We start from the raw sequence: 115,343 nt of genomic DNA on the forward strand, positions 1-115,343 counted from the left end.
CGGGTGTAGTTTAGTGGTAAAACCTCAGCCTTCCAAGCTGATGTCGTGAGTTCGATTCTCATCACCCGCTCCATTATATTTGGGCCTATAGCTCAGCTGGTTAGAGCGCACGCCTGATAAGCGTGAGGTCGGTGGTTCGAGTCCACTTAGGCCCACCATCTATTTGTTCCACAGTAGCTCAGTGGTAGAGCTATCGGCTGTTAACCGATCGGTCGTAGGTTCGAGTCCTACCTGTGGAGCCATTTTTACGGGGAAGTACTCAAGTGGCTGAAGAGGCGCCCCTGCTAAGGGTGTAGGTCGTGTAAGCGGCGCGAGGGTTCAAATCCCTCCTTCTCCGCCAGTTTTAGGCCCGTTGGTCAAGTGGTTAAGACACCGCCCTTTCACGGCGGTAACACGGGTTCGAATCCCGTACGGGTCATCTCAAAAAAGCAGTATTCAAATCAAATAGATTTGAATACTGCTTTTTTCATGTCTAAAAAAACCTTCCACAATAATTGTGGAAGGTGAGTGAATCACTTCTTATTCATCGTCAGGCAAGATCTTGCGGTGCTTACCGTCCATTTCATTTGCTACATCTTCATCCTCATAATCTTCTTCATAAAGATCATCATAACTTTCTTCTCCATTTGCCATATCAGAAGGCGTCTCGGATGTGCCGTATCTTGCAGCTTCATCAAAACTGTTTTCATAATCTCTGACCTCTTCATCTTCACCACGGTATGGGTGATCTGATGACGGGCTAATCACAGACTCTTCACTTGGACGCTGATTCATACTGCTGTATTCCTCGGCATGCTCAACGCATGTAAGAGCTGTTGGCATCGCCTCTAGGCGTTCAAACGGGATATCTTCCCCACCGACAGCACATACGCCATATGTTCCTTCTTCCATTGCATTTAATGCTTCATTGATATCATCAAGCTCTTTTTGAGTATGTTCTTCAAGTGCGAGGTCTTTTTCACGTTCAAATAAATCACTCGCATTATCAGCAGGGTGGTTATCGTAATTTGAGAGCTCAGTGTTCTCATAGTCTTCGGATTTTTCATGTTGTTCGATGATTTGCTTTTTTCGTGTATATAATTCATCTTTTAATGTATTTTGCTGCTCTTTTGTAACCATATTTATTCATCCTTCCTTCTAATCTGTTGCATATTACAGTTTATCCTTCTGACAGGAATTAAAACCTTTTAGCTTTTGGATATAGAAATTAAAAAAGAGGTTAAGACAATAAAATGTCTCAACCTCTACAATCGTTCCGCTGCGCTTCACTTATATTTTTATTAATAAGAAAAAACTAAATTGCTTTTACTAATCTTGCTTCGATCCTTCAGCTTATAAAAAGTATCCAATTAATAATCCAATTGATAACAAGAAGCCGAAAATTGTGTTTGTCTGTGCGGTTGCTTTCATTGCAGGCATCATTTGCATCGGTTTTGTTTTACCGATAAATCCTTTTGTTGCTTTTACTGCCTTAGGAACGCTTAGGAAACTGATCAGCATCCATGGTGTAACTGCGCCTGTAATGACGAGAATTACGACAAAACCATAAGCAGTAACAAACATTGAAGCAAGGAAATAGATCGCATATTTACGACCAAGCAGAATTGCAATGGTTTTTCTTCCGTTTTCCTTGTCTCCATCCAGGTCACGTATGTTATTTGCGAGCAGGATTGCGCCAACCAGGATGGATACTGGTATTGAGACAAACATCGCAATTGTATTGATCATTCCGGTCTGAATGTAAAATGAGATAAGGATAATGACAAATCCCATAAAGAACCCGGCAGCGAGTTCTCCAAATGGTGTATAGGCAATCGGTACAGGGCCACCTGTATAAAAGTAGGCAGCAGCCATACAGATTAATCCGATTACGGCAATCCACCATGAGCTGTTGAGACAGATGTAAATACCCAGCAGCAGCGCTACCCCGAATAAAGCATAGGCGAGGTTAATGACTGTTTTAGGTTTTACACCATTACGTACAATTGCACCGCCGATTCCGACAGAGTTCTCATTATCAAGGCCGCGCACATAATCAAAGTACTCATTAATCATGTTTGCAGCTGCCTGAATGAGAATACTGGCTGTTAACATCGCTATAAATAGCAGCCAATCCATTTCGGCATAATTCAAAGCGAGTACGGTGCCAAGAAGGACAGGTACAAACGCTGCTGTCAGCGTATGCGGGCGCGTCAGCTGCCACCAGATTCGCCACCCCTGATCGCGTTCAGGTCTTTCACTCATATTATTCTCTCCTAACATGTCTATTAAAGTTCGCATAAGCGAATTGTGACAAATTATCCTATTCTATTATATCGTTTTTAGGGGCTATAAAAAAGAAACAGATTGTTTAGAAAAGACTGTTAAATATGGGGGTGAAAACAGTTGCAAAAAAAGCATTCAGAAATGACGATTCGTTGACAGTGCTGTCAAAAGAAGTGTATCTTTAAGAGAGCAAACTATGGACAAATGTGCGTTTTTTTGGAGGGAAGCACAGTGAGAATCCTACATCAATCACAAGGATTTACAACTTTTGAACAGGCATTTGAAGTGGCGAAAAAGTCGAATATGCCTGTCTTATATAGCAAAACAATGGAAATCGAATCAATAGACCCTCTTCAGTTTTATGAAGCGGGTTATTCTATCTTTAATGGCAGCCGTTCTTTCTGGCAGGACCCTAAGTCGGAGCTTGTTTTTGCAGGAGCCGGATCCGCTAAAACATTTTATATGAAAGATTCTGAGCGCTTTGATTCATTAAGCAATCAGTGGAAATCGTACCTGAAAAATGCAGTTATTGAAAAAGGTGATGCATGGACCGGACCGGTTATTTTAGGCGGATTTTCTTTTGATCCTGAGAAAAAGAAAAGTTCAGAGTGGTCTTCATTTGAACAGGGATACTTTCAGCTGCCGGCGTTCATGCTGACTGTTGACCAGTTTGGCAAAACCTTTTTAACGGTGAATGTTGAATGTAAAAAAGGGGAGAATGCAGTACAGGTATGGAATCAGATGCAGAAGCAGAAGACTGCTCTATTAACTAAATCTGTGAGCAGTATTAAAGATGTGAATGTTTGTTCCATAAAAGAATTTGAGCCTGCTGGATGGAAATCTTCACTGACATCGGTTGTTGAACAGATTAACCGGGGCGAGATTGAAAAGGTTGTGCTTGCAAGAAAAGTGAAGGTTGCATTTGATGATAAGAAACGTTCTGATTCAGTTCTTGAGAAATTAAGAGATGATCAGAGTGAGAGCTTCATATTCTCATTTGAGTCAGGTGATAGCTGTTTTATCGGCGCAACGCCGGAAAGGTTAATTAAAAAGCAGCAGAATAAAGTACTCTCAACCTGTCTGGCAGGGTCAATTGCCCGTGGGAAGACAGTTGAAGAAGATCAGCAGTTCGGGAATGATTTGCTGCATGATGAGAAAAACTTAGGAGAGCATGAGATTGTCGTGCGTATGATCTCTAAGAGCCTTGAGGATTTATGCAGCGAGCTGTCTGTACCTGAACAGCCGGTGCTGATGAAGATGAGAGATATCCAGCATTTATATACGCCGGTTGAAGGGATTACAGATCGTGCATCCATTTTGGAGTTCGTCAAGGAACTTCATCCTACGCCGGCACTTGGCGGAACACCAACTACGGAAGCGATGCAGATTATACGTGAAGAAGAAGAGATGGATCGGGGCTTTTATGCAGCACCGGTTGGCTGGCTGAACGCAGAGGGTGACGGAGAGTTTGCTGTTGCGATTCGTTCAGGGCTCCTTTCAGGTGAATACGCTTATCTGTATGCGGGCTGCGGTGTGGTGAAAGATTCTGATGCTGAAAGTGAGTATCAGGAAACGCTGATTAAGCTGCGTCCAATGGTTAGAGCAGTAGGAGGAACGATTTCATGAGTCATAAGGAAAATCTAACGGAATACGTGTCATTATTTATAGAACAGCTTTTTCAAAGCGGCGTCAAAAGAGCAGTGATCAGTCCTGGATCGCGCTCTACGCCGCTTGCTTATTTATTGGAGAATCATCCGCAGATTGCTACATATGTAAATGTGGATGAACGCTCTGCCGCTTTTTATGCGCTGGGTATGGCTAAAGCTTCCCAGGAGCCTGTCGTGATTGTCTGTACATCGGGAACGGCTGCTGCGAATTACTATCCGGCTGTTGTAGAAGCACGTTATGCGAGAGTGCCCCTGATTGTGCTGACAGCAGATCGTCCTCATGAGCTGAGGGAAAATGGCGCGCCCCAGGCAATTGATCAGATCAATCTGTTTGGTAAACACGCCAAATGGTTTTTTGATATGCCGCTTCCTGAGTCTGAACCAAACATATTGCAATATACCGGAAGAATTGCAGCTAAGGCTGCTGCAAAATCAGCTGCCGCACCAAAAGGGCCGGTACATCTGAATTTTCCTTTCAGAGAGCCATTATCTCCTGATTTAACATATAAACCAGATAATCAGCCAATGTCTGCTGTGTACCTGGCTGACAAACGGTTAAATAGGCGTTACTTATCAGATCTTACAGTGCAGTTAAATGACTCTGAAAAGGGCCTTATTATTGCAGGTCCTTCAGAGGATCAGGCTGCTGCTGAAGCGATCATCAACTTAGCTGAAGCTACCGGCTTTCCAGTATTAGCTGATCCATTAAGCGGACTGCGCACCATGATGGCGGACCATCCATCTGTTATTGAGTGCTATGATGCTTTTCTGAAAGCCGATGAAGTTAAAAAGGAGCTTCAGGCTGACCTGATGATCCGTTTTGGCGGGATGCCGGTATCAAAGGCACTGACGCAATATGTGAAAGGAAGTGCGTGCAGTCAGTGGCTGGTTGACGAAGGAGCTGACTGGCGTGACCCGACTTCTTCAGCAACACATTATATAGAAGTGAACGATCAGTTATTTGCGGAACAGCTGGCTGAAGGTGCGGGACAGCAAGCAGATCGCACGTGGCTTCATAAATGGATGTCACTGAATGAAAAAGCGGGAGATGAGATCCGTCAGTACGTAAAAAATGAAACAGATGAAGGCGCAGCAGTAGGTACATTATTACAGTCTCTACCTGAAGGCGCGCATCTACTTGTTGGGAACAGTATGCCAATTCGCGATGTAGATACATTTTGGATTCGTGGGATGAAGCCATTTCATGTATGGGCAAATCGCGGCGCAAATGGTATTGATGGAGTCGTATCTACTGCGCTTGGAATTGCGGCAGTGAAGCATGAGCCTGTTTATCTATTAATTGGTGACCTGTCCATGTTCCATGATTTAAATGGACTTCTCGTGACCAAGCAGTATCCGAGTCAATTACAGATTGTTGTGATGAATAATAATGGTGGAGGAATCTTTTCATTTCTTCCGCAGGCAGCAGAACCTGAGCATTTTGAGACACTCTTTGGTACACCGCCATCACTTGATTTTAAACATGCAGCTGCGCTTTACGGTCTTGATTATCAGCTTTGCGAAACAAAAGAGGCGCTTAGTCAGTCTCTTGCATCCAGCAGTAAACAGCTCAAGATGATGGAAGTCATCACTGACCGTAAGGAGAATACAGCAACGCATCGTCAGCTATGGAAAACCATTGCTGAAGCAGTCCGGGGTGAGTAAACGATGATAAACACAGAATCGTATCACGTTGAGCGTAAAGGCAGCGGCACACCAGTTGTGCTGCTGCACGGATTTACCGGCAGCACGAAAAGCTGGTCAAGGTTTATGCTGACTTTTCAAGACGATTTTCAAACAATAGCGATCGATCTGCCTGGACATGGTCTGACAAAAGTTTCAAGTGATGAAAAATTCACGATGGAACAGGTCTGTGATTCAATCAAAGGGATACTTGATCAACTTGAAGTTCAACAGGCAGCTTTTATCGGCTATTCAATGGGCGGCAGGACAGCACTCGCATTTACCTGTATGTATCCTGAACGGGTCAGCTCTCTTATTCTGGAAAGTGCATCTCCCGGACTTAAAACAGAAGAAGAGCGTTTAGCAAGGCAGAACAGTGACAGTGAACTTGCTGCTTTTGTTGAAAATGAAGGCATTGAACGCTTTACTGACAGATGGGAGCAGGTGCCCCTTTTTGCATCGCAAAAGAATCTGAGTGCTGAAAAGCGTCATGAAATCCGCACCGGCAGACTGAAAAATTCAGTAGAGGGACTTGCACTGAGCCTTCGATCGATGGGAACAGGAATTCAGCCTTCCTATTGGGACAGCCTGACAACGCTTCATCTGCCCGTTCTGCTATTAACAGGGGAGTGGGATCAGAAGTTTATCAATATCGCAAATGAAATGGAAAAATTACTTCCAAATGCCGTTCATCAGAACATTTTGCAGGCTGGGCATGCAATACAGGTGGAACAGCCGGAAAAATTTGATACAATGGTAAGGGAGTTTTTAAATAAAAACTCAACTACATAATAAGGAGGTTTCTTTCATGACTCGTGAATGGGTACAGGAACGAAACTATGAAGATATTTTGTATGAAACGTATAATGGGATTGCAAAAATCTCGATTAACCGTCCGGAAGTACGCAATGCCTTCCGTCCGAAAACAGTGATGGAACTGATCGATGCTTTTGCATATGCACGCGACGATTCTAAAGTCGGCGTCATTGTGCTTGCCGGTGTCGGCGATAAAGCATTTTGTTCTGGTGGAGACCAGAGCGTCCGCGGACACGGTGGTTACGTAGGTGAGGATGAGATTCCGCGTCTGAACGTACTTGACCTTCAGCGTCTGATTCGTGTGATTCCAAAGCCGGTTATTGCGATGGTATCAGGTTATGCAATTGGGGGCGGACACGTCCTGCACGTTGTATGTGACCTGACAATTGCTGCTGATAACGCAATCTTTGGTCAGACTGGACCTAAAGTCGGTTCATTCGACGCAGGTTACGGTTCAGGCTACCTGGCACGTATTATCGGACACAAGAAAGCACGTGAGATCTGGTTTCTTTGCCGTCAGTATGATGCAAAAGAAGCGCTTGATATGGGCTTAGTCAACACAGTTGTACCACTTGATCAGCTTGAAGATGAGACGGTGAAATGGTGTGAGGAAATGCTTGAGAAGAGCCCGACTGCATTGCGCTTTGTAAAAGCGGCAATGAATGCAGATACAGACGGTCTTGCAGGTCTTCAGCAGTTTGCAGGAGACGCAACACTTCTTTATTACACAACTGATGAAGCAAAAGAAGGCCGCGATGCCTTTAAAGAGAAGCGTAAGCCTGACTTCGGCCAGTTCCCTCGTTTCCCTTAAATCGAATTGTCTGCCCTGTGAGCTCCGGCCTGCAGGGCGTTTTTTCTATTTAAAGAAAGGAGGAAGCGTAATGGACAACTGGCTTAAAAAAAGAGCAGCATTATCACCTGATCAGATCGGTCTTTATGCCGGTGAAGATAACGTATGGACTTTTCGTGAGATGGAAAGTGAAGCAGCTGAACTGGCTGAAAAGATTGCCCCTCTTATTAAAAACCAGGACCCTGTAGCACTTTTGATCTCCAATCAGCCTCACGCTGTATTTCTTATTCATGCATTACAAAAAATACGTGTACCCGTTTTAATGCTGAATCACCGGCTTTCGCAAAAAGAATGGGCGTATCAGCTTAGTGACAGCAAAGCGCAGCTCGTCATTTATGAAGATCAGTTTGCCGTTAAAGCAGATAGAGCTGTGTCAGTAAATGAGTTAAAGAGCGGAGAGCGTCAGCAGGTACAGTCATTTGAACATGAAGATGTGTGCTCCATTATGTATACATCCGGGACGACCGGGAATCCAAAAGGCGTCATGCAGACGTATGATAACCATTTTGCAAGCGCAGCAGGGGCGGCATTTAATATCGGTCATCAGCCGGATGATATCTGGATGTGCGCTGTTCCATTGTTTCATATCAGCGGTTATTCCATTCTGATGAGAAGTGTCATTTACGGGATTGGGGTCAGATTGTATGAGAAGTTTGATGAACATATGATTCATGAAGACCTGGTGAGTGGAAAAGGCTCTATTATTTCTGTTGTGACGACAATGCTTCAGCGACTGTTGGATGTTAAAAATGAGACGTACCATCCATTTTTCAGATGTATGATTTTAGGTGGGGGGCCAGCACCTTTACACATAGTTGAGCGTTGTCATAATGAACGGATTCCGGTATATCAGTCCTATGGTATGACAGAGACATCTTCACAGTTTACAACGCTTGCTCCTGCCGATGCTGACCGAAAAAAAGGTGCCTCTGGAAAACCCCTTTTCCCGGGAGAGCTTAAAATTGTGGATGAGCAGGGTGACAGATGTGAGACGGGTGAAATTGGTGAAATCCTTGTAAAAGGACCCTCTGTTACAAAAGGCTACCTGAACAATGAATCAGCTACTGAAAAGGCTTTTTCAGAAGGATGGCTGAAAACCGGAGACGTGGGTTATCTGGATGATGAAGGGTTTCTGTTTGTCGCGGACCGGCGCTCAGATCTGATTATTTCAGGTGGTGAAAATGTGTATCCTGCTGAGATTGAGTCTGTGCTGGCGGGGCACCCCGCTGTAAAAGAAGCCGGCGTTGTGGGACAAAAAGATAACCGGTGGGGGGAAGTCCCTGTTGCATTTATTGTGCTTATTGATCAGGTAAAAGAAGAAAGCTTACATGATTTTCTGAAAGAGCGGCTTGCTGGCTATAAGGTACCGAAGACTTTTCGCTTCAAAGATGAATTGCCGAGAAATGCAGCAGGAAAGCTGCTCAGAAGAAAGCTGAAAGAGGAGGTAATTGATGAATCTTTCTAATGCAGTCATCAGCAGAGTCAGTATGACGTTAAAAACACCCTTTCATACAAGTCTTGGAACCGTAACAGACCGCGAAGGAATTGTGATAGAGTTATATGACAACGAAGGTCAATGCGGCCTTGGAGAAGGTGTTGCTTTTTCAACACCCTGGTATACAGAAGAGACGGTGGAATCCAGTCTGACAGTGATCCGGCATCAATTGTTGCCACTGCTGTTTCAGGAGCCTATCAGCCATCCTGAAGATCTTGAGGGAAGATTATCCTCTGTCAGGGGAAACCCCATGGCAAAAGCGTCAGTGGATATGGCAGTATGGGATCTATTTGCGAAGCAGCAGGGAGTCCCTTTGTCATCCTGTATCGGGGGAACCAGAACGCATGCGCTGGCTGGGGTTGCAATCGGTTCAAAAGATCTCCCTGATTTGATTGAGCAGGCTGAACAGGCGCAGAAACAGGGGTATCAGCGTGTCAAAGTAAAAATTCGTCCGGGCTATGATATAGAACCACTGACAGTGCTTCGCAGCAGGCTTCCGGATATTCACATTCTTGCCGATGCAAATTCAGCCTATAGTGGATATACAGAAGATCTTTTAGCACTTGATGACCTCGGACTGCAAATGATTGAACAGCCTTTTGCACCGGATGACCTAGCTGAACATGCAGCGATTCAGCGGAGAATGAAGACGCCGATTTGTCTGGATGAGAGCATTAATTCATATAGTGCAGCTGTCAATGCGGTTTCATTTAAAAGCTGCCGGGTCATTAATCTTAAAATCGGCCGGGTAGGCGGAATCACCGCTGCCAGAAAAATTCACGACCTGTGCATGGTACATGACATTCAGGTCTGGTGCGGTGGAATGCTTGAGTTTGGTATTTCAAGAGCACACAATGTATCACTTTCCTTGCTTCCCGGCTTCACAATACCAGGTGACCTGTCAGCTTCCAGCCGTTATTGGGCAGAGGATATTACAACGCCTGAGCTGGTAGTAAATGAAGGCGTGGTGAAGCCTTTTAGCGGAAATGGAATTGGTGTTGAACTGAATAGAAGGCGGCTTGATGAAGTGACAATTGAGCGGTTTGAATATAAAAAATAGACACCCGGCAAACACCAGGTGTCTATTTTTATGCATTATTCTGCTTTCATCGCCGTTCTGAGCGATTCAATATTTTTCTCCATCAGAGTGAAGTAGGTTTCTTCATTTTGAATATCATCATCTGTTAATACTGAGAGATTGTGCAGTGGAAGCGTTTTTGCTCCGATTTCTTCCTGAATTACATCTGTCAGATTTGATGATACATTTTGTTCAATCAGCAGATACTCCACATTTTGTGAAGTGGCTGACTCAATCAGTTCAGTTAATTCACGCTGTGATGGCTCATCTGTTGTAGAAATACCTGCAATGGCCTGCTGTTCAAGACCATAGCGGTTTTCCCAGTAGCTGTATGCTGCATGTGAAACGAAAAACTGGTTGATTTCAGCATCATTTGAGAGCTCTTCAAATTGATGATCAAGTTCATCAAGGCGTTCAATCAGGCTTTCGTAGTTTTCAGTGAAATAAGCTTCCTGGTCAGGCATTTCTTCAATTAATGTATCTTTAACAGATTCAGCTAAAGATTTTGACAGCACTGGATCGAGCCATACGTGAGGGTCAGTGTCTCCGTGATTATGCCCTTCATGCCCTTCTTCAGCTGCATGTTCGTCTTCTTCATGCGCATGTTCGTCTTCTTCATGAGCATGTTCGTCCTCTTCATGAGCATGTTCGTCCTCTTCATGCGCGTGTTCGTCCTCTTCATGCGCGTGTTCGTCTTCTTTATGTGCGTGTTCATCTTCTTCATGCGCATGTTCGTCTTCTTCATGTGCGTGTTCATCTTCTTCATGCGCATGTTCGTCTTCTTCATGCGCATGTTCGTCTTCTTCATGCGCATGTTCGTCTTCTTCATGCGTATGTTCGTCTTCTTCATGTGCATGGTCATGATCGCCGGCTTCCAGCTCAGCATCTGAAATTGCATCAGCAGCTGCAACCATAAATAAATCTTCGCTTTGCAGCACGTCTTTTGCGTTTTCCACAAAGCCTTCAAGTCCAAGACCTATATAAAAGAATACATCTCCCTCGGCAAGGTCAATCATGTCTCTCTGTGAAGGTTCAAATGTATGTTCATCTGATCCTGGTGGATAGATCGTCTCAACTGAAACATGTTCTCCACCAATTTCCTCCGCAAAATATTGGAGTGGATAGACGGTTGTGTATACTTCCAATGCATCTTCATTATTTTCAGCCTCATCTGATCCAGTATTACATCCTGCTAAAATCCATGGGGCAACAGCAGCTAACAGTAATAATGATTTCTTCTTCATCGTGCACCTCGTTCTAAATAGTAATTGTTCCGATTTATAATTCAACAATCGTTACTTTACTATGAAATGAAAAAGAATGCAAGAGAAAACCGTCAGGAATTTTTTCTTCCTGACGGCCATTTGTCCGGCACATGGTCAACACCGCCCGGATGTAGTGGCTGACATTTTAAAATTCTGATCAGCGTCATCAATCCACCCTTGAATGCACCGTGTTTCTGTATGGCTTCCAGCCCATATTGAGAACAGGTAGGGTAAAAGCGGCAGCTCGGAGGCGTTAATGGTGAGATACCCTTTTGATAAAAGCGGATCATAGTAAGCATGATTTTTTTCATCTCTTCACCTCTATTTTCACATTACTTCTAGTGTAGCATGAGTTCATTCTCACTCATTGAAACTTGCTCATACGTTTAAAATCACTAGTGAGTGGTACAGAATAAGAGAGACAATATTGATTTGAAAGGATGATCAACATGAGTGCAAATCCTGAATTAGTCAAAGGTGTTAACAAACAAATCGCCAGCTGGACGGTGCTTTACACAAAGCTACATAATTACCACTGGTATGTAAAAGGGCATCAATTCTTTACGCTTCACGAAAAGTTTGAAGAACTCTATAATGAAGCTGCTATTCACATTGATGAACTGGCAGAGCGACTTTTGGCACTGAAAGGTAAGCCAGTTGCCACATTGAAAGAGTCACTGGACATTTCACTTGTACAGGAAGCAGACGGTGGCGAGTCAGCTGATCAGATGGTGGAAACGCTGAACAGTGATTTTGAAACACTGATGGATGATTTAAAATCTGGAATGGATCTGGCGCAGAAAGATGACGATGAAATGACAAGTGACATGCTGCTGTCAATTCACCAGAGTCTTGAAAAACACGCTTGGATGCTGCGTTCTTTCCTTGGAAAATAAATGTCAGGGCACCGCTTTTAAACGGTGCTTTTTCCTATGCTCCATGGTAAAATCGATTTAAGGAGTGATGATATGGAAATTTCATCAATCATGACAAAGCAAACCGCACAGATGCAGCAGACGGCAAGTCTGAGCATTCTGAACACCGCAATGACAACCCAGGCAGCAGGCGCTGTGGCAATGCTTGAAACAATGAATAACCAGGGCGGCACACCTGCTCCGCACCCTCATAAAGGTCACACCATTGATCTGAAAGGGTAACAAAAAAGGACAATTTCCGATTTGGAAATTGTCCTTTTTTAACTATGTTTTAGTGATAAAAAGTTTTTGTATCTTCAAGTTGTTCAAGCCGTCCTTTGAGTGATTCAACTATGTACAGGCGTATAAAATAAGCGAGCTCATCCTCTGAAAGCTCTTTTATCATTTCAAGAAGTTCAGTATGATCCAGCTGCTCAAGTATAGTAAAAGCAATCATATCAAGGTCTTCCTGACTGCCCCGGATTTTACCTTTATACATTTCAAAAATCTCGTCCACAAGTTTCATGTTTCCGTCCTCCTTTCAAAATGTCCAGGATATCCGTAGTCCGTATGTCTTACTCTCACTATACCCAGCAAGCCTTTTTTTAATCATGAAGATAACGGCTAGTGGACATACTGAATGGAAAGGAGTGATCAAATGGAGCAGAAAAATACTTATTATGTCTCAGTCGCACGCCGGGAAATCTTAAGAAGCGGTACAGAGTCACCGTATGAATTTGTAGTGAATGCCACAGATGATGAAATCACAAAGCTGAGAATGCTGTTTGACCGTAACGAGGAGAGTGAAATGGAAGGATTTCTAACCGGACAGATGCCTTCTGTTCCATATCATCTGGATCGTACCAATCAGGAATCAGACAACCTGCTAATTAAAATTTACAGACTGATCGGGGAAATTGGAGACGAAGAAACACGTAATCATATCGTGACAATGGGACTGAAACCGCCAACAGATGAGCATCCATTTATTGATAAAGAAAATTAGAGTGCGTTTATAATGTAGTATCAGATGATAAAAATGAATATTTTACTACTTTATATATAATGTAATTTTAGTGCAGCGGAGCGGAAGGGGGCGACTCCCGAACGATTAGTGGGAAGCTGAGACCCCGCAACCGGAGGTGAGGAGGCTCAGCAACCACCGTCGGGAAAGCGTCCCCCTGAAGCGCAGCGAAACGGTTAAAAAAGATGCTCAGACAAATGTCTCAGCATCTTTTATCAATTTTACATCTCAATCTCCACAGCAGATTCGATAATCTCCTGAGGCACAGTCAAGTCATCAACCGCGTTATAATCAGTATAGACAGACTTAAGCTTCTGTTCCATCACCATCGACTGTTCAGCAAAATTCATATTCATTGTCATATCCAGATCCAGTGATTCGATCAGGAACGTTTCTTTATCCAGCGTGATGACATATAAGACATCTTCAAATGTTGTATCTTGAAATAAAGTTTCTGCTGGAACGCCAAGTCCCAGGTCAGGCATTAATTCACCTGTCTGCTCAATCAGCATATCACTAAACTTTTCACCCGAAGCGTTCAGCGTTAAAATAAAACTGTCATCATTTTGTTCGAATCTAAAGTCTTCGATATAGGCTTCTAGTGTTTCGAGTTCAGTGGCAGGGTTAGATTGGGATTCATTCAGCTGCAGCAGCTGTTCTGACATTTCAGCAGGCAGCTTCACCCATTCATTTGTCGTCGGGTCCTGCATGAAGAAACCTTCATCAGTTATATAAGATTCGGCAGTGAAGCTTTCACCATCTGTACCTTCACCTGTCATTTTAGTCGTATTCACCTGGTGAATTGTCAAAGGATCATTCATAATCGACATATCAATCTCAGATACGGTATTGATCGTTCCTTCTTCACCCATCGTGACGCTCTGGTTCAATACAGCTGATGATTTTACACTATTAATTTCATTATTTTTTTCAATCGCCTGACTGTAAACTTCCTCAAGTGTCATAGATGATGTGTCTTTGCTGCCTTCAGCAGGTTCTGCGGTTTCAGTACACGCTGTTAAGGCTAAAGTTAAAGCAGCCGTCGTAAATAGAATTGATTTCTTCATTCAATCATCTCCTAATTAGTATGTCCTTACCAAAGGTACGGTTGGGTTGTCAAAAAGTTTCAATTAATTTGAAAGAAGGTGTTCGGTTATGTATCAATTTAAAGATCATCACGGGTTTTTAGTTACATATTCTTACGACCTGAACCCTTTTTCACAAACGCCTGCCCATGTCTTTATTTTAACACGCTATAACGGGCAATGGGTTCTGACGAAGCATAAAAAAAGAGGGTATGAATTCCCGGGTGGAAAAGTTGAAGCAGGCGAGTCTGTCAGGCAGGCTGCCGGAAGAGAGGTCATGGAAGAGCTTGGCGGCGAGGCTGGTGAGCTGATTTATATCGGACAGTATAAGGTTGATGTGGATCCTGAAATTATTAAGTCAGTATTCTACACAGAACTTACCTCTCTTACGCCAAAGCATGATTATTACGAAACAGACGGTCCTGTCATGGTAACAGGGGATATTTTATCAGACCGGTACGGGGAAAAGTTCAGTTTTATTATGAAGGATGACACGGTCAGGTTATCAATTGAATCGATTCAGAAGAAAGTGGATGGAGGGAAAAAGCTTGGGTAAAAATGGTGAGATCATTCGGAAGCATCCCTATCCATCACCGAACCCCAAAATTTTGATGCATGAAGTGCTCTATTGGTCAGAAGGGTTAAAAGTGAAGGGGTTACTTGCAGAGCCTTTAAAAGAAGGGACTTATGATGGCTTTTTATATTTGAGAGGTGGTATAAAGGGTATCGGGATGGTCAGGCCGTCAAGGATTGCCCAGTTTGCTTCGCAGGGTTTTATTGTCTTTGCCCCTTATTACCGTGGAAACAGAGGGGGAGAAGGTAATGAGGATTTTGCCGGTGAAGACAGGATGGATGCAGTACACGGCAATGTGATTTTAAGAAACCACTCTGCATTTTCCGGTCACCTGCATGTCTTCGGGTTTTCAAGAGGCGGCGTCATGGCCCTGATTGCGGCAATTGAAGATGAAGGGATTTCTTCCGTTGTAACCTGGAATGGCGTCTCAGACATGGTACTGACCTATCAGGAACGTAAAGATATGAGAAGAATGATGAAGCGTGTCATTGGCGGTTCGCCAACAAAGGTACCAGAAGCGTATGAATGGCGTACACCGCTGAATGAAATCGAACGCATCAATTGTCCGGTGCTGATTATTCACGGTGAACTCGATAACAATGTGTCACCGGAGCACGCCTATCAACTTGAACATAAGCTGAAGGAAAATAATAAAAAAGTCGAGAGCTGGTATTATGCTGACTTTCATCATGCATTTCCACCGCTTGAAAACATTGCAACAGTTAAAAAACTGACAGACTGGATGAAAAAACAGAGGAGCTGAGTATAATGGGTATGCCGCTTGAGTTAAATACAATGATTGTGACAAAAGGAAGAGAAGAAAGAATTGAAAATAACTTTTTCAAGCTTGTAAAAGATGAATACAGATTGTATCCAATGCATATACCGCTTGAGGTGAAGAACTCAATTGCCGGTGAGGTCAGAGGAGTCGCTGAGATCTATAAGCTTGAGTGGAGCGGGCAGAAGACAATCATATATTTTGAAATAAAATCATTGGAATCTACAAACTAAAAAGCGTATCGGCATTGTGCCGATACGCTCTAAATGATTATACGATTGGACCGCCAAGCTTGGCGATGCTTTCATCAACGCTAGTGAACTTTTTGAAGTTCTCTTTAAACTTTATTGCAAGCTCCATCGCTTTTTCCTCATAAGCACTTTCATTCTTCCATGCAAATCTCGGCTGCAGTACATCATCAGGTACGCCAGGTACGTGAAGTGGTGTTTCAAGACCAAACAGCCCATTTTTCGCTGTTTCTGCATTTGCTAGTTCACCGTGAAGTGCTGCTCTGACCATTGCTCTTGTGTAGGCAAGCTTCATGCGAGATCCAGTGCCATAAGCGCCGCCAGTCCAGCCTGTATTCACAAGGTAGACTTCAGCATCATGCTCTTCTAGCTTTTTACCGAGCATTTCAGCATATACAGTCGGCTCAAGCGGAAGGAAAGGTGAGCCGAAGCATGTTGAGAATGTTGCTTCAGGTTCAGTAATGCCTCTTTCAGTACCGGCAAGCTTTGATGTATAGCCGCTCAGGAAGTGATACATTGCCTGCTCCTTCGTCAGCTTTGAGATCGGAGGCAGTACGCCGAATGCGTCAGCTGTCAGGAAGACAATTGTATTCGGATGACCGGCTCTGCTCGGATCAACAATATTTTTCATCGCCTGCAGCGGGTACGCAGCACGTGTGTTTTCAGTTAATGAAGAATCATCATAATCCGCTTCATGCGTCTCAGGGTCAAGTACGACATTTTCAAGGACTGAACCAAAGCGGATTGCATCAAAAATTTGCGGCTCTTTTTCCTCTGAAAGGTTGATGCATTTTGCATAACATCCACCTTCAATATTGAAGACGCCGTTATCAGACCAGCCGTGCTCATCATCCCCGATCAGCTTACGGTCAGCATCTGCTGAAAGCGTCGTTTTACCAGTTCCGGAAAGTCCGAAGAACAGTGCAACGTCACCTTCTGCTCCAACATTTGCAGAACAGTGCATCGGCAGAATATCATTTTGCGGCAGCAGGTAATTCATGACTGAGAAAATGGATTTTTTCATCTCACCTGCATATTCAGTACCACCGATTAAAATGGTACGCTGCTCAAATGATACAACGATAAATGTTTCTGAATTTGTGCCGTCTGTTTTTGGATCTGCCTTTAGCGAAGGCGCAGATAAAATGGTAAACGGTGCTTCATTCTGGCTGGTCCATGCTTCACCTTTTTCAGGGCGGATAAACAGCTGGTGAGCAAAGAGGTTATGCCATGCGCGCTCGTTAACAACGCGGATTGGAAGGCGGGAAGCAGCGTCAGCACCTGCGAAGCCTTCAAAGACGAATACTTCTTCTTTTTCACCAAGATGATTCAGTACTTTCGTATATAAACGGTCAAATGAGTCTTCAGAGATCGGCTGATTGACTTTACCCCAGTCAATCTTGTCACGCACAGAAGCTTCATCTACAATAAATTTATCTTTAGGAGAGCGGCCTGTATAAGTCCCCGTTTCAGCTCTGACAGCGCCTGTTGAAGTGATTGTACCTTCTTCTCTCATTAATACTTTTTCAACTAGCTGGGGTACAGAAAGGTTCTTATTCACGCGTTCACTCATTAATAGTTCTTTTAATTCTGAAGTGTTTCGGATTGTTGTCATGTTATCTCCCACCTTTTCAGTAAGTCATTCACCTTTGTTCGAAATTAGTATAACACATTCAAACGAATAGTCTATACTAATTGCGGATTTCATTAAAAAATCTTATTTTGTTATCTTCCTCGAAGTTGGCTGTTAATTTTCGCTCCAGGGGGGACGCTTTCCGTGGCCGGGCGGTGAGCCCGCAGGCTTCGCCGTTGCCTCACATGTCCCTTCCTGCGAGCCGCCCCCTTACGCTCTAATTAACAGCTGTGCAAGTACAACAATGGATTAAAATAAACGCAAGATCAAGAAAACTTCTCATCATCATACATATTATGATTGACATTAGACATGCATTTCCGTATGATAGTTTTTTGAACGGATACTCTTATCCCGAGCTGGTGGAGGGACAGGCCCTATGAAACCCAGCAACCTGCTCTGCAAAAAAGCGTGATGCTTTTGCGGTCCAAACAATTGGAGCGAAGGTGCTAACCTGGAGCAAGACAACTGTCTTGAACGATAAGAGTGAAAGGCGAACTGATTATGAACCTTTCCTCAAACATGCGATTGGGGAGAGGTTTCTTTTATTTTTAGCCGAAACTTGGATGATCTGGTAGGTTAACGTTCGATCTCTAAGGGTAATGAGTACCGTCGACTATTTGCTTCACAAGGAGGAGACTTATATGTCTGTAAAACGTCGTTTATTTACATCCGAGTCCGTAACTGAGGGACATCCGGATAAAATCTGTGATCAGATTTCTGATTCAATTCTTGATGCAATCTTAAAGGATGATCCGAATGCCCGTGTGGCGTGCGAAACTTCTGTTACAACCGGACTTGTTCTGGTAGCGGGAGAAATCTCAACTTCTACTTATGTAGATATCCCTAAGATCGTACGTGAAACGATCAAAGAAATCGGTTATACACGTGCTAAATACGGTTTTGATGCGGATACGTGTGCAGTATTAACTTCGATTGATGAGCAGTCACCTGACATCGCTGCAGGAGTTGACCGCTCACTTGAAGACCGTGAAAGCCAGATGACTGACGCTGAAATCGAATCAATCGGTGCCGGTGACCAGGGACTGATGTTTGGTTATGCAAATAACGAAACAACTGAACTGATGCCACTGCCAATCTCACTTGCTCACAAACTGTCACGCCGTCTGACTGAAGTGCGTAAAGAAGATATTCTTCCTTACCTGCGTCCTGATGGTAAAACACAGGTTACGGTTGAGTATGATGAAAACGACAAACCGGTACGTGTTGATACAATTGTTATCTCAACGCAGCACCACCCGGAAGTCAGCCTGGAGCAGATCCAGCGCAATCTGAAAGAACATGTCATCAACCAGGTTGTTCCTGCTGAACTGATTGATGAAGAAACAAAATACTTCATTAACCCGACTGGCCGTTTCGTTATCGGCGGACCTCAGGGGGATGCAGGTCTGACTGGCCGTAAGATCATCGTTGATACGTACGGTGGATATGCGCGTCACGGCGGCGGTGCATTCTCAGGTAAGGATGCAACAAAAGTTGACCGCTCAGGTGCTTATGCTGCACGTTATGTTGCAAAAAACATTGTGGCTGCTGGTCTTGCTGATAAATGTGAAGTACAGCTTGCATACGCAATCGGCGTGGCGCAGCCTGTTTCGATTTCAGTTAATACTTTCGGAACTGGTAAAGTAGACGAAGAGACGCTTGTAGAGCTGATCCGCAATCACTTTGACCTTCGTCCGGCAGGTATTATTAAAATGCTTGATCTTCGCCGTCCGATCTATAAGCAGACTGCTGCTTACGGACACTTTGGCCGTAATGATCTTGATCTTCCATGGGAAAGAACAGATAAAGCGGATGCGCTGAAGCAAGAAGCTAACGCATAATATGATTCAGATCCGGAATGTATCCTTTGAGATATATTCCGGATTTTTTTGTTGATGCGGGTTAGGTCAAATGTCACTTTTCTCCGAACACGATCTAGTATTCTTTGAACAACCACGTTTATTCTCCGAACATCGACAACCATTCCACGAACCACGCCACGCAAACACAGAATAAGTGTTCGCTAACTCACTACTCACATGATATGATAAAGTCACAAATCCCCGATTGATGCTTCGGACCAATACTAGGAGGAATTCCTTTGTTTACTGTCATTCTCGCAGAAAAACCTTCACAGGCAAAAAGCTATGCTGATGCATTTCATACATCACGAAAAACTGATGGTTATTTTCATATTGAAGATCCGCTGTTCCCGGGAGGAGCGGCAATTACATGGGGATTCGGTCATTTAGTATCTTTAGAGGAACCCCAGAAATATAAGCCGGAGTGGAAGCGCTGGAAGCTCGATACGCTGCCGATGATTCCGGAAGAATTCAAGTTCACTGTTCCTTATGCCAAGCGTGCGCAATTCAATATCGTCAAAGGTCTTCTCAGAAAAGCTGATCAGATTGTCGTAGCAACAGACAGTGACAGAGAAGGGGAGAATATTGCGCGGTCCATTATTGAGCAGGCAGGGATGATGCATAAGCCGACAAAACGCTTATGGATTAATTCGCTTGAAAAAGATGTGATCAGAAAAGGATTCCAGGAGCTGCGTAATGGAGACGATTACCTTTCGCTATATGATGAAGCGCAGACGAGACAGGTGAGTGACTGGCTTGTCGGAATGAATATTTCAAGGCTTTATACGCTGCTTTTACAGGAAAGAGGTGTCGATGGTCCGTTCAGTCTTGGACGCGTGCAGACGCCGACATTGTATATGATCTGGCAGCGGCAGCATGAAATTGAAAACTTTAAACCCGAACCGTTCTTTCAGCTGATTGCTGATCATAAGGAAAGCGGACAGGCTTTTCAGACAAAGCATAAAACGACGTTTAAAAAGATGGAAGAGGCTGCGGATATACTGAAACAGCACGGTATTGAGAATGGTGCTGACACAAAGGGAACAGTTGCTAAAGCGGAAAAGAAACTGAAGAAAATGCAGGCGCCAAGCCTTCACAGTCTGTCTTCACTTCAGGCGAAAATGAACAGACGATATAAATACAGCCCGTCCAATGTATTGAAAACAGTCCAGGATCTATATGAGAAAAAGCTGGTATCCTACCCGCGTACAGATTGCCAGTTCATCACAATGAGTGAATTCCGCTATTTGTTCGGTCAGCTTGATTCAATGAAAGCTGCAGCAGGAACCTCTTTTGATATAGCTCATCCGAAGCCACGGCCTAAATATGTGCAAGACAGCAAGGTGCAGGAGCACTATGCCATTATTCCGACGAAAAAAGTGCTATCGAGAGACCGGATTGAAAAACTGAAGCCGATGGAAAAAAACATTTATAACGAAATTCTTGGGAGCACGCTTGCGATGTTTCATGAGGATTATCATTATGAAGAAACGCAGGTGGATGTGGATATTCAGGGGCTCATTTTCAGTGTAAAAGGAGCAATTGAGAAAAAGCGTGGATGGAAAGAGCTGTTCAGTGAAAACGCCAAAAAAGATACAATTCTTCCACCGCTTAAAACAGGTGACGTTATTGCATCTGTTGTGAATATCAAAGATGATATGACGAAGCCGCCTAAGCCTTATACTGAAGGACAGCTCATCACCATGATGAAAACAGCCGGGAAAATGCTTGAAGATGAACAGGACCAGGCAATGTTGAAGGAAGTTGAAGGGATCGGGACTGAGGCAACGCGTGCTTCCATCATTGATACGTTAAAAAAGCAGCAGTACATTAAAGTTACGAAAAATACAGTGTCAGTAACAGATAAAGGCGTTACGCTCTGTCAGGTCATCGGCGGGACGTTATTGAGCAGTCCTGAAATGACGGCCAGGTGGGAAACCTATTTAAAGAAAATCGGCAGAAAAGAAGGCAGTCAGGAAGCGTTTCTGAACAATATCGCCAAGTTTATTCAGCATATGATCACTGAAGCGCCAAAGCAGATGGGAAGTGTAAAAGCCACGGCAGGAAGCGCTCAGAAAAAATCTTCCGTAATGCCGGTATGCCCAAGATGTAAAAAGGGTGTCATGGTGGATAAAGGTGGATTCTTCGGCTGCAGCGATTATAAGCAGGGCTGCAAACAGACGCTCCCTAAACTACTTCTGAAAAAGAAAATTTCAGATGCACAGATAAAAGCGCTTTGTGAAAAAGGTCAGACAGGCATGATCAAAGGATTTAAAAGTAAAGCAGGTAAAACATTCAGTGCCCGCCTTGTGTTGAGGGATGGGAAAATTGAAATGGAATTCAAATGAAAAAGCGGATGTGCTCATCCGCTTTTAGCTATTTACCCGCAGTTTCCTGCGGCTTTTTCTTTTTCTCTTCAAGCAGCTTTTTCACTTCATCCTTGTGTTTAGTATTCACAAGAATATACAGAAAATCTCCGGCTTTAATCTGCGTTTCACCATACGGGCTGATCAGTTGATCGTTCCGCACAATCGCACTGATTGTTGCCTGGTGCGGGAATTTCAGGTCCTTCAGTTTCTGACCTACAATTGCAATATCCCTATTCGTATGAAACTGGATCATTTCAGCATTCGCTTTTCCGATTGAAATCAGTTCCAACGAATGGTGAGGTGTATCTTTTTTAGGACCCACAAGATTCAGCTTCTTTGCCACATATGAAATCGTGGAACCCTGGAGAAGCGTTGAGGTAAGTACGATAAAGAAAACAACATTAAAAAACAGCTGCCCATTTTCAAGCCCTGCTACTACGGGGAATGTCGCGAGAACAATTGGTACGGCTCCTCTTAAACCTGCCCATGAAATGAAAATTCTTTCTTTCATTTTATACTTCATACCTGCAACCGATAAGAAAACTGCAATCGGACGAGCAACAAAAATTAAGATAATTGAAAGGATCAATCCATTAATCACGATATTTAAAGAGAATAACTCTCCGGGAAATACCAATAGACCTAATATGATAAACATCAGGATCTGAGACATCCAGGCGAAACCTTCATTGAATTGAAAAATAGAATAGCGGTAGGTTAATTCATTGTTACCAATAATAAGTGCAGCTACATAAACCGCAAGAAATCCACTACCACCAACAATTGCTGTAATACTGTATGTTAATAATGCAAAAGAAACAGAAAAAATTGGATAAAGTCCACTAGAATCAAGCTTGATCCGGTTCAGTGCAAATGAAGCAATTCGCCCGAGAATCAGACCAATTGCAAGACCGGCACCCATTTGAAGAATAAATGAAGGAATCAATCCCCAGATAGAGGAATTTTCATTTGAGATCAGTTCAATAAAAGACAGGGTTAAAAAAACAGCCATTGGGTCATTTGTTCCAGATTCGGCTTCGAGTGTGGCACCCATTTTTGCTTTGATGTTCCGTTCTTTTAAAACTGAAAAAACGGCAGCTGCATCTGTGGAGCCGACGATCGCACCAAATAATAGTCCTTCAAGCAGTGTTACGTCAAAGATCAGGTATGCTGCATAGCCTACAATTCCTGATGTTAGCACAACGCCCAGAGTTGCAAGAGAAAGGGAGGGGAGTGCTACTGCACGTACAGTCTGCCATTTCGTCTGCATTCCGCCTTCAAATAAGATGATCACAAGTGAAAAGATCCCGATCAGCTGTGCTGCTCTTGCATCATCAAAGTAAACAATTCCAAGACCATCACTGCCAACAATCATTCCTATGACAATAAAAAGAACGAGCGCCGGAAGTCCCCACTTGTTAGAAAACTTTGCAACAAGTACACCTGTTATTAGTAATAACCCCGTTAGAAGAATAAATGAATCATTACCGAATGATTCAAACAGCATATCGGTCACTCATTAAACATCGTCTCCATCTAAGCGATTGCGTTCAGCTTCTTTGTACACCTGTGCTTTTTCAGCATATTCTCTTACAATTCGCTTCATATCCGCGCGGTCTTCTTCGTTTACTTCGCGCACCACTTTTGCCGGGCGGCCGAATGCCATCATCCCCGCAGGAATCTTTTTACCCGGTGGCACAAGACTGCCTGCACCAATAAAAGCACCTTCACCGACTTCAGCGCCGTCAAGAATAATAGACCCCATTCCGATCAATGCATTTTTCCGGATTGTACAGCTGTGAAGCGTTACCTGGTGACCAATTGTCACTTCATCTTCAATAACAAGCGGCAGGTTAGGACTCTGGTGAAGCATGGAGAGATCCTGAATATTTACTTTATCACCAATGATGGTAGGTGATACGTCTCCCCGGATGACAGCACCCGGCCAGACACTTGATTCAGCCCCGATTTTCACGTCACCTGATATGGTAGCCATTTTTGATATGTATACACTTTCATCAATTTTAGGGTTGTGTCCTTTATAAGAAAGAATCATCAAATCACTCCTGTGTCCAATCTGAAATATGATATAGTTTATTTTAACACAGGCTTACCTGATACTTCACAACACAGACTTCTAAGAATTTGAAAGGCAGGTGTTCTTGTCATGTGGAAATGGGAAACTGATGGAATTGCACACGGCGTGATCGTGATGATTCATGGTGAACTTGAACATCATGCCAGGTACGGCTGGTTAATTGAAATGTGGCGTCAGAGAGGGTATCACGTTGTTATGGGTGATCTCCCCGGTCAGGGAATGGTGAAGAGAACAGAAAGAGGACATATTGACTCTTTTAAAGAATATGAAACGGCAGTAGAACAATGGATTGAAGCGGCGATGCTTTTTAACCTGCCGATCTTTTTACTTGGCCAGGGACTTGGCGGCTTAATTGCAGTCAGAATGATGTATAAAAAGAAATACGAAATTGCAGGGTTAATTTTGTCAAATCCAAGCTTTGCCTATAAGCATACCCCGTCAAAATTCAGTCATCTGCTATCAGGCAGTCTGAACAGACTATCTCCTGAGCACCGGTTTACTTTTGGCTTTACCGTTCAGGATGCAACACGTAACGATGAAATTATTGAGCTTGATCTGGAGGATCCGATCTATGTCTCCAGGGTATCGGTCAGGTGGTATCGGGAAATGCTGTTTGCAATGAAGCAAACCTTAGCAGAGGACAGTGACTTTCCTGATGTACCGGTTTTAATGATGCAAAGCGGTGAGAACAAGCTTGTAGATACAGGTCCGGGGAAGAAGTGGCTGCTGTCACATAACCTGGATGAATTTCAGTATAAAGAATGGCAGCAGTGTTACCATGAATTATTCAATGAACCAGAACGTGATGAAGTTTTTCACTATGCAGAATCATTTGTCAAAAATTGCTTAAGATCAATCGGCTATGATTTATAGAAGAGGTGGAATCACATGTCAGTTCCAAATGAACCGTTATTTCTGATGAATCAGGTATACCGTAAAGTGTTCCCAATCGTTCACAGGGAGCTTTATTACTGGAAGCAAAAAGCACTGCAGATCGAAAATGAAGAGTGTAGAAAACAGGCTATTGATAGTCTGACAAATAAGGCTTTTCACTGTGAAGGCGGCGGTATTATGTCTCTTTTAGCTTTAAAAGGGAAACGTGACGCCATCGAATTCATCGTGGCTTATCAGACGATCAGTGATTATCTTGATAACCTGTGTGACCGGAGCACATCACTTGATCCGGAGGATTTTGCAGCACTTCACCAGGCGATGGAAGATGCACTGACTGTTGGAGCCGTTCCGGGAGATTATTATCATTTGAGAGAAGACAGTGAAGATCATTACTTATCAGGACTTGTGCTGCGTTGTCAGGAAGTGCTCTCAAGAATTCCGAATTATCCTCTAATTAAGGAAGAACTGCTTTATCTGTCGCGTATTTACTGTGAACTGCAGATTCACAAACACGTGGCTGAAGATGAGCGTGAGGCGCGACTCCAGAAATGGTTTGAAGTCCACCGAGGTGAATTTCCCGAAATGGAATGGTACGAGTTTTCAGCATGTACAGGCTCAACGCTTGGTATTTTCTGTCTCGTATCCTATGCGCTCAGATCGGATTTTAAGCCTGAGCATGCAGCCATTATCCGGGAAGGTTACTTTCCTTACATACAGGGACTTCATATATTACTCGATTATTTTATTGACCAGCAAGAGGATCAGGAAGAGGGAGATCTCAACTTCTGCTTCTATTATAAAAATCCGGAAAACCTTTTTAAAAGGCTTCAACACTTTGTCAGGGAGGCAGACAAACATACGAGAAAACTCCCGCACAGCAGATTCCATATGCTGATCAACAGAGGGCTCCTTGGTGTTTATTTATCTGATGATAAAGTCAACAGCCAGAAGAAAGTAAGAAACCTTGCGCGGAAGATGATCCGGTCAAGCGGAGCGGTAAGCTTCTTCTTTTATATGAACGGAAGAGCGTATAGAAATGTCATGAAAGTTCTATCAGGAAACATTTATATTAAAAGTCAGGTATAAAAAGAGTCGGATATTTCGCTGAGCGGAATATTCGACTTTTTAAATGGACTTTACAATAATGTAGAATGAGAGGAGTGAAATCATGTCATTGACATTAAGTATATTAGATCAATCATCTATTTCAGAAGGGGGAACGGCTGAACAGGGTCTCAAGCAGACGGTGGAACTTGCACAGCTTGCAGACCGCCTGGGGTTTGAGCGCTTCTGGGTATCTGAGCATCATGATACACCAACGCTTGCCGGATCTTCCCCTGAAGTACTGATTGCCCATTTAGCAGCGAAAACAGAACGGATCAAAGTAGGTTCAGGCGGTGTGATGTTGCCACATTACAGCGCTTATAAAGTGGCTGAAAACTTTAAAGTGCTTGAAGGACTGACACCAGGGAGAATTGATGTCGGAATCGGCCGTGCGCCGGGCGGAATGCCAAGAGCATCATATGCCCTGTCAGACGGGAAACCGCGTGATGTGAACCGTTATCCTGAACAGGCTGCTGAGCTTCTGCAGTATCTGCATGATGATGTGCCTGAGGATCACCCTTATGGCAACATTAAAGCAACCCCTGTTACGCAGACTGTACCGGATCTCTGGATGCTTGGATCAAGTCCTTCATCAGCAGCACTTGCAGCTGATATGGGTGTGCCGTATACATTTGCGCTATTCATCAACGGACAGGGAGGACCTTCATATACACAGCAGTATTTGAGACGTTTCAAGCCTTCAAAATACTATGATAAGCCGAAACATTCTGTTGCGGTATTTACGATCTGCGGTGACACGATGGAGGATGCTGAGCGGATTGCATCTAGCCTGGATCTTTCAATGGTGATGCTTGAGCAGGGCATGCCGTCTAAAGGTACGCCGAGTCCTGAAAAAGCGATGGCTTATGAATATAGTCATTTTGAGAGACTGCGTGTGCTTGAAAACAGGAAGCGCATGGTGATTGGTGATATTGATCATGTTGAAAAAGAGCTGAATAGGCTTGCTGAAGAGTATGAGACGGATGAGATTATGCTGACGACGATTGCCTATGATTTTGAGGATAAGCTGAATTCATTTAAGCGGATTGCGGAGAGAATGCTGTAAAGGTTAGTTGGACTGGGGTTAACATGCTGTAACCGGCTTACTGCGCTTCAGGCGGACGCTTTCCGCAGGGCCGGCGGTGAGCCTCCTCAGGCTTCGCCTTGCGGGGTCTCACCTGTCCGACTTCTCCTGATGGAGTCGCCGCCTTCCGCTTCGTTCGCCTCAGATTACAATTAAAATGCAAACAGCCATGTGATTTTCTTCAAATCACATGGCTGCTTTTTATTTCTTTTCTATCGCCAGAATAAACGGCGATGGTGTTTGTGTATTGATAAATTGATAGCGCAGCACCTGGGCTTCGAGGCCATCTATTTTTTCGCAGTAGCGTAACAGGTAGTCTCGTTCAACGGCGCCTTCAGGGTGACCGTGGTAGATGACGAGAATCATCATACCGCCTGAGCGCATGACGCTTAGACACTGTTCAACCGCTGCAATGGTTGTGCGCGGTCTTGTGACGATCGTTTCATCACCGCCCGGCAGGTAACCGAGGTTAAAGATTGCGCCGGCAACTGCACCATGGTGAACAGGTGGGAGGGTCTCTTCAATTGTTTCATGTCCCTGGTTAAATAACAGAACGCGGTTTTTCAGTTCATATTCTTCAAGCTTTGATGTTGTTTCTGCAATTGCATCCTGCTGAACATCAAATCCGTAAACCCTGCCATGCTCGCCGACGAGGCGTGCGAGAAACAATGTGTCATTGCCGTTACCAACAGTAGCATCAATGACCACTTCCCCCGGTTTAACCGCTCTTTCTAAAAGTGTTCTTGTATATGGAAGGATTCTGTCCAGATTCATGACCGCACCTCACTTACATACTTGCTGCCCTGACACGAGCCTCTGTCAATCAGAGCCCGATCAATACCAGTCAGTACTTCCCATTTATTCACACTCCACATTGGTCCCACCATTAATTCAATTGGGCCGTCTCCCGTGATTCTGTGGATGATCATTTCAGGTGGAAGAATTTCAAGTTGATCACATACAAGCTCTACATATTCTTCCTGTGTCATAAATTCGAGCTGGCCTTTTTCATACTGCTTAACCATCGGTGTTCCTTTCAACAGATGAAGCAGGTGAATTTTAATGCCCTGCACGTCAAGGTCTGCAACTGCCTTCGCAGTTTCCATCATCATGTCACGGTCTTCACCGGGAAGTCCGTTAATAATATGTGAGCAGACTCTGATTCCGCGGTCACGGAGCTTTTTGACGCCTTCTTTATAGCATTCAAAATCATGTGCGCGGTTAATCATATCAGCTGTTGATTCATGAACTGTCTGGAGTCCAAGCTCCACCCAGAGATATGTTCTTTCATTTAATTCAGCCAGATAGTCAACAACGTCATCCGGCAGACAGTCAGGACGTGTTGCGATTGAGAGTCCGACAACATCTTCAAAGCCGAGTACTTTTTCATACTTCTCACGCAGCACTTCAACCGGCGCGTGGGTATTCGTAAATGCCTGGAAGTAAGCCATGTACTTACCTTCCTTCCACTTTCGGTGCATACGCGTTTTAATTTCGTTAAACTGCACTTCAAGCGGATCAACCCGGTTTCCTGCAAAGTCTCCGGATCCTGCAGCACTGCAGAATGTACAGCCGCCGTGGGCCACAGTGCCGTCACGGTTTGGGCAGTCAAAGCCGCCGTCAAGCGCGACTTTAAATACTTTATGTCCGAAATGATTTCTTAAATGATAGTTCCATGTATGATAGCGCTTGTTGTCAGCCGCATATTGAAAAGGGTTTTCTGTTGCCAAAGGTGTGAACCTCCTTCATTGCTTTTAGCGTACTCTTGGCATTCTACCATGATTTGCAGAGGGGGACTACTGAATGGAGGTGGATTGATTAAAAAGCGCTATATATAACGCCGGTGATTTCGGGGGAGGACTGCGCTTTCCTGCCCCCGGACGGTGAGCTTCCTCAGGCTCCGCCTTGCGGGATCTCACCTGCCCTTTTCCGGGGCGGGAGTCTCCGTCCTCCCCGGAAATCATCGGCTGAGTATGTACATTAACCATTAAAATACACAGTAATTTTGAAATATAAAACATTGCAACACCCGCATAATATTAAACCAAATATTAAGAATCCTCCATCTTCTTACCAGTATATTGTATTTATACATATTACCCGGTAAAATAATTTGGTATACGAAATATAAATGAAAAGAGGGACAGCAGTGCCGCGTGCTTTGTGGTTTTTAGTGATTGGGATGGCAATCAACGTAACGGGGGCTTCTTTTTTGTGGCCGTTAAATACAATTTATATCAGTGGAGAGCTTGGGAAGTCACTGACCACTGCCGGACTGGTGCTGATGGCAAATGCCGGTGCGAGTGTGCTTGGCAATCTGCTTGGCGGGGTGCTGTTTGATAAAATCGGCGGCTACAGATCGATTATGTCCGGTATTATTATAACGCTCACTGCAGTTGGCGGTCTGATGATCTGGCATGGGTGGCCTCATTATGTTTTCTTTATGATTTTTATCGGTTTCGGTTCAGGAATTGTTTTTCCTTCTATGTATGCCATGGCCGGTTCTGTCTGGCCGGAGGGTGGCAGGAAAGCGTTTAATGCGATTTATCTTGCAACAAATATTGGTGTAGCAGCAGGTGCTGCCATGGGAGGATTTGTAGCATCATTTTCGTTTAACTATATATTCATTGCCAATTTTGTGATGTATGTCATTTTCTTTTTAATTGCACTACTAACTTATAAAAATATTGAGCTTCAACCGAACATTCAGACGAGTGTACTGCAGGAGCGCGGCCGGGTTAAAAGTAAGGCTGCTTTTACATCATTACTCATTTTATGTGGAGCATACCTCCTGTGCTGGGTAGGGTACGTTCAGTGGCAGTCGACGATCGCGGATTACACGCAGCGGATCAACATTCCGCTTGAACTTTACAGCGTGCTCTGGACTGTCAATGGACTGCTGATTGTAGCAGGTCAGCCTTTAATCAAACCCATTGTAAAGCGGTTTGAGCATAATTTAAAAATTCAGATGGCAATTGGCACAGTGATTTTTATGGTTTCTTTTGCTGTCACTGCGTATGCAGGGAGCTTTCAGGGCTTTCTTGCAGCCATGATTATTTTAACGATCGGTGAAATGCTGATCTGGCCTGCGGTACCGACAATTGCAAGCAGACTGGCGCCAAAAGGACGTGAAGGTTTTTATCAAGGCGTCGTGAACAGTACAGCAACCGGCGGACGGATGATTGGACCGCTTCTTGGCGGGATCATGGTTGACCTTTACGGGATGACACCTTTATTTTTCCTGCTGATCGGATTGCTGGTCATTTCGATTGGGATTACGTTTATTTATGACCTTCCGCTAAAGAAAAAAGAAGTGGAAGCGGCTGCTTAAAAATACTTGCAAGCCCGGAGTCAATTGAATACAATAGAAAATAGTCATCATAAACTAAGACGTTGAAAAGGATTAGTAACAGAAAGCTGCTGGAAAAAGAGAGTCTGCATTTGGTGAAAGCAGACCAGCCGCACTGTGAACTCACCTTTGAGTCGATTATGCGAAACAGAGTAGCATGATCCGTTTTCCGCGATAAGGACTTGAGCGCGTGTACACGAATTTGGGTGGTACCGCGGGAGTGTATAAGCACCTCCCGTCCCATGATTGGGGCGGGAGTTTTTTGTTTATTAAAGGTAATTTTTTACATTAGGAGGAACTGGTATGAGCTTTGATCATAAGGTGATCGAAAAGAAATGGCAAAAGCACTGGCTTGAAGAAAAAACGTTCAAGACAGACGAGGATTTTTCAAAAAAGAAATTTTACGCACTGGATATGTTTCCGTATCCATCCGGTGCGGGTCTTCATGTAGGACACCCGGAAGGCTATACAGCAACTGATATTCTTTCACGCTACAAGCGTATGCAGGGATATAATGTCCTTCACCCAATGGGATGGGACGCATTCGGATTGCCTGCAGAGCAGTATGCGCTTGATACAGGTAACAGCCCGGCTGAATTTACAAAGAAAAATATCGATACATTCCGTCGTCAGATTCAGGAGCTTGGCTTCTCATATGACTGGGATCGTGAAATCAGCACGACGGATCCTGAATATTATAAGTGGACACAGTGGATCTTCCTGAAGCTTTATGAACAGGGACTTGCTTATGTGGACGAGGTAGCGGTGAACTGGTGCCCTGCACTTGGAACTGTTCTTGCAAATGAAGAAGTCATTGATGGTTTAAGTGAGCGCGGCGGACACCCAGTAGAGCGCCGTCCGATGAAGCAGTGGGTACTGAAAATCACTGCATACGCTGACCGTCTGATTGATGACCTTGAGGAGCTTGACTGGCCTGAAAGCATTAAAGATATGCAGCGTAACTGGGTTGGCCGTTCTGAAGGTGCTGAAATCACATTTAATATTGAAAACACGGAAGAAAATTTCGACGTATTTACTACGCGTCCTGACACACTTTTCGGTGCAACTTATGCAGTGCTTGCGCCTGAGCATCCGCTTGTTGATCAAATCACAACAGCAGATCAAAAAGGTGCAGTTGATGCTTATATTAATGAGATCAAGTCAAAGAGTGACCTTGAGCGTACAGATCTTGCAAAAGAGAAGACAGGCGTATTCACAGGTGCTTATGCGATCAATCCTGTTAATGATGAAAAAATGCCGATCTGGATTGCAGATTATGTACTGATGAGCTACGGAAGCGGCGCAATCATGGCTGTACCGGCTCATGATGAAAGAGACTATGAGTTCGCACAGGAATTCAACCTGCCAATCCGTGAAGTCGTTGAAGGCGGAGAAATCTCTAAAGAAGCTTACACTGGTGAAGGTAAGCATGTGAATTCAGGCTTCCTTGACGGTCTTGGCAAAGAAGAAGCGATCGCAAAATCGATTGAATGGCTTGAAGAAAAGAATCTTGGAACAAAGAAAATCACTTACCGTCTGCGCGACTGGCTGTTCAGCCGTCAGCGTTACTGGGGTGAGCCAATTCCGATCATTCACTGGGAAGACGGAACAATGTCAGGTGTACCTGAATCTGAGCTGCCGCTTGAACTGCCAAAAACAGAAAACATTAAGCCTTCAGGGACTGGTGAATCACCACTTGCGAATATTGAAGAGTGGGTAAACGTGACTCATCCTGAGACAGGTATGAAAGGCCGTCGTGAGACAAACACAATGCCTCAATGGGCGGGAAGCTGCTGGTACTACCTGCGCTATATCGATCCGACAAATAGTGAAGCATTGGCTGATCCGGAGAAAATTAAGCACTGGCTGCCTGTAGACATTTATGTAGGCGGAGCAGAGCACGCAGTTCTTCACCTTCTGTATGCGCGTTTCTGGCATAAAGTCCTTTACGATATCGGTGTGGTGCCAACGAAAGAGCCGTTCCAAAAGCTGTTCAATCAGGGAATGATTCTTGGTGAAAATAACGAAAAGATGAGTAAATCAAAAGGGAACGTTGTAAACCCTGATGAGATCATCCGCACACACGGTGCAGATACACTGCGCGTATACGAGATGTTCATGGGACCACTTGAAGCATCAGTTGCATGGTCTGAAAACGGACTTGACGGTGCAAGAAGATTCCTTGAGCGTATCTGGCGTCTGCTTGTTACAGACGAAGGCGCACTGACTGACAAAGTAAAAGATCAGCCGAATGAAGCACTTGAAAAAGTGTATCATCAGACTGTGAAAAAAGTGACAGAAGACATTGAAGGCATCCGCTTTAACACAGCGATTTCTCAACTGATGGTCTTTGTTAACGAAGCTTATAAAGTTGATGTGATCCCTTCAGAATACATCAAAGGCTTTGTTAAAATGCTGTCACCATTTGCGCCGCACCTTGCTGAAGAGCTATGGGAAAAAGTTGGAGAAGGCGAGCTGAGCTATTCAGCATGGCCAACATTTGATGAGTCCAAACTTGTCAGCAATGAAGTTGAGATCGTTGTCCAGATCAACGGAAAGCTGAAGAAAAAGCTGATGGTTCCGCGTGAAGCAAAACGTGAAGAAATGGAATCACTTGCAATGGAGCAGGAAGAAGTGACATCTGCCATTGAAGGGAAAACAGTCCGAAAAGTGATCGCTGTTCCTGGAAAACTGGTTAATATCGTAGCGAATTAACTGGTGTGATTGTTATAATCTAATTATGCTCAAAATGGAAAGGGTGGAGAACATGTCTGAATTAAACACAATTACTGCAAGTGAAGTACAAACGAAGCTTGAAGCAGGTGAAGATCTGAACCTGATTGATGTACGTGAAAATGATGAAGTCGCTGAAGGGATGATTCCTCAGGCAACTCATATTCCGATGGGAGACATTTCAATGCATCTTGATGAATTGGATCAGGATAAAGAATACATCGTGATTTGCCGTTCCGGCCGCCGTAGTGAAAATGTAGGCTGGTTCCTGCATGACCACGGTTATAAGGTAACAAATATGACAGGCGGAATGCTTGAGTATGAAGGCGAGACGAAGCCTAAAGCGTAAGATACAGTAAAAGCCTGGAATCTTTTTGAAGATTCCAGGCTTTTTTGCGTTTTATGGCCGGCGCGGCGGGTTTAGATGGTGACTTGTTTTTGGAAGTGAACCAGGTTCAATAAAGTTGGGTACAATCTTAGGTCAGATCCTGCACAAGGCTCCAATCCAATATTGACTCCGCCAGAAATTTAAACCGGCTCACCAGCTGCATTACTCCCAGCCAGTCTTCCTGTCACAAGCGCCGAAGTAATATTATATCCACCTGTATATCCATGAATATCAAGCAGTTCGCCGCACAGGAATAATCCTTCACACTTCTTAGACTTCATCGTTTTCGGCTCGATTTCCTTAATCGAAACGCCACCGCCAGTTACAAATGCCTTTTCAATGGACTGTGTACCGTTTACTTTCATTTCAAAAGCAGTCAGCAACCCGGCCATTCCTCGTATTTTCTCTGAAGAAATGGTTCCAGCCTGCTGATCCGGGTCAATGTCATTTAACTCCATGAGAAAATGAATATAGCGTTCAGGGGCAAGACCTTTCCAGACATTTTTCACTGCTTTTTTTGCGTCATCCTTTGCTATTTTGTTCAGCTCCTGAAAGACGCTTTCTGCATTTTGATTAGGCATGACATTAATACGGACTGATACCGGTGCACCTTTATGTTTTTTCATTTCTTTTACTGCATACTGACTGCAGCGCAAAATGGCAGGCCCTGATAGACCGAAATGTGTAAACAGCATATCCATCTGGTGCGTTACGATCGGTTTGCCATTTTTCTTCAGTACACTGACAGCCGCGTCGCGCAGGGCAAGGCCTTGTAATGATTTGTTTTTAATAAAAGGTTCACTTGAAAGGAGCGGTACTTCTGTCGGGAAAAGGTCGGTGACTGTATGCCCGGCTTTTTCAACCCAGGGATAGCCGTCGCCTTCTGAGCCTGTCTGAGGAACTGATTTTCCGCCAACAGCGAGCACAACTGAATCTGCAAAAATTTCCTCATCGTTTCTCGTCTTAATCCCGATCACTTTTTCATGTTCAATTAAAAGATCCCCGACCGGCGCATTTGTTCTGATCTCTACATTTAACTCACCAAGTCTTCTGAGCAGTGCATCCACAACAGATTGTGCTTTATTTGACACAGGGAACATTCTGCCGTGATCTTCTTCTTTTAACGCAACGCCGAGCCCTTCAAAGAATGCAATAATATCTTCATTATTAAAGACGGAAAATGCACTGTATAAAAACCGGCCGTTACCCGGAATATGCTTAATAATTTCATCGATTGGCAGACGGTTTGTCACGTTGCAGCGTCCACCGCCTGAGATCGCAAGCTTACGTCCAAGCTTTGTACCTTTATCTATTAAAAGAACGCGTTCTTTTTTCTCGCCGGCTGCGATTGCTGCCATCAGACCCGATGGACCGCCGCCGACAATGATTACATCATATTTCATTTATTTTCAACTCTTTTCTGCAATATGCATTTATTCTAACGCGGGAAACCCGACAATTCAATGTACTTATCATTGTCATTCATCCATTGGGGTAGTACACTCTAATATAGTGTCAAAATTCTTGTCAGATGATTAGGAAGTGAAGATAAATAGATGTCTACATCCACACTTGTCAGAGGTACGTTTATTCTGACGTTAGGTACTTTTATTTCCAAGTTTCTCGGACTTTTTTATGTGATTCCATTTAACGAACTGGTACGTGATGAGCCTGGTGCGCTCGCACTTTACGGATATGGATACATCCCTTATACGATTTTTCTTTCCATTGCGACTGCTGGCGTTCCGCTCGCCGTCTCGAAATTTATATCAAAGTATAATGCACTCGGTGAATATGAGGTGGGGAGGAAGTTATTCCGCTCCGGTCTGATTTTAATGTCTCTAACCGGGATTTTATCATTTTTAATTATGTTCCTGTTCGCCCCAGTTTTTGCTGAGATGGTCATTGCGTCAAATGATCAGGAGGTTAGTGTTGATCAGGTCATTTCAGTTATCAGGGCAGTGAGCTTTGCTTTAATTATTATTCCGGTCATGAGTTTGATCAGAGGGTTCTTTCAGGGCTATGAATCCATGGGACCTACGGCTGTATCGAATGTCATTGAACAGATTGTACGTATTGTCTTCCTTTTAGCAGGGGTGTACATTGTTCTGTTTGTGATGGATGGATCAATGACAGAAGCAATCGCCGTCGCCACATTTGCAGCTTTCGTTGGTGGTGTCGCGAGTCTTGCGTTGCTGGTTGTGTACTATCTGAAACGCAAGCCGCACTTGGATAAAATGAGTGCGACCGGTAAAAACGAAATGGACGTTTCAATTAAGGAAATGTATAAAGAAATTATTTTATATTCCATCCCATTCGTACTTGTCGGCGTAGCGAACCCGTTATTTCAGTTAGTTGATACACTTACATTTAACAGAGCAATGGTCTCGATCGGACTTGCAGCAGTATCAGATCTTCAGCTTGAAATACTGAATTTTACAACACATAAACTGGTAATCATTCCAGTGTCACTTGCAACAGCATTTGCGATGACGCTGATCCCGGTTATTACTTCCAGCTTTTCAAAAGGTAACTGGAGCAACCTGAACAGACAGATAGACCAGACGTTTCAGATCCTGCTGTTTCTGACAATGCCTGCAGCAATCGGACTGGCTCTGCTTGCAGAGCCTGCTTATACCGTGTTCTATGGTGCCGATCAGCTGGGTACCGAGGTGCTCAGAACCTATGCGCCGATCGCGATTTTATTTGCGATTTATACTGTAACGGCTGCCATGATGCAGGGAATTAATGAGCAGCGCTGGAGTGTGCTGAGCCTGCTTGTCGGTCTGCTTGTTAAATTGTCACTGAACATTCCGCTTGTTCAGATGATGGAAGTGCAGGGGGCTGTTCTTGCAACGAGTATCGGTTATGTTGCAGCAATTGTGATCAATTTACTCGTCATTAAATATTTTGCAGCTTATAAATACAGAATGGTTGTGAAACGAACGTTACTGATGCTGATCTTTAATGCAGTGATGGCTGTCCCGGTCCTGATCGTCTACTTCGGACTGGACCTGGTGATGAATCCTGAGAACAGATTACATGCAGTCATTATTTTAGCGGTCTGCGGACTGGTAGGCGCATTCGTCTATGCCGTATTAAGTATGAAATCACGTCTGGCTGACCGTCTGTTCGGTGACCGCGTGACACGTTTGCGTAATAAATTTTCTTAAAAAGGATGTTTCAAATGAGACTCGACAAACTGCTTTCCAATATGGGCTATGGCAGCAGAAAAGAAATGAAGAAATGGCTTAAATCAGGGGCTGTGACAGTTGACGGCAAGCCTGTTAAAGATGGCAAGCATCAGGTGAATCCTGAAAAAGACACTGTGCATGTGAATGGTGAAGAGGTACACTACCGTGAATTTATCTATCTCATGATGAATAAGCCGCAGGGCGTGATTTCAGCAACTGAAGATGGCATGCATGAAACGGTCATCGATCTGATTGATCCTGACTATCATTTATTTGAACCATTTCCAGTTGGTCGTCTGGATAAAGATACAGAAGGCTTTCTGCTCCTGACAAACGATGGCGGACTGGCACACGACCTGCTGTCACCGAAAAAACACGTTGCAAAAACGTATTTTGCACGCATCGCAGGAGAAGTCACAGAAGATGACATCAAAGCCTTCAAAGAAGGTGTAACCCTAGACGACGGCTATGAAACAAAGCCCGGAGAACTTGTCATTCTATCAAGGGGTGACACCTCAGAAATTGAGCTCACCATCACAGAAGGCAAATTCCATCAGGTCAAAAGAATGTTCCAGTCCGTCGGCAAAGAAGTCACCTTTCTCAAAAGACTTTCCATGGGCCCGCTGGAACTGGATCATGCCCTTGAACCAGGGGAGTACCGTGAATTAACAGAGGAAGAATTGATCAGCCTTAAACAGAGGTAATAGACTTTACCGGGTCGTTTTAGTGTATGATCCACTGAGCTGATCCTTGGAGCGGAGGGGGGAAGACTCCTGCGGCATTGAAGCGACAGGTGAGACCCCACAGGCGAAGCCGAAGAGGCTCACCGCGCGGCCGCGGAAAGGATTAGCGGTTCCGGAGTCTATATAGACACAAAACAAGAGCAGCGGAAATCCGCTGCTCTTTTATACGTTCAAATTATGAAATTTTAACTTTCTTTTCTGTCGTTGTCCATTTGCCCCGACTAGGACTCGTCACTAAATCGTTATAGGCTAACACATTCAAATCCCTTTGAATGGTGCGAGGTGTAATGCCGAATTCATCTACCAAATCATTTGTAGTCACTGTTCCGTTTTCTTTAATGAACATATAGACAGATTTGATACGCGTCAGCATTCTGTTCGTAGTTGGTTTCAAAAAACCACTCCCTCATCTTTTTTCCATGGCATTGACGACGGTTAACAGTGTGATCATTCTCAGAAGTAAAATTGGTGCCTGACGACAGCCCCTTTTCATTCTTTTTCGACAATCATTATTGTCTGACAATTTTATTGTACACCTCATTTAATTAAATTTCTACCCTTTTATACCCATTTACAAACTATTAACATATTAATTCAGAAATTGTTCGTCATTAAAATAGGCGGAAACTTTTCAGGCTGTCATCCGTAATAAAGGAAAAGGATGTGAGATCATGCTGAATGTACATATTCAATCAGGCAGTTACCAGCCGAATCAGCAGATTATTAATGAGATACATTTTGATTTGCAGCCGGGAGAACTTTTTATAATGATCGGGTCTAACGGTGCAGGGAAAAGTACGACGTTAAAAGCAATCATGGGTCAGCTCCCATTTTTAAAAGGGGAAGTAGTATTTCAAAAAAATATCCGTTACTCATTTATACCGGAGCGGCCTGTCTTTTATGACGAATTAACACTTCAGGAACATCTTCAGTTTATTGCTGACATTGAAGAAATACCTGAGTCAGAATGGAAGCCGCGGGCTGAAGAGTGGCTTGGGAAATTTAAGCTGACAAGAGTGCTTCACGAACTGCCGGGCACTTTTTCTAAAGGAATGCAGCAAAAAGCGATGCTGCTACTTGCACTTTTAACGAAGCCTTCACTGTGGATCATTGATGAACCTTTTATGGGACTTGATCCATCTGCTGTGAAGCTTTTTATGAAATTGATAGAAGAAGAGCGTGAGAGAGGTGCGGGGATTTTAATGTGCACCCACATTCTCGATACCGCTGAGAAAATTGGTGACAGGTTCGTTATTATCTCTGAAGGGACGTGTTCAGCATACGGTACACTGCAGAAAGTGCTCACTGATTACGGTGCGGAAGATTTATACGGCTGTATTGCGGAGGCTGAATAAAGATGAGCGGACTTCTGCGATCGAGAATACATAAAGATTTCAACTACCAGTACGGGATCATTAAAACAGCAATTGACTGGACGGTCATTGTCTATCTGATTTTGCCTGTAATCTTTTTCAGCGGTCTTTTTTACAGGTCACTCTGGATAGAGCCGCCTGGCTGGTTCAGCTGGTTTGACTGGAGGCTCGCCGCCCTTATGATGGCAGTGACGATGATTTCATCAAAATGGCGCACTTTTTTGTATGAGGCGGACAGCGTCTTTTTAATCAAAAGAAGAGCGCAGATTGAATCCCTTTTAAAAAAGAGCTTTATCTATAATCTGTTATTTGCATTTTTAGAGACCGGTGTGATAGTAGTTCTGCTGTTACCGTTTCTGGTCAACTTTCTTTTTGCAGACTGGATCCAGGTTGCTGCATTCTGGGTATCAGTCACAGTGGTAAAAGTCAGTGGAAAAGCAATGTTTTATTTTGCCTGGCTGCGATTTAAAGGGTGGCGAATAAGGGGTGTTGTCATTTCGATTGGCATTTTCATAATTGTGTTCACTATTTTTGTGACATGGCTCAGTTTGTCCATTCCTTTTGCAGCGGCATTACCACTCATTGGATTCATAATGATGCTCCCTGCATTACTGAAAAACAGCCTGCTGTCTCCTAACAGAATTCTCGATCACGGGATAAAAGAGCGCGGTTATAAAACAAGGTTTATTAAAAAAATATTTTCAATGTCATATGAAGTTGAAACGCCGCCAAAATCCAAAAATCGTTCCAAGCCATGGTTTTTCAGAAAGTCAGGGAGGATCTTTAAACAGCCAGGTCCGCAAAAAGCAATGGCAGAGCTCTTTATCAAGCACTATGCGAGAAACAGGGAGTATACTTATATCATTCTCAGACTCGCAGGTGCTGCAGGGGCTTCAGCAATTTTTGTGCCTTCTGGCTGGGCTTACCTGATCATTGTGGCCTTCCTTGCTTTCGGTACAATTTCTGTCAGTCAGCAGATGTGGGCTCAGCTGATTGATCAGCATGCGATCGGTGTGAAGTATAAAACGAAAGATGCCTACTTTAAAATTAAGCGTAAAACCAACATGATTTCAGTTGTCCCTTATATCGTTTTCTTACTGCTCTATTTCATCTGAATCAAATTTCATGGTGATTCCGTTGATGAAATGTTCTATAATAGGACCATTATCAAAGAACGGGGTGATTGCCGTGACGATCAGCTGGATGGATGAAGTGGATAAAAGGAAAGACGACATATTAAAAGAGCTTCAGCAGCTTATCGCCATTCCGAGCGTACTGGACGAAACAGACGCTACTGAAGAGGCGCCTCTTGGGAAAGAGGTTAAGCGCGCGCTGGAATACTTATTGAACGCCGGCAGAGCATCGGGTTTTAAAAGTAAAAATGTCGGTCATATCGCCGGACATCTTGAGATGGGAGACGGAGACGATCTTCTTGGGATCCTGTGTCATGTAGATGTTGTACCGGCAGGGAATGGATGGACTTTTCCTCCATTTGAAGGTGACATAAAAGACGGCAGACTTTATGGACGTGGCGCGATTGATGATAAAGGACCAACCATTGCTGCTTATTATGCCATGAAGATCATTGATGAACTTGGTCTTAAACTGGATAAAAGAGTACGGATGATTATTGGAACCGATGAAGAAAGTGACTGGCGCTGTGTGGATCATTACTTCAAAGAAGAGGAAATGCCGACAATCGGCTTCGCACCGGATGCAGACTTTCCTGTGATTCATGCTGAAAAAGGAATCATGGATGCGGACTTTCATCTGACACAATTTGATCCGGATGAGCATGCACCTAAAATTGAAATGCATACGTTCCACTCAGGCGAAAGATACAATATGGTGCCTGACTATGCAAAAGCAGAACTCACTGTCCATGCTGAGCAGACCTTTTTGCTGCAGGAGTACGAAGAGTTTTTAAAAGAGCAGGAGTTAGATGGTGATTTTTATGTGAAAAGCGGCTTGCTAACGATGGAGTTGCACGGGAAATCGGCACATGCAATGGAGCCGGATAACGGTGTAAATGCAGGTGTACTGCTGCTCAGGTTTTTAAAACGATTTGAGCTTGACGCCCGCTCAAAAACATTCGCCACTTTTGCTGACAAATACTTATATAACGGTTCAAGAGGGATCGCCCTTGGGATCTCAGGCAGTGATGAGATCAGCGGGGATCTGACCCTGAATACCGGCTTAATACGTTATTCTGAGAACGATGCTTATTTCGGCATCAATATCCGCTATCCGGTCACTTATGATATGGATCAGAAGCGGGAGTGGCTGACGGGTGAAATGGAAAACCATCATATTCGCATCGATGTGAAGGATGATTCAAAACCTCACCACGTCGATGGAAATGATTCATTTGTTCAGACGTTACTGTCAGTATACGAAAACCAGACCGGTGAAAAAGGGAAGCTGCTTGCAATTGGCGGAGGCACCTACGCCAGGTCTCTGGAAAAAGGTGTAGCGTTCGGCGCACTATTTCCAGGAAGAGAAGATGTTGCGCATCAGAAAGATGAATATATTGAAATAGAAGACTTACTGAAAGCCACGGCAATCTACGCAGAGGCAATCTATCAGCTTGCATGTGAAAAGTAATCATTGAGGGGGAGATCAGTTTGGGTACAATTCTTGTAAATGATCAGTTTTTAGACCGTGTGAATGGAACAGTGGATATTGAAGACCGCGGATACCAGTTCGGTGACGGCGTATATGAAGTAGTAAGAGTGTACGGCGGTAAAATGTTTACAGCTGAAGAACATCTGACAAGATTGTTCGAATCAGCAGAAAAAATCTTTTTGTCACTTCCTTTTACACTTGAGGAATTAACAGCAAGATTAGAAAAGCTGATGACAGATAACCAGCTTAATACAGGCATCATCTATCTTCAGGTGACAAGAGGTGCTTCATCAAGACAGCACCACTTCCCTGAAGAGCAGAATGCCGTTCTGACTGCTTATACAAAAGAAGTAGCACGCCCTGTCGGTGATATGAGCGCTGGCGTAAAAGCAATCACGACTCCGGATGTGAGATGGCTCAGATGCGATATCAAGAGTCTGAACTTACTCGGCAACCTTCTTGCTAAACAGGAAGCAGTATCAAAAGGCGGTTTCGAAGCCATTCTTCACAGAGATGAAACTGTCACAGAAGGGTCTTCATCAAATGTATTTATGATTTCTAACGATACAATGTATACACACCCGGCGACAAACCTGATTCTAAACGGAATCACACGCCGTGAAATCATTAAGCTTTGTGCTGATATCGGCCTGAAGGTGGAAGAGAAATCATTTACACTTGATGAATTATACAATGCTGAAGAAGTATTTATGGCAAGCACAACAGCAGAAGTCATGCCGCTGACATTAGTGAATGATCAGCAAATCGCTAACGGCGCACCAGGCAGCTGGACACGTAAACTGCAGGAAGCTTTCGAAGGTGCAGTTGAACAACAGTGCGGTGCATTGACAGAGACGATTACACTCTAGTATTGCTCTATATAAGGGGGCTGTGATTTCCACTCCAGGGGGACTTCGCGGCCGGGTGCTGAGCCAGCAGGCTTCGCCATTGCCTCACCTGTCCCTTCCTGCCGCAGGAGTCGCCCCTTCCACTGCAATCACAGCTGTGCAAATATGCAGGAGTATTTATATAAACGATAATCGTCTGTATTACTCTCATTAAGAAAAATCAAAAGCCCCCAGTTCCAATAAAGGAACTGAGGGCTTTTTGCAAGACAAAATTGTAAGTAATACTGAGCGGACCCTTGGAGTACAGGGCGAAGACCCCCGCCCCGGGAAAGGACAGATGAGACCCCGCAGGCGTAGCCGAGGAGGCTCATCGTCCGGGGGCAGGAAAGCGAAGTCCTGTACGTAAAGGGTCCGCGGTTCTAATGCGACACTTTATTCATACCTGAAAACATCACTGGACAGGTATCTTTCACCTGTATCACACGCAATAAACACCACAAATGAATCTTCAGGGAGCGTTTTTGCTACTTCTAAAGCTGCGTAGCAGGCAGCACCTGATGAAGGTCCAACAAGAATCCCTTCCTCACGCGCAAGGCGTCTTGTAATGTCATATGCCTGCTCATCTTCAATCTTGTGGATCTTATCATACACATCCTGATTCAAAATATCCGGAATAAAGCCCGGGCTTGTCCCAACAAGCTTGTGCTTACCGGGCTTTCCGCCTGAGAGTACAGGAGAGCCTGCAGGTTCAACGACATGCACCTGGAGATCTTTATACTTTTCTTTTAATACTTCACCGGTACCTGTAATTGTACCGCCTGTGCCTGCTGTCGCGACAAATGCGCTGAGCGGCTTTCCAAGCTGGTCAGCTGCCTCGATAATTTCAAGCGCAGTTGATTTTCTGTGTGCATCAGGGTTCGCGAAGTTTTCAAACTGCATCGGTACAAATGCGCCGTCGATTTCCTTCGCGAGTTCATTGGCTTTTTTAATCGCACCAGGCATTTTTTCATCGCCTGGTGTAAGTACCACTTCAGCGCCATATGCTTTTAATAGATTAATTCTCTCAGCCGTCATTGTATCCGGCATCACCAGGATGGAGCGATAGCCTCTTGCTGATGCATTCATCGCAATACCAATTCCTGTATTGCCGCTCGTCGGTTCAATAATTGTTGAACCTTCTTTTAAATAACCGGCCTTTTCAGCTTCTACAATCATATTAAAAGCTGCACGGTCTTTTACACTTTTACTCGGATTATAATATTCAAGTTTTGCATAAACCGTGGCACCTTTTTCAGGCTGCAGACGGTTCAGTTTGACAAAGGGAGTATCCCCAATCAGTTCTGCAATATTGTTAACGACTTTCATCATCATCATCCTTTCAAGACAGTTACGTGTTTTCATTCTACCTTTTCATACGTCAGGATTCAATTTAGACTGTCCAGACTGCAAAAAAACGATATAATGAAGCCAATACCAAATGATGGAGGTCTGTCATGGATAACCACTATTTTGTTGCATGTACATTATCTGATGAAGTAAAAGAAACACTACATAACATTCGTCAGTCCTTTTTAACAGAAGAGGCTTTTAAGAAAGTCACAGACCAGGCTGACCTTCATATCACACTGTCATTTCTCGGTGCTGTATCTGAGCAGCAGCTTAATATTGTCTGTGAAGCGCTCGATAAAAAGATAAAGGAGCGTCAGACATTCCAGGTAGTGTTCGATCACATACATACTTTTGGACCGAAAGATTCACCACGCGTATGGTGGGCAGGGCCGCGGGAATCAACCGAACTATCTTCTTTATATGACTGTGTACAGTCAGCAGTCAGTGTAATTGAAAAAGGTGAAAGCAGACCTTTCAGGCCGCATGTGACGCTTGCGAAAAAATGGAAAGGTGAAGCAGCAACTGTATACAGAGGTTCCCTAGACCCTGTATCGGCGCAAATCACCGAAGTGAGGGTATATAAAATTCATCCCGGACATTCTCCAATGTATTCAACCTATCAATCATTTCAGCTAAAAGAAAGCGGTGAAAATAATGGCACAGCTGATTAAGCTGCAGGACTATGTGTCACGTTACGAAAAAGATATGATCCGCTATCCTTCTCAATATGTCAGACTGAAAAAACAGCAGTGGACAAAGATTAAGAAGCAGTGGGAAGATGGTGACTTTTATTTAAATAAAGATGAAGTTCAGCGCTTCAGAGAAGAAGTTGAAGGGAAAGATGGAATTCTGAAACGCTTCAAAAAGATTCTCGTCAGGCATGAGGAAGAACCTGATGATCCGGTGGAACCTGCTGAAAGCGATGATTTGTCTTTTGAGCCTTCCGTTTACTATAAGCCGGAAACACTTGACGATCTGAAGCACCTGTATCTCGATCAGCTGTTGCAGTTTCAGCTTACATGGGCAAGCTCAACTCTGACAGAAAAATCTTATGTTGATTCGAAATATCACCGTGATGATCAATTGAAGTTTTTTCTGCAGCGGTTTCCGGATACTTTTTTATTGATGTATGAGCCGATTCTCCTGCTGAAAAAAGCACCGGTTGAACTTGAAATCCTGCTTTTTACACCAACCGGCCTTTGGTGTATTTCAATGCTTGAAGAGGGAGAAAACACAGTGTTTGTAGGCTCCACGGAGCGGTTCTGGAAGGTGAAAAAAGGAGAAAGCGAGCACACGCTTTTAAATCCTTTAATTTCGCTGGATCGTACTACTTCTATTCTCCAGCAGATTTTTGATAAAAATGAAGTGGATTTTACGATTCATAAAGCAGTATTATCTAGAACAGGCTATCTGGATTTTCCTGATATACCGTATGGCTATAAAGTAATTGATAAAAGAAATATTGAAAAATGGCATGATCAGCAGCGGACAATGTCTTCACCGTTTAAGCATATGCAGATGAAAGCAGCGCGTGCTGTCATTGAATATACGCAAACGACTTCAGTGAAGCGGATGGAATGGAATGAAGCGGCTGATGACCTACTATCGGAGGATGGCGAATGAAACTAATCGCCATTTTTAATCCGAATGCAGGAAAAGGAATCAATCAGCATCAGCTGACCATGCTTTCAGGCTTGCAGAAAGCCGGGGTTGAAATATGGATGACAAGAGCAAAGCATGATGCTGAAAGACGGATACGGGAATGGTGCGCGTCAAATCCATCTGAGGAAGTCTGTTTTATTGTATCAGGCGGTGATGGAACAATGCATGAGACAGTGAATGGTGCAGCCGGGCATCAGCATGCTGTGTTTGTATCAATCCCTGCAGGATCAGGAAATGATTTTGCCAGACATTTCGGTGGCTTTAAGCTGGATAAGCAGCTGCCTGAATACTTAAAGCTAATATCAATTGAGAATCACGATGTTATCCGCTATGAAATGAATGGAACCAGATCAGCAGTAAGTAATATGGGAGCGGGATTTGATGCGGAAGTCGCATATGCTGCCAATCAATCCAGAATTAAAAAGGTACTAAATAAATTATCTATTGGAAAGATCGTATATGTTGTCTTTTTAGTGCGGTTGCTTTTCACATTTAAACCATATACGCTGAACATGACAGCAAACAATCAGAACTATCAATTTAACAGGGTTTGGTTTATGACGATCTCCAACCAGCCGTATTTTGGCGGCGGGATGAAAATCGCCCCGTCTGCAGACAGTCAGGATGGAGAGCTTGATATCACGATTGTTCACGGTCTGTCCAGAATGAAGTTCTTACTCGTGTTTGTCAGCGTATTTAAAGGCACACACACGAAATGTAAAGAAGTAAGCCTGATCCGTTCAAAACAAGTAATTTGTCGAACTGAAACAGATGTCAGGGTGCATGCAGATGGGGAAGACAACGGTCTGCTGAAAAAGGGTGAACCCCTAAAAGCAGCGGCTGCACCGCTTGAAATCCGGACCGCAGCTAAGTTAACTCTTGACGAATCATAGGGAAAAACGATAATATTTTAAAAGGATAGCGCTTTGTCTAGCTGCTATCTTTTTCTATTCTATGAATGATGAAGATCTTAAACCACTCCGCTATAGAAGGTGAATGAATTGGAACATTTATTTGATGATCAGGACTGGGAGATCATGTCTGCAGGAGGCGCTTCTGGTGAAGCCTTTTTCGCAAGATATCATGAACAGAAGCTTTTTCTTAAGCGCAACTCATCACCTTTTTTAGCTGTACTATCAGCGGAAGGAATTGTGCCAAGGTTAAAGTGGACAAAGCGGCTTGAAAACGGTGATGTGATTACAGCACAGCACTGGCTGAACGGTCGTGAGCTTCATGCAGATGAGATGAACGGTCCCCGAATCGCGAAAATGCTGAAAAAAATTCATAGCTCCAGGCCATTAACTTCTATGCTGCAAAGACTGGGAAAGGAACCATATGACCCTTCTCTTATGTATGAGGAAGTAGCCGATACGCTTGATACTGATTTGAAGTATCTGCCGCCTGTAAGAGAAGCACTCTCTTTTTTACGTTATCATCTTGATGGCATTTCTGCGGAAAGCTATGTCGTTTGCCATGGAGATGTGAATCATAATAACTGGCTTTTATCTGATGTGAATGAATTATTTTTGATAGATTGGGATGGCGCCATGCTTGCTGATCCTGCTGTTGATGTTGGTATGCTTTTATACTGGTATGTACCTGAGCAGGAATGGAGCAGCTGGATGTCTCATTACGGCGAAGAGCTGACGGATGATTTCAGACTTCGTATGAAATGGTATGTCGTATGCCAGGCGCTTGTCATGCTGCAGTGGCAGAAGGACAAAGGCAGGCTGCACGATGTAACAAAGTGGATGAACTTTCTCCAGCGCACCCAAAAGAAAGAAAACCCGAAGTAGCCTGATTCTTTTCTGGCAACAACAGAAGAGTACAGGCTATTTTTGATTTCAGATTATACAAACCGCTGCCCCTTTCCATGCAGGAATTCGCTTTCCGCGGCCGGGCGGTGAGCCAGCAGGCTTCGCCATTGTCTCATCTGTCCTTTCCTGCCGCAGGAGTCTTCGTCCTGCATTCCAGGGGTCAGCTGGATTTACAATTGAAACTATTTTTAGTAAAAATATTAAAACAGAATAAAGGAGCTTATTATTATGAGAGCAAGGAATAAGCCGTGGGCAGAAGATCACTTAAAATCGCATCCGCAATATGTGCCTGCTGAGCCTGTATCACATAAAGGAAATTGGAAGACAGAAGTGTTTGGCAACGAAAACGAACTGCATATTGAAGTAGGTTCAGGTAAGGGCAGGTTCATTACTGAAATGGCCAAAATGCACCCTGACGTGAATTATATCGCTATTGAGCTGTCTGAAAGTATTGCCATCAGCGCACTTGATAGAATGATTGAAGCAGATATCCCGAATGTGAAGCTGCTGACAATCAATGCAGAGATCCTCGGTGACGTTTTTGAAAGAGGCGAGGTTGACCGCGTCTATCTGAACTTTTCTGATCCATGGCCAAAGACAAGACACGAAAAGCGCCGTCTGACATTTAAAAAGTTCCTGGACCTTTATAAAACAGTTCTTCCTGAAAATGGAGAGATCCATTTTAAGACAGATAACAGGGGACTGTTTGAGTATTCACTGCAGAGCTTTTCAGCCTATGGTCTGCTGCTGACGTATGTCAGCCTGGACCTTCATAACAGTGATTTTGAAGGTAATGTCATGACAGAGTATGAAGAAAAGTTTTCTTCAATGGGGCAGCCGATCTACCGCTGTGAAGTGCGTTACCAATAATGTTGAATCCGTTCTTTCTTTTTAAAAAGGGGGGCGGATTTTTTGTTATGTATGGGCGGACTACTACAAGTTCTGACTGGACTGCTACAAGTTCTGCGCTAATTGCTACAACCTCCCGGGTGTATCGCTACAACCTGCATGTAGTAACATGCAACTTCACACGATTTTGCTACAACCCCAGACCGTGAACCAATCCTTTTTTAGCAAAGACTTCCCTTCTGTGATAATATGTAAGCGTATACATAAGGAGGCGATCAAAATGGATTCTTTTAAGTTTGGTGATTGGGAACTTTACTGGCTTGATGGAGGAATAACGAATATGGATGGCGGCGCGATGTTTGGGGTTGTACCTAAACCGCTCTGGTCAAAAAAATATCCGGTGAATGAAAAGAATCAGATTGAGCTTGTCACTGAGCCGCTGCTTGTTCGAACGGGAGATAGAAATATCCTGATCGATGCAGGTGTCGGGACCGGTAAATACGATGAGAAAAAGAAGCGGAATTACGGTATTACACGCGAAGCGTCGATTGAACGCTCGCTCAGCGAACTGAATCTGACAGTTGAAGATATTGATACAGTTGTGATGACGCACATGCATTTCGATCATATTGGCGGTTTAACAACGCCAGAAGGTGAGGGAATGAAATCTGTATTTCCGAATGCGTTGATCCTCGCAAGTGAAACAGAGTGGAATGAAATCAGGAATCCGAATATCAGATCCAGAAATACATATTGGACAGAAAACTGGGAAGCGATTCAGGAGCAGGTGACAACATTTACAGAAGAACTGGAAGTACTTCCTGGCATGACGATGATTCATACAGGTGGTCACAGTGACGGTCACTGTATCGTAAAGATGGAACAAAACGATGAAGTGATCCTCCACATGGCGGATTTAATGCCAACTCATGCCCATCAGAATCCATTATGGGTGCTTGCATACGATGATTATCCGATGACATCAGTTTTTGCGAAAGAAAAGTGGGTAAAAGATGGACTGAACAACGGCTGGTGGTTCAGTTTCTACCACGACGCCCACGTCCGTATGATCAAATGGAATGAAACAGGTAAAGAAGTAGCAGGTGAGCTGAAGAGAACACCATTTACGGATTGATTAAAAGTTTAATTTTATATCAATTAAATGAATGAGAGAATCCTGAGGTGAACAGAGCAGAAGGCGGCGACTCCCTCCAGCAAGAGAAGAAGGACAGGTGAGACCCCGCAGGGCAACGTTCGAGGAGGTCCGATTGAATCGGAGCCAGAACTGGCTCACGGGGAAAGCGTCCGCCTGAAGCGCAGCGGAATGATTAAAGGAGGCCCGGATTGAATCCAGGCCTCCTTTTACATTATATTTTATATACATCCATCACTGTGCCTGTTCTCGCATCAGCAATAAACTCAAATTGTTCCAGTTCACTGCCGTGGTGACGGGAAATGCCTCCACGATACACTTTGCTTTTTACTGCAAGTACCTGATGATCTTCTGGGTTCATCTGAATCCAGGAGCCGTCAATCGGACCTTCCTGCTTAAATTGATCTTTCACATTTTGAAGAACTTTCTCGGCAGAAACCTGATTCGATTGTACTGCATTTGTGCCTTGACTGATCACAACACCGGCTGTTAAGCCTACTGCTGCTCCAAGCGCTGCATCTTTCCAATTCATATGATTCACCTCCGGATATTCAACTACATTTTAGTATAGCGGATTCGCATCAACTATGCACATGAAAAAAGAGCAACATCTTCCAATTTTAATCCTTCAAGTGGAAAGGTGAAAGAAAGTTCTGTAAAATGAAATGGAATGCATATATGAAAGGAAGTATACATAATGAATCAGGATACACTTACGTTATTTAAACAATTAACAGAACTGCCGGGTGCGCCGGGTAATGAGTATGCGATTAGAAAACTGATGAAACAGGAGCTGTCCAAGTACTCAGATGAGATTGTACAGGATGGTCTTGGCAGTATTTTCGGTTTGAAAAAGGGGCCTGAAGATAGTCCTGTCGTGATGGCAGCCGGGCATATGGATGAGGTTGGATTTATGGTGACGGGCATTACGGAAAATGGGATGATCCGTTTTCAGACGCTCGGTGGCTGGTGGAGTCAGGTGCTGCTTGCACAACGTGTTGAAATCGTCGCAAATGATAAAAAAATTACGGGTGTGATCGGGTCTATTCCTCCTCATCTGTTAAGTGAAGATAAGCGTGCAAAGCCGATGGATATTAAAAATATGCTGATTGATGTTGGAGCTGATGATAAAGCAGATGCTGAATCAATGGGGATCCTGCCTGGTCAGCAAATTGTTCCTGTATGTCCTTTCACGCCGATGGAAAATAAGAAAAAGATTCTTGCAAAAGCATGGGATAACCGCTATGGCTGCGGAATTTCGATTGAACTTTTAAAAGAGCTTCAGAATGAACAACTGCCAAACACTTTATACAGCGGTGCAACTGTTCAGGAAGAAGTGGGCTTAAGAGGTGCACAGACTGCTGCGAATCTGATTAAGCCTGATATTTTCTTTGCAATGGATGCAAGTCCTGCAAATGATATGACAGGTGATAAAAATGAATTTGGTCAGCTTGGAAAAGGGACGCTTCTCCGTATTCTTGACCGCAGTATGGTCACTCATCGCGGCATGAGAGAATTCGTTCTTGATACAGCGGAAACAAATAACATTCCTTATCAGTACTTTGTATCTGCAGGTGGAACGGATGCAGGACGCGTACATATTTCAAATGAAGGTGTACCAAGTGCTGTTGTCGGAATCTGCTCAAGATATATTCATACATCTGCTTCAATGATTCATATCGATGATTATGCAGCGGCGAAAGAACTGCTTGTGAAGCTTGTAAAATCATGTGATAAGTCAACAGTTGAGACGATCAGACAGGGGTCATAATCATGAATCTGGCTGTCGGTACACAGAATAAGGCGAAAGTTCAGGCAGTTGAAAACTGCTGGACTTTCGGCGAAGTAAAAGGCTTTAAAACAGAATCGGGTGTGAAAGATCAGCCTTTTGGGCATGACGAAACGAGGCAGGGTGCCATCAATCGTGCGATAAATGCAGCAGCTCTCTATCAGGGGGCTGCCGGCATTGGACTTGAGGGTGGAGTAGCCGAAACAGCAGATGGTCTCTATATATGTAACTGGGGTGCTTTAGTAGTGCCTGATTTTAAAGAACCATTTACTGCTTCAGGTGCAAGCATCAGGCTGCCTGAGGAACTTGCAGATCCGCTTCGTAAAGGACAGGAACTGGGACCGTTGATGGAGCAGTTCAGCAAACAGCGCAACATCAGGCAAAAAGAAGGCGCAGTCGGCTTTTTTACAAACGGAAGAGTGACAAGAGCACAGATGTTTGAACATATTGTTGAACTGCTGATCGGTCAGTGGGAATATGAAAAAGGCAAATAAAAAGGGATCGTCCAGGCGATCCCTTTTTATCATTATTCAGTTTCAAAAATATAAGAAACGGCTTTAAGTGCCTGTTCAGGTGTTTCTACTGTTACCGTTGCTTTGCGTGACAATTCTTTTAGTGCATGGTGCAGTTTTTCAGGACGGATCAGGATCAGCGGTTTATTCATCGTCAATGCTGCTGAAGCATCCATTGCAGTATTCCACTGTTTGTACTGTTCGCCAAATAGTGCAATCACCAAGTCTGATTTTTGTAGCAGGACCTGCGTGCGGAGATTATTAAAAGCAGATGCAGCATCGTCTTTAAAAATTGCATTCGGCTGCTCACCGAGAATTTCTTCTCCAATATCATCTGAGCGGCTGTGATTTTCCATCGGACCTGTGAAATGCAGCTTGTATGGAAGTGATTCAGCCTGTTCTTTTAACTTAGCACGCCAGTCACTGTGGATTTCTCCTGCCAGATAAATTGTCAGTTCCATCTAATCGCTCCTTTTCAATATGTAATGGATCAAGTATAACATGACAGAAATCGGGCTGGAAATTATTTGCCGGACGAAAGGGTTGTCAAAAGTTTGGTGGATTAGTATGATGGTTAGCGAACGTGTTCAAAAGGAGGAAAATCATTGAAGAAACATCTGTTTATCTTATTTATCATTTTCACATCCGCTGTACTTGCAGCTTGTAATACAACTATAGAGCAGGAAAGAGACAAATCGCTTGAGGAAGTAGAAGAGATTTTTTATGAAGAAGCAGAAAGACCGAATACAGAATTAGACGATTTGGAAGTGCACCTTCCTTATAACACTGAAGTAGCTGAAACGTCTGATCATAATGCTGTCATTGAACAAAGTAATGAGACATTTGTTCTTTTCCATCATTTAAATGAAGAAGCAGGTAATGATGTCATTTATACCATGACAGAAGCTGCTGAGGAAGAATGGCTGGTTAATGAAACGTTCGAAGAAAAAGACCGCTTCGGTTATGTACTGCTCAGACAGGTTGATGAAGAAAACTACGAACTGACAACAGGCATAGATTATGCAAAAATGACAACCATCACAAAACTTGAAGACATCAGCAGTAACGCAAAATGGATGATGGAAACTGTCAGATCAACAAAATGGAACCAGGAAAATCCGGAAGAATAGTCTTCCGGATTTTTTTATAAGCAAAATCATTTTTAACTTTACAACCTTTACACTTGTCATTACACTATTATAGGAAGGAGAGGACGGCATGGGATTTTTGAAGAAAAAAGGCATACATATTTCTTTTAAAACTTACTTAATTGATGGCTTAAGCTTTATGGCGCTTGGTCTATTCAGTTCATTAATCATCGGACTGATTATGCAGACGGCCGGTAATGAACTTGGGATTAACTTTCTGACTGAGATGGGTGTACTTGCAATGGGGCTTGCAGGACCGGCAATAGGTGCAGCTGTAGCGTACGGCTTAAAAGCACCTCCGCTTGTACTATTTGCAGGGGTCATTACAGGAGCAGCAGGCTACGCGCTTGGTGGTCCGGCCGGCGCGTATGTGGCTGCTGTTATTTCAACTGAAGCCGGGAAGCTGGTCAGCGGATCCACTAAAATTGATATTATTATTACGCCATTTGTCACAATTGCGGCAGGTTATGGAATCTCTGCACTGGTGGGTCCTGAGATTCAGTCGTTTATGCATGCAACCGGTGAAACAATTGGCTGGGCAACTGAACAGCGGCCGCTCGTCATGGGAATGCTTGTAGCAGGCTTAATGGGTCTTGCGCTTACTGCACCGATTTCAAGTGCAGCGATCGCATTGATGCTTGAATTAGATGGTCTTGCAGCAGGTGCGGCAGCAATCGGCTGCAGTGCTCAGATGATCGGATTTGCAGTGGCAAGTTACCGTGATAATAAATGGGGAGGTTCTATTGCACAGGCAATTGGAACATCTATGCTCCAGGTGCCTAATATTGTCAGGAACCCCCTCATACTGATCCCGCCAACTGTAGCAGGTGTTTTATTAGCCCCAATTGGTACGATCTGGTTCCAAATGGAGAACAATGCCTCCGGTGCTGGCATGGGTACAAGCGGATTTGTGGGGCAGATCATGACGTTTGATACGATGGGCTTTACAATGGACGTGTTATTAAAAGTAGGATTATTGCATATTATTGGACCGGCAGTGATTAGCCTGTTACTATCTCATTACATGCTAAAGGCAGGGATGATCAAGCCCGGCCAGATGAGAATTGCTACAGGAGGAATTAAACATGAAAAAGCTTGAGTCGATTGAACAATTTAACGAAATGAAAAACAGTGGAAAGCACATCTTTATGTTCTCAGCAGACTGGTGCCCGGATTGCAGAGTCATTGAACCGATTTTACCCGAGGTAGAAAGTAAGTATCCGGATTATCAGTTCATCTATGTTGATCGCGATGAGTTTATTGATATCTGTGCAGACCTGAGCGTATTTGGGATTCCGAGCTTTGTTGCATTTGAAGATGGAACAGAGACGGGAAGATTTGTCAGCAAAGACCGTAAGACACAGGAAGAAATTGAACAGTTTGTAGAAGGTCTGAAAGCTTCATAACTTAGTGACTTAAAAAGTTGTTTCAGAGTCTTAACCGTTTCGCTGCGCTTCAGGCGGATGCTTTCCGGACGGTGGTTGCTGAGCCTCCTCGGCAAGCCTGCGGGGTCTCAGCTTCCTACTAATCGTCCCGGAGTCACCGCCTTACGCTTCGCTGCACTGGAATTGCAATCGATATATTGTTTCAATAAAAATATAACTAATTTGTTCCTGTCTCTTTACTATAGTAATGCAGGGTATTAATTAATGTTTTATGTTAGCACCCCGCTCCTAAATTGAAATACTTTAGGAGTGGGGCTTTTTCGTGTACAATGAAATGCGGAGAAAAAATAAGGGAATTCAACATTTGAATGAATTATATTACCTCGTTTTAATGTTTGTATAATGGATGACTTTTGCATACATCATCTGCCATATTTATTAACTGATTTAATTCATAAGCTTTGTTAAAGAGTATTATAGTTTTCACACAGCTGTGATTGGAGCGTAAGGGGGCGACTCCTGCGGCAGGAAGGGACGTGTGAGACCGAGCATGGCGAAGCCTGCGGGCTCACCGCCCGGCCGCGGAAAGCGTCCCCCAGGAGCGGAAATCACAGCCATTTTAACAGAGTCAATTAATATTTAGGAGGGGTACCATGGCTGAGAAAATGGACTCGATAAAAATGAAAAAGATTTTGACAGAGCAGCTGGAACAACCCGGTCGTAATATCCGCTATAACCGCGAAAAAGATCAGCTGCGCGTTGAAAATGCCGATACAAAAAAAGGAATTGAAGTCTCCCTTCCGAGTGTTGTCGGAAAGTGGAATGAAAAGAAGGATGAAGCAATCGCAGAAACTGTGTATTATATAAATGAGGCATTAGCTGTGATGGGAAAAGAAACAGTCGTTGAAGAGGCAGGAAAGCAGATCTTTCCTGTCATCCGATCAACATCATTTCCTGTAGAATCATCGGAAGGGGTTCCGTTTGTATTTGACGAGCATACAGCTGAAACACGTATTTACTATGCGGTCGACCTTGGTAAAACGTACCGGATGATTGATGAGCAATTTCTTGAAAAACAGTCCTGGACAAGAGAACAGGTAAAGGAAATTGCGATGTTTAATGTACGCTCACTTGATACAGAGATGAAAAGAGATGAAGTAGCCGGAAATGTATTTTACTTCCTCAACTCGAATGATGGGTATGATGCAAGCCGGATCCTGAATGAGTCTTTCTTAAAAGAGATGTCTTCAAAAGTGGAGGGTGAGATGACAATTGCTGTCCCTCACCAAGATGTGCTGATTATTGGTGATATGCGAAATGAAACAGGTTATGACGTGCTTGCACAGATGGCGATGTCATTCTTCGCAGCTGGACATGTGCCGATTACAGCGCTATCCTTCCTCTACGAAGAAGGCGAGCTTGAGCCGGTCTTTATTTTAGGCAAAAATAAAAGTAAAAATGAAGGAGATTCAAAAGAATGAACGTATTTTATAATAAAAACGGTGTTGGAGAAGTACTAATGATTAAACTAAAGGATACGCCGCGACACTCAAAGATTTCTGAAGAAAAGGGAAATGTCGTTCAGATTAAGAACAGTGAAAATGGAGAAGTAACCGGCTATAATATTTTCGGTCAGCCAGAGCAGTCATTTCGTTCAGAAGGACCGGTAGAAATGGATGAAACAAAACTGCAGAAAGTGAATCAAATGATTCAGGAAAGCGGGTTTGATCATCAGATTGAAGCAGACTTTTCACCAAAGTTTGTGGTTGGATATGTTGAAGAAATGGAAAAGCATCCGAATGCAGACAAGCTGAACATCTGTCAGGTTAATGTAGGTGAAGAGCGTCTTCAGATTGTGTGTGGCGCACCTAATGTTGATGCAGGACAGAAAGTGGTTGTTGCAAAGGTTGGCGCAGTAATGCCTAGCGGAATGGTGATTAAAGATGCTGAGCTCAGAGGTGTACCTTCAAGTGGTATGATCTGTTCAGCGAAAGAACTCGGACTGCCGAATGCACCAGAGAAAAAAGGAATTTTAGTATTAGAAGATGGACATGCAGGAGAAGCGTTCAGCCTGTAATAGAAATCCGCTCTGTTTATATGACAGGGCGGATTTTTTCCACATCGTATACCAAAATGACCAATTTTGTTTAAACTGAGTGAAAAGAGGATAAAACCTGCTAGAATGAATGAGAACATAATAGAAAGAGTGATGTAAATGAACTGGATTCAGAAACTCTTGTCTTTCGTTCAAAGGCAGGAGGAAGATTATATAGAAGAAGAGGCGCCCAGAAGACAGGAAAGCCGTAAAGATCTTCAGACAAAGGTTTCCTATCAGTATCCAAAGGGTGAATTCAGATTTCCATTGATCCCGGATGAAGCGTCTCAGAGAAAAGAGCGTGAAACTGAAAAAAAACCCGAGCCGGAAAAATCCCGGATGATTGAAAAAAGTCCTCATGCAGGACCTTTCAAGCCAACTGACATACCATCGCAAAGACTTAAAGCTAAAAAACCTGCGCCAGTACATAATCATGAGCCAGTCGAATACGAAATCTCGTCTTTTACTGACCTGAAAAGAAAAATTGCTGAAGAGAAGAAACAGGAACGTCAGACTGCTAACGTGTATCCATTAGAGAGCGTCAGGAAGGCTGAAGAGATTCCAGAGCAAAAAGATGAAGAGCAGGCGGTTATTGAAACTGAAGAGCAGAGCAATCATGATCATCAGCTTGAAATCAAGTCAGATCATCAAGAAGACATTCAGGAAGAGATTGCTTCTAACCCTGTATCAGAAATTCAGGAAAAGATGAAAGATACCACTAGACTTCACACTGAAGAAAAGTCGGACACTTCTGAGACGCCGGAGGAAGATCATATTGAACCGACAATGGTAGGAGAACCGGCACACGAAAAGCCTGAAGAAGAAACACAAGATCAGGCTGTCCAAGCAGAAGAAAAGGATGTTCCGGCAGCAGAAGCAGAAGAAAAGGACCAAGCGACAGCACAGGTTGCACAGGCTGATAAAAAGCCGTGTAGCAGCAGAGTACCGTTTAATGTCATGATGCTCAAGAAGGATAGGCGCAAACGTGTGCCAGAGGCATATAATGAACGAAAAGAAGAAAAGACGGATGAGGTAAATGAAACAGCTGTTAATGCGCAGCCTGACCAGCCGCTGAATCAGGAAGAGGAACTGCCGCACTTTATGAAACCGTCGTTAGACTTACTGGCACCGCCAGTTCATGCAGAACCGGACCAGGAATGGCTTGATTATCAGGCAGAGCTGTTAAATGAAACACTGTTCCACTTTAATGTGAATGCAACTGTTAAAAACGTCACGCAGGGTCCGTCTGTTACAAGATTTGAACTATTCCCTGACAAAGGGGTGAAAGTAAGTAAAATTACGAGCTTAACAGATGATATTAAGCTTGGACTTGCGGCGAGAGATATCAGAATGGAAGCCCCGATTCCTGGTAAAATGGCAGTGGGAATCGAGATTCCAAACCCGCACTCAAGACCGGTTGCGATTAAAGAAATTCTTGCAGATGAAGCCTTCCAGGACAGCGAAGCCACGCTGCCTGTTGCACTGGGACTGGATATTGAAGGAAAGCCCGTGGTAACAGATATCAGTAAAATGCCACACGGATTAATTGCCGGTGCAACGGGTTCAGGTAAGAGTGTATGTATTAATTCAATTTTAATCAGTCTGATGTATCACTCTTCACCTGATGATGTAAAAATGCTCCTGATCGATCCTAAAGTGGTTGAACTTGCACCATACAACCATATTCCACACCTGGTCAGTCCGGTGATTACAGATGTTAAAGCGGCAACTGCTGCGCTTAAGTGGGCTGTGGAGGAGATGGAAAGACGCTATCAGCTCTTTGCACATGCCGGTGTAAGAGATATCAAGCGCTATAATCAAAAAGTGAAGAATGAAGGTAATTATTCTCAAAAACTGCCGTATCTTGTTGTTGTCATTGATGAGCTTGCTGATTTGATGATGATGGCTCCTGCTGATGTAGAGGAAGCGATCTGCCGAATTGCCCAGAAGGCAAGAGCCTGCGGCATTCATCTGCTCATTGCAACGCAGCGTCCATCTGTGGACGTCATTACAGGGCTGATCAAAGCGAATGTACCAACGAGAATTGCTTTTTCAGTCAGTTCACAGGTAGATTCAAGAACAATCATTGATAGTTCCGGTGCAGAAAGACTGCTGGGGCGTGGAGACATGCTGTTTCTTGAAAATGGCGCTTCAAAACCCATCAGACTGCAGGGGACGTTCGTCTCGGATGATGAAATCGATGAAGTTGCTGATCACGTCAGAAATGAGCGGAAAGCATCTTACTTATTTGAACAGGAAGAGTTACTTGCAAAAGTGGATTTTCAGGATGAAGAAGATGAGTTGCTGACTGAGGCGTGTGAATTTGTCATTGCACAGGGAGGTGCTTCTACCTCACTACTGCAAAGACAGTTCAGAATCGGTTATAACCGTGCTGCAAGACTGATCGATATGATGGAGAAGAACGGCTGGATTTCCGAGTCTAAAGGAAGCAAACCCCGTGATGTGCTGATGGCACAGGAAGATCTGTCTGAGCTCCAGGAAACCGCCAGATCCGTAAAATAAACTGTTTATTTGTGCACATTTTAAAACATGTTATAATAACAAAATATGTGCCAGACTATAAGATAATTATATACCGTCAGATTGCTTTGGCATCTGACTGTTGGAGGTTCAACCATGACAAGTTTTCACTTTGTAGGAATTAAAGGATCGGGAATGAGTCCCCTTGCTCAAATTCTTCACGATATGAATCATGAGGTACAGGGATCAGATATTGAAAAACGCTTCTTTACACAGAAGCCACTTGAAGAGAGAGGCATTGAGATACTGCCATTTAATAAAGAAAATATTAAACCCGGTATGACCGTTATTGCCGGTAATGCCTTCCCTGATGATCATGAAGAAATTCAGGCGGCTCAGGATCAGGGGATTGAACTGATCAGGTACCACAAATTCCTCGGGGATTTTATGAATAAATATATTTCTGTAGGTGTATCAGGTGCACATGGTAAAACGTCAACAACCGGCCTGTTAGCCCACGTCATGCAGGGAGCTGACAAGACTTCCTATCTGATCGGAGATGGTTCAGGTCAGGGATATGAAGATAGTAAATACTTTGTATTTGAAGCATGTGAATATCGCAGACACTTTCTTTCATACTCACCGGATTATATGATCATGACAAACATTGATTTCGATCATCCAGATTATTTCGCAGATATTGAAGATGTCTTCTCGGCATTTCAGGATATGGCGAAGCAGGTGAACAAAGGAATTATTGCCTGCGGTGACGATGAACACCTTCAAAGCCTTGTAGCAAATGTACCTGTATTATTTTACGGGTTTAATGAGGAAAATGACTTTCAGGCGCGAAACGTAGAGACTTCACCGTCAGGTACTTCATTTGACGTGTTTGTCAGAAATGAATATTTCGCATCATTTGAAATCCCGATGTATGGAGATCATACGATTTTAAATGCGCTATCAGTCATAGCGATTTGTCACTATGAAGGAATTAACACGGAAGTAGTTCAGCAACAGCTGAAAACGTTCGGCGGTGTGAAAAGACGTTTCACTGAAAAGCATATTGATGGCAGAACGCTGATTGATGACTATGCCCATCACCCGACTGAAATTAGAGCAACGCTTGACTCAGCTTCTAAGAAATATCCTGATCGTGAAATTATTGCGATCTTCCAACCGCATACATTTACAAGAACACAAACGTTTCTTGAAGAATTTGCGGATTGCTTAAAAGCTGCGGATCATGTATATCTGTGTGAAATTTTCGGTTCAGCCCGTGAAAATCACGGGAAGCTGTCTATCTCAGACTTACAGAACAAAATTGAAGGCGCAGAAATTCTGACCGCTGAAGATCCGTCTCCATTAGGAAAACATGAAAACGGCGTATTCCTCTTCATGGGTGCAGGAGACGTACAAAAGTTCCAGGAATCATTTGAAGACTGGATTAAAGAACAATCTTAATTTCCCGTTAGTAAAACTAAGAGCTGTATATTTTATTAAATAGGTTCTGAGTGGAACGAAGCGTAAGGTGGCGACTCCAGCGGGATACGACGGACAGGTGAGGCCCCGAAGGCGAAGCCGAGGAGGCTCACCGCCGTCCCCGCGGAAAGCGTCCGCCTGAAGTGCAATGCAACGGCTAATAATAGAAGCCTCGGACATAATCCGGGCTTCTTTTTATTTTATTTATATTTTAATGAAGGAAATTCCCATATCTTTAGAGAATAAAGGTATTGAGCGTTTAGGTACCAGGGGGCAAGGGTATTACCAAATTATAAATAGAAGGGAGCTGAAAGTGATTATGGAAATTTTACTTTATATTAGTGCACTGCTTGCAGCAGGAGGCTTTTTAATTTTATGTATCAGCCTTGCAGTTACACTGACAGCTGTGAAGAAAACACTGAACAGCCTGGCTGACACAGTAGCAGCGCTTCAAAAGCAGCTTGACGGTATTACAACAGAAACGACTGAACTTTTACATAAGACAAATGGACTGGCGGAAGATATCCAGGGTAAGTCAGCTAAGTTGAATTCGGTTGTAGATGCAGTTAAAGGTGTAGGAACAAATGTACAGCAGCTGAATAACTCGATTGGGAAGATTACTCATTCTGTCGCTCAATCTGCTGAACAAAACGAAGAAAAAATTGCTCAGGTTGTGCAATGGAGCAACGTGGCAATGGAAATCCGTAATAAGTGGAAAACGCGTAAAAAAGAATATACGTCTAATGAAAGATACCCTGAACCTCAGCGCGCATTGCCACCAGTTGATGAAAATCAAAAATAAAACAATGCAGGAGGATCAGCTATGGAAAAAAATAATAACTCAAGAGATTTCGTACTAGGCGCATTAATCGGTAGTGTTGCAGGAGCAGTGACTGCACTTATTCTGGCACCAAAATCCGGCGGGGAATTCCGTCAGGATCTGAATACACAGGCGGGCAGGCTGAAGGATCGTTCTTATGAATGGAAAGACCAGGCTGTCACGAAAAGTTCTGAGATGGCTGCAATGGCTAAAGAAAAGTCAGCTGTCATTTCAAAAAATGTTCAGGATCAGTCAAGCGGTGTAGTGGAGAAAGTGAAATCATTCCGCTCTAAAGGTAAGCCGGAGGAACAGGCTCCTCAGCTGGTAACAGCAAAGGATCCTTCACTGCCAACCGTTCACCCGGTAGATCCTCTAACTCCGCCAACATCTACTGAACCATTAAACACGAATCGTTAAATTGAAAGGAAGTGAACTGCATGGAAAAGATCTCTAGTGTAGATCAATTCAATGAAGTTCTGCAAAATGAAAAAAACTTTTTCATTTTAAAGCATAGCTTGACTTGTCCTATCTCTACTGCTGCATATAAGGCATGCCAGGCATTTTCAGATCAAGGCGGTGTATTGGTGGTTTATGTACCGATACAGGAAGCACGCGAAACTTCTACGCACATTGCAGAGGCTTTTAATACCAGACATGAATCACCACAGGTTTTTTATGTGAAAAACGGGGAGCCGGTCTGGAACACCTCTCATTCGCGCATTACTGAAAAAGCATTAAAAGAAGCAAGTACAAAATAAAAAGCTGGCCGCGGCCAGCTTTTTTTAATTGTGAATAATGACTTCCAGTGCATCTCCAGGCATCACAGGTGAGGACAATGCACAATCTTCGCCGTTTTTCTTAATTTCAATTTTTGAGGCAGAAGCAGGAGGAGTCCAGTCAACAAAATTAAATATATCCTGAAAAATCATTTCCTTTGCACCTTTTCTAATCTCTATTGTATCCCCGCTGTAGAGCCTGTCTTGTTCAGCTAATGGCATTCCGTTTTTAATCACACTGCAAGAAGAAAGAGGGAGTAGAATTTCCTGCTGGTTGAAAAAAACGGTTGCTGCATGTTCTGCAAGGTTCAGCTCTTTCTTCAAATCCCCCACTGTACGTCCGGCGGCAGCCGGCAGAATAAGCCGATCTCCGTGACGCACCACGCGATCAAGCTTTTTTAATGGGTAAGTCTGTCCGTTATGAATAAATACCTGATCCCACTGCGGAAAATAAGTTTTTTTACCATCTACTGACAGGTAAAAAGTATTTTCAGGCTCAGGGAGAATGATCCCTGCCTTCCTAAAGGCTTCACCTGCAGTAATTTTATGCTCAATCTTAATGTCATCTCTGTCGTTTACAAATGTTTCAACACTTTTTTCAACGTTGTTAACATAGACTTTTCTATGTAATTGATAGAGCCGCTCATTGATGACGACATCAATTAACAGGGATTCCTCCAGTAAGTCTTTTACCTGTACATCAGATTCCACCCCGTCTTTACCAGCTTCAATGAAGATGTCATCATTTGCCTGTATAGGTGCATCAAAATTACTTTCAGTTCCGTTGATTAATATGACAGGAGGGAGTCCATGCGTACCCGGGAGTGTGACGGTACTGCCGTTAATTTTCACTATTTTCGCTAGTCCCGGTTTTCCATAAAGCTTAGGAACACTTAAGCCGGCTGAAAGAATGGCATCTCCTGCAGTTAATTCTCTGATTTCAAACAGTCTGACATCGTGACCGTTGACTTTGACCGGCATATAGTTAATTGGCATCTGATTCGCTGCAATCGCAATGCCTGCAGGCGTGACAAGCTCAGGACCTGCGGCTGTTTTATGGTTCAACCTTAACCCTTGAATGGCTTCAATCCCCCTGACAGCAACGCGATTGGCAGGAAGGTTCAGGTGATCAGCCAGCTTTTCGGCTAACAGCGGTGTCAGGCTGCCGCCACCGACAAGCATGACTGCTTTTGGTGATTGTTCAACGTTCAGTGAGATCATTTCCCCGGAAATAGAGGCAGCCAGTTTTTCTACTGCAGGACTGATCGATTCGATCACTTCGTTTTTTTGTACCCGTTGAGTAAATCCTAAGATGTCAGTGAATTCCACTTCATCTTCCTGCTCATTTAACTTTCTTTTCAGATGCTCTGCATCGTTAAAGTCGAGCAGGAACTGATCACTTAGTGCCTCTGAAATTTCATCCCCGGCAACTGGTACCATGCCATAGGCTGTAACGGTTCCTTCATTTGTGATGGCAATATCGGAAGTCCCTGCACCGATATCGACAAGAGCGACATTGAGTCTGCGCATAGAAGGGGGGATTAAGACATTAATCGCAGCAATTGGCTCGAGTGTTAAAGCGTTCATCTTGAGGTCTGCTCTGCTGAGAGAAGCGAGTAATGATTCAACAACGACCCGGGGAAGAAATGTTGCAATAATCTCAACGCTCACATTGTCGCCGAGCTGATCTTCAAGGCTGCCAATATCCTGATGGTCCAGCTGATACCGGACCACTGAATATCCGACACAGTGGTAGTGCTGGCTGTCTTCACTTGCAGCGGCAGCCTCCTGTGCAGACTGAACAGCACTCAGCTCCATATGTAGAATATCCTGTCTGGTCAGTACTTTATCAGCAGCCATCTCTTTCGAAAAGATGGCACGGTGAGTCTTTAATGCCCGACCGGCTGCTGCGACAGAAACTTCTTTTAACGGTCCGTGGACTGCTTCAAGTTCCTGCTTAATTTCTGATATAAGTGAAGCAACAGCAGGGACATGGTGAATCTGTCCATCGAGCATGGCACGTTCCTTATGTTCTTTTTGTATATAGTCAATCAGTTCATATCCTGATTGATCCACCGTCATAATCAGACCAACGATTGACCGGGTCCCGATATCCAATGCAAAAAGTTTTTCCACAAATGCACACCTGTCCTTTTACGCTTTACCGCTTAAAAGCGTTTAATTAATAAAATATTTTTCGTGACTTTTTAAAAAACATCATATATAATGATCTACAATTGATAAGCCAAACTCTTCTATCAAAATGTAACACAATTCAGAAAGATGGAAAAGGCGGCTAAGCAATCAATGGTATTTTCAAGGGAAAGGAATGTTTTGTTATGACGAATGTTGAATTAGACCAGCTTAGAAAGAAAGTAGATGAGATGAACCTTCAGCTGCTTGAACTGATTAACCAGCGTGCAGAAACAGTTCAGGAAATTGGCCGGGTAAAAGAAAAGCAGGGAATGAACCGTTTTGAACCTGTACGTGAACGAGCAATGCTTGATCTTCTGAAGGAGCATAACAAAGGTCCATTTTTGAATTCTACCATTGAGCATATTTTTAAAGAGATCTTTAAGGCAGGACTTGAATTACAAAAAGATGATCACCGTAAAGCACTGCTTGTATCCCGTAAGAAAAAGCATGAGGATACAGTTGTCACGCTGAAAGGTGAAAGCATCGGTAATGGTACGCCTCAATTTATCTTCGGACCATGTGCGGTAGAATCATTTGAGCAGGTTGACGCTGTTGCGGAACAGATGAAAGCGAAAGGACTGAAGCTGCTTCGTGGCGGAGCTTACAAGCCGAGAACGTCCCCGTATGATTTCCAGGGACTTGGACTTGAAGGTCTTCAGATTCTTAAGCAGGTAGCAGATAAGCATGACCTTGCTGTAATCAGCGAAATTGTAAACCCTGCACATATTGAAGAGGCAGCAGATTACATTGATGTAATTCAGATTGGTGCACGTAACATGCAGAACTTTGAACTGTTAAAAGCTGCAGGCGCATCTAAAAAACCTGTTCTGTTAAAACGCGGTCTATCCGCAACTATTGATGAATTCGTCAATGCTGCTGAGTATATTATGGCTCAGGGTAACGATAAAATTATTCTGTGTGAGCGTGGAATCCGCACATATGAAAAAGCGACAAGAAATACACTTGATATTTCAGCTGTACCTATTCTCAAGCAGGAAACACATTTACCTGTGTTTGTAGATGTGACGCACTCAACCGGCCGTCGTGACCTGCTATTGCCAACTGCTAAAGCAGCACTTGCTGTAGGCGCTGATGGTGTAATGGCAGAGGTACATCCTGATCCGGCAGTTGCCTTATCAGACTCTGCACAGCAGATGAACTTCGAACAGTTTGACAGCTTCTGGAATGCAATCCAGGAATATTTGGGTGTACATGCTAAATAATTGAACAAAATCTGAAGCTTTGTCACAAAGCTTCAGATTTTTTTTGATTTTGTTGAAAGCGCCTTATTAGTCAAGTATGATAGTGTAATTGAGCAAGGATGTGTTATTAGTACGTTTAAACCGATTTTTCGTGTAAAATGAAAATAAATGAAAATGGATCAAAGGAGTGCTGTCAATGAACATTACAATTTATGATGTAGCGCGTGAAGCCAACGTCTCAATGGCGACCGTTTCCCGCGTAGTAAATGGAAACCCGAATGTAAAACCTGCAACAAGAAAAAAGGTGCTTGAAGTGATCGAGCGATTAGGCTATCGTCCTAACGCTGTCGCAAGAGGACTGGCAAGCAAAAAAACGACGACAGTCGGCGTCATCATCCCGGATATCTCAAACATCTTCTTTGCAGAGCTTGCACGTGGAATTGAAGATATCGCAACGATGTATAAATACAATATTATCTTAAGTAATTCCGATCAGAACGAAGAAAAGGAATTACACCTTTTAAATACAATGCTCGGAAAACAGGTGGACGGTATTGTATTTATGGGCGGACGTATTACTGAAGAACATGTAGCTGAGTTCCAGCGTTCACCGGTTCCGATTGTAATCGCCGGTTCTGTTGAAGAAACAAATCAGACACCTTCAGTTAATATTGATTACTATCAGGCTTCAGTGGATGCTGTGAGTTCACTGATTGAAAAAGGCCATAAGGATGTAGCCTTTGTCAGCGGACCGTTCCACGATACAATTAACCGTTCCATGAAGCTTGAAGGATATAAAGCTGCGCTTGAAAGTAATGGTCTGATCTACAGCGAGGACCTTGTATTTGAAGGTGACTACACATATGATAGCGGGCTTGATGCATGGGCTAAGCTGCGTGAACTGGACAAAAAGCCAACAGCCATTTTTGTAGGTAACGATGAAATGGCATTGGGTGTTGTACATGGTGCGCAGGATGAAGGCTTAAATATTCCAGAAGACGTTGAAGTCATGAGCTTTGATAACACGAAGCTTGCATTAATGGTTCGCCCTCAGCTGACGTCAGTTGTGCAGCCGCTTTATGATATCGGAGCCGTTGCAATGCGACTGCTAACGAAGCTGATGAATAAAGAAACGATTGAAGACCAGACTGTTGTACTTCCTCACAGAATCGAAGAGAGACAGTCAACGAAATAATCCTTTTTTATCTTTAAGTATGCAGATAAATTGCCGATAATAGATATAGCATACATTTGAGCCGGTCGGGGTTTCCTGGCTGGCTTTTATTAAACAGACGGGGAGTTAGGTCAATGAGACGTTTTGATGCATTAACGCCGGTTGGTGTAATGGCAGGTATATTGATTATTGCCAGTGCAATCGCCTGGAATAGCGGATCTGACGGTTTTTCTTTCTTTTTTCATCTGCCTTCTTTACTGATTGTACTTGGAGGCGTGCTGGCAGCATTAACAGTCACTTTTCCGGTGAATGAGTTGAAGAGAATTGGTATCGTCTTATTTCAGGCGTCTAAGCAGCAGCCCTATGATGTGAAAGAAGTGGTCAGTCTTTTTATCAGGCTCGCTGAAATTGCGAGACGGGAAGGTCTGTTGTCACTTGAAAGAGAACTTGAAGATATTCAGGATCCTTTTATGAGAAAAGGTGTATATCTTGCAATTGATGGTGTGGAAAGTAACACGATTACAGATATTCTTCAGGCTGAAATTCAGTCGCTTGAGGAAAGACATAAACGCAATAGAAGAATGATTGAAAAAGCAGGGGATTACGCACCGGCTTGGGGAATGCTTGGTACGCTGATCGGTCTTGTGCTGATGCTCCAGGAATTAAATGATCCTGCGGCAATCGGGCCGAATATGGCTATTGCATTATTAACAACTTTTTATGGTGTGTTACTCGCGAACCTTGTTTTTCATCCGATTGCAAGTAAGCTTGCACAAAAAACGGAAAAGGAAATATTCATGAAGCAGGCGATGATTGATGGTGTAATCGGTGTCCATCATGGTCAGAACCCAAGAGTGCTTGAAGAACAATTATCTGTCTATCTGTCTGAAACTGACAGGGTGATTCCGCAGTTGAAAGAGGCGAAGACAGATGACAAAGCGTAAACGCTTCGTTTCAGTCAATCAATCGGAAAACAATACGCCGAAATGGATGGTTACTTTTGCCGATTTTATGATGCTCATTCTGGTATTCTTTATTCTATTATTTTCAATTTCCCAGGTTGATAGTTCGAAGTTTGAATCAATCTCCCAGGCTTTTAAAAATCAGGGGGTTTTTGATCAGTCTGACTCCGTAATTCCTTTTGATGAAGAGTGGCTTGAAGAAGAGATCAGGGAAGATATGGAACTTCAAAACCTGTATCGTGATATCAATTCATTTCTCGAAGATAGCAGCCTGACAGATCAGGTGAGTGCATCCCAGACGGATAGAGGGGTTGTCATCACACTGCAGGAGCAGGTGCTTTTCGATTCGGGACGTGCAGACCTGCTGCCTGGCGCTGAACCGGTACTACAGGAAGTCGGAAGTCTTCTTGAAGATATTCCAAACTTTGTCCGGATAGAGGGGCATACTGATAACAGACCGATCCGCACTGAGATTTATCCTTCTAACTGGGAGCTTTCAGGTGCGAGAGCGAGCAGTGTGGTCAGATATATGCAGGAAAGGTTTGAGATCGATTCAGAACGCTTTGCAGCGGTTGGCTACGGCGATACGAGACCTGTTGCTGCCAATGATGGTCCTGAAGGCTGGGCAATGAACAGGCGGGTCGAAATTGTTATTTTGAACCAGTATCTTGATGAAGGTGAAGCGCAGTAAAGAACCAGGGAGCTATCCCTGGTTCTTTGATTTTTGAAGAGGATATAAAGCTTTCTCAAGTGTCTGGGCGTTTTTTTCAGAGATTTCTTTCTTTCTAGGAATCTTCTGATAGATTCCATCCGGATCCTGCCATGTTTTAATGAGTGGAACCGGGGAAGCAGGCTGCCATTTTGTCAGCCATTCTTCAGGGAGATCACCTGATTCAGGGTATCTTCCGTTCATTTCCATCCATACACGTGACCAGGCTCTGGGAACAACACGCCAGATATCATAACCCCCACCGCCAACAGCGATCCATTTTCCACCGCAATATTCATGCGCCAGCTCATGGGCAAGCTTTGGGATTTCCTCATATATTCTCATCGTAGAAGATAAATGGGTCAGCGGGTCAAGGCAATGTGCGTCAGCGCCATTTTGAGTCAGGATGACATCAGGCTTAAAGAACTCAATCACTTCTCTGAAAGCCCGCTCATACGCTTCAAGGAAAGACTCATCTTCAGTAAAAGCATCAAGCGGAATGTTAAATGCACACCCATAACCTTTCCCATGCCCGCGTTCATTTACAGCACCGGTTCCAGGGAACAGGTAACGGCCGGTTTCATGTAAAGACAATGTGCAGGAAGTCGGGTCATCATAAAAAGACCACTGCACGCCGTCACCGTGATGTGCATCGGTATCTACATATAATACTCTGGCATTATATTTCTCCTGCATATAACGTATCGCTACTGAGCTGTCGTTATAAATGCAAAAGCCGGAAGCCTTTCCTCTGAACCCGTGATGTAGTCCTCCGCCAAGGTTCAGTGCATGGAGCGCTTTACCTTCCATCACAAGGTCCACAGCTGTGAGCGTACCTCCTACAAGCCTGGCGCTTGCTTCATGCATATCTTTAAAAATGGGTGTATCCTCAGTGCCTAGCCCGAAATTCTCTGCTTTTTCTTTTGATAATTCTCCCTTCCCAGCCATCTTTACTGCTTCAATATATGAAGAGTCATGTATCAGATTCAGTTCTTCATCAGTCGCAAGACGGGGTGGGACAATGTCCGATTCAGTAATTGCGCCAGAAAACTTTAATAAGTCCAGTGTCAGCTGCAGTCTTTTCTGATTAAAAGGGTGATCTTCTGAGAACCGATAGTTTAAGAGATCATCCGAATAAATAAAGACTGCATCTTTTTCTACAGCGGATTGCTTGGAAGGCTTGGCCATAATACTTCATGCCCTTCTTCGCGTAAATCTTCAATGACGGACATTGGGTTCATTGTTTGTACGCGGAATACTAGTACTTTATATTGCTCATCATGCCTGTCAGGGTAGACAAGCACTGAATGAATATTAGAATGGTTTTTACGGATAATGCCGGCAACTTCATACAGCATACCCTGTTTATTTGGTACTTTCACTTCAATTTGTGAGCCGGGCTGAGTTGCACCTGTTAATTGAACAAGTGTATGAAAGATATCTGTTTCAGTTATCATTCCGACAAGTTTGTCTTCACTTACGATCGGCAGACAGCCAATTTTCTCTTCCATAAAAGTGACCGCGACCTCTTCAACGAAGTCAAGCGGGTGCCCGGTAATGACAGGCGTAGTCATGATATCCAGCAGCTTGGTATTGTACAATTCGTTATTGTCGGTTTTCTGAAAAGGAGAAGGTGAGAATTCTTTAATGTCACGGTCGGTAATAATACCGACCACTTTTCCTGTGACGTCTGTTACAGGGAGATGACGGACCTTTTTGTTGCTCATTAATTCTATTGCTTCATTCAGCGTAGCATCCGGAGCGAGTGTATGTACATCACGCACCATCATATCTTCAATGATCACTGGTCATTCCTCCTAATACATAAATCGATTCATAAATCTGAGCTGATCAAATTTCTGAATCGATTCGGGATCAATCCGTTTACCGATTCTGGCCATTAGACAGTTAGCAGGGTGTGAGCTGATTTCAGGATCATCAGTTGCGTAGTACTCGAGTCCGCCTGCGTTCATCATTTTTTCCATTACTTTTCTATAGTCCCACACGTTCAGCCCGGTTCCCTTTAAGTCCCAGTGCCAGTAATACTCAGTTGTAATCACAATATAATCTTCCATCGCATCATCCATCATAGATACTCTGAGAAGATTTTTTCCGACAGAAGCACCGCGGTATTTTGGAATGACTTCAATTGCCCCGAGCTCAATGAGGTTATCCATTTTACCCTGAGACCATCGCTCAAGCGGGTCAGGATACAGGTACGTTACGTAACCGACAATTGTATTGTGCTCTCTTGCAATAATAATTCTTCCTTCAGGAAGACCGGCGATTTCGATCAGGGCTTTGTGCTGCTGCTCTGGTACACGGAAAGCCACCAGATCCTCATGAAATTCCATTGATGCAAGCTGATCTTTTGATACAGGACCTTCAATCATAATTGTGCCTTTAGCTGTTTTCAGTTCTTTCGCATTATAGAGTTTTGGATGGTCCATTTACAGTCACCTACATTTCATCGTAGTCCTATACAGCATACCCTAATTATAAAAGCGCTTTCAAGAAAAAGCAGAAGAGAATTAGCTGAAATGAAATAACAAAAGAAGTGATTTTATGAGGGAATATTAAAAAAATTGAGATAATATTGGAAGTATACTATACTGTAAAAGAACTTGTACATAGGGGGAAGATAATATGAAATTGGAAGCGCTACCAGCAGTTAAAGGAGACTACAATCTTCAAAACTATGAATCTGCAGTTGAATCATTTGACTGGAGTGAGGTAGAAAAGGAATTTTCATGGCATCATACTGGCAAGATCAATATGGCGTATGAAGCAATCGACCGTCATGCTGAAGGGGATAAAAAGAACAAAATCGCATTATACTACCGCGATGCAAACCGTAATGAGAAATATACATTCAGAGAAATGAAAGAAATGACGAATAAAGCAGCCAATGTCCTGAAGAGTCAGGCTGACATTGAAAAAGGAGACAGGGTCTTTATTTTTATGCCAAGATCTCCTGAATTATATTTTGCTCTTTTAGGTGCTTTAAAAGTTGGTGCAATTGTCGGACCGCTTTTTGAGGCATTTATGGAAGGTGCAGTAAGAGACCGTCTTGAAGACAGTGATGCTAAATCGATTATCACGACACCTGAGCTTCTTGAAAGAATCCCAGTAGATGAATTGCCGAACCTGAAACACGTGTTAGTGGTCGGAGAAGATGTTCAGGAAGATAAGCATCATATCGACTTTATGAAACATTTCAAAGATGCAGATCGTTCATTTGATATTGAATGGTTAGCGCAGGATGACGGATTGATTCTTCACTACACGTCAGGGTCAACAGGTAAACCAAAAGGTGTCCTGCATGTTCAGCGTGCCATGCTGCAGCATTATCAGACTGCTAAATGGGTACTTGACCTAAAGGACAATGATATCTACTGGTGTACAGCTGATCCGGGCTGGGTAACAGGTACATCATACGGCATTTTCGGACCATGGCTGACAGGAACAACTTCTGTCATTGTCGGAGGCCGTTTCAGTCCTGAAGCATGGTATCAGACACTCGAAGATTATGAAGTAACAGTATGGTACAGTGCGCCAACTGCTTTCCGTATGCTGATGGGGGCTGGAGATGACCTTGTGAAGAAATATAATCTCTCAAACCTACGTCACGTACTCAGTGTTGGTGAGCCTCTTAACCCCGAAGTCATCAGATGGGGCATGAAGGTATTTAACCACCGCATCCATGATACATGGTGGATGACTGAAACAGGCGGACAGATGATCTGTAACTATCCTGCAATGGAAATCCGCCCAGGTTCAATGGGGAAACCCGTTCCTGGTGTTGAAGCAGCGATTGTAGATGATCAGGGGAATGAACTTCCTCCAAACAGAATGGGGAACCTGGCGCTTAAAAAAGGCTGGCCTTCCATGATGCATACGATCTGGAATAATAAAGAGAAATATGAATCTTATTTTATGCCGGGTGGCTGGTATGTATCAGGCGATTCCGCTTATCAGGATGAAGACGGATACTTCTGGTTCCAGGGAAGAATTGATGATGTCATTATGACATCAGGAGAACGTGTCGGCCCATTTGAAGTGGAAAGCAAGCTGGTTGAACATCCAGCCATCGCTGAAGCCGGTGTGATCGGTAAGCCGGATCCTGTCCGCGGCGAGATTATTAAAGCGTTTATTGCACTCCGTGAAGGATACGAATCAAGTGATGAGCTGAAAGAAGAAATCAGGCAGCACGTAAAGAAAGGCCTTTCAGCGCATGCTGCGCCGAGAGAAATTGAATTTAAAGACAAACTGCCGAAAACACGAAGCGGTAAGATTATGCGACGCGTACTAAAAGCATGGGAGCTTGATCTGCCGACAGGTGACCTGTCAACAATGGAAGATTAATAGCGTTACGATCCGTCCTGCCTTGCAGGGCGGATTTTTTTGCATAGAAAAACCGGGATTGCATTCGCAATCCCGGTTAACTATTTATCCTTCATCACCTTCGCCTGGTTCTTCCTCAGCCGGAGGTTCTTCTTCAGCCGGAGGCTCTTCCTCGGCAGGTGGTTCCTCTTCAGCCGGAGGTTCTTCCTCAGCAGGAGGCTCTTCTTCAGCCGGAGGTTCTTCTTCAGGTGGCGGAGTGCTTCCACCGCCATTTCCTGCGTTTCCGGTATTTCCATTACCATTTTCAGCAGGTTCTTCCGGTTCAGATGGTTCCGGAGGAGGTGCAGCACCAATTCGAACTTCATTGGATCTTGCAGACTCTTTTCCGGCCACATCAACTGCGACTACCTGATAGGTGCCTGCAGGAAGTGTAGCAGAATTATTATCATCAAATTGACTGATGGCAGCAACACCTGCACCGGAGTATATGCGATAGCCAATCACATCTCCACTGCCTGAATTTGTCCAGCTGACTGTGTTGCCTGAAGCACTGGCTGTTACAGGTCCAGGATTTGAGCCATCGTCATTCAGTGTATTATCGGCTACCAGCATGTTATCAAAGAAGCTGTTATTCTCAGGGAATAGCTTTGAAGCATCTCCTCCATAAGGGAATAACATGTCTTCAGCAAAGTCCGGACTTAAAATCGCACCGGTCGATGAGAATTCAGCTGGTGTTGAGTCGAGTGCGATATAGCGCTGACCGTTTCTCGTTACATATCTTGACGTTTCAAGTCCGGCTTCTTCACCAGAAGGGCTCCATGCCGTAGTAAATAGATCAGATGTAACCAGTCCTGCAGCTGCACAAGCCTGCCCGGCTGGAAGTCCAGTAAATGTACAGAATGATCGGCTTACCACACCTTCAGGCTGCTGGAAGCTGTATTCCGGATCAATCATTTCCGTTCTGATTTCATTTACCCGGTTCATCATATTCGCCCAGAGGTTGATTGCTCTGACAGAACTCTGATTTCTCAAAGTTTTTGGCGTATCATATCCTAACCACAAGCCAAAAGTAATTTCAGGGTTTGAAGCGATAAACCAGTTATCCCTTGTATCTTGAGATGTACCGGATTTACCTGCCCAGTCAGTTGAGAAATTCAAAAATCCTGGTGCTGTCCGTCCTGAACCAATAGACGTCAGTGTATCTCTCATCATATCAATCGTGACATAAGAAGCAGCCGGAGTGAACATTTCCTTTGGTGCTAATTCATGTTCAAAGACGATATTGCCATCACGATCAACGATTTTTTCAATCATATAAGGTTCATTGTATTGTCCGTAATTCGCGATTGCAGCATAAGCAGATACGTTCTCCTCAACGCTGATTCCTTTTTGCATCCCGCCAAGTGAAAAGGCAGGGTAGCTGTATTCCACATCTTCTATTTCCTGTGGATCAATGACTTCAATAAATTCTCCAGGCGTATAGCCTGACTGAAGCATTTTGCCATACAATCTTGCAGCTGAGAGGTTATGAGAAGCTGCAAGTGCAGTTCTGGCTGGAATCAAACCATATTCACGATTTTGAACATAGTTCAATGGCTGCCAGCCGTTATAATTGAACTTTACGTCAGCAAGCGGTGTCCCTGCGCCAATCAGTCCATATTGAACAGCCGGTGCATATACTGCGAGCGGTTTTATCGTAGAACCACTTGATCTGAATGATTGTGTCGCATGATTCAGACTCATTCTCTCGTGATCACGTCCACCTGTAAAACTGATAATTCTACCGGTAGCGTTATCCATCAGTACCGTTCCTACCTGTTCCTGCTCCATCACAGGGACAAACTGACCTTGTTCTGCGTCCCATTCTTCTCCTTCTCGTTCCACATCGAAGCGGCTGTAATTGGCTTTGACTTCTTCCATTGCATCATAGACTTCTTTATCAATCGTTGAGTGTATCTGATAACCGCTCTGACGCATATCTCTTGCAGCTAAAAGTGAATATTTTTCTGACAGTGTCTTGCTTGCATCCACCTGTTCACGTGAATAGCCATCTTTTTCAGCTAATACATATGTCAGGATTTCTTCTGCACGGCGCTCTAGTTCCTCCGTTACGTAAGGATAGCGCTCAAGCGCACCAGATGATGGTGCTACAAAGTCCTGAGTTAAGTCATATGCAACAGCTTCATCATGCTGCTCCTGCGTAATGGCACCGTCCCGCAGCATTCTTGAAAGGACTTCATTCTTACGCTCACGTCCAGGCTGAAGACCTGCATCCTCTTTCAGCTCACCATTATATGTGAATGGTGTATAGCCAAATGGCGCCTGTGGAAGCCCGGCAATAAACGCAGCCTGTGGGAGAGTTAATTCACTTGCATTTACGCCAAATAACCCCATTGCCGCTGTCTGAACACCGGCAATATTTCTGCCTGAAGCATTACGTCCCATGTCAGCAACGTTCAGGTAAGCTTCTAGAATTTCATCTTTCTCAAAAAATCTTTCAACTCTCAGTGCTAAAAGAATTTCTTTTGCTTTACGATCGAATGATACTTCGTTTGTTAATACCTGATTTTTAATCAGCTGCTGGGTCAGCGTACTTCCCCCGGTCTGATTCGCAGCGTTCGTTACTTCCTGGAAAATCGCACGCATAATTGCTTTTGGTACTACGCCATCATGCTCCATAAAGTACTCATCTTCTGTAGCAATGACTGCGTCAATCAACATAGGTGAAACATCTTCAAGTGCAACTTCATCCCGCTCCAGATCTGTTCTGATCTTTCCGAGATAAACGTCATTTGCAAAATACAAATCAGACGTCTCAGTATAGTTATAAATGTTTTGTGCCAGTGACTCCTGTGACTGTACTTCTTCATCTTTTACGAGAGAAGCAAAATACCCTGCACCGACACCCCCTGCAAAAGCAGCACCTATTACAATAAAAATAATAAGCAGTAATAATAAATTCCAAAATACCTGGTACGACGTGTGCAGTTTCCGCGGCAATCCGATCCGGTTTGTAGCCTGGCTCCAACCGGCGATCCGCTCACGAAATGATTTATTTTGGTCTGACAATATAGATCATCCTCCTTGCAGCATCCTAAAAATTATAACATATTTTATACGATTGAAATGTAAAATTAATGAGATTACGAGACGTGCTTGACAGATGAAATTTAATTGTGCTAAAACTATCTTTATTAAATTAAATATTTAAATGCTTTGAAAAGAACGAAGTAGAGACCCTGAACGTAACACGAAGAGAAGCGGTGGTTGCTGCAAACCGCTACGGCAGGCGATCGAATTACATTCTTGGAGCAGTCATCCCTTAGATGGGAAACCGGAGTGATCCGTTACATCAATGAAGTGAGGAAGAGGTCAATCTCTTCTTAAGCTGGGTGGTACCACGTATAAAAGCGTCCCTGCATGAGTTGCAAGGGATTTTTTTATGCGTGTTTTTTATTTGTACGTATTGACTGGAGGAGGAAAAGCAATGGATTTATTACAGGATTTACAGTGGCGCGGCATCATTTATCAGCAGACAGATGAAGAAGGAATGAAGGAGCTGCTTGAAAAAGAATCAGTTTCACTTTACTGCGGGGCTGACCCGACAGCTGACAGTCTGCATATCGGACACCTTCTGCCATTCTTAACAATGAAGAGATTTCAGGAGCATGGACATCGCCCGGTTGTACTTGTCGGGGGAGCGACTGGCCAGATTGGAGATCCAAGCGGTAAGAAGGAAGAACGTCAGCTTCAGACGCGTGAACAGGTAGAGTACAATGTTGAAGCCATTAAAAAGCAGCTTGAGAAACTGTATAGAGCTGAAGGTGACAATAAAGCCATTATGGTAAACAATATGGATTGGATCGGTCAAATTGACATGATTACATTCCTCCGTGATTACGGGAAACATATCGGTGTTAACTACATGCTTGCAAAAGATACGATTTCATCTCGCCTGGAAACGGGAATCTCATACACTGAATTCACTTACACAATCCTGCAGGCAATGGATTTTAATCATTTATACAAAGCGTTCAACTGTAAGCTGCAGATTGGCGGCAGTGACCAGTGGGGGAACATTACAACGGGACTGGAATTAATCCGTAAAATGAATGATGAAGATGCAAAAGCGTTCGGTATGACCATTCCACTCGTTACAAAAGCAGATGGCACCAAGTTTGGTAAAACAGAAGGTGGTGCTGTATGGCTTGATGCTGAAAAAACATCACCTTATGAGTTCTATCAGTTCTGGATCAATACAACAGATGCTGATGTAGTTAAATACCTCAAGTTCTTTACATTCCTTGATAAAGAAATAATTGAGGGACTTGAAAAAGCAGTGGAAGAAGAGCCTCACCTGCGCGCCGCTCAAAAAGCACTTGCTGAGGAAATGACAAAAATGATTCACGGTGAAGAAGCGCTTGATCAGGCTAAAAGAATTACTGCAGCACTATTCAGCGGTGACCTGAAATCACTCAGCAGCTCAGAGATCCGTGAAGGATTCAAAGATGTGCCGACTCATCAAGTTGAAGAAGGGCAATCTATTAACCTGGTTGAAGTGCTTGTTGATGCAAAAATCTCATCTTCAAAGCGCCAGGCGCGTGAAGACGTAACAAATGGTGCAGTCTACATTAATGGCGAAAGAGTCCAGGATCTTGACTTTGACCTGAACGCATCAGTCAGACTCGACAACGAATTCACCATCCTCCGCCGCGGTAAGAAAAAATACTTTATGATTCAGTACGCAAAATAAGACTTTTTTATGAGCATCCGATTTAGATCGGGTGCTTTTTTTCTATTCAATTGTAAAAGTACCTCAGCTGATTCTCGCGGAGGACGGAGACTCCCGCCCGGTGGCAGAAAAGCTCAGTCCTCCGCGAGGGTCAGCATTTTTATAGTGTAATTTGTTTGAAAAAACCATTGATAGGAAATGTTAGTACTATTGAGCAAAGGAGGGTTTCAAATGGGAGAATCATTTATCGACCAATATATTATCAATCAATCATACTGGCTTGAAGATGGCGTGCCGGATGCTGAAAAACTGACTGACAATCACGAGACAGACATTCTGATCGCAGGTGCTGGGATTGCAGGGATCACAGCCGGTCTGTTGTTGGCAAAAGAAGGGTTTAAAGTAACCATTGCCGATGCAAACCGGATCTGTCAGGGAACAACCGGTTACACCACAGCAAAAGTAACAGCGCAGCACGGTATGGTATATGATCAGTTTCTTTCGCAACATGGTAAAGAAAAAGCAAAACTTTATTACGACGCAAATGCAGAAGCAATGAACTGGATGAAACAGCAGATCAGTGAACATGAGATTGACTGCGATTTTAGTATTCAGGAGGCAGGGGTCTATACCATTGATCAGCCTGAACAGCTTGAAAGGGAGTGGAAAGCTTATCAGGCGCTGGGAATTGACGGGGAATTCACCGATGAAATGCCTTATGACATCGGGGCAGCAGCAGTTCTAAAAATGTCGAATCAGTTTCAATTTCATCCCGTTAAATATTTAAAAGCAATTTTAAGTGAATTCCTAAAGCTTGGCGGTAAAGTTTATGAAAAAACAAAGCTGCTTGAAGCTGATGAACACAGTGATGGTGTAGAAGCAAAGACTGAAGACGGGTATACGATCAAAGCAAAAAAACTGATTGCAGCCACTCATTTTCCTTTCGTGGATTTTAAAGGGCTGTATTTCTCAAGACTTAAGCCAGAACGTTCTTATACATCAGCTGCGGTCGTTAATGAATCGTTTGCTGAAGGGATGTATATCAGTGCTGAAAACCCAACGAAATCAATTAGGACAACACCATATAAGAATGGCAAGAAGCTGTTAATCATCGGTGGGGAGGGTCATAAGACAGGTCAAAATGATATTGAAGGCAGCAGATACCAGCGACTTGAATCATTTGCTAAAGCTAAATTCGGTGTAACGGACTTTAAATATAGATGGTCTTCTCAAGATTTATATACAGTCAGCGGCATTCCCTATGCAGGCCTCGTAACAGGTCACCACGATCACATTTATATTGCGACCGGTTTCAGGAAGTGGGGCATGTCAGGCGGAACTGCAGCTGCACATATCATTAAAGACTTAATTACCCATAAACATAATCGTTTTCAGGAATTGTTTAATCCGTCTAGTCATGATGTTTCCTCATCTATCGGTACATTTGTCAGTGAGAATGCCAATGTAGGAGCAGAACTTGTAAAAGGGAAGCTGAAAAGTCCAGACAAAACGGAGGAAAATATCCTGAGAGGGGAAGGTGGCATCATTAAAGATAACAGCGGCAAAACCGGTGCCTATCGTGACGAGGAAGGCAAGCTCCACAAGGTGGATATTACATGCACCCATATGGGGTGTGAATGTGCGTGGAACCAGGATGAACGCTCGTGGGACTGTCCATGTCACGGATCAAGATTTTCATTTGATGGCGCTGTCCTGGAAGGTCCTGCAGTGACGCCTTTGAAGAAGAAATAAAAAGCTATAATAATCGCTGACCTGTTCTGTGGGGACTGCGCTTTACTGCCCCCGGGCGGTGAGCCTCCTCAGGCTTCGCCTTGCGGACCCGTCCCTTCCTGGGGCGGGAGTCTCCGTCCCCACTCCACAAGTCAGCTTAGTGTTGTTTCATTATATTACAGTAGTAAGAAATGTAAATTTAGTGTAGCGGACTATAAGGCGCAGACTCCGGGACGATAAGTTGGAAGCTGAGACCCTGCAGGCTCAGCGCCGTTCCTGGGGAAAGTGTCCGCCTGAAGCGCAGCGAAACGATTATCAACCTTATTTGCTTTTTAGATTAATCTTCACCAAACGCTTCGGGCAGCATTTTAAACCCGTCAACCTCTGCATCTTCCTCAATTTCAATCATGATACATCTCTTTCCTTTATAATTGACCTGCCGCACATATTGAAGGTCCTGCGGGCTAATTGAAATATTTGCGATCATCGTCTGGATCTTAATCGACTTCGTTTTGTACTTCGGCACAATGCTGCCGGCTTTTAATTCATACCCTTCATTATCCGTGATCAGCTGAAAGGCTTCTTTTATTTTATCCTCTTCAACTTTTTCGCCACTGTTCGTCAGCACGCGTTCAACGTCTTTGTAGTCCAGCTTTGGCGGTTCATCTTCTTCATTCTCTTCAATTGTTGTATTAATTTCACTGTATACTTTTGCGAGAGTGGAAGGAGAGAGGCGGTCGCCCACTACACTTTTAATCACTTCTTCAAATACTGCCTTATCTTCCTGGGCAGTCATGATCTCTTCGCCATTCAGCACTTCCTCGATGAAATAAAAATCAGGTTCATTCGCTTTTGGTGCTGCATATAAGACATGATTCACATCAGAAGCATGATTTGTAATGCATGGGAATAGAAAACCCGTCATTGGATTTTTCAGGTCAATAACCGGATCAACTTCAACCTTATATTTAAATTCTTTTTCAATGTAATCGAATTGGATTTCTTTTTTCGGCTCTTCGGTTTTATTAATCGTACAAAGTGTAAACGGGTGGGAGTAAACAGTATCACGGCTGCTTTCCTCTGATTCTTCACTTCTTTTTTTTGTCGGCTTCATATATTCACCGCGGATAAATGTAATCACGATATCCTTTTCAAAAGGGTTCTGAATTATTTTCTCCGTCATTTGAAGCATCTGTTCCTGCCAGTCTTCACCTTCGCCAAGCAATCCTTTATGTAAAATCAGCTGACTGCTGTTTTCAGCATCGCGTTTGAATTTCAGTTCAAACAGTTTTTCATTTATCTGGCCGGTCAGGACCTTTTTAAAATTGTTCATAAACAATTCCTGCTGATCACTGTCGAGCATTTCAAAAGGCTGTCTCTGATAATGATAAATATCTGTTGATTCTTTCATAATATAAACATTGAATATATCTGAGATTCTGAGAAGGTCATTATCCAATTTTAACTGTTTACGAATATTTGCTACATCTTTCTTATCCATTTTGTTCACTCCTAAGGGTGATATTTCACGCTACATCATAATACCATAAGCAGCCGTTGTATATATGAACATGACTTTATCAAAGTGGGCTGGTGATTTCCGCTCCAGAGGGACGCTTTCCGCGGTCGGGCGGTGAGCCAGCAGGCTTCGCCATGCTTTGTCTCACCTGTCCCTTCCTGCCGCAGGAGTCGCCCCCTGCAGCGAGAATCACCAGCTGTGAAAAAACGATTAATGGACCCTAAAAAGCGATAGTATAACAAAAGCCCCTGAAATGCTGTTACACATTTCAGGGGCTTCATTTTTGTTAATTCCAGTCGTTCGGAATTAACGAGAGTAGAATTCTACGATTAGCGCTTCGTTGATATCAGCAGCTAGCTCGTTACGCTCTGGGAAGCGTGTGAATGTACCTTCAAGCTTGTCAGCATCGAAAGAAACATACTCAGGAGTGAAGCTGTTAAGCTCAATTGCTTCCTGAACGATGTTCAGCTTCTGTGATTTTTCACGAAGGCTGATTGATTGTCCTGGCTTTACGCTGTATGACGGGATGTCAACGCGTGAACCATCAACAAGAATGTGACCGTGGTTTACAAGCTGACGCGCCTGACGACGAGTACGAGCAAGACCAAGACGGTATACAAGGTTGTCAAGGCGAGTTTCAAGAAGAATCATGAAGTTATCACCGTGACGTCCAGGTAGTTTGCCTGCTTTGTCGAATAGGTTACGGAACTGACGCTCAGTTACTCCGTAAGTGTGACGAAGCTTCTGCTTCTCCTGAAGCTGAAGACCATATTCTGATAGTTTTTTACGCTGAGTAGGACCGTGTGGACCTGGAGCGTAAGGACGCTTTTCTAATTCTTTACCTGTGCCGCTTAGTGAAACACCAAGACGACGAGACAGTTTCCAAGATGGACCTGTATAACGAGCCATAATTTGACTCCTCCTTGTGTTTTTATTTTGTTGTAAAATAAAAACCATGTGATAAACCATCAATCCCCATTTTGTTATCTTGCACCATCGCCCTGCAGCAGGGGTTACACGATGCACCTATTTACAAATAGGAACAAAATGAGCAATTCATGTGTTCACAAAAGGCTGCATTATTTTACACAAAGAACATCATACAATTTATATAGCGGTCTGTCAACACCCCATTGAAATAATCTATTTGATCAACTTCTGTTTTTAAGACAATCTTTGCATAAATGATCAGAGCAATAAGGCTTTCCGGTGGCGCAGAATAATTAGGCGTTTTATGCAGAAAAGTCTGTTATGAAAAGGTGCCTGAAAGTGTAGTAAATAAAAGCCGTTATGCTATAATTAATATTTGTAAATATCTGAAAAATATATAATGATCGAGTTATATTTAAACACTTACTTTGTTAAAGGTTTTTTGATTTTAAATAGCTGGAGCGGAAATCAACAGCCAACTTTAACAGAGCTAATACATAAGAGATGAAGGTGAAAAAATGGATGCGCTAAAACCGTTTATGGACCGATTTAAAGCTGGTGTGTTTGATATCCTCACCCAATCTATGTCAGGAGAAAGCTCAATCAGACTATGGTACAGTAAGCTCTCAGCCCTTTTGAAGGAAGATTTTCAAGTGGAAGAAATCTTCTATTTATATAAAAAGGGTGAATGGCTGTTTGAATACCGGGAGCCTTTTGAATATCATGAACCATTTGGTCATGGCATTATAAAGGCAATTGACCAGAAACCTTATTACGTACTCGAACAACATGAAGCGGTGCTCAAGCGGGGTGATGTGTTAATTCCCTGTTATGAAAAAGATGAATTGATGGGTTTTATCGCGATCAGACCATTACCTGAAGCGGACTGGGCAAAAGACCCTGTGTTGTTAATGGTTTTAGCATGTGATACATCTGTCCTCTATCAAAATGTCAGAAGAATGCTGCTCACTGCAACTGAGCGGAAACGATATCATGAACTGTTTGAAGTAACAAAAGCATTTAATTCCCATATGAATGTATCTCAAGTGCTTGCGAAAATCATTCACTCACTAAAAAATACTTTCTCACAATACACCTTTACGCTTCTTCTCTCAGATGAACAGGGTGTTGAAAAAGGACTGCCGATTGAATATTTGGATTACCAATCAGAAAATGAAGCGCTCCTTCATGCATTCGTATCTTCTGAAATAACAATTGAAGAGCAGGGGAATCATTCTATTATGTATTCACCCATGAAAGGGAAACAGGGCGTATACGGACTGTTAAAAACCGAGGGTGCGAAAAATAAATCCCTGAAAAAGCATGAAATCGAATTTATTAAAGTCCTGTCAACAACGGCCGGTCATGCACTTGAAAATGCAAAGCTGTACGAGCAGTCCAACCAGCTGATTGATGACCTGAAGCTGATCAATGACCTTTCCCATAAGTTAAATGCAAATCTGGACATGATTGAAATGATGAACTACCTGGCCGTGCAGATTAAAAAAGCACTACAGCCTGATAAGACAGGTTTTATTTGGGTAGATGGGGATGAATGGAGGACGGTAGAGGGCAGTTCACCTTTTTTTAACACCAACCAGGGGCGTAGATATATAGAAAATGTCAAAAAGCAGCTGCTTGAAGGATCAGACGGGGTCTATATATCGGATTATAATCTTGATGCCGGTTACCGTTCATTAATTGCTGTGCCAATGATTCATCATCATCAACTAAAAGGTTTTTGTATCGTGCTGCATCGTGATTCGTATGCATTTACATTTGAAAAGTACAAGCTCTTCAAATCGATTGTTCATCATTCTGCACTTTCACTGGTCAATGCCATGCTCCGTGTGGAAATGCAGGAAATGATCAACCGGGATCATATGACAAAGCTATATGCGAGACATTATCTTGATCAATTTGTAGAAAGATCAATGGAAAAAGATGAACGTGGTGTTTTTGTATTAATTGATATTGATAATTTCAAAAATATCAATGACACGTATGGTCATCAAATAGGTGACCGGGTTATTATCCAGCTCGCAAAACACCTGCAGTCCTTTAAAATGGAAGGTAGCGTCAGTGCCAGGTGGGGTGGCGAAGAATTAGCTCTTTACTTCAGCAATATGTCGCTGCATGACGGAGTGGAATTGACAGAAAAACTGAGAAAGTCTGTAGAGGAAGTGACGGATCCGAAAGTAACCATTTCATGTGGGGTATCAAACTGGAACCGGAAAAAGCCTGACCTGATGATTAACCTTGTAAGAAGAGCAGATGTCGCACTTTACCAGGCGAAGAATAGTGGGAAAAACAAGGTCGTCTGCTTAAAAGGGGACGCAGATAAAATCATGCATTCATAAAGAGGGGCTGCCGGTATGCAGTCCTTTTTAAATTTGATCAACCCATTGAAATATTGACAGAATCGCGTAAAATAGGTAATGAAAGCGATTACAAAATAAGGGGAGCTTGCGATGTCAAAAGAGAGAAAAAGATTTGAAACTGAGGTCATTCATAGTGGTTATGATTCAAAAAAATATGAAGGTTCACTTACACCACCACTCTTTCAAACGTCAACTTATACGTTCAATCATGCTGCTGAAGGGGAAAGACGTTTTGCGGGTGATGAAGAGGGATATATTTACTCAAGACTTGGAAATCCAACAGTTAAAGTACTTGAAGACCGTATGACAACAATTGAAGGAGGAGAAGCTGCTTTAGCATTCGGATCTGGTATGGCTGCAGTTTCAGCGGTGCTGTTCCACCTGCTAAAGTCCGGAGATCATGTTGTCTGTTCAAAAGGGGTCTACGGCTGCACATTTGGTTTGCTTGAAATGATGCAGGAAAAATTTTCAATTACACATGAATTCGCAGATTTATCTTCAGAGGAAGCAGTCAGACAATCAATTTTACCAGGTACAGCGTGTATATACGTCGAAACACCAATCAATCCTACAATGGAAATCATTGATCTGGAACTGGTGTGCCGTGTGGCAAATGAAAAAGGGATTCCTGTTGTAGTTGATAACACATTCAGTTCTCCATATCTGCAAAACCCGCTAAAAACCGGAGCGGATTTTGTGCTGCACAGTGCAACAAAGTATATCGGCGGACATGGTGATGTCATCGGTGGCCTATTAGTTGCAAATTCAGCTGAAGCAATTGCTGAAATCAGGATGACGACACAAAAAGATATTGGTGGCATTATGTCTCCGTTTGACGCGTGGTTATTGCTGCGCGGATTGAAGACGCTTGCTGTCAGGCTTGACCGTCACTGTGATAATGCAGAAAAGATTGCCCATTACCTGAAGCAGCACCCATTTGTCAGAAATATTTATTTCCCAGGAGATAAAGATCATCCATCTCACACAATCGCTGCGAAGCAGATGAACAGATGGGGCGGACTGATTTCATTCGACATTAATGGAACAAAGGAAATGGCTCAGGCATTTATGGATGAATTAAAACTGATTAAAATTGCTGTGAGCCTGGGAGATGCTGAAACGCTGATCCAGCATCCTGCAACGATGACCCATTCAGTTGTACCTCAAGAAACCAGAGAGGAAATGGGGATCAGTGATACTTTACTCAGATTGTCTGTTGGACTGGAATCCTGGGAGGATATTAAAGAGGATCTCGATCAGGCATTTTCTAAAATTGAAGAAAGTGCAGCAGTGAAACAGGAAAGTTAATCAGTAAGGAGCCTGAGACATTGTCTCAGGCTCCTTCATCGTTTCTCTAAAAGGTTCAATTAAATATACTCACTCAAAATCTCAGCAAATGTTTCAAGTCCTTTTTGATCTTCTTCATCAAAGCGGTTTTTGATCGGGCTGTCGATATCAAGTACGCCGATGACTTCGCCGTTTTTGACAAGGGGCACCACGATTTCTGATTGTGAAGCTGCGTCGCATGCGATGTGACCCGGGAATGCATGTACGTCTTCTACACGCAGGGTTTTGTTTTCTCCTGCAGCAGTTCCACATACGCCTTTTCCAAGTGGGATTCTGACACATGCCGGAAGCCCCTGGAATGGTCCAAGAACAAGTTCGCCATTTTCTATCAGATAAAATCCTACCCAGTTGGTTGTATCAAGAAATTGATTCAGTAATGCTGAAGCATTACTTAGATTAGCGATCTGGTTCGGTTCACCTTCAAGTAGTGCACGGAGTTGTTTGTGCAGCATATTATATTGTTTTTCCTTACTGCCTTTATACGTTTCGACATTAAACATCATATCACCCGCTTAATTGATTTGATTTTATCCTTTAACGTGCATAATTTGAAGAACGCTTTTTAAAGGAAGGATGCCTAAGCACCCCGAAATGAAAGAGTAGAATAATAAAGGTATAACACAGCACAGGACTTGAAGCAATCATTTGAAAGGGTGGGATGTAATGAAGGGGCAGCGCGAGACAAAATCTGAAGTGATGACAACAGCAGTGGATCTGTTTTTTACTAAGGGTTTTCACGGCACCAGTATAAGAGATATATCTGCATCAGCAGGGGTAAATGTTGGGACAGTATCATACTACTTTGCAGGAAAAAGAGGATTGCTGGAAGAATGTCTGATTGCCTTTTTTGAACCTTACCTGAATGTGCTTGAGAAATCGTTAAAAGAAGAAAAGCGTCAGAATAGTGCGGTCATGAGCGCTGCCTGTGAAGTCATTAGATTCCAGCAGCAGCACCACCGTTTCGCCCGTTTTGCATGGCGTGAAATCACGCTTGATCATCAGTTGATCAGAGAAATGACTGCCTGTTATCTGAGAAAGGAGCAGTACCTCTGGAAGATGCTCATGGCTGAAGATATTGAAAAAGGGTACAGCTTCAAACTGTCCCCTTCGTTTTTTCTGATTCAGTTAAGTTCAATGATCACAACGCCATTTCTGCAAAGTCAGACTGTCAGGGAACTCTGGCATATCAATACAGCAGATCCCTATTTCACAAGACAGTATATTGAAACAGTCGAAACGTGGTTTAACAGCGTAACCTCCTGTTATGGTTTGAGTGCGATCAGCTGATCAGCGCCCTGCATGAGTCCTGCTGCTGAATGTGCATCAGAACCATATACAAGGGGAATGCCCATCTGGTGGGCAGCTGATGCGATTGCAGGTGAGGGATATGTCTCCTGACAATAAGGTTTCACTGTACCCGCACCGTTGTAATCAAGTTCTAAATTCTGTGCTTTTACCGTGTTTAAAAGCTTTTCGATTTCAGCTTCATGATGAGAAAGTGGCGGATAAAGGCGCTGAAACTTTTTAGCAAGCGTGATATGCCCAATCCGCTTCGGCTTATAAGGGCCAAGGTCAGAGAGGACGGATTTGATGACCGTATTGTAATAAAGAGTGTGCACAGCATCTGTAGATCCTGTTAATGCAATTAATTCTTTAAAAGCTTCAGGACTGTAATCAAGGCAGACATATTGATCAGCAGCCTTTAAGAAATGCACAGACAATATGGCATCATCAAGTGCCGGACCGTACTGGTTCAAAAAGTCATGGGTCTGATTTTCAAATCCTTCTATATAATCAACTTCAAGACCTGTATAAATTTTCAGGTCTTTTTGATATTCTTTTTTAATCATTTCAACGTCTTTCAGGTAATGTTCAAGATCTGCAGGTCTCATTCCGCTGTCCTGCTCAGGAACTGTGTCAAAAAAGCCTTTAGGCAGAGGAGCGTGTTCAGTAAAAGTAATTTCATTAAGCCCTGATTCAATCGCTTTTTCAACATATAATGCAAAAGAATCCTTAGAACCATGGGGGCAATAAGGAGTATGAATGTGTCCATCTCTTTTGATCAAGATGATCAGTCCTTTCTTGTACGAAAAAAGTCGTGTCAAAAAATCAATAAAAAACAAGAAATCTCACTTGTTACATGGTATCATAAAGTCAATACATTTTTCACATTGACATAGACACGGGCTGCTTGAACAGGAGGCATTAGATGGAGTACATAGTTGGATCCGTCATTTTAATCATCATATTAATCATAACTGCTTTCGTATTACGAAAAAAGCAGTACAAAGAAGTAGATAAACTTGAAGAACAGAAACTTGATATTCAACATAGACCTGTTCTTGAAGAAATGACAAAAGTAAAACAGTTAAATATGAATGGACAGACTGAAGAGCTCTTTGAGAAGTGGAGAGATTCCTGGACAGATATAGTAGATAAACAACTAGCAGAAGTCGATAGTATGCTTTTTGATGCTGAAGAATACATAGATAAATTCCGCTTTGGGAAATCACGTAAAGTACGTGAAGAGATTGCCCAGGAGCTGAATAAAGCAGAAGAGCATATGAATGAAATCCTGACTGAATTAGAAGAGTTAATGGGCAGTGATGAGAAGAATCGACAGGAAATCGGGCTTGTAGAAGCAGACTATAAGGAAGCTGCTTCTCTTATCAGAAATAGACGCGGTCAGTTTGGTAAAACAGCTGAGCCTCTTGATAGAAAGATTCAGGCATTAGAACCAAAGCTGGATGAATATCACAACCTCACAACTGAAGGTAACTATCTCCAAGCCAGAGAAATCGTTCTTTATCTGACTGCAGAGATGAATGAGATCAGTATGATGATAGAGGCCGCACCGGAACTCGCAAATGATCTGACAGATGAACTGCCAAAAGAACTCAGTGAATTAAAAGAAGCATGCAAAGAAATGGATGAGCACTATCCGATTCATCATCTGAATCTGGAAGAAGGCTGTCTGGCGCTTGAAAATGAATTGAAAGAAGCAGAAAAGCATCTCATCAGGCTCGAACTGACAGAAGCAGAAGAGCTCAGGGTTCAAATCAGTCAGAAAATCGATCAGGCATTTGTTGCACTTGAAGCAGAAGTAAATGCGCGAACGGAGCTTCCTGCAAAGATTGAGCAGGTGAAACTGCTTCTAGCAGCATCTGAAAACAGAAATAAAGAGTTGATCCGTGAAATGGATTATGTCCGCCAGGGTTATCAGCTTGATCAGCAGGAACTGGATCTGCCGAAAGAAAAAGAAACGCAGCTCGATAAGCTTTCTGAAACATTCCAGCAGCAGAATAAACAATTTGAAAAGCAGATGGAGCCATTTACATCAGTCTTAAAAGAGATTGAAGGAATTGAAAGCCAGCTGACCCTGATAGATGAAGAGCATAAAAAATATACTGCTGAACTTGAACAACTGAGAAGTGATGAATTAACAGCACGTGAACAGCAGGAATATCAGGTGAAAGCAATAAGAGATCAGGAAAAGACAGTAGACAGTGCAAACCTTCCTAAAATTCCTGAATTCTGGTTTTTAGAACGCAAGGATATTATCAGACAGATTGAAGCGCTTGATACTTACCTTGCTGAACGACCAATGAATATGAAAGCGATCAATCAGCATACGCTGACAACCGAAAAAATGATCGAAACTTTTACCGAAAATACTGAAGAAATGATACAGGCTGCTGCACAGGCTGAAAAAGTCATTCAATACGGAAACAGATACAGAAGCCGTCATGAAACAGTTTTTATCGGTCTGAATGAAGCAGAGCTGATGTTCAGAAATGGTGATTATCAAAGTGCACTTGAACAGGCAGCGGAATCAATTGAAAAAATTGAACCCGGTGCGCTCAGAAAAATCGATTCACTTTAAAATAGATGACATAAAAAAGCAGTACTTTCTCATGAATTGAGAAGTACTGCTTTTTCTATACTGAGATTATCCATTTGTGTATTTAGCCTGAGCTGATGCGCTTCCTGAAGCAGGAATCAGCATGCCGATAAAGCCTCCTGCTATGGCAGGTAAAATCCAACCGAGGCTTTGATCCATGAGAGGAAGGAATGAAAATACTGAAGCCAAAGCCGTAAAACCTCCTGCAGCAAGTCCGTCACTGACACCAAGGATAAATGTTGGAATGATCGCCCCCACATACACAGAACGTTTTCCTTTTATTGTGTTATCAAGAAATGACATGATGATTAAAACGATCGTCATCGGATAGATCATCACAAGAACCGGAACAGATACAGCAATCAGCTGAGCCAGCCCGATATTTGCAACCATCATGCTGAATAAAGAAAAAATCACCACGAATTTATTGTAGGACACTTTTGGAAAGGTTCTTGAAAAGTATGATGAAGTTGCTGAGACCAGTCCGATTGAAGTGGTCAGACAGGCAGCTCCAATTGCAATTCCAAGAATGATTGCGCCTGATGGACCATAAAGATAATTGGCTGCAGCTGATAGCAGCGCACCACCATTATCCTGTGTTCCGATTGCGTTCAGGCTTGTAGCGCCAAGGTAGCTGAGTGAAATATAAACAGCTGCCAGACCGGACGCAGCAATCAGACCTGCAAATGTAGCGGCTTTTACTACCTGTTTGCGATTCGTCACACCTTTATTCTGAATGGCTGAAATGATCACAATTGCAAACACAAGCGCCGCAATCGCATCAAGTGTTAAATAACCTTCCAGGAAACCGGTTATAAATGCAGAATCATCATAACCGCCTGTTGCCTGACCCGGTTCACCCATTGGATTGATAAATGCTCCGCCTACTAAAACCGCTAATATTACAACAAGCCCAGGTGTCAGCAGCTTACCAATCCGGTCTACAAGCTTCGCCGGATTTAAAGATAACCAGGCTGTCACCGCAAAAAATAGTATTGAAAATAAAAGTAACGTCCAGCCTCCAGCCGATTCCTGCGTCAGAAATGGCAGAACGCCGATTTCATAGGAAACAGTGGCGGTTCTTGGGATGCCAAAGAACGGACCAATTGCCAGGTACAGAATGATTGTAAAGATTATTCCGAAAATTGGGTGTACACGACTTGCAAGATCCAAAGGACTGCCGCCTGACTTTGCAATCGCAATTACACCTAATAAAGGAAGTCCCACACCTGTCAGAAGAAAGCCTGCAATAGCGACCCAGCTGCTATCACCAGCCTGCTGCCCGAGCAAAGGGGGAAAGATCATATTTCCTGCGCCAAGAAAAAGCGCAAAAAGCATAAGACCAACCGTGAAAACGCTACCAAATGTTATTTTATTGCTATTCATAATACCCTCCACCGATGTTCTAAGTTTTACCGCAACATCATATCATAGAAAAGTTGAAATTTGTCGAAAATAGCAAAAGTCTAAATAAAGAGAAAATTGTGTATATTAGACGTTTGATTTTCAACAAATAACATTATACTTTGAGTTATGTTAGGATTAATTAGGTTTAATATGAAAAGTAAAATTTAATTTAAGAACCGCTGATCCTTTCCGTGGGGGACTGCGCTTTCCTGCCCCCGGCCGGTGAGCTTCCTCAGGCTTCGCCTTGCGGGATCTCACCTGTCCTTTTCCGTGGCGGGAGTCTCCGTCCCCCACGGAAAGGATCAGCTGAGAGAGTATGACAATACACTTTCTTAACGCTACAAACATATGCGGACCGTTATTAAATCTGGTTTTGAAGATATAAAATGAAAGAGTGATCTACATGATTTATCTGGACAATAGTGCAACAACAAAACCACATCCTGATGTAGTTTCTTCCTATATAAAGGTAAGCGAGCAGTTTTATGGTAACCCCTCATCGATTCATGCATTTGGTGAAAAAGCTTCATCACTTTTCCAAAAAGCGAAGCAGCAGTGCGGTGAGCTATCCGGACTTCCTGACAGCAGCGTCATCTTTACCTCAGGTGGGACTGAATCAAACAATCTGGCGATAAAAGGGTCTGCTTATGCTTTACAGGGTAAAGGAAAGCATCTGATTACCACTGTAATTGAGCATCCATCTGTTCTTGAAGTCTTTAAAGAGCTGGAAAAAGAAGGATTTGAAGTCACTTATTTACCTGTAAACAAAGCTGGTGTGATTTCTATCAATGATCTGAAAGCCGCGCTGAGAATAGATACAATACTGGTATCTATTATGTATGTGAATAACGAAATCGGCAGTATTCAGCCAATCAGTGATGCTGGAAAAATCATTAGAGAGTATTCAAATGCCCGCTTTCATTCAGATGCTGTACAGGCATACGGGAAGCTTGCAACAGACTTTAAAAATGTAGATCTCATGACATTATCAGCCCATAAGTTTAACGGGTTAAAAGGGTCTGGATTACTGGCAGTCAGAAAAGGACTGACGCTCAATCCTGAAATGACAGGCGGTGGGCAGCAGGAAGGTCTCAGAAGTGGTACTGTCAACACTGCAGGAGCAGTCGCACTGGCAAAAGCAATGCGACTTGCTTCTGAAGATCAAGAGCAGGCTTATCCGACACTTCGAACCTGTCAGCAAATGCTCCGGGCTTTTTTCGAAAACAGACCGGAAGTAAAGTCGGTCTCTTCAGATCATGCGGCTCCTCATATTTTATCTGTTACAGTGCCAAAGCTCACAGGTGAAGTAATCGTGCACGCATTAAGCCATAAAGATGTGTATATCACAACATCAAGTGCATGTTCTTCAAAAACGAATAAAAAAAGCCATGTGCTGACTGCATGCGGGTTCAGTGACCGTGATATCAGGGGAGCCGTTAGAATCAGTCTCGGAGCAGATCAGCGTATAGAAGAGATCGAAGAATTTATCAGGATCTGGCAGGAAGTCATTCCGCCATTACTGAAAGGAGTATAAGCAATATGCAAATAGATAGAATTTTAATCCGCTACGGCGAGATTTCCACTAAAGGAAGAAACCGCAATAAATTCATTAAGCGTCTTCAGCAAAATATTACTGATGCATGCGCAGATCTCAGCTCATTTCATATTGAATCAGGCAGAGACAGAATGCATCTTGAGCTGAATCGCCCGGAAGAAGCTGCCCAGGTGATGGACAGACTTAAATTGATTTTTGGCATTCAGTCATTCAGTCCGGTTGTGAAATCTGACAGAGATCTGGATGAAGTGAAGCATCACGCAGCTGAACTGGTCCAGTCAGTGGCAACAGAAGGTACACTGTTCAAAGTCAAAGCGAGAAGAGCTGATAAAAATTATCCGCTCGATACGAATAAACTGAACTATGAAATTGGTTCTCATGTATTAAGACAGGTGCCGGGGTTGAAAGTAGAAATGAGAAACCCTGAAGTTGAACTGACTGTTGAAGTGAGAAGTGAAGCGGTTTATCTGTCAGCCCAGACGATTCAGGGTGCAGGCGGCATGCCGATCGGTTCAGGTAACAAAGCAGTGTTGATGCTCTCAGGCGGTCTCGACAGCCCGGTTGCCGGTTATCAGATGATGAAAAGAGGCGTGGAATTAGAAGCGGTTCACTTTTTCAGCCCGCCATTTACCAGTGAAAAATCGAAAGAAAAGGTCAAACAGCTTGCTTCTGAGCTTGCGGGATTTTCTGGATCGGTTAAGCTTCATATTGTACCTTTTACAAAAATACAGCAGACGATTCACCAGCAGGTACCTGAAAATTATACGATGACTTCAACGAGAAGGATGATGTTGCGTATAGCGGACGAACTGAAAAAGAAAACAGGTGCTAAAGCGATTGTTACAGGTGAAAGCCTGGGTCAGGTGGCAAGTCAGACGTTAGAAAGTATGGAAGCAATTAATGCAGTGACCAATACGCCAGTACTGCGGCCACTGATTGCATCAGATAAAACGGATATTATTGAGATTGCAAAAGAAATCGGCACATATGAAACGTCTATCCTGCCTTATGAAGATTGCTGCACCATCTTTACACCGGCAGCTCCGAAAACGAGACCTAAAACAGAAAAAGTTGCTTTTTATGAAAGCTTTATTGATTTTGAAGAAATGATTCTCGAGTCAGTGGAAACAACTGAAACGATCACGCTGAAGCCGGGATACAGTACGGAAGATACCATAGAAACGGATTTATTTTAAGGATTAGCTTCTGAATTTAATGGATCTGATTTGTTAGGAACATTTACCATTAATAAGCCTTGTGTTATTGCACATTCTATAGTCACAAGGAGGTGATAGCACATGGCAAACAGAAGCTCAAATCAGCTTGTTGTTCCAGGTGTAGAACAAGCTCTTGATCAGATGAAATACGAAATTGCTACTGAATTCGGCGTACAGCTTGGAGCTGACTCTACATCACGCGCAAACGGTTCAGTAGGAGGAGAAATCACTAAGCGTCTAGTTCAGATGGCTGAACAACAGCTTAGCGGATACCAGAAATAATTTTTAACAAACAAGACAGCAGGTGCTAAATGTAGCGCCTGCTGTTTTTGCGTTCAACGCCTTAAACTTATCACTTCATCTTTCGAAATATTTTATGTACACTGAGAATAAATGTGTCGAAAGAAGAGGGGGTCTGATTTATGCTGCAGCTATTTAAAAATGGAACGATTTATACAATGGAAGAAGAAGGAACAACAGTTGAAGCTGTTTTAACTAGTAACGGGAAGATCAAAGCGATTGGATCTGAAGATGAATGTTTAGCATCAGCCGGCAATGAAGGGGTAACAACGGTTGACCTGAAAGGTAAAACGATGTTTCCCGGTTTTGTCGATAGTCATTTACATATTGTCGGAGTGGGGGAAACACTGCTCAGGCTGGATTTATCTGAAATGAAATCAAAGCAGGAAGTCATTGATGCCGTTGCAAAGAAAGCAGCTGAATTACCTAAAGGTGAGTGGATTCAGGGAGACGGCTGGAATGAGAATCAGTGGCCGGATGCATCAGTCCCGACCGCTGAAGAGCTGGATGCTGTGGCACCGGATCATCCTGTTATTTTAAAAAGAATTTGTAGACATGCAGTAGTTGTAAATTCTTTTGCGCTGTTTCTCGCAAGAATTGATGAGCAGACACCCGATCCGGAAGGCGGGGTCATTGAAAAAACTGCAGGCAAACTGACCGGACAGCTTAAAGATACTGCTCAGGACCTGATGATTCCGGCACTCCCTCCGATTGAGGATGAATATATTCAGAAGTCTTTAAAAACTGCGCTTGAACATGCATGGTCACTTGGATTAACCGGTGGACACACTGAAGATTTAAGCTATTATGGAGATTTTACAAGAACTTATCGTGCGTTCCAAAAGGTAATTGAAGAAGACGGTCGTCCTTTCCGCGCACATCTGCTCGTACATCATCATGTTATTGAGGATTGGCACAGGCAGGGCCATTCATTTTTATCAGGGTCACGCTACGTTGAATTCGGAGCAATGAAAATATTTGCTGATGGCGCACTGGGCGGCCGGACAGCCTTGCTTAAAAATGGTTATGCTGACGCACCTGGTGAAAAGGGCGTTGCGATCCACTCTCCGGAAAAATTAAAGCAGCTCGTATGGAAAGCAAGACAATATGATATGGCGGTCGCCGTGCATACCATTGGTGATCAGGCATTTGAATATATGCTTGATGCAATTGAAGCTTTTCCATCAAATGGTGAGCGGGACAGATTAATTCACGCTCAGATTCTTGATGAAGAGCTGATTAAGCGTGCTGAAAAACTGCCGATCGTACTGGATATTCAGCCAAGGTTTGTCCCATCTGATTTCCCGTGGGTGCAGGATCGGATCGGCAAAGACAGAATGAAGTGGAATTATGCCTGGAAGACACTGATGCAAAGAGGAATTGCATGTGCAGGTGGATCGGATGCACCAATTGAACCGGTTGATCCGCTGCTTGGTATTCATGCAGCTGTGACGAGAACAAAGCCTGATGATCCGGAAAAAACCGTGTACGGGGAAAGTGAAAAACTGAGTATGTACGAAGGGATTTCATTATTCACCACGTGCAGTGCGTATGCATGTCATCATGAACAGGACCGGGGCGTCATCAAACCTGGATTTGCAGCTGACTTTACTGTGCTTGAAGCAGATCCATTTAAAAAAGATCCTGATGAACTGCTTACAATGAAAGTCGAACGAACCATTGTCGACGGAAAAACAGTTTATACACGAAGCGAAAAATTTTAATAATCAGCTGATGATTTCTGTCTTTTGTAGAAATCATCAGCATTTCTATGGAAAAGAACGGGGCGGTAAAATGGAGAACGAAGAAAGACTGGGTATTATTTATACTGCCCTTGCATATACACTTTGGGGGTTGCTCCCGCTTTACTGGAAGTTTGTTCAGCATGTGCCGGCAGATGAGATTTTAGCGAACCGGATTTTCTGGTCGTTCTGGTTTATGCTTGTACTGCTGATTGCAATGCGTCAATTCAGTCATTTTAAAAAAGAGGCACTTTCACTCTTTAAAAGACCTAAATTATTCGCTGCACTGATCGCTGCTTCTGTGCTGATCAGTATTAACTGGTTTGTCTACATATGGGCGGTTAATTCTGAGCAGATGGTTGAAGCAAGTCTCGGGTATTATATTAATCCGCTGGTTTCAGTACTGCTCGGAGTTTTCGTACTGAAGGAAGTATTATCTAAAGCGCAAATTTTATCATTTATATTAGCACTGATTGGCGTGCTGATTTTAACGATTTCATATGGAAACTTTCCCTGGATTGCGTTTGCGCTGGCTTTTTCGTTCGGATTTTATGGACTGGTGAAGAAGATGCTCCGCGTGAATGCAGCAATTGGACTGACGCTTGAGACGCTGACGATTATGCCAATCGCACTGATTTACCTTGGATACCTGCAGGGGACAGACAGTCTGGCGCTGTTTCATGTATCACTGACAACAGATATATTGTTAGTAGGAGCAGGTGCTGCTACAGCTATCCCGCTTCTTTTATTTGCAAATGGTGCTCAGCGGATCCCGCTTTTTATGGTCGGCTTTTTACAATATATTGCACCGACACTTACACTGATTCTGGGTGTATTTTTATATGGTGAACCGTTCAGTGTGATTGATCTGATCTCATTTATCTTTATATGGCTTGGTCTTACTGTTTTTACATATTCAAGAATGAGAATGGCGAGGCAGGTCAAGCTAAAATGAAAAAAGCTGCGGGATATCCGCAGCTTCTCTTTTAAAGAAATGTTCTTTTTACTTTTTCCCAGAAGGAGTTGTCCTTTAATTTTACCGTTTTAACAATGTTTTCGCTAAGTGCCAGATCTACATGCTGAACGTGGCTGATCCCGAGTGCTTCATTATCAAGCCCCATAACCGGATAGTCGTTGCCGTCCTGTGTAACAGTCAGGCGAAGCTTTCGCTGACCGCTCAGGATAAATGAAGAACCGAGCGTACGGAAACGGTTGCTGTTCACTGAAGCTAGCTCACTTACCTGCATACATGGCAGCATCGGATCAACTACCGCACCGCCAACTGATTTGTTATAGGCAGAGCTGCCGGTTGGCGTTGAAATGATCATCCCATCGCCGCGGAATGTCTCAAAGTGAAGATCATCAATATGTACATCCATTACAAACGTTTTGATAATACCTGAACGGATGCTGAATTCATTCAGACAAAGGAAGCTTGTCTCATCATCAACAGTGACTTCGATTGTCGGATATTTTCTTACTTCAATCTGATCCTGCGTCATTGCGTCAATCATGGAAGATACATCATCTACATGGAAGTCACAGTAGAGGCTCTTTCTTCCTGAATCTGATACGCCTGCATACAGACAGTCCTGTCTGAATCCGGTTTTTCTGACAGCCTGAAGAAATGCACCGTCACCACCCAGACTTACAATGATGTTTGCTTTTTTATAATCCTGAACGACATTGAACTGATAACGCTCTGCAAGCTCTTCAAGCATGCGTAAATGTTCTTTCGCCTGTTCAGTTTTACGTGCATAAAAATAAATATTTCTTCTTTCAGTCATATGAATCCCTCCAGGTCTTACACGAAAATTTTGAAAATAGATCATAATAAAAGATTGATTAAAGTGTATCATGAAATGAAACATATCTGAAAGTAGAACGTATAGACAAGAGAGATATTATGAGGAGGTTTTAAAAATGAATGCTAAAAGGTGGATTGCAATCGGCATAGCTGGTGTTTTATTTATCGTATCAGCCGGTATTAACTTTGCAACTGCAGCGCTATCAACTAATTTTGAAGACATGTTTGCATCTTTTGAAACAACATCGGGTCTGTCAGAAGAAGTCATTGAAACAGGCAGTACGACAGACAGAATTGCTGTGATAGACCTGAATGGTACGATTCAGGACACTGGTGAAACAGGTGGATTACTTGGGGCTGCCGGGTATAACCACTCTCACTTTATGGAGCAGTTGAATCAGGTAAAAGACGATGGAACAATTAAAGGGGTCGTGCTGAGTGTGAATACACCAGGAGGCGGCGTGGTTGAGAGCGCCCAGATCCATGATAAAATTCTTGAAATTCAGGAAGCTGGAAAGACCGTCTATGTATCAATGGGTGCACAGGCGACTTCAGGCGGATATTACGTGGCGGCACCTGCTGATAAAATCTATGCAAGCAGAGAAACAATGACAGGTTCGCTTGGTGTCATTCTTCAGAGTATTAACTTTGGAGAACTTGCTGATAATTACGGCGTTGAATTTGTCACAGTCACTTCCGGAGAGTTCAAAGATATGCTGAACCCTGCAGAAGAAGTGCGTGAAGAAGATCTTGAAATTGTACGCAGTATCCTGAATGACTCTTATGATGGATTTGTTGACGTCATTGCAAATGGCCGTGACCTTCCTGAAGACCGCGTCAGAGAAATTGCGGACGGACGTATTTATAATGGCGTTCAGGCAATGGAACTCGACCTGATTGATGAGTTTGGTTATGAGGAAGATGTGATCAGTGCAATCAAAACAGATCTTGATCTTGAAAATGCATCTGTTATTCACTATGGAATGCCAAATGACTTAAGCTCACTGCTGTCACTGCAGGTTCAAAAAACATTTGGCGGTCTTGAAGGCCAGATTCTTTCAGAAGTCATGAGCCACACAGGCGGACCTCGCCCAATGTACTTATACGCTGATTAAAAGGAGGAAGCTGTATGGATACAAATGAAACAAATACGATTGAAAAACCGGCTTTCCTGCCTCATTACGGTGGTTTCTGGATCAGGGCTTGTGCGTTTTTACTTGATCTGTTAGTGATTTCTGCACTGAATGGCCTCTTGATCTACCCGGTGTTCAGACTGACCGGACTTGAAATGGGTAGCGGGATGTTCAGCGGTGTGAATATTGCAACAGCGATCGTCTTTTTTGCTTACTTTGTACTGATGACAAAGTTTTTCGGACAGACGCTCGGGAAAATGATATTCGGATTAAAGGTTTTATCAAAAAATGGTGAACGTCCTGGATGGATCGCAGTACTGATCAGAGAGCTTGCAGGCCGTTATATTTACACATCAATCACATTCTTTGGACTGCCGTTTCTCGCAATCCTGTATGTGGTGGCTGCTTTTACGCCGAAAAAGCAGGCAATTCATGACCTGTTTGCTGACACAACCGTTATCCATGAACGGACTGTTGTCAGAACAGAACCTGTAAAAGTATAAATAAATACGAAAAGGGCAGTTTATCATAGAGGTGGATTCTATGATTAAACTGCTCTTTTTATTATGTTTGCCACTGCTGTTTTTTTTAAAATGTAAATGCTTGATTGAGATGGAGTGGAAAGGTAAAAATATTCATTTGTTGATCGTCGTGAAAATAGCCGGAATCAGGATTAAGCGATTCACGATCCCGGTTGAGCTGGCTACGGAGCCTGAATATAAAGTAAACCATAAACCAAAGAAATTAACAAAAAGTGATTTTAAAAAAATACAATCACAGCTTGTTCAAATAAGAGAAAAAGTAGTCAGGTTAAATCAATGGCTGAAAGGAACCTTAAAAGGGTTTTCAATCGAGTCATTACATTTAACAGCCGGAGTTGGAACGGACCGGCCTGACCTGAGTGCATGGCTGAATGGAGGAATCAGTATTGCACAGGCATTTGTCGTACAGCTGTTATCAAAATATATCAGATTAACAGCTCCACCTAAGCTTATGATCAGACCGGTGTTCACACAGTCACCATTTACTGTTGTATGTCACTGTATAATTTCAGTCACGATTGCACACCTTATAAAAGCAGGTATCATGCTTCTTGTCAGAAGAATGACCAACGATCATAAAAGAGTGGGGAGTGGCTTTATTGGAACATCCAATTGAAGGTGTAATGACGACAGCAATGGAACAATTAAAGGAAATGGTAGATGTCAATACAATCATCGGGGATCCGGTGGAAACGGCTGATGGCAGTACGATTATGACAGTGTCCCGCGTACGTTTTGGCTACGCGGCTGGAGGCAGTGATTATCAGACTGCATATGAAGCTGCACATGAACTTCCATTTGGCGGCGGTAGCGGTGGTGGTGTCTCCATCACGCCTGTTGCGTTTTTAATTGTAGGGAAAGATGGAATCCGACTTCATCATATGAATGAAGGTGCTCATCTGCTTGAGAAATTAATGGATATGGCACCGGATGCAGTCAGCAGAATTTCAGATGTATTTCGTCAGGAAGAAACATATTAGTTGATTGCCCCTTCCGCCTTTCAGTATGATGATTAGGAATACATATACTGAAGGAGGATTTATATGGCTTCTATTACGTTCAAAAATAACCCGGTTACATTACTTGGGGATGAAGTGAAAGTTGGAGATCAGGCACCTGAATTCACAGTGCTTGCAAATGACCTTTCACCATTTCATCTGAAAGACTCTGCTGAAAAAGTAAAAATTATCAGCGTTGTTCCATCACTTGATACAGGCGTATGTGATGCACAGACCCGTAAGTTTAATGAGGAAGCATCAAACCTAGATAACACGGAAGTGCTGACCATCTCAGTTGACCTTCCATTTGCTCAGAAACGCTGGTGTGGTGACAGTGGTCTTGAACACGTGATCACACTATCTGATCATCGTGACCTGTCATTCGGGAAGGCATTCGGAGTGGCGATTGAAGAACTGCGTCTGCTTGCACGTGCAGTGTTTGTGATCGATACAAATGACAAAGTAACGTATGTTGAATATGTACAAGAAGCAACGAATCACCCTGATTATGATGCAGCAATTGAAGCTGCGAAAAAAGCAGAGTAAAAAGTGAGAAAGCCGTCATGGCTTTCTTTTTTTTATATACATGTTAAAATGAAGCGTCAAAAGTTAAACAGGAGGCACGACAATATGAGCATATCACCTGTAGAATCCATTTTTACATTACTGAATGAAACAGCTGAAGAGATTCAGCGGGCATATTCTCTATCATATTTAGAAGCACTGGCAGAATCAGGGGAGCACTGGTTTACAGGCACAGTGGAAGAAACTGATCCTGCACTGAAAAGAAAGCTTGAAGACCGTTATGCATCACTTCAGCTTGAATCTTTCTCACAGGATGACAGAAGAAAAGCATTTCAGCTTGCCGTTCTGAAAGGAATGAAAGAGCACACGCAGCCTAATCATCAGATGACACCTGATTCGATCGCGATGGTCATTGGATACCTGCTCGAGAAGTTCACATATGATCAGGAAAAGATTACCCTGCTTGACCCTGCACTCGGTACAGGAAACCTGATTCTTTCAATTATGAATCAACTGAATGGAAAAGTGGAAGTATCTCACGGTGTTGAAATTGATGAAGTGCTGATCAGACTTGCATACACAGGCGCAAATCTTTCAGAGCAGCCAATCCACCTTTATACGCAGGATTCGCTTGAACCTTTATTTATTGATCCGGCAGACGCTGTCGTAAGTGATCTGCCTGTCGGATATTATCCAAATGACGAGAGGGCGGCAGACTATAAGCTGCAGGCAAAAGAAGGCCATTCATATGCCCACCATTTATTCATTGAGCAGTCACTAAAGCATGTAAAAGAGAGCGGCTATCTGTTTTTCCTTGTGCCGAATGGATTATTTGAGTCTCCGCTATCAGGACAGCTGCATGAATTTCTAAAAGACGAGGCGCATATTCAGGGTCTTATCAAACTGCCGCAGTCGCTATTTAAAAACGAACAATCTGCAAAAAGCATCCTGATCCTTCAAAAGCAGGGCGAAAATGCAAAACCTCCAAAGCAGGTACTCCTCGCAGAAATGCCAAAGTTATCAAATGGTCCTGCAGTGCAGAACATGATGACAAAAATTCAGCAGTGGATGAAAGAAAACAAGTAAGTTTAGATTTAAAAACAAATAACGTTTTAACAGTAATTAAGTGTAGCGGAGCGTAGGGCGGCGACTCCGGGACGATTAGAGGGAAGCTGAGACCCCGCAAGGCGAAGCCTGAGGAGGCTCAGCGACCTCCGTCCGGAAAGCGTCCGCCCGAAGTGAAGCGAAACGGTTAATAGGATGAGACATGATCTGTCTCATCCTATTTTCATGAAATTGTATTCTGAAAATAAACACTTTTACATGAAAACGTTGCCACTGCAAGCTTTCCCTTGAAGACAATTAGAGAGAGTGATTAAATGAACATGGATAGTAAATTGTTTAACAGGGTATAAAGGTAATACTTATGTTTTTCATATAAAGGAGCGAATAAATTTATGACTAAAGTCATTGCAATTAACGCAGGAAGCTCTTCATTGAAGTTTCAGCTTTTCGAAATGCCGGAAGAGGAAGTCATCACAAAAGGTTTAATCGAAAGAATTGGATTAGATAACAGTGTATTCACGATTTCTGTAAACGGAGAAAAGCAGAAGGAAGTAACTAATATTCCAAACCATGATGTTGCAGTTAAACTGCTTCTTGATAAACTGACATCAGCTGGCATTATCAATTCTCTAGATGAAATCAATGGTATAGGTCATCGTGTAATTCACGGCGGCGAAGTTTACACTGATTCAGTCGTCATTAAAAACGAGGATATTGCAAAATTTGAAGAACTGTCCGAACTTGCGCCTCTTCATTATCCTGCTAATATCACAGGAATCAAAGCATTTCAGAATATTTTGCCAAATATACCTGCTGTTGCAGTATTTGACACAGCGTTCCATCAGACAATGCCTGAAAGTTCATTCTTATACAGTCTTCCATATGATTACTACAAAGACTTCGGAATCCGTAAGTACGGTTTCCACGGTACATCTCACAAATATGTATCTCAGCGTGCATCAGAAATGCTCGGCAGACCGCTTGAGCAGCTTCGTCTGATCTCATGCCACCTTGGTAACGGGGCAAGTATTGCGGCAATTGAAGGCGGTAACTCTATTGATACTTCAATGGGCTTCACACCGCTTGCTGGTGTAACGATGGGTACGCGAAGCGGTAACATTGACCCTGCGCTAATTCCATTCATTATGGAAAAAACAAATCTGACAGCTGAAGGCGTACTAAACGTATTAAATAAGCAGTCAGGTATGCTTGGTGTATCAGGTTTCTCAAGTGACCTGCGTGATATCGAAATCCAATCAGCAGAAGGTAACGAACGTGCACGTCTTGCGCTTGATGTATTCTCAAACCGTATCCATAAATATATCGGTTCATATGCAGCACGCATGAACGGTGTTGACGCCATTATTTTCACAGCAGGTATCGGTGAAAATAGTGATGTGATCCGTGCTGAAGTATTAAAAGGTCTTGAATTCATGGGCGTATACTGGGATCCTGCATTGAACAAAACACGCGGTGAGGAAGCATTTATCAACTATCCTCACTCACCTGTAAAAGTAATCGTCATACCGACAGATGAAGAAGTCATGATCGCACGTGACGTAACACGTTTAACTTAATTGTAAAGATATAAAGCACTGCTTACTCCTGGATCAGGATAAGCAGTGCTTTTTTAATTCCTTATGCAATCCTGTACGTATCAATAGTATAATAAAGGAAAGAAAGGTGAGGTGATTAAATGAGTTGGTCAGCACGCGATGAAGAAGTATATACTGAAATCAGCTTATGGAAGCAATCTCTGAGTGAAGTCTCAGGAAACGACCTGACAAATGTTTATTCAAAATGGATTGAACGTTCATTTTCATTTCTGCCGGAAGAACTGAAAAAAGAAATCTTCTCTCACATCGATACATCTCTATTTCATATACATAGCACGATGCAGGGTTTTCAGCTTCAGCAAGATGAACGCGAGAATATTTTAAGAACAGCAAAAGCGTTTGATGATACTGTTGTACAAATTGAGGATATCCGGAAGCTGAGTATCGATCAGCTCAATTACCTGTCACTGCAGCAGAGCGGAAGGCACAGGCTTTATTCATTTATTCAGGGAGGGATCGCAGGTTCAGGTGGCGCAGCGGCTTTTATCAGTGACCTGATCGCCTTGCTTCTCATTAATATCAGGGCCATTCAATTCACAGCTGCTGCATACGGTCGTGACGTGCATACACCTTATGAAATGACCATTGCGCTAAAGCTGTTTCATGCAGCAACCCTTCCGAGAAAGTTCCAGGGAGAGGCCTGGGATGAACTCGAAGATACATTAAGCAACGTACAAAGTGACTATTTTTTCAACGGAAGTGATAAGCTTACAAACGAGCGCTGGCTCGAGGGCCCGGGACTCCAGCTGTTTAAAACACTTGCCATTAGAATGTTCAATAACAAACGTGCAGGAGGTTATCCGGTGATCTCAATGGCAATCGGTGCAGCTGCGAACTATCAGCTCACAAGGAATGTAACTGAATATGCTGAGCGGTTTTACCAATACCGCTATCTGATCGAAAAGAACAGTTAACCCTGTTCTTTTTTTAATGGCTTTAGATATCCTTTTCAATTAATTATAAATAAAAATTGTAAGCGCTACCTCGTGCGTCGGGTCAACACTGAAGTATGCTTGTCTTAAAAATAAGTAAGATGTAATGAATAAAATCAGAATATTTAATCTTTGTTTTTTTCATAAAGAGGTGTTGCATCTTTATAAAGAGCCTGTTATGATACATTCATCATATAAAGAATAAATATACAATATAATTTATAAAAATACGAAAGAGGTTGATTGACATGACAAAAAATAAAAAAGTAGTTTTAGCATATTCTGGCGGACTTGATACTTCAGTAGCGATTCAGTGGTTAAAGGATCAGGGATACTCAGTTGTAGCATGCTGCTTAGATGTAGGCGAAGGAAAAGACCTTGATTTTGTAAAAGAAAAGGCGCTGACAGTTGGTGCTGTGGACAGTTATGTAATAGATGCGAAAGAAGAATTCGCTCAGGACTTTGCTTTAATTGCACTTCAGGCTCATACAATGTACGAAGGGAAATATCCTCTTGTATCAGCATTATCAAGACCGCTAATTGCGAAAAAGCTTGTAGAAGTAGCAGAAAAGGCAGGCGCTTCAGCAGTTGCACATGGCTGTACAGGAAAAGGAAATGACCAGGTTCGTTTCGAAGTTGCAATCAATGGACTGAATCCTGAACTTGAAGTCCTTGCACCTGTACGTGAGTGGGGCTGGTCAAGAGAAGAAGAAATTGATTATGCAAAACAGCATAATATTCCGATCCCGATCAATCTTGACAGTCCATACTCAATTGACCAGAACCTGTGGGGAAGAAGTAATGAGTGTGGTGTACTTGAAGATCCGTGGGCTGCTCCTCCGGAAGGTGCTTATGATCTGACTGCATCTCTTGAGACGACGCCTAATGCACCTGAAACGATTGAAATTACATTTGAAAAAGGTGTTCCTGTTGCATTAAATGGCCAGGGAATGAAGCTGTCAGACATGATTCTGAAGTTAAATGACATTGCAGGGAAGCATGGTGTTGGAAGAATCGACCATGTTGAAAACCGTCTTGTTGGAATCAAGTCCAGAGAAGTATATGAGTGCCCTGGTGCTATTACACTGATGAAGGCTCACAAAGAGCTTGAAGACCTGACACTTGTAAAAGAAATGGCCCATTTCAAACCGGTTATTGAAAAGAAGCTGACTGAAGTCATTTATGAAGGTCTATGGTTCTCACCATTGACTGATGCACTTAAAGCATTCTTAGAAGAAACACAGCAGTATGTAAATGGCGTAGCAAGAGTGAAGCTGTTCAAAGGTCATGCGATCGTTGAAGGCAGAACTTCACCGAATTCACTTTATAATGAAAAGCTTGCAACTTATACTTCTGATGATGAATTTGACCATGGTGCAGCGGTAGGATTCATTAAGCTATGGGGACTTCCGACGAAAGTTCATTCTATGGTTCAGAAGGAATCAAAAGGTGTGACGACTTTATGAGTAAACTTTGGGGAGGACGTTTTTCACAATCACCCGAGGAGTGGGTTGACGAGTTCAACGCCTCCATCAGTTTTGATCAGAATCTTGTAATGGAAGATCTTGAAGGATCAGTTGCTCACGTCACGATGCTTGGAGAGTGTGGGATTTTAGAACCTTCTGAAGTGAAGCAGATTCTTACAGGTCTTTCTGTACTGAAAGAAAAAGCACAAAAGGGTGAACTTTCTTATTCTGTTCAAAATGAAGATATTCACTTAAACCTTGAGCATTTTCTCATTCAGGAAATCGGTCAGGTTGGCGGAAAGCTTCATACAGGCAGAAGCAGAAATGATCAGGTGGCAACAGATATGCACCTGTATCTGAAAAACAGAGTGATCGAAATCATTGAGCTGGTCCGTGCAGTTCAGCAGGCAATTGTAAAACAGGCAGATGCACACGTGGAAACAATTGCTCCGGGGTATACACACCTTCAGCGTGCACAGCCGGTATCATTTGCCCATCACATGATGGCATATTTCTGGATGCTTGAGCGTGATGTCCAGCGCTTTGATGATTCACTGAAAAGAATTGATGTCTCACCACTCGGTGCAGGTGCACTCGCCGGAACGACTTTCCCAATTAACAGAAAGCGTTCAGCCGAGCTGCTTGGCTTTTCGGATATTTATGAAAACAGTATGGATGCTGTAAGCGACCGCGATTTCATTGTCGAATTTCTGTCTAACGCATCCATGACCATCATGCACCTTTCAAGATTTTCTGAGGAATTGATTATCTGGTCCAGCCAGGAGTTTCAATTCATTGAACTCGCAGATGCATTTTCAACAGGCAGCAGCATTATGCCACAGAAAAAGAATCCTGATATGGCAGAGCTTGTGAGAGGGAAAACGGGAAGAGTATTTGGCCACCTGGTCTCTATGCTGACTGTACTGAAAGGCCTCCCGCTCGCTTACAACAAAGATATGCAGGAAGATAAAGAGGGTATGTTCGATACAGTTCATACACTGATGGGATCATTAAAGATCTTTGCAGGTATGATCAACACAATGAAAGTCAAAAAAGACCAGCTCGAAAAAGCGGTCAATGAAGACTTCTCTAACGCAACAGAGCTTGCAGACTACCTTGCATCTAAAGGAATGCCATTCCGTGAGGCGCATGAAGTAGTGGGGAAACTCGTACTCGCATGTATTAACCAGGGAATTTATCTGAAAGACCTTCCACTAAGTGAAATGACAGATGCCTCATCACTGATCGAAGAGGATATCTATCAGGTGCTCGAACCCGCCCAGGCAGTAAAACGACGCGAATCAGAAGGCGGAACAGGATTTGAACAAGTAAGAAATCAGCTGAAGAAGGCAGAAAGTATTATGAAAGAGCAAGTAAGATTATAATTTCTTAAATTGATTGAGATGAGAATTTAGTTTAATATTTGAAAGTTAGAGTGTAGCGAAGCGTAGGGTGGCGACTCCGGGACGATAAGAGGGAAGCTGAGACCCCGCAACTGAAGGTGAGGAGGCTCAAGCTTCACTCCGTCCGGAAAGCGTCCGCCCGAGGCGCAGCGGAACGGTTAAAGAGGGTGAGACAGATTAAAAGTCTCACCCTCTTTCTTTTTAAATATTCAAATCCTACGCTTCTTTTTCCGGAGGCTGGTCTGTACGTACAACAAGTACATCGCACTTTGCCGCCCGTACGATATGCTCAGAGATACTTCCGATAAGAAAGCGCTCCATCGCATTGAGACCGGTCGCGCCACATATGATGAGGTCTGCTTCAACTTTTTTAGCAAATTCCTTAGGAACCAGCACTTTAGGAGAGCCGTATTCTACAAATACATTGACCTTTCCAACACCTTTGCTTTCTGCTTCTTTCTTGTAATCATTCAGCATTTCTTCGGCAAAAGTTTCTGCTCTCTTCGCAACACTTCTGTCGTAAGCTTCAACAACCGCAAAAGATCTGGTGTCGATTACATGAAGCAGGTTTAGTGTTGCATCATTTCTTTTCGCGATATCAATTGACTTTTTAAATGCCCACTCCGCTTCTTTAGAGCCGTCTACAGCAACTAGAATGTGGTCATAGCTTAATGTCATTTTGATCGCCTCCTTTACTTATATATTACACCGAATCATGTCAATATTCCTGCTAATTATGAGAAATTTCTGACTTATTTGTGACGTATTTTTGAAAAAGAGTATAAAAGGCACAGGCGGCGATAAATACGATTAAACCTGGTGACATTGTATCAGGAATGAAAAAATAAACGGGTACAAATAATAAGACGGTCAATAATGCAGCCAGGTTTGCAGAATGATTTCCGGAAGTTAAACGGATTAAGTGATCCTTTGTGATATTCATCTTTTTTATCACCAGATAGTCCGCAATAATGACTGCGGACAAGGGAACAATTGCAGCGCCAAGTAAGGAAATATAGGCTTCTGCCTCTTCTACAATCGCCGGAAACAGGCTGAGTGCTGTTGCAGCAATTCCAAATATAACCGCGCTCTTCACACGTCCTAGAGACGGCAGGGCATTTAACAGGCTGTAGCCACCTGTATAAGCATTACTGAGATTAATGGAAATCATTGAAATGATCGCCCCGGCTGCAATCAGTAAAATTGCAGTATCGGAGCCTGTCAGTGTACTTGCTGATACAAAAGGATTAACAGAGTTTAATGCTGACGCAAACAAAGCGCCAAGAACAGCTACGATTGCAAATCCTGCAATATTCCCGGTCAGCACGCCGATAAAGCTTTCTCTGGGAGATTTTGCATAACGGGTGATATCAGAAGATGCACTGACTCCTGACACATACTGCATAAAGGCGAGACTGCCATAAAAAAAGCAGGTGCTAAGAGAGAATTCACCCTGCGATAGAACGGTCGTATCTGCTTTAACCAGATCAATAATCAGATAAAGCATCAGAAGCTGACTGAGAAACAATAATGGAATAAACCATTTAATCGTCTTTTTAACAGCTTCAAATCCGATTAACGCAAGAACTGCCATAATGACTGAGAATAGTGGAGCAAGAATAGATAAAGGAATCTGAATACCGGCAAATTCATTCAGTAAAAACTGCACCACAATTGAGCCGCCGATGGTCTGTACAGCGAACCAGTATAAAGATGTAAGGGATCTTACCGGTGAAGCGAAGTACATAGAGAGCTTACTTCCGATCATTGTCCGAATCACGTACTGAGCCGGCAGACCATAGCGTGCCCCCGGGAGTGAAAGAATTGAAACCAGAATAAATGCTATGATTGCTCCAGTCAGCGTGGAAGCAATTGCAGCACCTGCTGACAGACCGCCGGCAGTCACTGCCAGCGCCGGAACGAGTACATTTCCCGTATTAACTGAAAAGGCCATCTGTATAAATGCATAATCAAACCAGCGTGTTTTCTTTTCAGATTCAGGAACTTCAGCAAGGCCGATTGTTTCAACTTGAATTCTTTTTTTACTGATCACATTTGTCATAAGGTAACTCCTGTCGATTGAATACTGTCATTTTATCACATTAGCGTAATAGCGAAAACGGTTTCAAAATGTGTGAATTATTAATCAATTCAGAAGTGGGAAAATAAGTAGGGACAAGGGTTGGGCGATTTGTTAAAATGGAACTGCAAAAAGGAATGTTTAAAATTTTCAGGATTTAGGAGGAATAAACATGCGTGTCGGGATTCCAAAAGAGATAAAAAACAATGAGAATCGGGTGGCAATTACACCGTCAGGCGTTTATCATTTCGTTAATCAGGGACACGAAGTACTGGTCGAAGATGGTGCTGGACTTGGTTCTGGTTTTACGAATGAAGATTATACTGCTGCCGGTGCAAAAATTGCACCTACAGCTGCAGACGCCTGGGCTTCTGAAATGGTCATGAAGGTAAAAGAGCCGATTGCAAGCGAGTACGGTTATTTCAGTGAAGGGTTAATTTTATTTACTTATTTACACCTTGCTCCGGAGCCGGAACTGACAAAAGCATTAATTGACAATAAAGTTGTTTCAATCGCATATGAAACAGTACAGCTTCCTAATGGTTCACTTCCGCTGCTTACGCCAATGAGTGAAGTGGCCGGCAGAATGTCCACTCAGATCGGCGCGCAATTTCTTGAAAAGATTCATGGCGGCATGGGAATCCTGCTTGCAGGCGTCCCGGGCGTAGCAAGAGGAAAAGTAACAGTGATCGGCGGAGGAGTAGCAGGAACGAATGCAGCTAAAATGGCCGTCGGACTTGGAGCGGATGTTACAATCCTTGACTTGAATCCTGAAAGACTTCGTCAACTCGACGACCTGTTTGGTAAAGATGTAACCACATTAATGTCAAATCCATTAAACATTGCTGAAAGTGTAGCTGATTCTGATCTTGTAATCGGTGCCGTACTGATTCCTGGTGCCAAAGCACCTAAACTTGTCAGTGAAGACATGATTAAGGCAATGAAACCTGGAGCGGTAGTCGTTGACATCGCGATTGATCAGGGCGGTATTTTTGAAACAACTGATAAAATTACAACACATGATAACCCGACTTATACAAAGCATGGCGTTGTCCATTATGCAGTGGCAAATATGCCGGGTGCAGTGCCGCGTACGTCTACGCTTGCACTGACAAATGTGACGGTTCCTTATGGTATTCAGATTGCCAATAAAGGCTATCGTCAGGCTTGTATTGATAATGAAGCGCTGATGAGCGGTATTAATACGCTGGACGGTTATGTGACTTATAATGCAGTAGCAGAAGCCCATGGTCTTGAGTATGCAAGTGTAAGAGAACTGCTGATCGGATAAAATAGTAAGGAGCCCTGTACAAGTTGTTCAGGGCTCCTTTATACGTTTCGCTGCGCCTTATTTTGCAAAAAACATGTGCAGTTATTAAAACGTTTGAAGGCTTTTCGGGAACTTTGTTAATGTTTTGTATCCGTCTTCAGTCACTAAAACATCATCTTCAATTCTCACACCAGCAACACCAGGTACATAGATACCGGGCTCGATTGTGAATGTCATGCCTTCCTGAAGAACGATGTCACTTTCAGCAGTAATGGATGGATATTCATGGACATTCAGCCCAAGGCCGTGACCAAGGCGGTGAGGGAAGTAATCACCATACCCTGCATCTTCAATGACTTTTCTTGCAGCAAGGTCCAGTTTGCTTGCTTTAACGCCTGGCTTCACCATTTCAAGTGCAGTCATTTCAGCTTTTAGTACAGTCTCATAAATGTCACGCTGTTTGTCAGAGATGTCGCCAAATGCAACGGTTCTTGTGATATCAGAGCAGTAGCCCTGATAGACTACCCCGAGGTCAAATAAAACAAGGTCACCATGTTTGATTTTTGTTTCCCCCGGCGTACCATGTGGAGAAGAAGCATTTTCACCTGTGAGGACCATCGTTGAAAATGACATTTCCGTGATCCCTTTTTTCTTCAGCTCATATTCAATTTTAGCTAATACATCAAGTTCTGTCTTACCTTCTGCAAGCTCACTGCATGCAGTTTCAATCGCAAAGTCCGCAAGCTCGGCAGCTTTTGTCAGCAGCTTGATTTCATCTGCAGTTTTAATAACCCTCATCTTATTCATAAAATGTTCAGCATCATAGATCTGACATTCACCGAATACCTGCTGAATCAGTTCAAGCCTCTCTACTGTTAAATGGTTTTTCTCAATCGCTATGCTCTTAAATTCCTCTGCTTGAGCTTTCAGCAGTTCAAGCGGGCTTTCAGTGTCACTGTAACCGATCACTGGACCATGCCAGCCTGCAGATTTTGCATCTTCAATTTCCATCCCCGGGCAGATTAAAATAGCTTGTCCTTCTGCAGGAATATACACGCCAAGCCATCTTTCATGAGGATCACTTCTGAATCCTGTTGTATATGTAACGTTTTCGGTAGATGTTAAAAATGCACAGTCAATCTTTTCTCTTTGCAGATAGCCCTGAATCCTTTCAATCACATTGATCATCCTTTCCTTTTCAGTCTGTTCAAAATTATCACTATATTTTGCACATGTAAATGTTTCATGTAACACAAGAAGGGAAAACTTGAGGGAGAAACCGTAACCTAGGAGGAATAACAATGAAAATTTCTTACCATGGACATTCAATTATTAAAATTGAAACAAACGGAAAGACGATTCTGATTGATCCTTTTATTAATGGAAATGACCAGACTGATCTGAAAGCAGATGATCAGAACCCTGATGTCATCATTCTGACACATGGACATAACGATCATGTGGGCGACACAGTAGAAATCGCGAAACGCAGTGAAGCACTTGTGATTGCACCATTTGAACTCGCAAATTACATGGAGATGCAGGGACTTAACACGCACCCGATGCATATTGGCGGTGCCTATGAATTTGAATTTGGAAAAGTGAAATTCACACAGGCATTTCACGGATCATCTTATACAACAGAAGATAATCAGATTATTTATACAGGTATGCCGGCGGGCGTTCTCTTTATGGCAGAAGAAAAAACAGTCTATCACGCCGGAGACACAGCGCTATTTGGCGATATGAAATTAATCGGTGACAGACACCAGATCGATCTCGCATTCCTGCCGATTGGTGACAACTTTACAATGGGACCTGACGATGCGGCCTATGCTGCAGAACTGCTTCAGGCAAAACAAGTCGTCCCGATCCACTACAACACATTCCCGCCAATCAAACAGGACCCTGAAAAGTTCATCAACATGCTCAAAAACGAACAGGGCAAAATGATGCATGCAGGAGATAGCGTGCAACTATAAATTGATCTGAAGATGCGCATGACAGCGCATCTTTTTATTTTGGGAAATTAAACGATTTAATTGCATAGCAGGTGGTTGGAGCGGAAGGGGGCGACTCCAACCGGATATGACGGACAGGTGAGACCCCGCAGGCAAAGCCGAGGAGGTCCGAGTGAACCGGAGCCACGAAACGGCTCACGTGGAAATCGTCCCCCTGTAGCTCCAACCACCTGCCAGACTATTGAAGGCATCTTATGAATTCAAATGTTGATTTGAACCTTTCTTACCACTGCGGTTATAATAAAGGAACGAACACAGGAAGCAGAAAGCGGGGATTAGCGATTGGCTACAAAACATGAACAAATACTACAACACATAGAATCCCTGCCTGTCGGAAACAAAATCTCAGTCAGACAGGTAGCAAAACACATGTCCGTCAGTGAAGGCACAGCCTACCGGGCGATAAAGGAAGCAGAAAATAAAGGCATGGTCAGTACAATAGAGCGTGTCGGCACAATCAGAATAGAGAAAAAGGTCCGTGAAAATATTGAGCGGCTTACATATGCCGAAGTGGTTAATATCGTAGATGGGCATGTAGTCGGCGGCCGTACAGGACTTCACAAAACACTGAATAAATTTGTAATCGGTGCAATGAAGCTTGAAGCGATGATGCGGTACACTGAGGCAGGGAATCTGCTCATTGTGGGGAACCGAACTAAAGCGCATGAATACGCACTGAATGCAGGCGCAGCCGTTTTGATTACAGGCGGATTTGACGCAGAAGAACCTGTGAAAAAACTTGCAGATGATCTGGAGCTTCCTGTCATTTCCACAAGCTATGACACTTTTACAGTGGCAGCCATGATTAACCGTGCGATCTATGATCAGATGATCAAAAAAGAAATCGTGCTTGTAGATGATATTCTGATCCCGCTTGAAAAGTCTTATTACCTGACATCCAGGTCAACGATAAGGGAATGGGAAGAGTTAAATAAAGATACACATCACAGCCGCTTTCCAGTCGTGGATGCAACGTCTCTTAAAGTAACCGGTATGGTTACAGCAAAAGATATCCTCGGACGTGGAAAAGATGAACTTCTTGAAAAAGTGATGACAAAATATCCTTTGACTGTCAATGCTAAAACCAGTGTGGCTTCTGCTGCACATATTATGATCTGGGAAGGAATTGAGCTTCTGCCAGTCGTAAATGAAGCACACCAGCTTCAGGGGGTAATCAGCAGACAGGATGTGCTGAAGGCCATGCAAATGATTCAGCGTCAGCCTCAGATGGGTGAAACCATTGATGACTTAATTTTGAAAGAACTCCAAATTAAAAAAATGGAAAACAAACATCAGACTTTCCAGGTAACGCCCCAGATGACCAACCATCTTGGTGCCATTTCATACGGTGTATTTACAACACTCGTTACTGAGTCAGCAAACCAGCTGCTAAAAGAATATAAGCGCAGTGATCTAGTCGTTGAAAATATCACAATCTATTTCATTAAGCCGGTTCAGATGGAAAGTACGCTTGAGATCGTACCGAAGCTGCTTGATGTCGGGCGTAAATTCGGGAAAGTGGATGTTGAAGTTTTCAGTGAAGGCACCCTTGTCGGTAAGGCAATGATGATGTGTCAGCTACTAGAAAAATAATGAAACCGGCTGATATCAGCCGGTTTCTGTGTTGGGAAGACAATTAGCGGTCCCAGTTATTTTCCTCTTCCGCCAGTAAAGGCGTATAATGCTTATAGGCTTTATAACGAATCCACGCACTAGAAAAACCGATCACGATAAATATAAGTGCGATGATATAAGTAAAGATCAGGTCTGTTGCAAGTTCAAAGTTAAATAAGAAAAGTGTATTCAGACCGATTAATCCCATTCCTGCACCCAGTGCCATTCCAGCGCGGCTTTTCTGCCAGGCTTTTTCAACGGGACGGGGAGTACGGATCTGCTTGGTCTTAAAATAAAGGTAAGCAACTCCGGACATAATGATCAAGAAAACTAATATTGCCATTTTGATTCCTCCAATAATAAACTACTATTATTGTAAAGGCTAATCAGGTTAAATTCCACTAATTCAGGGAGTGACAGACATTGAAAGAACAAATTATTGAACAAATTAAGCAATATGACAAAATCATTCTACATAGACATGTAAGACCGGATCCTGATGCATACGGTTCCCAGGCAGGACTTGCAGAATTAATTAAGGCCTCATTTCCAGAGAAGAAAGTCTATACAACAGGTACAGCTGAGCCTACACTTGCATTTCTGCATACTCTTGACGAGTTAAAAGATGAAGACTTTCAAGATGCACTGATTATCGTTTGTGATACAGCAAACACTGATAGAATCGACGATCAGAGATACAAGAATGGAAGTAAAGTCATTAAAATTGATCATCATCCAAATGAAGATGCCTATGGTGATCTGCTATGGGTCGATACTTCAGCAAGCTCAGCAAGTGAGATGATCTATGAACTTTATCTGAGCGGGAAGAATGAAGGGTTAAAAATGTCTGATGCTGCAGCAAGGCTCATCTATGCAGGGATCGTTGGAGATACAGGGCGCTTTTTATATCCAAGTACAACACAAAAAACATTTGATTACGCAGGGGAATTAATCAAATATGATTTTGACAGATCTGTTCTGTACAATTCCCTTTATGAAATGGAAGCGCATGTATTAAAGCTTCAGGGATATGTATTACAGAACTTTCAGATGTCCGAAAGCGGCGCAGCATATGTAAAGCTGACAAAAGAAAAGCTCCAAGAATTTCAGGCAGCACCTTCTGAAGCGTCCCTGCTTGTCAGTACGCTTGGCAGTGTCAAAGGAATCAGAGCGTGGGTATTTTTCATTGAAGAAGAAAAAGAGATTCGTGTACGTCTCCGTTCAAAAGGACCGATCGTAAATGAACTCGCAAAGCAATATAACGGCGGGGGACATCCGGTTGCTGCAGGCGCCTCTATATACAACTGGGCTGAAGCAGATGAAGTGATCGCAAAGCTTGAAGCAATCTGCAATGCGTAGTACAAAATAAGTGATGAAGGGGAATCAAGGATGGCTTTTACTCATTTGCATGTTACAAGTGCCTACAGTCTGCTAAGCAGTACAATATCCATTTCAGAGCTGGTCGCACTGGCGAAGCGTGAAAAGCTGTCTGCGCTGGCTCTGACAGATCACAATACAATGTACGGTGTAATCCCTTTTTACAAAGCGTGTCATAAAGAAGGGATTAAGCCGATTATCGGACTGAAAGCTGATATTAGCGGAAGTGATGAACAATCATTTCCGCTTGTTTTACTTGCAGAAACAAACGAAGGATATAAAAACCTGATTAAAATCTCAAGCGCCATTTCCACAACTGGGCAGCCGCTCCCGGAAAAATGGTTAAAAGCCTACTCTGGCGGTCTGATTGCCATTACACCGGGTAGTGAAGGGGAAATTGAAAGCCTATTGATCGGGGGATATCAGGAAGAAGCTGCAGCCCGTGCAACACAGCTTCAGAAGATCATGGGTGCTGAACAGTTTTATCTGGGACTGTCACATTTCGAGCGCAAAGAAGATGATGAATTAAACATGCTGCTTCATTCACTTTCATCAGACACAACCATTCCATTGGCCGCCACTTCTGAAGTGAGATACAGTGAGCCAAACGATAAAACGTCTTATGAAGCAATGATTGCATTAAGAGATGGACTCACAGTTGATGAGGTAAAGGTTGAAGGCAGTTATGATTTTAAATCACCTGAGAGAGTTGAAAGTAAGCTTTCAGATGATCCGGAAGCACTTG

Annotated in this window: 106 protein-coding genes, 4 tRNA genes, 1 riboswitch and 2 other annotated features (1 of these 113 running past the window's edge); of the genes, 79 read left to right on the forward strand and 31 right to left on the reverse strand. The window is 43.2% G+C overall.

Features of this window, described 5'->3' with window-relative positions:
- Nucleotides 1-81: 81 nt before the first annotated feature.
- From ACH6CZ_RS00005 to ACH6CZ_RS00020, 4 genes are all read left to right on the forward strand, one after another.
- Nucleotides 82-158, forward strand: a tRNA-Ile gene (locus ACH6CZ_RS00005).
- A 9-nt stretch (nt 159-167) separates the two neighbouring features.
- A tRNA-Asn gene (locus ACH6CZ_RS00010) sits at nt 168-242 on the forward strand.
- Nucleotides 243-249: 7 nt separating this feature from the next.
- A tRNA-Ser gene (locus tag ACH6CZ_RS00015) sits at nt 250-340 on the forward strand.
- Nucleotides 341-346: 6 nt separating this feature from the next.
- Nucleotides 347-418: transfer RNA gene (locus ACH6CZ_RS00020), tRNA-Glu, on the forward strand.
- A 101-nt stretch (nt 419-519) separates the two neighbouring features.
- On the opposite strand, the gene ACH6CZ_RS00025 is transcribed toward ACH6CZ_RS00020, so the two are convergent.
- Nucleotides 520-1,119, reverse strand: a complete 600-nt coding sequence (locus ACH6CZ_RS00025; RefSeq protein WP_374095333.1) for a TraR/DksA C4-type zinc finger protein — start codon at nt 1,117-1,119, stop codon at nt 520-522.
- A 213-nt stretch (nt 1,120-1,332) separates the two neighbouring features.
- Nucleotides 1,333-2,262: a 1,4-dihydroxy-2-naphthoate polyprenyltransferase gene (locus ACH6CZ_RS00030; protein WP_374095335.1), complete on the reverse strand. Its 930-nt coding sequence runs from the start codon at nt 2,260-2,262 to the stop codon at nt 1,333-1,335.
- A gap of 234 nt (nt 2,263-2,496) precedes the next feature.
- Here ACH6CZ_RS00030 and ACH6CZ_RS00035 point away from each other — a divergent pair, with 234 nt between their 5' ends.
- The 6 genes from ACH6CZ_RS00035 (at nt 2,497) to menC (ending at nt 9,836) form a co-directional block, all read left to right on the forward strand.
- Nucleotides 2,497-3,891, forward strand: a complete 1,395-nt coding sequence (locus tag ACH6CZ_RS00035; RefSeq protein WP_374095337.1) for an isochorismate synthase — start codon at nt 2,497-2,499, stop codon at nt 3,889-3,891.
- Complete coding sequence (menD, locus tag ACH6CZ_RS00040; protein ID WP_374095339.1) at nt 3,888-5,597, forward strand: 2-succinyl-5-enolpyruvyl-6-hydroxy-3-cyclohexene-1-carboxylic-acid synthase; 1,710 nt, start codon at nt 3,888-3,890, stop codon at nt 5,595-5,597. Before ACH6CZ_RS00035 ends, menD begins: the two co-directional genes overlap by 4 nt.
- A gap of 3 nt (nt 5,598-5,600) precedes the next feature.
- Entirely contained in the window at nt 5,601-6,407 is an 807-nt protein-coding gene (menH, locus tag ACH6CZ_RS00045) for a 2-succinyl-6-hydroxy-2,4-cyclohexadiene-1-carboxylate synthase (protein WP_374095341.1), read from the forward strand.
- 16 nt (nt 6,408-6,423) lie between these two features.
- The gene (gene menB / locus ACH6CZ_RS00050) at nt 6,424-7,242 is read left to right on the forward strand and encodes a 1,4-dihydroxy-2-naphthoyl-CoA synthase (protein WP_039810599.1); all 819 of its coding nucleotides are present in this window, start codon (nt 6,424-6,426) and stop codon (nt 7,240-7,242) included.
- Between the two features lie 70 nt (nt 7,243-7,312).
- A complete protein-coding gene (locus ACH6CZ_RS00055; protein WP_374095343.1) occupies nt 7,313-8,746 on the forward strand; it encodes an o-succinylbenzoate--CoA ligase in 1,434 nt (477 codons plus the stop codon).
- Nucleotides 8,733-9,836, forward strand: coding sequence for an o-succinylbenzoate synthase (gene menC, locus ACH6CZ_RS00060; protein ID WP_374095345.1), 1,104 nt, complete (start codon nt 8,733-8,735; stop codon nt 9,834-9,836). Before ACH6CZ_RS00055 ends, menC begins: the two co-directional genes overlap by 14 nt.
- Before the next feature lie 35 nt (nt 9,837-9,871).
- On the opposite strand, the gene ACH6CZ_RS00065 is transcribed toward menC, so the two are convergent.
- Both ACH6CZ_RS00065 and yidD read right to left on the reverse strand, forming a co-directional pair.
- Entirely contained in the window at nt 9,872-11,098 is a 1,227-nt protein-coding gene (locus ACH6CZ_RS00065) for a metal ABC transporter solute-binding protein, Zn/Mn family (RefSeq protein ID WP_374095347.1), read from the reverse strand.
- Nucleotides 11,099-11,190: 92 nt separating this feature from the next.
- Nucleotides 11,191-11,430 (reverse strand): membrane protein insertion efficiency factor YidD, encoded by a 240-nt coding sequence (gene yidD / locus ACH6CZ_RS00070; RefSeq protein ID WP_374095349.1) that lies wholly within the window; start codon nt 11,428-11,430, stop codon nt 11,191-11,193.
- Between the two features lie 138 nt (nt 11,431-11,568).
- Here yidD and ACH6CZ_RS00075 point away from each other — a divergent pair, with 138 nt between their 5' ends.
- Together ACH6CZ_RS00075 and ACH6CZ_RS00080 are read left to right on the forward strand one after the other, a co-directional pair.
- A complete protein-coding gene (locus ACH6CZ_RS00075) occupies nt 11,569-12,015 on the forward strand; it encodes a Dps family protein (RefSeq protein WP_374095350.1) in 447 nt (148 codons plus the stop codon).
- 72 nt (nt 12,016-12,087) lie between these two features.
- The gene (locus tag ACH6CZ_RS00080) at nt 12,088-12,276 is read left to right on the forward strand and encodes a putative motility protein (RefSeq protein WP_374095352.1); all 189 of its coding nucleotides are present in this window, start codon (nt 12,088-12,090) and stop codon (nt 12,274-12,276) included.
- 49 nt (nt 12,277-12,325) lie between these two features.
- Here the strand turns inward: ACH6CZ_RS00080 and ACH6CZ_RS00085 are convergent, their stop codons facing one another.
- Nucleotides 12,326-12,559 carry a DUF6154 family protein gene (locus ACH6CZ_RS00085; RefSeq protein ID WP_374095354.1) on the reverse strand — a complete coding sequence of 78 codons (234 nt, stop codon included), beginning with the start codon at nt 12,557-12,559 and terminating at the stop codon, nt 12,326-12,328.
- Between the two features lie 132 nt (nt 12,560-12,691).
- On the opposite strand from ACH6CZ_RS00085, the gene ACH6CZ_RS00090 reads away from it, so the two are divergent.
- The gene (locus ACH6CZ_RS00090) at nt 12,692-13,039 is read left to right on the forward strand and encodes a hydrolase (protein ID WP_374095356.1); all 348 of its coding nucleotides are present in this window, start codon (nt 12,692-12,694) and stop codon (nt 13,037-13,039) included.
- Nucleotides 13,040-13,278: 239 nt separating this feature from the next.
- Here the strand turns inward: ACH6CZ_RS00090 and ACH6CZ_RS00095 are convergent, their stop codons facing one another.
- Nucleotides 13,279-14,124, reverse strand: coding sequence for a DUF6612 family protein (locus ACH6CZ_RS00095; protein ID WP_374095358.1), 846 nt, complete (start codon nt 14,122-14,124; stop codon nt 13,279-13,281).
- Between the two features lie 88 nt (nt 14,125-14,212).
- Here ACH6CZ_RS00095 and ytkD point away from each other — a divergent pair, with 88 nt between their 5' ends.
- Genes ytkD through ACH6CZ_RS00110 form a run of 3 tightly spaced genes read left to right on the forward strand, consistent with a single transcriptional unit; the run spans nt 14,213 to nt 15,727 of the window.
- On the forward strand, nt 14,213-14,698 hold the full coding sequence (gene ytkD / locus ACH6CZ_RS00100) for an RNA deprotection pyrophosphohydrolase (RefSeq protein WP_374095359.1): 486 nt from the start codon (nt 14,213-14,215) through the stop codon (nt 14,696-14,698).
- Complete coding sequence (locus ACH6CZ_RS00105; RefSeq protein WP_374095361.1) at nt 14,676-15,479, forward strand: alpha/beta hydrolase family protein; 804 nt, start codon at nt 14,676-14,678, stop codon at nt 15,477-15,479. Before ytkD ends, ACH6CZ_RS00105 begins: the two co-directional genes overlap by 23 nt.
- A 5-nt stretch (nt 15,480-15,484) precedes the next feature.
- Nucleotides 15,485-15,727 (forward strand): DUF2584 family protein, encoded by a 243-nt coding sequence (locus tag ACH6CZ_RS00110; protein WP_374095362.1) that lies wholly within the window; start codon nt 15,485-15,487, stop codon nt 15,725-15,727.
- 37 nt (nt 15,728-15,764) lie between these two features.
- On the opposite strand, the gene pckA is transcribed toward ACH6CZ_RS00110, so the two are convergent.
- The gene (pckA, locus tag ACH6CZ_RS00115; protein WP_374095364.1) at nt 15,765-17,357 is read right to left on the reverse strand and encodes a phosphoenolpyruvate carboxykinase (ATP); all 1,593 of its coding nucleotides are present in this window, start codon (nt 17,355-17,357) and stop codon (nt 15,765-15,767) included.
- A gap of 364 nt (nt 17,358-17,721) precedes the next feature.
- Nucleotides 17,722-17,862: riboswitch (SAM riboswitch) on the forward strand.
- Nucleotides 17,863-18,019: 157 nt separating this feature from the next.
- Here pckA and metK point away from each other — a divergent pair.
- Nucleotides 18,020-19,219 carry a methionine adenosyltransferase gene (gene metK / locus ACH6CZ_RS00120; protein WP_374095366.1) on the forward strand — a complete coding sequence of 400 codons (1,200 nt, stop codon included), beginning with the start codon at nt 18,020-18,022 and terminating at the stop codon, nt 19,217-19,219.
- Nucleotides 19,220-19,479: 260 nt separating this feature from the next.
- The gene (locus tag ACH6CZ_RS00125; RefSeq protein WP_374095367.1) at nt 19,480-21,588 is read left to right on the forward strand and encodes a type IA DNA topoisomerase; all 2,109 of its coding nucleotides are present in this window, start codon (nt 19,480-19,482) and stop codon (nt 21,586-21,588) included.
- Between the two features lie 28 nt (nt 21,589-21,616).
- Here the strand turns inward: ACH6CZ_RS00125 and ACH6CZ_RS00130 are convergent, their stop codons facing one another.
- Both ACH6CZ_RS00130 and ACH6CZ_RS00135 read right to left on the reverse strand, forming a co-directional pair.
- Complete coding sequence (locus tag ACH6CZ_RS00130; protein ID WP_374095369.1) at nt 21,617-23,116, reverse strand: potassium/proton antiporter; 1,500 nt, start codon at nt 23,114-23,116, stop codon at nt 21,617-21,619.
- Between the two features lie 12 nt (nt 23,117-23,128).
- The gene (locus ACH6CZ_RS00135) at nt 23,129-23,665 is read right to left on the reverse strand and encodes a gamma carbonic anhydrase (protein ID WP_374095371.1); all 537 of its coding nucleotides are present in this window, start codon (nt 23,663-23,665) and stop codon (nt 23,129-23,131) included.
- A gap of 111 nt (nt 23,666-23,776) precedes the next feature.
- Here ACH6CZ_RS00135 and ACH6CZ_RS00140 point away from each other — a divergent pair, with 111 nt between their 5' ends.
- From ACH6CZ_RS00140 to ACH6CZ_RS00150, 3 genes are all read left to right on the forward strand, one after another.
- Nucleotides 23,777-24,580, forward strand: coding sequence for an alpha/beta fold hydrolase (locus tag ACH6CZ_RS00140; RefSeq protein WP_374095373.1), 804 nt, complete (start codon nt 23,777-23,779; stop codon nt 24,578-24,580).
- A gap of 15 nt (nt 24,581-24,595) precedes the next feature.
- On the forward strand, nt 24,596-25,687 hold the full coding sequence (locus ACH6CZ_RS00145; RefSeq protein WP_374095374.1) for a tetraprenyl-beta-curcumene synthase family protein: 1,092 nt from the start codon (nt 24,596-24,598) through the stop codon (nt 25,685-25,687).
- Between the two features lie 82 nt (nt 25,688-25,769).
- Nucleotides 25,770-26,771 (forward strand): LLM class flavin-dependent oxidoreductase, encoded by a 1,002-nt coding sequence (locus ACH6CZ_RS00150; protein WP_374095376.1) that lies wholly within the window; start codon nt 25,770-25,772, stop codon nt 26,769-26,771.
- 219 nt (nt 26,772-26,990) lie between these two features.
- Here the strand turns inward: ACH6CZ_RS00150 and mnmM are convergent, their stop codons facing one another.
- Nucleotides 26,991-27,563: a tRNA 5-(aminomethyl)-2-thiouridylate-methyltransferase MnmM gene (gene mnmM / locus ACH6CZ_RS00155; protein ID WP_374095378.1), complete on the reverse strand. Its 573-nt coding sequence runs from the start codon at nt 27,561-27,563 to the stop codon at nt 26,991-26,993.
- Nucleotides 27,560-28,519: a tRNA modification radical SAM protein MnmL/YtqA gene (gene mnmL / locus ACH6CZ_RS00160; RefSeq protein WP_374095380.1), complete on the reverse strand. Its 960-nt coding sequence runs from the start codon at nt 28,517-28,519 to the stop codon at nt 27,560-27,562. Before mnmL ends, mnmM begins: the two co-directional genes overlap by 4 nt.
- 419 nt (nt 28,520-28,938) lie before the next feature.
- On the opposite strand from mnmL, the gene ACH6CZ_RS00165 reads away from it, so the two are divergent.
- The 3 genes from ACH6CZ_RS00165 to ACH6CZ_RS00175 all read left to right on the forward strand — a co-directional run bounded on the left by ACH6CZ_RS00165 (nt 28,939) and on the right by ACH6CZ_RS00175 (nt 33,220).
- Nucleotides 28,939-30,120 (forward strand): MDR family MFS transporter, encoded by a 1,182-nt coding sequence (locus ACH6CZ_RS00165; protein WP_374095382.1) that lies wholly within the window; start codon nt 28,939-28,941, stop codon nt 30,118-30,120.
- A 53-nt stretch (nt 30,121-30,173) separates the two neighbouring features.
- Nucleotides 30,174-30,384, forward strand: a binding site (T-box leader).
- Between the two features lie 57 nt (nt 30,385-30,441).
- Nucleotides 30,442-32,853: a leucine--tRNA ligase gene (gene leuS / locus ACH6CZ_RS00170; RefSeq protein WP_374095383.1), complete on the forward strand. Its 2,412-nt coding sequence runs from the start codon at nt 30,442-30,444 to the stop codon at nt 32,851-32,853.
- 52 nt (nt 32,854-32,905) lie between these two features.
- Nucleotides 32,906-33,220: a rhodanese-like domain-containing protein gene (locus ACH6CZ_RS00175; protein ID WP_374095385.1), complete on the forward strand. Its 315-nt coding sequence runs from the start codon at nt 32,906-32,908 to the stop codon at nt 33,218-33,220.
- A 179-nt stretch (nt 33,221-33,399) separates the two neighbouring features.
- Here the strand turns inward: ACH6CZ_RS00175 and ACH6CZ_RS00180 are convergent, their stop codons facing one another.
- Nucleotides 33,400-34,662: a BaiN/RdsA family NAD(P)/FAD-dependent oxidoreductase gene (locus ACH6CZ_RS00180; RefSeq protein WP_374095389.1), complete on the reverse strand. Its 1,263-nt coding sequence runs from the start codon at nt 34,660-34,662 to the stop codon at nt 33,400-33,402.
- 153 nt (nt 34,663-34,815) lie between these two features.
- On the opposite strand from ACH6CZ_RS00180, the gene ACH6CZ_RS00185 reads away from it, so the two are divergent.
- Both ACH6CZ_RS00185 and ACH6CZ_RS00190 read left to right on the forward strand, forming a co-directional pair.
- Nucleotides 34,816-36,432 carry a putative polysaccharide biosynthesis protein gene (locus ACH6CZ_RS00185; protein ID WP_374095391.1) on the forward strand — a complete coding sequence of 539 codons (1,617 nt, stop codon included), beginning with the start codon at nt 34,816-34,818 and terminating at the stop codon, nt 36,430-36,432.
- 14 nt (nt 36,433-36,446) lie between these two features.
- Nucleotides 36,447-37,157 carry a pseudouridine synthase gene (locus tag ACH6CZ_RS00190; RefSeq protein WP_374095393.1) on the forward strand — a complete coding sequence of 237 codons (711 nt, stop codon included), beginning with the start codon at nt 36,447-36,449 and terminating at the stop codon, nt 37,155-37,157.
- A 214-nt stretch (nt 37,158-37,371) separates the two neighbouring features.
- Here ACH6CZ_RS00190 and ACH6CZ_RS00195 read toward each other — a convergent pair whose 3' ends face one another.
- Nucleotides 37,372-37,590, reverse strand: coding sequence for a DeoR family transcriptional regulator (locus ACH6CZ_RS00195; RefSeq protein WP_039810515.1), 219 nt, complete (start codon nt 37,588-37,590; stop codon nt 37,372-37,374).
- A 277-nt stretch (nt 37,591-37,867) separates the two neighbouring features.
- On the opposite strand from ACH6CZ_RS00195, the gene ACH6CZ_RS00200 reads away from it, so the two are divergent.
- The 4 genes from ACH6CZ_RS00200 to dat are packed head-to-tail and all read left to right on the forward strand — an operon-like array spanning nt 37,868 to nt 42,063.
- Complete coding sequence (locus tag ACH6CZ_RS00200) at nt 37,868-38,551, forward strand: ABC transporter ATP-binding protein (protein ID WP_374095395.1); 684 nt, start codon at nt 37,868-37,870, stop codon at nt 38,549-38,551.
- A gap of 2 nt (nt 38,552-38,553) precedes the next feature.
- The gene (locus ACH6CZ_RS00205; protein WP_374095396.1) at nt 38,554-39,684 is read left to right on the forward strand and encodes an ABC transporter permease; all 1,131 of its coding nucleotides are present in this window, start codon (nt 38,554-38,556) and stop codon (nt 39,682-39,684) included.
- Nucleotides 39,685-39,709: 25 nt separating this feature from the next.
- Nucleotides 39,710-41,173: a dipeptidase PepV gene (pepV, locus tag ACH6CZ_RS00210; protein WP_374095398.1), complete on the forward strand. Its 1,464-nt coding sequence runs from the start codon at nt 39,710-39,712 to the stop codon at nt 41,171-41,173.
- A 20-nt stretch (nt 41,174-41,193) separates the two neighbouring features.
- The gene (dat, locus tag ACH6CZ_RS00215; RefSeq protein ID WP_374095400.1) at nt 41,194-42,063 is read left to right on the forward strand and encodes a D-amino-acid transaminase; all 870 of its coding nucleotides are present in this window, start codon (nt 41,194-41,196) and stop codon (nt 42,061-42,063) included.
- A 411-nt stretch (nt 42,064-42,474) separates the two neighbouring features.
- Here the strand turns inward: dat and cysK are convergent, their stop codons facing one another.
- The gene (gene cysK / locus ACH6CZ_RS00220) at nt 42,475-43,407 is read right to left on the reverse strand and encodes a cysteine synthase A (protein ID WP_374095402.1); all 933 of its coding nucleotides are present in this window, start codon (nt 43,405-43,407) and stop codon (nt 42,475-42,477) included.
- A 128-nt stretch (nt 43,408-43,535) separates the two neighbouring features.
- Between cysK and thpR the strand changes: the two genes are divergently transcribed.
- The 6 genes from thpR to ACH6CZ_RS00250 all read left to right on the forward strand — a co-directional run bounded on the left by thpR (nt 43,536) and on the right by ACH6CZ_RS00250 (nt 48,894).
- Complete coding sequence (thpR, locus tag ACH6CZ_RS00225; protein WP_374095404.1) at nt 43,536-44,102, forward strand: RNA 2',3'-cyclic phosphodiesterase; 567 nt, start codon at nt 43,536-43,538, stop codon at nt 44,100-44,102.
- Complete coding sequence (locus ACH6CZ_RS00230; protein WP_374095406.1) at nt 44,086-45,054, forward strand: NERD domain-containing protein; 969 nt, start codon at nt 44,086-44,088, stop codon at nt 45,052-45,054. Before thpR ends, ACH6CZ_RS00230 begins: the two co-directional genes overlap by 17 nt.
- On the forward strand, nt 45,051-45,986 hold the full coding sequence (locus ACH6CZ_RS00235; RefSeq protein WP_374095408.1) for a diacylglycerol/lipid kinase family protein: 936 nt from the start codon (nt 45,051-45,053) through the stop codon (nt 45,984-45,986). The genes ACH6CZ_RS00230 and ACH6CZ_RS00235 overlap by 4 nt, the downstream gene beginning before the upstream one ends.
- 108 nt (nt 45,987-46,094) lie before the next feature.
- Nucleotides 46,095-46,889, forward strand: a complete 795-nt coding sequence (locus tag ACH6CZ_RS00240; protein WP_374095409.1) for a phosphotransferase — start codon at nt 46,095-46,097, stop codon at nt 46,887-46,889.
- Nucleotides 46,890-47,138: 249 nt separating this feature from the next.
- Nucleotides 47,139-47,780, forward strand: a complete 642-nt coding sequence (gene trmB / locus ACH6CZ_RS00245; protein ID WP_374095411.1) for a tRNA (guanosine(46)-N7)-methyltransferase TrmB — start codon at nt 47,139-47,141, stop codon at nt 47,778-47,780.
- 259 nt (nt 47,781-48,039) lie between these two features.
- A complete protein-coding gene (locus tag ACH6CZ_RS00250) occupies nt 48,040-48,894 on the forward strand; it encodes a YtnP family quorum-quenching lactonase (RefSeq protein ID WP_374095413.1) in 855 nt (284 codons plus the stop codon).
- Nucleotides 48,895-49,126: 232 nt separating this feature from the next.
- Here ACH6CZ_RS00250 and ACH6CZ_RS00255 read toward each other — a convergent pair whose 3' ends face one another.
- Nucleotides 49,127-49,444: a hypothetical protein gene (locus ACH6CZ_RS00255; RefSeq protein ID WP_374095417.1), complete on the reverse strand. Its 318-nt coding sequence runs from the start codon at nt 49,442-49,444 to the stop codon at nt 49,127-49,129.
- 165 nt (nt 49,445-49,609) lie between these two features.
- Between ACH6CZ_RS00255 and ACH6CZ_RS00260 the strand changes: the two genes are divergently transcribed.
- Nucleotides 49,610-50,683 carry a M42 family metallopeptidase gene (locus ACH6CZ_RS00260; RefSeq protein ID WP_374095419.1) on the forward strand — a complete coding sequence of 358 codons (1,074 nt, stop codon included), beginning with the start codon at nt 49,610-49,612 and terminating at the stop codon, nt 50,681-50,683.
- 2 nt (nt 50,684-50,685) lie between these two features.
- A complete protein-coding gene (locus ACH6CZ_RS00265) occupies nt 50,686-51,195 on the forward strand; it encodes a DUF84 family protein (protein WP_374095421.1) in 510 nt (169 codons plus the stop codon).
- Between the two features lie 32 nt (nt 51,196-51,227).
- Here ACH6CZ_RS00265 and ACH6CZ_RS00270 read toward each other — a convergent pair whose 3' ends face one another.
- Nucleotides 51,228-51,674, reverse strand: a complete 447-nt coding sequence (locus tag ACH6CZ_RS00270; RefSeq protein ID WP_374095423.1) for a YtoQ family protein — start codon at nt 51,672-51,674, stop codon at nt 51,228-51,230.
- Nucleotides 51,675-51,818: 144 nt separating this feature from the next.
- On the opposite strand from ACH6CZ_RS00270, the gene ACH6CZ_RS00275 reads away from it, so the two are divergent.
- The 10 genes from ACH6CZ_RS00275 (at nt 51,819) to ytxJ (ending at nt 61,382) form a co-directional block, all read left to right on the forward strand.
- Nucleotides 51,819-52,343, forward strand: coding sequence for a hypothetical protein (locus ACH6CZ_RS00275; RefSeq protein ID WP_374095425.1), 525 nt, complete (start codon nt 51,819-51,821; stop codon nt 52,341-52,343).
- Nucleotides 52,344-52,431: 88 nt separating this feature from the next.
- A complete protein-coding gene (locus ACH6CZ_RS00280) occupies nt 52,432-53,460 on the forward strand; it encodes a PTS sugar transporter subunit IIC (RefSeq protein WP_374095427.1) in 1,029 nt (342 codons plus the stop codon).
- Complete coding sequence (locus tag ACH6CZ_RS00285; protein ID WP_374095429.1) at nt 53,447-53,767, forward strand: thioredoxin family protein; 321 nt, start codon at nt 53,447-53,449, stop codon at nt 53,765-53,767. The genes ACH6CZ_RS00280 and ACH6CZ_RS00285 overlap by 14 nt, the downstream gene beginning before the upstream one ends.
- Before the next feature lie 644 nt (nt 53,768-54,411).
- Nucleotides 54,412-55,227: a DUF1444 domain-containing protein gene (locus ACH6CZ_RS00290; RefSeq protein ID WP_374096481.1), complete on the forward strand. Its 816-nt coding sequence runs from the start codon at nt 54,412-54,414 to the stop codon at nt 55,225-55,227.
- Complete coding sequence (gene ytpR, locus ACH6CZ_RS00295; RefSeq protein WP_374095430.1) at nt 55,224-55,823, forward strand: YtpR family tRNA-binding protein; 600 nt, start codon at nt 55,224-55,226, stop codon at nt 55,821-55,823. Before ACH6CZ_RS00290 ends, ytpR begins: the two co-directional genes overlap by 4 nt.
- A 138-nt stretch (nt 55,824-55,961) precedes the next feature.
- Entirely contained in the window at nt 55,962-58,364 is a 2,403-nt protein-coding gene (locus ACH6CZ_RS00300) for a DNA translocase FtsK (protein WP_374095432.1), read from the forward strand.
- Between the two features lie 114 nt (nt 58,365-58,478).
- Entirely contained in the window at nt 58,479-59,786 is a 1,308-nt protein-coding gene (gene murC / locus ACH6CZ_RS00305; RefSeq protein WP_374095434.1) for a UDP-N-acetylmuramate--L-alanine ligase, read from the forward strand.
- Nucleotides 59,787-60,123: 337 nt separating this feature from the next.
- On the forward strand, nt 60,124-60,606 hold the full coding sequence (locus ACH6CZ_RS00310) for a DUF948 domain-containing protein (protein ID WP_374095436.1): 483 nt from the start codon (nt 60,124-60,126) through the stop codon (nt 60,604-60,606).
- Nucleotides 60,607-60,627: 21 nt separating this feature from the next.
- Nucleotides 60,628-61,041, forward strand: a complete 414-nt coding sequence (locus ACH6CZ_RS00315; protein WP_374095438.1) for a YtxH domain-containing protein — start codon at nt 60,628-60,630, stop codon at nt 61,039-61,041.
- Between the two features lie 20 nt (nt 61,042-61,061).
- Nucleotides 61,062-61,382 carry a bacillithiol system redox-active protein YtxJ gene (gene ytxJ / locus ACH6CZ_RS00320; protein ID WP_374095440.1) on the forward strand — a complete coding sequence of 107 codons (321 nt, stop codon included), beginning with the start codon at nt 61,062-61,064 and terminating at the stop codon, nt 61,380-61,382.
- Nucleotides 61,383-61,406: 24 nt separating this feature from the next.
- Here the strand turns inward: ytxJ and ACH6CZ_RS00325 are convergent, their stop codons facing one another.
- A complete protein-coding gene (locus ACH6CZ_RS00325; protein WP_374095442.1) occupies nt 61,407-63,536 on the reverse strand; it encodes a cell division FtsA domain-containing protein in 2,130 nt (709 codons plus the stop codon).
- A gap of 203 nt (nt 63,537-63,739) precedes the next feature.
- Here ACH6CZ_RS00325 and ACH6CZ_RS00330 point away from each other — a divergent pair, with 203 nt between their 5' ends.
- The 4 genes from ACH6CZ_RS00330 (at nt 63,740) to motS (ending at nt 67,625) form a co-directional block, all read left to right on the forward strand.
- Complete coding sequence (locus ACH6CZ_RS00330; protein ID WP_374095444.1) at nt 63,740-64,819, forward strand: bifunctional 3-deoxy-7-phosphoheptulonate synthase/chorismate mutase; 1,080 nt, start codon at nt 63,740-63,742, stop codon at nt 64,817-64,819.
- Nucleotides 64,820-64,994: 175 nt separating this feature from the next.
- Nucleotides 64,995-65,993: a catabolite control protein A gene (gene ccpA, locus ACH6CZ_RS00335; RefSeq protein WP_374095446.1), complete on the forward strand. Its 999-nt coding sequence runs from the start codon at nt 64,995-64,997 to the stop codon at nt 65,991-65,993.
- Between the two features lie 113 nt (nt 65,994-66,106).
- Nucleotides 66,107-66,916, forward strand: coding sequence for a MotA/TolQ/ExbB proton channel family protein (locus ACH6CZ_RS00340; protein WP_374095447.1), 810 nt, complete (start codon nt 66,107-66,109; stop codon nt 66,914-66,916).
- Entirely contained in the window at nt 66,903-67,625 is a 723-nt protein-coding gene (motS, locus tag ACH6CZ_RS00345) for a flagellar motor protein MotS (RefSeq protein WP_374095449.1), read from the forward strand. Before ACH6CZ_RS00340 ends, motS begins: the two co-directional genes overlap by 14 nt.
- A gap of 12 nt (nt 67,626-67,637) precedes the next feature.
- On the opposite strand, the gene ACH6CZ_RS00350 is transcribed toward motS, so the two are convergent.
- Genes ACH6CZ_RS00350 through ACH6CZ_RS00360 form a run of 3 tightly spaced genes read right to left on the reverse strand, consistent with a single transcriptional unit; the run spans nt 67,638 to nt 70,093 of the window.
- Entirely contained in the window at nt 67,638-68,831 is a 1,194-nt protein-coding gene (locus ACH6CZ_RS00350) for an acetoin utilization protein AcuC (protein ID WP_374095451.1), read from the reverse strand.
- Nucleotides 68,801-69,448 carry an acetoin utilization AcuB family protein gene (locus tag ACH6CZ_RS00355; protein ID WP_374095452.1) on the reverse strand — a complete coding sequence of 216 codons (648 nt, stop codon included), beginning with the start codon at nt 69,446-69,448 and terminating at the stop codon, nt 68,801-68,803. Before ACH6CZ_RS00355 ends, ACH6CZ_RS00350 begins: the two co-directional genes overlap by 31 nt.
- Before the next feature lie 12 nt (nt 69,449-69,460).
- The gene (locus tag ACH6CZ_RS00360; RefSeq protein WP_374095454.1) at nt 69,461-70,093 is read right to left on the reverse strand and encodes a GNAT family N-acetyltransferase; all 633 of its coding nucleotides are present in this window, start codon (nt 70,091-70,093) and stop codon (nt 69,461-69,463) included.
- A 196-nt stretch (nt 70,094-70,289) separates the two neighbouring features.
- Here ACH6CZ_RS00360 and acsA point away from each other — a divergent pair, with 196 nt between their 5' ends.
- Nucleotides 70,290-72,008: an acetate--CoA ligase gene (gene acsA, locus ACH6CZ_RS00365; RefSeq protein WP_374095456.1), complete on the forward strand. Its 1,719-nt coding sequence runs from the start codon at nt 70,290-70,292 to the stop codon at nt 72,006-72,008.
- A gap of 84 nt (nt 72,009-72,092) precedes the next feature.
- Here the strand turns inward: acsA and ACH6CZ_RS00370 are convergent, their stop codons facing one another.
- Complete coding sequence (locus tag ACH6CZ_RS00370) at nt 72,093-75,056, reverse strand: transglycosylase domain-containing protein (protein ID WP_374095458.1); 2,964 nt, start codon at nt 75,054-75,056, stop codon at nt 72,093-72,095.
- Nucleotides 75,057-75,194: 138 nt separating this feature from the next.
- Nucleotides 75,195-75,408 (forward strand) — a binding site (T-box leader).
- Nucleotides 75,409-75,474: 66 nt separating this feature from the next.
- On the opposite strand from ACH6CZ_RS00370, the gene tyrS reads away from it, so the two are divergent.
- Nucleotides 75,475-76,740 (forward strand): tyrosine--tRNA ligase, encoded by a 1,266-nt coding sequence (gene tyrS, locus ACH6CZ_RS00375; protein WP_374095460.1) that lies wholly within the window; start codon nt 75,475-75,477, stop codon nt 76,738-76,740.
- Nucleotides 76,741-76,950: 210 nt separating this feature from the next.
- Entirely contained in the window at nt 76,951-78,471 is a 1,521-nt protein-coding gene (locus ACH6CZ_RS00380; RefSeq protein WP_374095464.1) for an FAD-dependent oxidoreductase, read from the forward strand.
- A 316-nt stretch (nt 78,472-78,787) separates the two neighbouring features.
- Here ACH6CZ_RS00380 and ACH6CZ_RS00385 read toward each other — a convergent pair whose 3' ends face one another.
- A complete protein-coding gene (locus ACH6CZ_RS00385; protein ID WP_374095466.1) occupies nt 78,788-79,951 on the reverse strand; it encodes a DUF4317 domain-containing protein in 1,164 nt (387 codons plus the stop codon).
- 324 nt (nt 79,952-80,275) lie between these two features.
- Nucleotides 80,276-80,878 carry a 30S ribosomal protein S4 gene (gene rpsD / locus ACH6CZ_RS00390; protein WP_041122919.1) on the reverse strand — a complete coding sequence of 201 codons (603 nt, stop codon included), beginning with the start codon at nt 80,876-80,878 and terminating at the stop codon, nt 80,276-80,278.
- 539 nt (nt 80,879-81,417) lie between these two features.
- Here rpsD and ACH6CZ_RS00395 point away from each other — a divergent pair.
- Both ACH6CZ_RS00395 and megL read left to right on the forward strand, forming a co-directional pair.
- Nucleotides 81,418-83,259, forward strand: coding sequence for a sensor domain-containing diguanylate cyclase (locus ACH6CZ_RS00395; RefSeq protein WP_374095468.1), 1,842 nt, complete (start codon nt 81,418-81,420; stop codon nt 83,257-83,259).
- 111 nt (nt 83,260-83,370) lie between these two features.
- Entirely contained in the window at nt 83,371-84,588 is a 1,218-nt protein-coding gene (megL, locus tag ACH6CZ_RS00400) for a methionine gamma-lyase (RefSeq protein WP_374095470.1), read from the forward strand.
- A gap of 59 nt (nt 84,589-84,647) precedes the next feature.
- Here the strand turns inward: megL and ACH6CZ_RS00405 are convergent, their stop codons facing one another.
- Entirely contained in the window at nt 84,648-85,127 is a 480-nt protein-coding gene (locus ACH6CZ_RS00405; protein ID WP_374095471.1) for a GAF domain-containing protein, read from the reverse strand.
- 163 nt (nt 85,128-85,290) lie between these two features.
- Between ACH6CZ_RS00405 and refZ the strand changes: the two genes are divergently transcribed.
- On the forward strand, nt 85,291-85,914 hold the full coding sequence (gene refZ, locus ACH6CZ_RS00410; RefSeq protein ID WP_374095473.1) for a forespore capture DNA-binding protein RefZ: 624 nt from the start codon (nt 85,291-85,293) through the stop codon (nt 85,912-85,914).
- Here the strand turns inward: refZ and hisJ are convergent.
- Nucleotides 85,890-86,693 carry a histidinol-phosphatase HisJ gene (gene hisJ / locus ACH6CZ_RS00415; RefSeq protein WP_374095474.1) on the reverse strand — a complete coding sequence of 268 codons (804 nt, stop codon included), beginning with the start codon at nt 86,691-86,693 and terminating at the stop codon, nt 85,890-85,892. The genes refZ and hisJ overlap by 25 nt on opposite strands.
- A 143-nt stretch (nt 86,694-86,836) precedes the next feature.
- On the opposite strand from hisJ, the gene ACH6CZ_RS00420 reads away from it, so the two are divergent.
- The gene (locus ACH6CZ_RS00420) at nt 86,837-88,510 is read left to right on the forward strand and encodes a septation ring formation regulator EzrA (RefSeq protein ID WP_374095475.1); all 1,674 of its coding nucleotides are present in this window, start codon (nt 86,837-86,839) and stop codon (nt 88,508-88,510) included.
- Between the two features lie 66 nt (nt 88,511-88,576).
- On the opposite strand, the gene brnQ is transcribed toward ACH6CZ_RS00420, so the two are convergent.
- Nucleotides 88,577-89,914 (reverse strand): branched-chain amino acid transport system II carrier protein, encoded by a 1,338-nt coding sequence (gene brnQ / locus ACH6CZ_RS00425; protein ID WP_374095476.1) that lies wholly within the window; start codon nt 89,912-89,914, stop codon nt 88,577-88,579.
- Nucleotides 89,915-90,338: 424 nt separating this feature from the next.
- Here brnQ and ACH6CZ_RS00430 point away from each other — a divergent pair, with 424 nt between their 5' ends.
- The 5 genes from ACH6CZ_RS00430 to rarD all read left to right on the forward strand — a co-directional run bounded on the left by ACH6CZ_RS00430 (nt 90,339) and on the right by rarD (nt 95,704).
- Nucleotides 90,339-91,469, forward strand: a complete 1,131-nt coding sequence (locus tag ACH6CZ_RS00430; RefSeq protein ID WP_374095477.1) for a cysteine desulfurase family protein — start codon at nt 90,339-90,341, stop codon at nt 91,467-91,469.
- 5 nt (nt 91,470-91,474) lie between these two features.
- Nucleotides 91,475-92,686, forward strand: a complete 1,212-nt coding sequence (thiI, locus tag ACH6CZ_RS00435; protein ID WP_374095478.1) for a tRNA uracil 4-sulfurtransferase ThiI — start codon at nt 91,475-91,477, stop codon at nt 92,684-92,686.
- 102 nt (nt 92,687-92,788) lie between these two features.
- Nucleotides 92,789-92,989: an alpha/beta-type small acid-soluble spore protein gene (locus tag ACH6CZ_RS00440; protein WP_041120899.1), complete on the forward strand. Its 201-nt coding sequence runs from the start codon at nt 92,789-92,791 to the stop codon at nt 92,987-92,989.
- Between the two features lie 140 nt (nt 92,990-93,129).
- Nucleotides 93,130-94,731: an amidohydrolase gene (locus tag ACH6CZ_RS00445; RefSeq protein WP_374095479.1), complete on the forward strand. Its 1,602-nt coding sequence runs from the start codon at nt 93,130-93,132 to the stop codon at nt 94,729-94,731.
- A gap of 70 nt (nt 94,732-94,801) precedes the next feature.
- A complete protein-coding gene (rarD, locus tag ACH6CZ_RS00450; protein WP_374095480.1) occupies nt 94,802-95,704 on the forward strand; it encodes an EamA family transporter RarD in 903 nt (300 codons plus the stop codon).
- 31 nt (nt 95,705-95,735) lie between these two features.
- Here rarD and ACH6CZ_RS00455 read toward each other — a convergent pair whose 3' ends face one another.
- Nucleotides 95,736-96,536 (reverse strand): NAD kinase, encoded by an 801-nt coding sequence (locus ACH6CZ_RS00455; protein ID WP_374095481.1) that lies wholly within the window; start codon nt 96,534-96,536, stop codon nt 95,736-95,738.
- Between the two features lie 136 nt (nt 96,537-96,672).
- On the opposite strand from ACH6CZ_RS00455, the gene sppA reads away from it, so the two are divergent.
- From sppA to argH, 10 genes are all read left to right on the forward strand, one after another.
- Complete coding sequence (gene sppA / locus ACH6CZ_RS00460) at nt 96,673-97,671, forward strand: signal peptide peptidase SppA (RefSeq protein WP_374095482.1); 999 nt, start codon at nt 96,673-96,675, stop codon at nt 97,669-97,671.
- A 14-nt stretch (nt 97,672-97,685) separates the two neighbouring features.
- Entirely contained in the window at nt 97,686-98,192 is a 507-nt protein-coding gene (locus tag ACH6CZ_RS00465) for an RDD family protein (RefSeq protein WP_374095483.1), read from the forward strand.
- Nucleotides 98,193-98,232: 40 nt separating this feature from the next.
- Nucleotides 98,233-98,847 carry a hypothetical protein gene (locus tag ACH6CZ_RS00470; RefSeq protein WP_374095484.1) on the forward strand — a complete coding sequence of 205 codons (615 nt, stop codon included), beginning with the start codon at nt 98,233-98,235 and terminating at the stop codon, nt 98,845-98,847.
- A 7-nt stretch (nt 98,848-98,854) separates the two neighbouring features.
- Nucleotides 98,855-99,211 carry a GerW family sporulation protein gene (gene ytfJ, locus ACH6CZ_RS00475; protein WP_374096482.1) on the forward strand — a complete coding sequence of 119 codons (357 nt, stop codon included), beginning with the start codon at nt 98,855-98,857 and terminating at the stop codon, nt 99,209-99,211.
- A gap of 63 nt (nt 99,212-99,274) precedes the next feature.
- On the forward strand, nt 99,275-99,775 hold the full coding sequence (gene tpx, locus ACH6CZ_RS00480) for a thiol peroxidase (protein WP_374095485.1): 501 nt from the start codon (nt 99,275-99,277) through the stop codon (nt 99,773-99,775).
- An 84-nt stretch (nt 99,776-99,859) separates the two neighbouring features.
- Nucleotides 99,860-100,840, forward strand: coding sequence for a class I SAM-dependent methyltransferase (locus ACH6CZ_RS00485; RefSeq protein WP_374095486.1), 981 nt, complete (start codon nt 99,860-99,862; stop codon nt 100,838-100,840).
- 371 nt (nt 100,841-101,211) lie between these two features.
- Complete coding sequence (locus tag ACH6CZ_RS00490; RefSeq protein ID WP_374095487.1) at nt 101,212-102,396, forward strand: acetate kinase; 1,185 nt, start codon at nt 101,212-101,214, stop codon at nt 102,394-102,396.
- Between the two features lie 119 nt (nt 102,397-102,515).
- Complete coding sequence (locus ACH6CZ_RS00495) at nt 102,516-103,349, forward strand: EcsC family protein (protein ID WP_374095488.1); 834 nt, start codon at nt 102,516-102,518, stop codon at nt 103,347-103,349.
- Nucleotides 103,350-103,615: 266 nt separating this feature from the next.
- A complete protein-coding gene (locus ACH6CZ_RS00500; protein ID WP_374095489.1) occupies nt 103,616-104,833 on the forward strand; it encodes an argininosuccinate synthase in 1,218 nt (405 codons plus the stop codon).
- Complete coding sequence (gene argH, locus ACH6CZ_RS00505; protein WP_374095490.1) at nt 104,830-106,218, forward strand: argininosuccinate lyase; 1,389 nt, start codon at nt 104,830-104,832, stop codon at nt 106,216-106,218. Before ACH6CZ_RS00500 ends, argH begins: the two co-directional genes overlap by 4 nt.
- Before the next feature lie 234 nt (nt 106,219-106,452).
- Here argH and ACH6CZ_RS00510 read toward each other — a convergent pair whose 3' ends face one another.
- Nucleotides 106,453-106,914, reverse strand: a complete 462-nt coding sequence (locus ACH6CZ_RS00510) for a universal stress protein (RefSeq protein ID WP_374095491.1) — start codon at nt 106,912-106,914, stop codon at nt 106,453-106,455.
- 52 nt (nt 106,915-106,966) lie between these two features.
- On the reverse strand, nt 106,967-108,298 hold the full coding sequence (locus ACH6CZ_RS00515) for a purine-cytosine permease family protein (RefSeq protein ID WP_374095492.1): 1,332 nt from the start codon (nt 108,296-108,298) through the stop codon (nt 106,967-106,969).
- Nucleotides 108,299-108,488: 190 nt separating this feature from the next.
- On the opposite strand from ACH6CZ_RS00515, the gene ald reads away from it, so the two are divergent.
- Entirely contained in the window at nt 108,489-109,607 is a 1,119-nt protein-coding gene (gene ald / locus ACH6CZ_RS00520) for an alanine dehydrogenase (RefSeq protein WP_374095493.1), read from the forward strand.
- Between the two features lie 84 nt (nt 109,608-109,691).
- On the opposite strand, the gene ACH6CZ_RS00525 is transcribed toward ald, so the two are convergent.
- Nucleotides 109,692-110,774, reverse strand: coding sequence for a M24 family metallopeptidase (locus ACH6CZ_RS00525; RefSeq protein ID WP_374095494.1), 1,083 nt, complete (start codon nt 110,772-110,774; stop codon nt 109,692-109,694).
- A 113-nt stretch (nt 110,775-110,887) separates the two neighbouring features.
- Here ACH6CZ_RS00525 and ACH6CZ_RS00530 point away from each other — a divergent pair, with 113 nt between their 5' ends.
- Together ACH6CZ_RS00530 and ACH6CZ_RS00535 are read left to right on the forward strand one after the other, a co-directional pair.
- Nucleotides 110,888-111,568 (forward strand): metal-dependent hydrolase, encoded by a 681-nt coding sequence (locus ACH6CZ_RS00530; protein ID WP_374095495.1) that lies wholly within the window; start codon nt 110,888-110,890, stop codon nt 111,566-111,568.
- A 321-nt stretch (nt 111,569-111,889) separates the two neighbouring features.
- On the forward strand, nt 111,890-113,200 hold the full coding sequence (locus ACH6CZ_RS00535; RefSeq protein ID WP_374095496.1) for a DRTGG domain-containing protein: 1,311 nt from the start codon (nt 111,890-111,892) through the stop codon (nt 113,198-113,200).
- Nucleotides 113,201-113,243: 43 nt separating this feature from the next.
- Here ACH6CZ_RS00535 and ACH6CZ_RS00540 read toward each other — a convergent pair whose 3' ends face one another.
- Nucleotides 113,244-113,564, reverse strand: a complete 321-nt coding sequence (locus ACH6CZ_RS00540; RefSeq protein ID WP_374095497.1) for a YtpI family protein — start codon at nt 113,562-113,564, stop codon at nt 113,244-113,246.
- Nucleotides 113,565-113,644: 80 nt separating this feature from the next.
- Here ACH6CZ_RS00540 and ACH6CZ_RS00545 point away from each other — a divergent pair, with 80 nt between their 5' ends.
- Complete coding sequence (locus ACH6CZ_RS00545) at nt 113,645-114,580, forward strand: DHH family phosphoesterase (RefSeq protein WP_374095498.1); 936 nt, start codon at nt 113,645-113,647, stop codon at nt 114,578-114,580.
- Nucleotides 114,581-114,610: 30 nt separating this feature from the next.
- Nucleotides 114,611-115,343, forward strand: partial view of a DNA polymerase III subunit alpha gene (gene dnaE, locus ACH6CZ_RS00550; protein WP_374095499.1) — the 5' portion only. The gene runs 2,576 nt beyond the window's last position; the window shows 733 of its 3,309 coding nt (coding positions 1-733); its start codon is at nt 114,611-114,613; its stop codon lies beyond the right edge, outside the window.

This window comes from Jeotgalibacillus sp. JSM ZJ347 (genome assembly GCF_044383825.1).
Classification (GTDB): Bacteria; Bacillota; Bacilli; order Bacillales; family Jeotgalibacillaceae; genus Jeotgalibacillus.

What these genes read in the sequence shown, in the direction of transcription:
- ACH6CZ_RS00025 (WP_374095333.1), bottom strand. Translation starts at nt 1,119, where the DNA reads ATGGTTACAAAAGAGCAGCAAAATACATTAAAAGATGAATTATATACA.
- ACH6CZ_RS00030 (WP_374095335.1), bottom strand. Translation starts at nt 2,262, where the DNA reads ATGTTAGGAGAGAATAATATGAGTGAAAGACCTGAACGCGATCAGGGG.
- menD (WP_374095339.1), top strand. Translation starts at nt 3,888, where the DNA reads ATGAGTCATAAGGAAAATCTAACGGAATACGTGTCATTATTTATAGAA.
- menH (WP_374095341.1), top strand. Translation starts at nt 5,601, where the DNA reads ATGATAAACACAGAATCGTATCACGTTGAGCGTAAAGGCAGCGGCACA.
- menB (WP_039810599.1), top strand. Translation starts at nt 6,424, where the DNA reads ATGACTCGTGAATGGGTACAGGAACGAAACTATGAAGATATTTTGTAT.
- ACH6CZ_RS00055 (WP_374095343.1), top strand. Translation starts at nt 7,313, where the DNA reads ATGGACAACTGGCTTAAAAAAAGAGCAGCATTATCACCTGATCAGATC.
- menC (WP_374095345.1), top strand. Translation starts at nt 8,733, where the DNA reads ATGAATCTTTCTAATGCAGTCATCAGCAGAGTCAGTATGACGTTAAAA.
- ACH6CZ_RS00065 (WP_374095347.1), bottom strand. Translation starts at nt 11,098, where the DNA reads ATGAAGAAGAAATCATTATTACTGTTAGCTGCTGTTGCCCCATGGATT.
- yidD (WP_374095349.1), bottom strand. Translation starts at nt 11,430, where the DNA reads ATGAAAAAAATCATGCTTACTATGATCCGCTTTTATCAAAAGGGTATC.
- ACH6CZ_RS00075 (WP_374095350.1), top strand. Translation starts at nt 11,569, where the DNA reads ATGAGTGCAAATCCTGAATTAGTCAAAGGTGTTAACAAACAAATCGCC.
- ACH6CZ_RS00080 (WP_374095352.1), top strand. Translation starts at nt 12,088, where the DNA reads ATGGAAATTTCATCAATCATGACAAAGCAAACCGCACAGATGCAGCAG.
- ACH6CZ_RS00085 (WP_374095354.1), bottom strand. Translation starts at nt 12,559, where the DNA reads ATGAAACTTGTGGACGAGATTTTTGAAATGTATAAAGGTAAAATCCGG.
- ACH6CZ_RS00090 (WP_374095356.1), top strand. Translation starts at nt 12,692, where the DNA reads ATGGAGCAGAAAAATACTTATTATGTCTCAGTCGCACGCCGGGAAATC.
- ACH6CZ_RS00095 (WP_374095358.1), bottom strand. Translation starts at nt 14,124, where the DNA reads ATGAAGAAATCAATTCTATTTACGACGGCTGCTTTAACTTTAGCCTTA.
- ytkD (WP_374095359.1), top strand. Translation starts at nt 14,213, where the DNA reads ATGTATCAATTTAAAGATCATCACGGGTTTTTAGTTACATATTCTTAC.
- ACH6CZ_RS00105 (WP_374095361.1), top strand. Translation starts at nt 14,676, where the DNA reads ATGGAGGGAAAAAGCTTGGGTAAAAATGGTGAGATCATTCGGAAGCAT.
- ACH6CZ_RS00110 (WP_374095362.1), top strand. Translation starts at nt 15,485, where the DNA reads ATGGGTATGCCGCTTGAGTTAAATACAATGATTGTGACAAAAGGAAGA.
- pckA (WP_374095364.1), bottom strand. Translation starts at nt 17,357, where the DNA reads ATGACAACAATCCGAAACACTTCAGAATTAAAAGAACTATTAATGAGT.
- metK (WP_374095366.1), top strand. Translation starts at nt 18,020, where the DNA reads ATGTCTGTAAAACGTCGTTTATTTACATCCGAGTCCGTAACTGAGGGA.
- ACH6CZ_RS00130 (WP_374095369.1), bottom strand. Translation starts at nt 23,116, where the DNA reads ATGCTGTTTGAATCATTCGGTAATGATTCATTTATTCTTCTAACGGGG.
- ACH6CZ_RS00135 (WP_374095371.1), bottom strand. Translation starts at nt 23,665, where the DNA reads ATGATTCTTTCTTATAAAGGACACAACCCTAAAATTGATGAAAGTGTA.
- ACH6CZ_RS00140 (WP_374095373.1), top strand. Translation starts at nt 23,777, where the DNA reads ATGTGGAAATGGGAAACTGATGGAATTGCACACGGCGTGATCGTGATG.
- ACH6CZ_RS00145 (WP_374095374.1), top strand. Translation starts at nt 24,596, where the DNA reads ATGTCAGTTCCAAATGAACCGTTATTTCTGATGAATCAGGTATACCGT.
- ACH6CZ_RS00150 (WP_374095376.1), top strand. Translation starts at nt 25,770, where the DNA reads ATGTCATTGACATTAAGTATATTAGATCAATCATCTATTTCAGAAGGG.
- mnmM (WP_374095378.1), bottom strand. Translation starts at nt 27,563, where the DNA reads ATGAATCTGGACAGAATCCTTCCATATACAAGAACACTTTTAGAAAGA.
- leuS (WP_374095383.1), top strand. Translation starts at nt 30,442, where the DNA reads ATGAGCTTTGATCATAAGGTGATCGAAAAGAAATGGCAAAAGCACTGG.
- ACH6CZ_RS00175 (WP_374095385.1), top strand. Translation starts at nt 32,906, where the DNA reads ATGTCTGAATTAAACACAATTACTGCAAGTGAAGTACAAACGAAGCTT.
- ACH6CZ_RS00180 (WP_374095389.1), bottom strand. Translation starts at nt 34,662, where the DNA reads ATGAAATATGATGTAATCATTGTCGGCGGCGGTCCATCGGGTCTGATG.
- ACH6CZ_RS00185 (WP_374095391.1), top strand. Translation starts at nt 34,816, where the DNA reads ATGTCTACATCCACACTTGTCAGAGGTACGTTTATTCTGACGTTAGGT.
- ACH6CZ_RS00190 (WP_374095393.1), top strand. Translation starts at nt 36,447, where the DNA reads ATGAGACTCGACAAACTGCTTTCCAATATGGGCTATGGCAGCAGAAAA.
- ACH6CZ_RS00200 (WP_374095395.1), top strand. Translation starts at nt 37,868, where the DNA reads ATGCTGAATGTACATATTCAATCAGGCAGTTACCAGCCGAATCAGCAG.
- ACH6CZ_RS00205 (WP_374095396.1), top strand. Translation starts at nt 38,554, where the DNA reads ATGAGCGGACTTCTGCGATCGAGAATACATAAAGATTTCAACTACCAG.
- pepV (WP_374095398.1), top strand. Translation starts at nt 39,710, where the DNA reads ATGAAATGTTCTATAATAGGACCATTATCAAAGAACGGGGTGATTGCC.
- cysK (WP_374095402.1), bottom strand. Translation starts at nt 43,407, where the DNA reads ATGAAAGTCGTTAACAATATTGCAGAACTGATTGGGGATACTCCCTTT.
- thpR (WP_374095404.1), top strand. Translation starts at nt 43,536, where the DNA reads ATGGATAACCACTATTTTGTTGCATGTACATTATCTGATGAAGTAAAA.
- ACH6CZ_RS00230 (WP_374095406.1), top strand. Translation starts at nt 44,086, where the DNA reads ATGGCACAGCTGATTAAGCTGCAGGACTATGTGTCACGTTACGAAAAA.
- ACH6CZ_RS00235 (WP_374095408.1), top strand. Translation starts at nt 45,051, where the DNA reads ATGAAACTAATCGCCATTTTTAATCCGAATGCAGGAAAAGGAATCAAT.
- trmB (WP_374095411.1), top strand. Translation starts at nt 47,139, where the DNA reads ATGAGAGCAAGGAATAAGCCGTGGGCAGAAGATCACTTAAAATCGCAT.
- ACH6CZ_RS00250 (WP_374095413.1), top strand. Translation starts at nt 48,040, where the DNA reads ATGGATTCTTTTAAGTTTGGTGATTGGGAACTTTACTGGCTTGATGGA.
- ACH6CZ_RS00255 (WP_374095417.1), bottom strand. Translation starts at nt 49,444, where the DNA reads ATGAATTGGAAAGATGCAGCGCTTGGAGCAGCAGTAGGCTTAACAGCC.
- ACH6CZ_RS00260 (WP_374095419.1), top strand. Translation starts at nt 49,610, where the DNA reads ATGAATCAGGATACACTTACGTTATTTAAACAATTAACAGAACTGCCG.
- ACH6CZ_RS00265 (WP_374095421.1), top strand. Translation starts at nt 50,686, where the DNA reads ATGAATCTGGCTGTCGGTACACAGAATAAGGCGAAAGTTCAGGCAGTT.
- ACH6CZ_RS00270 (WP_374095423.1), bottom strand. Translation starts at nt 51,674, where the DNA reads ATGGAACTGACAATTTATCTGGCAGGAGAAATCCACAGTGACTGGCGT.
- ACH6CZ_RS00280 (WP_374095427.1), top strand. Translation starts at nt 52,432, where the DNA reads ATGGGATTTTTGAAGAAAAAAGGCATACATATTTCTTTTAAAACTTAC.
- ACH6CZ_RS00285 (WP_374095429.1), top strand. Translation starts at nt 53,447, where the DNA reads ATGAAAAAGCTTGAGTCGATTGAACAATTTAACGAAATGAAAAACAGT.
- ACH6CZ_RS00290 (WP_374096481.1), top strand. Translation starts at nt 54,412, where the DNA reads ATGGACTCGATAAAAATGAAAAAGATTTTGACAGAGCAGCTGGAACAA.
- ytpR (WP_374095430.1), top strand. Translation starts at nt 55,224, where the DNA reads ATGAACGTATTTTATAATAAAAACGGTGTTGGAGAAGTACTAATGATT.
- ACH6CZ_RS00300 (WP_374095432.1), top strand. Translation starts at nt 55,962, where the DNA reads ATGAACTGGATTCAGAAACTCTTGTCTTTCGTTCAAAGGCAGGAGGAA.
- murC (WP_374095434.1), top strand. Translation starts at nt 58,479, where the DNA reads ATGACAAGTTTTCACTTTGTAGGAATTAAAGGATCGGGAATGAGTCCC.
- ACH6CZ_RS00310 (WP_374095436.1), top strand. Translation starts at nt 60,124, where the DNA reads ATGGAAATTTTACTTTATATTAGTGCACTGCTTGCAGCAGGAGGCTTT.
- ACH6CZ_RS00315 (WP_374095438.1), top strand. Translation starts at nt 60,628, where the DNA reads ATGGAAAAAAATAATAACTCAAGAGATTTCGTACTAGGCGCATTAATC.
- ytxJ (WP_374095440.1), top strand. Translation starts at nt 61,062, where the DNA reads ATGGAAAAGATCTCTAGTGTAGATCAATTCAATGAAGTTCTGCAAAAT.
- ACH6CZ_RS00330 (WP_374095444.1), top strand. Translation starts at nt 63,740, where the DNA reads ATGACGAATGTTGAATTAGACCAGCTTAGAAAGAAAGTAGATGAGATG.
- ccpA (WP_374095446.1), top strand. Translation starts at nt 64,995, where the DNA reads ATGAACATTACAATTTATGATGTAGCGCGTGAAGCCAACGTCTCAATG.
- ACH6CZ_RS00340 (WP_374095447.1), top strand. Translation starts at nt 66,107, where the DNA reads ATGAGACGTTTTGATGCATTAACGCCGGTTGGTGTAATGGCAGGTATA.
- motS (WP_374095449.1), top strand. Translation starts at nt 66,903, where the DNA reads ATGACAAAGCGTAAACGCTTCGTTTCAGTCAATCAATCGGAAAACAAT.
- ACH6CZ_RS00350 (WP_374095451.1), bottom strand. Translation starts at nt 68,831, where the DNA reads ATGGCCAAGCCTTCCAAGCAATCCGCTGTAGAAAAAGATGCAGTCTTT.
- ACH6CZ_RS00360 (WP_374095454.1), bottom strand. Translation starts at nt 70,093, where the DNA reads ATGGACCATCCAAAACTCTATAATGCGAAAGAACTGAAAACAGCTAAA.
- acsA (WP_374095456.1), top strand. Translation starts at nt 70,290, where the DNA reads ATGAAATTGGAAGCGCTACCAGCAGTTAAAGGAGACTACAATCTTCAA.
- tyrS (WP_374095460.1), top strand. Translation starts at nt 75,475, where the DNA reads ATGGATTTATTACAGGATTTACAGTGGCGCGGCATCATTTATCAGCAG.
- ACH6CZ_RS00380 (WP_374095464.1), top strand. Translation starts at nt 76,951, where the DNA reads ATGGGAGAATCATTTATCGACCAATATATTATCAATCAATCATACTGG.
- ACH6CZ_RS00385 (WP_374095466.1), bottom strand. Translation starts at nt 79,951, where the DNA reads ATGGATAAGAAAGATGTAGCAAATATTCGTAAACAGTTAAAATTGGAT.
- rpsD (WP_041122919.1), bottom strand. Translation starts at nt 80,878, where the DNA reads ATGGCTCGTTATACAGGTCCATCTTGGAAACTGTCTCGTCGTCTTGGT.
- ACH6CZ_RS00395 (WP_374095468.1), top strand. Translation starts at nt 81,418, where the DNA reads ATGGATGCGCTAAAACCGTTTATGGACCGATTTAAAGCTGGTGTGTTT.
- megL (WP_374095470.1), top strand. Translation starts at nt 83,371, where the DNA reads ATGTCAAAAGAGAGAAAAAGATTTGAAACTGAGGTCATTCATAGTGGT.
- ACH6CZ_RS00405 (WP_374095471.1), bottom strand. Translation starts at nt 85,127, where the DNA reads ATGTTTAATGTCGAAACGTATAAAGGCAGTAAGGAAAAACAATATAAT.
- refZ (WP_374095473.1), top strand. Translation starts at nt 85,291, where the DNA reads ATGAAGGGGCAGCGCGAGACAAAATCTGAAGTGATGACAACAGCAGTG.
- ACH6CZ_RS00420 (WP_374095475.1), top strand. Translation starts at nt 86,837, where the DNA reads ATGGAGTACATAGTTGGATCCGTCATTTTAATCATCATATTAATCATA.
- brnQ (WP_374095476.1), bottom strand. Translation starts at nt 89,914, where the DNA reads ATGAATAGCAATAAAATAACATTTGGTAGCGTTTTCACGGTTGGTCTT.
- ACH6CZ_RS00430 (WP_374095477.1), top strand. Translation starts at nt 90,339, where the DNA reads ATGATTTATCTGGACAATAGTGCAACAACAAAACCACATCCTGATGTA.
- thiI (WP_374095478.1), top strand. Translation starts at nt 91,475, where the DNA reads ATGCAAATAGATAGAATTTTAATCCGCTACGGCGAGATTTCCACTAAA.
- ACH6CZ_RS00440 (WP_041120899.1), top strand. Translation starts at nt 92,789, where the DNA reads ATGGCAAACAGAAGCTCAAATCAGCTTGTTGTTCCAGGTGTAGAACAA.
- ACH6CZ_RS00445 (WP_374095479.1), top strand. Translation starts at nt 93,130, where the DNA reads ATGCTGCAGCTATTTAAAAATGGAACGATTTATACAATGGAAGAAGAA.
- rarD (WP_374095480.1), top strand. Translation starts at nt 94,802, where the DNA reads ATGGAGAACGAAGAAAGACTGGGTATTATTTATACTGCCCTTGCATAT.
- ACH6CZ_RS00455 (WP_374095481.1), bottom strand. Translation starts at nt 96,536, where the DNA reads ATGACTGAAAGAAGAAATATTTATTTTTATGCACGTAAAACTGAACAG.
- sppA (WP_374095482.1), top strand. Translation starts at nt 96,673, where the DNA reads ATGAATGCTAAAAGGTGGATTGCAATCGGCATAGCTGGTGTTTTATTT.
- ACH6CZ_RS00465 (WP_374095483.1), top strand. Translation starts at nt 97,686, where the DNA reads ATGGATACAAATGAAACAAATACGATTGAAAAACCGGCTTTCCTGCCT.
- ACH6CZ_RS00470 (WP_374095484.1), top strand. Translation starts at nt 98,233, where the DNA reads ATGATTAAACTGCTCTTTTTATTATGTTTGCCACTGCTGTTTTTTTTA.
- ytfJ (WP_374096482.1), top strand. Translation starts at nt 98,855, where the DNA reads ATGACGACAGCAATGGAACAATTAAAGGAAATGGTAGATGTCAATACA.
- tpx (WP_374095485.1), top strand. Translation starts at nt 99,275, where the DNA reads ATGGCTTCTATTACGTTCAAAAATAACCCGGTTACATTACTTGGGGAT.
- ACH6CZ_RS00485 (WP_374095486.1), top strand. Translation starts at nt 99,860, where the DNA reads ATGAGCATATCACCTGTAGAATCCATTTTTACATTACTGAATGAAACA.
- ACH6CZ_RS00490 (WP_374095487.1), top strand. Translation starts at nt 101,212, where the DNA reads ATGACTAAAGTCATTGCAATTAACGCAGGAAGCTCTTCATTGAAGTTT.
- ACH6CZ_RS00495 (WP_374095488.1), top strand. Translation starts at nt 102,516, where the DNA reads ATGAGTTGGTCAGCACGCGATGAAGAAGTATATACTGAAATCAGCTTA.
- ACH6CZ_RS00500 (WP_374095489.1), top strand. Translation starts at nt 103,616, where the DNA reads ATGACAAAAAATAAAAAAGTAGTTTTAGCATATTCTGGCGGACTTGAT.
- argH (WP_374095490.1), top strand. Translation starts at nt 104,830, where the DNA reads ATGAGTAAACTTTGGGGAGGACGTTTTTCACAATCACCCGAGGAGTGG.
- ACH6CZ_RS00510 (WP_374095491.1), bottom strand. Translation starts at nt 106,914, where the DNA reads ATGACATTAAGCTATGACCACATTCTAGTTGCTGTAGACGGCTCTAAA.
- ACH6CZ_RS00515 (WP_374095492.1), bottom strand. Translation starts at nt 108,298, where the DNA reads ATGACAAATGTGATCAGTAAAAAAAGAATTCAAGTTGAAACAATCGGC.
- ald (WP_374095493.1), top strand. Translation starts at nt 108,489, where the DNA reads ATGCGTGTCGGGATTCCAAAAGAGATAAAAAACAATGAGAATCGGGTG.
- ACH6CZ_RS00525 (WP_374095494.1), bottom strand. Translation starts at nt 110,774, where the DNA reads ATGATCAATGTGATTGAAAGGATTCAGGGCTATCTGCAAAGAGAAAAG.
- ACH6CZ_RS00530 (WP_374095495.1), top strand. Translation starts at nt 110,888, where the DNA reads ATGAAAATTTCTTACCATGGACATTCAATTATTAAAATTGAAACAAAC.
- ACH6CZ_RS00540 (WP_374095497.1), bottom strand. Translation starts at nt 113,564, where the DNA reads ATGGCAATATTAGTTTTCTTGATCATTATGTCCGGAGTTGCTTACCTT.